The sequence below is a fragment of the Edwardsiella piscicida genome (assembly GCF_021733145.1).
Classification (GTDB): domain Bacteria; phylum Pseudomonadota; class Gammaproteobacteria; order Enterobacterales; family Enterobacteriaceae; genus Edwardsiella; species Edwardsiella piscicida.
Map to the genome: position 1 here is coordinate 2,467,245 of NZ_CP090968.1, position 115,343 is coordinate 2,582,587.

At 62.4% G+C, this 115,343-nt stretch carries 106 protein-coding genes and 1 riboswitch (2 of these 107 cut by a window edge); of the genes, 38 read left to right on the forward strand and 68 right to left on the reverse strand.

Annotated elements, in window-relative coordinates:
* The 7 genes from ydeP to moaA form a co-directional block, all read right to left on the reverse strand.
* On the reverse strand, positions 1–1,280 hold the 5' portion of the coding sequence (gene ydeP / locus L1P05_RS11165; RefSeq protein WP_012849171.1) for an acid resistance putative oxidoreductase YdeP. The gene continues 1,000 nt to the left of window position 1, outside the view; 1,280 of the gene's 2,280 nt are visible here — the first part of the coding sequence; the start codon lies at positions 1,278–1,280; its stop codon lies beyond the left edge, outside the window.
* 147 nt (positions 1,281–1,427) lie between these two features.
* Positions 1,428–2,138: a Bax inhibitor-1/YccA family protein gene (locus L1P05_RS11170; protein ID WP_012849172.1), complete on the reverse strand. Its 711-nt coding sequence runs from the start codon at positions 2,136–2,138 to the stop codon at positions 1,428–1,430.
* A gap of 164 nt (positions 2,139–2,302) precedes the next feature.
* Positions 2,303–2,884 carry a flavodoxin family protein gene (locus L1P05_RS11175; RefSeq protein WP_012849173.1) on the reverse strand — a complete coding sequence of 194 codons (582 nt, stop codon included), beginning with the start codon at positions 2,882–2,884 and terminating at the stop codon, positions 2,303–2,305.
* Positions 2,885–2,977: 93 nt separating this feature from the next.
* Complete coding sequence (gene moaE, locus L1P05_RS11180) at positions 2,978–3,430, reverse strand: molybdopterin synthase catalytic subunit MoaE (RefSeq protein ID WP_012849174.1); 453 nt, start codon at positions 3,428–3,430, stop codon at positions 2,978–2,980.
* A 1-nt stretch (position 3,431) separates the two neighbouring features.
* The gene (gene moaD / locus L1P05_RS11185; protein WP_012849175.1) at positions 3,432–3,674 is read right to left on the reverse strand and encodes a molybdopterin synthase sulfur carrier subunit; all 243 of its coding nucleotides are present in this window, start codon (positions 3,672–3,674) and stop codon (positions 3,432–3,434) included.
* On the reverse strand, positions 3,671–4,156 hold the full coding sequence (gene moaC, locus L1P05_RS11190) for a cyclic pyranopterin monophosphate synthase MoaC (protein ID WP_012849176.1): 486 nt from the start codon (positions 4,154–4,156) through the stop codon (positions 3,671–3,673). The genes moaD and moaC overlap by 4 nt, the downstream gene beginning before the upstream one ends.
* A 37-nt stretch (positions 4,157–4,193) precedes the next feature.
* Positions 4,194–5,183, reverse strand: a complete 990-nt coding sequence (moaA, locus tag L1P05_RS11195; RefSeq protein WP_034167925.1) for a GTP 3',8-cyclase MoaA — start codon at positions 5,181–5,183, stop codon at positions 4,194–4,196.
* Positions 5,171–5,313: riboswitch (molybdenum cofactor riboswitch) on the reverse strand. It overlaps the preceding gene by 13 nt.
* Positions 5,314–5,638: 325 nt before the next feature.
* Between moaA and L1P05_RS11200 the strand changes: the two genes are divergently transcribed.
* Positions 5,639–6,547 carry a gluconeogenesis factor YvcK family protein gene (locus tag L1P05_RS11200; RefSeq protein WP_012849178.1) on the forward strand — a complete coding sequence of 303 codons (909 nt, stop codon included), beginning with the start codon at positions 5,639–5,641 and terminating at the stop codon, positions 6,545–6,547.
* A gap of 19 nt (positions 6,548–6,566) precedes the next feature.
* Here the strand turns inward: L1P05_RS11200 and L1P05_RS11205 are convergent, their stop codons facing one another.
* On the reverse strand, positions 6,567–7,769 hold the full coding sequence (locus L1P05_RS11205; RefSeq protein WP_012849179.1) for a nicotinamide mononucleotide deamidase-related protein YfaY: 1,203 nt from the start codon (positions 7,767–7,769) through the stop codon (positions 6,567–6,569).
* A gap of 214 nt (positions 7,770–7,983) precedes the next feature.
* Here L1P05_RS11205 and tyrP point away from each other — a divergent pair, with 214 nt between their 5' ends.
* Together tyrP and trpS are read left to right on the forward strand one after the other, a co-directional pair.
* Positions 7,984–9,201: a tyrosine transporter TyrP gene (gene tyrP, locus L1P05_RS11210; RefSeq protein ID WP_012849180.1), complete on the forward strand. Its 1,218-nt coding sequence runs from the start codon at positions 7,984–7,986 to the stop codon at positions 9,199–9,201.
* A gap of 182 nt (positions 9,202–9,383) precedes the next feature.
* On the forward strand, positions 9,384–10,415 hold the full coding sequence (gene trpS / locus L1P05_RS11215; protein ID WP_012849181.1) for a tryptophan--tRNA ligase: 1,032 nt from the start codon (positions 9,384–9,386) through the stop codon (positions 10,413–10,415).
* Between the two features lie 91 nt (positions 10,416–10,506).
* Here trpS and L1P05_RS11220 read toward each other — a convergent pair whose 3' ends face one another.
* The 8 genes from L1P05_RS11220 to L1P05_RS11255 all read right to left on the reverse strand — a co-directional run bounded on the left by L1P05_RS11220 (position 10,507) and on the right by L1P05_RS11255 (position 19,285).
* A complete protein-coding gene (locus L1P05_RS11220) occupies positions 10,507–11,061 on the reverse strand; it encodes a YfaZ family outer membrane protein (RefSeq protein ID WP_012849182.1) in 555 nt (184 codons plus the stop codon).
* Between the two features lie 293 nt (positions 11,062–11,354).
* Positions 11,355–12,755 carry an o-succinylbenzoate--CoA ligase gene (gene menE / locus L1P05_RS11225; protein WP_012849184.1) on the reverse strand — a complete coding sequence of 467 codons (1,401 nt, stop codon included), beginning with the start codon at positions 12,753–12,755 and terminating at the stop codon, positions 11,355–11,357.
* Complete coding sequence (menC, locus tag L1P05_RS11230; protein ID WP_012849185.1) at positions 12,743–13,714, reverse strand: o-succinylbenzoate synthase; 972 nt, start codon at positions 13,712–13,714, stop codon at positions 12,743–12,745. Before menC ends, menE begins: the two co-directional genes overlap by 13 nt.
* The gene (gene menB, locus L1P05_RS11235; protein ID WP_012849186.1) at positions 13,714–14,571 is read right to left on the reverse strand and encodes a 1,4-dihydroxy-2-naphthoyl-CoA synthase; all 858 of its coding nucleotides are present in this window, start codon (positions 14,569–14,571) and stop codon (positions 13,714–13,716) included. The genes menC and menB overlap by 1 nt, the downstream gene beginning before the upstream one ends.
* Positions 14,572–14,621: 50 nt before the next feature.
* Positions 14,622–15,395 (reverse strand): 2-succinyl-6-hydroxy-2,4-cyclohexadiene-1-carboxylate synthase, encoded by a 774-nt coding sequence (gene menH / locus L1P05_RS11240; RefSeq protein ID WP_012849187.1) that lies wholly within the window; start codon positions 15,393–15,395, stop codon positions 14,622–14,624.
* A complete protein-coding gene (gene menD / locus L1P05_RS11245; protein WP_012849188.1) occupies positions 15,392–17,071 on the reverse strand; it encodes a 2-succinyl-5-enolpyruvyl-6-hydroxy-3-cyclohexene-1-carboxylic-acid synthase in 1,680 nt (559 codons plus the stop codon). The genes menH and menD overlap by 4 nt, the downstream gene beginning before the upstream one ends.
* A 241-nt stretch (positions 17,072–17,312) precedes the next feature.
* Entirely contained in the window at positions 17,313–18,641 is a 1,329-nt protein-coding gene (gene menF, locus L1P05_RS11250; protein ID WP_012849189.1) for an isochorismate synthase MenF, read from the reverse strand.
* Between the two features lie 140 nt (positions 18,642–18,781).
* Entirely contained in the window at positions 18,782–19,285 is a 504-nt protein-coding gene (locus L1P05_RS11255) for a DUF1097 domain-containing protein (RefSeq protein ID WP_012849190.1), read from the reverse strand.
* A 294-nt stretch (positions 19,286–19,579) separates the two neighbouring features.
* Between L1P05_RS11255 and L1P05_RS11260 the strand changes: the two genes are divergently transcribed.
* Complete coding sequence (locus tag L1P05_RS11260; RefSeq protein ID WP_012849191.1) at positions 19,580–21,046, forward strand: C69 family dipeptidase; 1,467 nt, start codon at positions 19,580–19,582, stop codon at positions 21,044–21,046.
* A 59-nt stretch (positions 21,047–21,105) separates the two neighbouring features.
* On the opposite strand, the gene hybE is transcribed toward L1P05_RS11260, so the two are convergent.
* From hybE to hybO, 6 genes are read right to left on the reverse strand one after another with little or no spacing between them, the layout of a single operon-like run.
* Positions 21,106–21,618 (reverse strand): hydrogenase-2 assembly chaperone, encoded by a 513-nt coding sequence (gene hybE / locus L1P05_RS11265; RefSeq protein WP_012849192.1) that lies wholly within the window; start codon positions 21,616–21,618, stop codon positions 21,106–21,108.
* Positions 21,608–22,102 (reverse strand): HyaD/HybD family hydrogenase maturation endopeptidase, encoded by a 495-nt coding sequence (locus tag L1P05_RS11270; protein ID WP_012849193.1) that lies wholly within the window; start codon positions 22,100–22,102, stop codon positions 21,608–21,610. The genes hybE and L1P05_RS11270 overlap by 11 nt, the downstream gene beginning before the upstream one ends.
* The gene (hybC, locus tag L1P05_RS11275; RefSeq protein WP_012849194.1) at positions 22,102–23,805 is read right to left on the reverse strand and encodes a hydrogenase 2 large subunit; all 1,704 of its coding nucleotides are present in this window, start codon (positions 23,803–23,805) and stop codon (positions 22,102–22,104) included. The genes L1P05_RS11270 and hybC overlap by 1 nt, the downstream gene beginning before the upstream one ends.
* Positions 23,802–24,992: a Ni/Fe-hydrogenase cytochrome b subunit gene (gene hybB, locus L1P05_RS11280; RefSeq protein ID WP_012849195.1), complete on the reverse strand. Its 1,191-nt coding sequence runs from the start codon at positions 24,990–24,992 to the stop codon at positions 23,802–23,804. Before hybB ends, hybC begins: the two co-directional genes overlap by 4 nt.
* Complete coding sequence (gene hybA / locus L1P05_RS11285; RefSeq protein WP_012849196.1) at positions 24,985–25,968, reverse strand: hydrogenase 2 operon protein HybA; 984 nt, start codon at positions 25,966–25,968, stop codon at positions 24,985–24,987. The genes hybB and hybA overlap by 8 nt, the downstream gene beginning before the upstream one ends.
* A gap of 3 nt (positions 25,969–25,971) precedes the next feature.
* A complete protein-coding gene (gene hybO, locus L1P05_RS11290; protein ID WP_012849197.1) occupies positions 25,972–27,096 on the reverse strand; it encodes a hydrogenase 2 small subunit in 1,125 nt (374 codons plus the stop codon).
* Between the two features lie 719 nt (positions 27,097–27,815).
* Here hybO and L1P05_RS11295 point away from each other — a divergent pair.
* From L1P05_RS11295 to L1P05_RS11310, 4 genes are all read left to right on the forward strand, one after another.
* On the forward strand, positions 27,816–28,760 hold the full coding sequence (locus tag L1P05_RS11295; RefSeq protein ID WP_012849199.1) for a sugar glycosyltransferase: 945 nt from the start codon (positions 27,816–27,818) through the stop codon (positions 28,758–28,760).
* A 140-nt stretch (positions 28,761–28,900) separates the two neighbouring features.
* Entirely contained in the window at positions 28,901–29,437 is a 537-nt protein-coding gene (locus tag L1P05_RS11300) for a cytochrome b (RefSeq protein ID WP_012849200.1), read from the forward strand.
* 251 nt (positions 29,438–29,688) lie between these two features.
* Positions 29,689–31,992, forward strand: coding sequence for a beta-glucosidase BglX (bglX, locus tag L1P05_RS11305; protein ID WP_012849201.1), 2,304 nt, complete (start codon positions 29,689–29,691; stop codon positions 31,990–31,992).
* A gap of 93 nt (positions 31,993–32,085) precedes the next feature.
* On the forward strand, positions 32,086–32,241 hold the full coding sequence (locus L1P05_RS11310) for a hypothetical protein (protein ID WP_012849202.1): 156 nt from the start codon (positions 32,086–32,088) through the stop codon (positions 32,239–32,241).
* Between the two features lie 53 nt (positions 32,242–32,294).
* Here L1P05_RS11310 and nuoN read toward each other — a convergent pair whose 3' ends face one another.
* The 15 genes from nuoN to L1P05_RS11385 form a co-directional block, all read right to left on the reverse strand.
* The gene (nuoN, locus tag L1P05_RS11315) at positions 32,295–33,752 is read right to left on the reverse strand and encodes an NADH-quinone oxidoreductase subunit NuoN (RefSeq protein ID WP_012849203.1); all 1,458 of its coding nucleotides are present in this window, start codon (positions 33,750–33,752) and stop codon (positions 32,295–32,297) included.
* A gap of 6 nt (positions 33,753–33,758) precedes the next feature.
* Positions 33,759–35,282 carry an NADH-quinone oxidoreductase subunit M gene (gene nuoM, locus L1P05_RS11320; RefSeq protein WP_012849204.1) on the reverse strand — a complete coding sequence of 508 codons (1,524 nt, stop codon included), beginning with the start codon at positions 35,280–35,282 and terminating at the stop codon, positions 33,759–33,761.
* Positions 35,283–35,359: 77 nt separating this feature from the next.
* On the reverse strand, positions 35,360–37,204 hold the full coding sequence (nuoL, locus tag L1P05_RS11325) for an NADH-quinone oxidoreductase subunit L (protein ID WP_012849205.1): 1,845 nt from the start codon (positions 37,202–37,204) through the stop codon (positions 35,360–35,362).
* Positions 37,201–37,503: an NADH-quinone oxidoreductase subunit NuoK gene (gene nuoK / locus L1P05_RS11330; RefSeq protein ID WP_012849206.1), complete on the reverse strand. Its 303-nt coding sequence runs from the start codon at positions 37,501–37,503 to the stop codon at positions 37,201–37,203. Before nuoK ends, nuoL begins: the two co-directional genes overlap by 4 nt.
* Entirely contained in the window at positions 37,500–38,072 is a 573-nt protein-coding gene (nuoJ, locus tag L1P05_RS11335; RefSeq protein ID WP_012849207.1) for an NADH-quinone oxidoreductase subunit J, read from the reverse strand. The genes nuoK and nuoJ overlap by 4 nt, the downstream gene beginning before the upstream one ends.
* Positions 38,073–38,082: 10 nt before the next feature.
* A complete protein-coding gene (nuoI, locus tag L1P05_RS11340; protein ID WP_005288223.1) occupies positions 38,083–38,625 on the reverse strand; it encodes an NADH-quinone oxidoreductase subunit NuoI in 543 nt (180 codons plus the stop codon).
* A 17-nt stretch (positions 38,626–38,642) separates the two neighbouring features.
* Positions 38,643–39,620 (reverse strand): NADH-quinone oxidoreductase subunit NuoH, encoded by a 978-nt coding sequence (nuoH, locus tag L1P05_RS11345; protein ID WP_012849208.1) that lies wholly within the window; start codon positions 39,618–39,620, stop codon positions 38,643–38,645.
* Positions 39,617–42,352 (reverse strand): NADH-quinone oxidoreductase subunit NuoG, encoded by a 2,736-nt coding sequence (gene nuoG / locus L1P05_RS11350; protein WP_012849209.1) that lies wholly within the window; start codon positions 42,350–42,352, stop codon positions 39,617–39,619. The genes nuoH and nuoG overlap by 4 nt, the downstream gene beginning before the upstream one ends.
* A 60-nt stretch (positions 42,353–42,412) precedes the next feature.
* Positions 42,413–43,759 carry an NADH-quinone oxidoreductase subunit NuoF gene (gene nuoF, locus L1P05_RS11355; RefSeq protein ID WP_012849210.1) on the reverse strand — a complete coding sequence of 449 codons (1,347 nt, stop codon included), beginning with the start codon at positions 43,757–43,759 and terminating at the stop codon, positions 42,413–42,415.
* A complete protein-coding gene (nuoE, locus tag L1P05_RS11360) occupies positions 43,756–44,256 on the reverse strand; it encodes an NADH-quinone oxidoreductase subunit NuoE (RefSeq protein WP_012849211.1) in 501 nt (166 codons plus the stop codon). The genes nuoF and nuoE overlap by 4 nt, the downstream gene beginning before the upstream one ends.
* Positions 44,257–44,258: 2 nt before the next feature.
* A complete protein-coding gene (gene nuoC / locus L1P05_RS11365; RefSeq protein ID WP_012849212.1) occupies positions 44,259–46,055 on the reverse strand; it encodes an NADH-quinone oxidoreductase subunit C/D in 1,797 nt (598 codons plus the stop codon).
* Positions 46,056–46,154: 99 nt separating this feature from the next.
* Positions 46,155–46,829 (reverse strand): NuoB/complex I 20 kDa subunit family protein, encoded by a 675-nt coding sequence (locus L1P05_RS11370; protein ID WP_012849213.1) that lies wholly within the window; start codon positions 46,827–46,829, stop codon positions 46,155–46,157.
* A gap of 63 nt (positions 46,830–46,892) precedes the next feature.
* Positions 46,893–47,333: an NADH-quinone oxidoreductase subunit A gene (locus tag L1P05_RS11375; protein WP_015461917.1), complete on the reverse strand. Its 441-nt coding sequence runs from the start codon at positions 47,331–47,333 to the stop codon at positions 46,893–46,895.
* 609 nt (positions 47,334–47,942) lie between these two features.
* Positions 47,943–48,851 (reverse strand): LysR substrate-binding domain-containing protein, encoded by a 909-nt coding sequence (locus L1P05_RS11380; RefSeq protein ID WP_041692528.1) that lies wholly within the window; start codon positions 48,849–48,851, stop codon positions 47,943–47,945.
* A gap of 391 nt (positions 48,852–49,242) precedes the next feature.
* Positions 49,243–49,917, reverse strand: a complete 675-nt coding sequence (locus L1P05_RS11385; protein ID WP_172454862.1) for a TVP38/TMEM64 family protein — start codon at positions 49,915–49,917, stop codon at positions 49,243–49,245.
* A gap of 143 nt (positions 49,918–50,060) precedes the next feature.
* On the opposite strand from L1P05_RS11385, the gene L1P05_RS11390 reads away from it, so the two are divergent.
* A complete protein-coding gene (locus tag L1P05_RS11390) occupies positions 50,061–51,353 on the forward strand; it encodes a rhodanese-like domain-containing protein (protein ID WP_012849217.1) in 1,293 nt (430 codons plus the stop codon).
* A 43-nt stretch (positions 51,354–51,396) separates the two neighbouring features.
* Here the strand turns inward: L1P05_RS11390 and L1P05_RS11395 are convergent, their stop codons facing one another.
* Both L1P05_RS11395 and L1P05_RS11400 read right to left on the reverse strand, forming a co-directional pair.
* A complete protein-coding gene (locus tag L1P05_RS11395; protein ID WP_012849218.1) occupies positions 51,397–52,035 on the reverse strand; it encodes a CDP-alcohol phosphatidyltransferase family protein in 639 nt (212 codons plus the stop codon).
* Positions 52,028–52,612, reverse strand: coding sequence for a carboxymuconolactone decarboxylase family protein (locus tag L1P05_RS11400; protein ID WP_012849219.1), 585 nt, complete (start codon positions 52,610–52,612; stop codon positions 52,028–52,030). Before L1P05_RS11400 ends, L1P05_RS11395 begins: the two co-directional genes overlap by 8 nt.
* 277 nt (positions 52,613–52,889) lie before the next feature.
* Between L1P05_RS11400 and L1P05_RS11405 the strand changes: the two genes are divergently transcribed.
* Positions 52,890–54,110, forward strand: coding sequence for a pyridoxal phosphate-dependent aminotransferase (locus L1P05_RS11405; protein ID WP_012849220.1), 1,221 nt, complete (start codon positions 52,890–52,892; stop codon positions 54,108–54,110).
* A gap of 83 nt (positions 54,111–54,193) precedes the next feature.
* The gene (yfbR, locus tag L1P05_RS11410; RefSeq protein ID WP_012849221.1) at positions 54,194–54,799 is read left to right on the forward strand and encodes a 5'-deoxynucleotidase; all 606 of its coding nucleotides are present in this window, start codon (positions 54,194–54,196) and stop codon (positions 54,797–54,799) included.
* Between the two features lie 24 nt (positions 54,800–54,823).
* Here the strand turns inward: yfbR and L1P05_RS11415 are convergent, their stop codons facing one another.
* The 4 genes from L1P05_RS11415 to yfbV form a co-directional block, all read right to left on the reverse strand.
* Positions 54,824–56,665 carry an SLC13 family permease gene (locus L1P05_RS11415; RefSeq protein ID WP_012849222.1) on the reverse strand — a complete coding sequence of 614 codons (1,842 nt, stop codon included), beginning with the start codon at positions 56,663–56,665 and terminating at the stop codon, positions 54,824–54,826.
* Positions 56,666–56,823: 158 nt separating this feature from the next.
* Complete coding sequence (locus tag L1P05_RS11420) at positions 56,824–57,474, reverse strand: sugar phosphatase (protein ID WP_012849223.1); 651 nt, start codon at positions 57,472–57,474, stop codon at positions 56,824–56,826.
* Positions 57,475–57,504: 30 nt separating this feature from the next.
* Entirely contained in the window at positions 57,505–57,999 is a 495-nt protein-coding gene (locus L1P05_RS11425; protein ID WP_012849224.1) for a YfbU family protein, read from the reverse strand.
* Between the two features lie 214 nt (positions 58,000–58,213).
* On the reverse strand, positions 58,214–58,669 hold the full coding sequence (yfbV, locus tag L1P05_RS11430) for a terminus macrodomain insulation protein YfbV (RefSeq protein WP_012849225.1): 456 nt from the start codon (positions 58,667–58,669) through the stop codon (positions 58,214–58,216).
* A gap of 546 nt (positions 58,670–59,215) precedes the next feature.
* Between yfbV and ackA the strand changes: the two genes are divergently transcribed.
* Positions 59,216–60,415 (forward strand): acetate kinase, encoded by a 1,200-nt coding sequence (ackA, locus tag L1P05_RS11435; RefSeq protein WP_012849226.1) that lies wholly within the window; start codon positions 59,216–59,218, stop codon positions 60,413–60,415.
* 125 nt (positions 60,416–60,540) lie between these two features.
* On the forward strand, positions 60,541–62,679 hold the full coding sequence (gene pta, locus L1P05_RS11440; protein ID WP_034167896.1) for a phosphate acetyltransferase: 2,139 nt from the start codon (positions 60,541–60,543) through the stop codon (positions 62,677–62,679).
* 79 nt (positions 62,680–62,758) lie between these two features.
* Here pta and L1P05_RS11445 read toward each other — a convergent pair whose 3' ends face one another.
* From L1P05_RS11445 to yfcF, 4 genes are all read right to left on the reverse strand, one after another.
* Complete coding sequence (locus tag L1P05_RS11445; protein ID WP_012849228.1) at positions 62,759–63,337, reverse strand: rhodanese-like domain-containing protein; 579 nt, start codon at positions 63,335–63,337, stop codon at positions 62,759–62,761.
* Positions 63,338–63,438: 101 nt separating this feature from the next.
* On the reverse strand, positions 63,439–64,065 hold the full coding sequence (gene yfcD, locus L1P05_RS11450; RefSeq protein ID WP_012849229.1) for an NUDIX hydrolase YfcD: 627 nt from the start codon (positions 64,063–64,065) through the stop codon (positions 63,439–63,441).
* A gap of 99 nt (positions 64,066–64,164) precedes the next feature.
* The gene (gene yfcE, locus L1P05_RS11455; protein WP_015683415.1) at positions 64,165–64,728 is read right to left on the reverse strand and encodes a phosphodiesterase; all 564 of its coding nucleotides are present in this window, start codon (positions 64,726–64,728) and stop codon (positions 64,165–64,167) included.
* Between the two features lie 113 nt (positions 64,729–64,841).
* Positions 64,842–65,483, reverse strand: a complete 642-nt coding sequence (gene yfcF / locus L1P05_RS11460; RefSeq protein ID WP_012849231.1) for a glutathione transferase — start codon at positions 65,481–65,483, stop codon at positions 64,842–64,844.
* 216 nt (positions 65,484–65,699) lie between these two features.
* Here yfcF and yfcG point away from each other — a divergent pair, with 216 nt between their 5' ends.
* The 4 genes from yfcG (at position 65,700) to L1P05_RS11480 (ending at position 68,580) form a co-directional block, all read left to right on the forward strand.
* Positions 65,700–66,326, forward strand: coding sequence for a GSH-dependent disulfide bond oxidoreductase (gene yfcG / locus L1P05_RS11465; RefSeq protein ID WP_012849232.1), 627 nt, complete (start codon positions 65,700–65,702; stop codon positions 66,324–66,326).
* A 54-nt stretch (positions 66,327–66,380) separates the two neighbouring features.
* Positions 66,381–66,755 (forward strand): dihydroneopterin triphosphate 2'-epimerase, encoded by a 375-nt coding sequence (gene folX, locus L1P05_RS11470; protein ID WP_012849233.1) that lies wholly within the window; start codon positions 66,381–66,383, stop codon positions 66,753–66,755.
* 43 nt (positions 66,756–66,798) lie between these two features.
* Positions 66,799–67,695, forward strand: coding sequence for a TIGR01777 family oxidoreductase (locus L1P05_RS11475; protein WP_012849234.1), 897 nt, complete (start codon positions 66,799–66,801; stop codon positions 67,693–67,695).
* Positions 67,696–67,893: 198 nt separating this feature from the next.
* Positions 67,894–68,580: an SDR family NAD(P)-dependent oxidoreductase gene (locus tag L1P05_RS11480; protein WP_012849236.1), complete on the forward strand. Its 687-nt coding sequence runs from the start codon at positions 67,894–67,896 to the stop codon at positions 68,578–68,580.
* Here L1P05_RS11480 and L1P05_RS11485 read toward each other — a convergent pair.
* The 10 genes from L1P05_RS11485 to pdxB all read right to left on the reverse strand — a co-directional run bounded on the left by L1P05_RS11485 (position 68,577) and on the right by pdxB (position 78,629).
* The gene (locus tag L1P05_RS11485; protein ID WP_012849237.1) at positions 68,577–69,155 is read right to left on the reverse strand and encodes a UbiX family flavin prenyltransferase; all 579 of its coding nucleotides are present in this window, start codon (positions 69,153–69,155) and stop codon (positions 68,577–68,579) included. The genes L1P05_RS11480 and L1P05_RS11485 overlap by 4 nt on opposite strands.
* A gap of 116 nt (positions 69,156–69,271) precedes the next feature.
* Positions 69,272–70,789: an amidophosphoribosyltransferase gene (gene purF / locus L1P05_RS11490; RefSeq protein ID WP_012849238.1), complete on the reverse strand. Its 1,518-nt coding sequence runs from the start codon at positions 70,787–70,789 to the stop codon at positions 69,272–69,274.
* Positions 70,790–70,810: 21 nt separating this feature from the next.
* The gene (cvpA, locus tag L1P05_RS11495) at positions 70,811–71,320 is read right to left on the reverse strand and encodes a colicin V production protein (protein ID WP_034167921.1); all 510 of its coding nucleotides are present in this window, start codon (positions 71,318–71,320) and stop codon (positions 70,811–70,813) included.
* Positions 71,321–71,509: 189 nt separating this feature from the next.
* Entirely contained in the window at positions 71,510–72,301 is a 792-nt protein-coding gene (dedD, locus tag L1P05_RS11500) for a cell division protein DedD (RefSeq protein WP_012849240.1), read from the reverse strand.
* Positions 72,291–73,562, reverse strand: a complete 1,272-nt coding sequence (folC, locus tag L1P05_RS11505; protein ID WP_012849241.1) for a bifunctional tetrahydrofolate synthase/dihydrofolate synthase — start codon at positions 73,560–73,562, stop codon at positions 72,291–72,293. The genes dedD and folC overlap by 11 nt, the downstream gene beginning before the upstream one ends.
* Before the next feature lie 142 nt (positions 73,563–73,704).
* Complete coding sequence (accD, locus tag L1P05_RS11510; RefSeq protein WP_012849242.1) at positions 73,705–74,613, reverse strand: acetyl-CoA carboxylase, carboxyltransferase subunit beta; 909 nt, start codon at positions 74,611–74,613, stop codon at positions 73,705–73,707.
* Between the two features lie 262 nt (positions 74,614–74,875).
* Positions 74,876–75,541: a DedA family protein gene (locus L1P05_RS11515; protein WP_012849243.1), complete on the reverse strand. Its 666-nt coding sequence runs from the start codon at positions 75,539–75,541 to the stop codon at positions 74,876–74,878.
* A 14-nt stretch (positions 75,542–75,555) separates the two neighbouring features.
* Positions 75,556–76,368, reverse strand: a complete 813-nt coding sequence (gene truA, locus L1P05_RS11520; RefSeq protein WP_015461939.1) for a tRNA pseudouridine(38-40) synthase TruA — start codon at positions 76,366–76,368, stop codon at positions 75,556–75,558.
* A 14-nt stretch (positions 76,369–76,382) separates the two neighbouring features.
* Complete coding sequence (locus L1P05_RS11525) at positions 76,383–77,393, reverse strand: aspartate-semialdehyde dehydrogenase (RefSeq protein WP_012849245.1); 1,011 nt, start codon at positions 77,391–77,393, stop codon at positions 76,383–76,385.
* 108 nt (positions 77,394–77,501) lie between these two features.
* A complete protein-coding gene (pdxB, locus tag L1P05_RS11530; RefSeq protein WP_012849246.1) occupies positions 77,502–78,629 on the reverse strand; it encodes a 4-phosphoerythronate dehydrogenase PdxB in 1,128 nt (375 codons plus the stop codon).
* Between the two features lie 226 nt (positions 78,630–78,855).
* Between pdxB and L1P05_RS11535 the strand changes: the two genes are divergently transcribed.
* Entirely contained in the window at positions 78,856–79,215 is a 360-nt protein-coding gene (locus tag L1P05_RS11535; protein ID WP_012849247.1) for a DUF4186 domain-containing protein, read from the forward strand.
* A gap of 148 nt (positions 79,216–79,363) precedes the next feature.
* On the forward strand, positions 79,364–79,861 hold the full coding sequence (gene asr, locus L1P05_RS11540) for an acid resistance repetitive basic protein Asr (protein ID WP_012849248.1): 498 nt from the start codon (positions 79,364–79,366) through the stop codon (positions 79,859–79,861).
* Positions 79,862–79,932: 71 nt separating this feature from the next.
* Here the strand turns inward: asr and L1P05_RS11545 are convergent, their stop codons facing one another.
* Positions 79,933–80,679, reverse strand: a complete 747-nt coding sequence (locus tag L1P05_RS11545; protein WP_012849249.1) for a class I SAM-dependent methyltransferase — start codon at positions 80,677–80,679, stop codon at positions 79,933–79,935.
* A 126-nt stretch (positions 80,680–80,805) separates the two neighbouring features.
* Positions 80,806–82,017 (reverse strand): beta-ketoacyl-ACP synthase I, encoded by a 1,212-nt coding sequence (fabB, locus tag L1P05_RS11550; RefSeq protein ID WP_015461944.1) that lies wholly within the window; start codon positions 82,015–82,017, stop codon positions 80,806–80,808.
* A 172-nt stretch (positions 82,018–82,189) separates the two neighbouring features.
* Here fabB and mnmC point away from each other — a divergent pair, with 172 nt between their 5' ends.
* Positions 82,190–84,214: a bifunctional tRNA (5-methylaminomethyl-2-thiouridine)(34)-methyltransferase MnmC2/FAD-dependent 5-carboxymethylaminomethyl-2-thiouridine(34) oxidoreductase MnmC1 gene (gene mnmC / locus L1P05_RS11555; RefSeq protein ID WP_012849251.1), complete on the forward strand. Its 2,025-nt coding sequence runs from the start codon at positions 82,190–82,192 to the stop codon at positions 84,212–84,214.
* 136 nt (positions 84,215–84,350) lie between these two features.
* On the opposite strand, the gene L1P05_RS11560 is transcribed toward mnmC, so the two are convergent.
* The 4 genes from L1P05_RS11560 to L1P05_RS11575 all read right to left on the reverse strand — a co-directional run bounded on the left by L1P05_RS11560 (position 84,351) and on the right by L1P05_RS11575 (position 87,878).
* Positions 84,351–84,632, reverse strand: coding sequence for a YfcL family protein (locus L1P05_RS11560; protein WP_012849252.1), 282 nt, complete (start codon positions 84,630–84,632; stop codon positions 84,351–84,353).
* A 38-nt stretch (positions 84,633–84,670) separates the two neighbouring features.
* Complete coding sequence (locus tag L1P05_RS11565) at positions 84,671–85,219, reverse strand: elongation factor P hydroxylase (protein ID WP_012849253.1); 549 nt, start codon at positions 85,217–85,219, stop codon at positions 84,671–84,673.
* Positions 85,220–85,319: 100 nt separating this feature from the next.
* Positions 85,320–86,120, reverse strand: a complete 801-nt coding sequence (locus L1P05_RS11570; RefSeq protein ID WP_012849254.1) for a TSUP family transporter — start codon at positions 86,118–86,120, stop codon at positions 85,320–85,322.
* Between the two features lie 303 nt (positions 86,121–86,423).
* Complete coding sequence (locus L1P05_RS11575) at positions 86,424–87,878, reverse strand: SH3 domain-containing C40 family peptidase (protein WP_071818527.1); 1,455 nt, start codon at positions 87,876–87,878, stop codon at positions 86,424–86,426.
* 328 nt (positions 87,879–88,206) lie between these two features.
* On the opposite strand from L1P05_RS11575, the gene L1P05_RS11585 reads away from it, so the two are divergent.
* The 16 genes from L1P05_RS11585 (at position 88,207) to L1P05_RS11660 (ending at position 108,970) form a co-directional block, all read left to right on the forward strand.
* Positions 88,207–88,770, forward strand: a complete 564-nt coding sequence (locus L1P05_RS11585; RefSeq protein WP_226079094.1) for a hypothetical protein — start codon at positions 88,207–88,209, stop codon at positions 88,768–88,770.
* A gap of 249 nt (positions 88,771–89,019) precedes the next feature.
* Positions 89,020–89,535, forward strand: coding sequence for a type VI secretion system contractile sheath small subunit (gene tssB / locus L1P05_RS11590; RefSeq protein ID WP_015683417.1), 516 nt, complete (start codon positions 89,020–89,022; stop codon positions 89,533–89,535).
* A complete protein-coding gene (gene tssC, locus L1P05_RS11595) occupies positions 89,532–91,019 on the forward strand; it encodes a type VI secretion system contractile sheath large subunit (protein ID WP_012849259.1) in 1,488 nt (495 codons plus the stop codon). Before tssB ends, tssC begins: the two co-directional genes overlap by 4 nt.
* Positions 91,020–91,088: 69 nt before the next feature.
* Positions 91,089–91,580, forward strand: coding sequence for an Hcp family type VI secretion system effector (locus L1P05_RS11600; RefSeq protein ID WP_012849260.1), 492 nt, complete (start codon positions 91,089–91,091; stop codon positions 91,578–91,580).
* Positions 91,581–91,676: 96 nt separating this feature from the next.
* Entirely contained in the window at positions 91,677–92,882 is a 1,206-nt protein-coding gene (locus L1P05_RS11605) for a type VI secretion protein (RefSeq protein ID WP_226989535.1), read from the forward strand.
* A gap of 8 nt (positions 92,883–92,890) precedes the next feature.
* On the forward strand, positions 92,891–93,367 hold the full coding sequence (gene tssE, locus L1P05_RS11610; RefSeq protein WP_015461951.1) for a type VI secretion system baseplate subunit TssE: 477 nt from the start codon (positions 92,891–92,893) through the stop codon (positions 93,365–93,367).
* Between the two features lie 3 nt (positions 93,368–93,370).
* The gene (gene tssF / locus L1P05_RS11615; protein WP_012849263.1) at positions 93,371–95,212 is read left to right on the forward strand and encodes a type VI secretion system baseplate subunit TssF; all 1,842 of its coding nucleotides are present in this window, start codon (positions 93,371–93,373) and stop codon (positions 95,210–95,212) included.
* The gene (gene tssG / locus L1P05_RS11620) at positions 95,209–96,234 is read left to right on the forward strand and encodes a type VI secretion system baseplate subunit TssG (protein WP_012849264.1); all 1,026 of its coding nucleotides are present in this window, start codon (positions 95,209–95,211) and stop codon (positions 96,232–96,234) included. Before tssF ends, tssG begins: the two co-directional genes overlap by 4 nt.
* 151 nt (positions 96,235–96,385) lie before the next feature.
* A complete protein-coding gene (gene tssH / locus L1P05_RS11625; RefSeq protein ID WP_034168298.1) occupies positions 96,386–98,965 on the forward strand; it encodes a type VI secretion system ATPase TssH in 2,580 nt (859 codons plus the stop codon).
* Complete coding sequence (locus L1P05_RS11630) at positions 98,965–100,950, forward strand: type VI secretion system Vgr family protein (RefSeq protein ID WP_015461955.1); 1,986 nt, start codon at positions 98,965–98,967, stop codon at positions 100,948–100,950. The genes tssH and L1P05_RS11630 overlap by 1 nt, the downstream gene beginning before the upstream one ends.
* 94 nt (positions 100,951–101,044) lie before the next feature.
* On the forward strand, positions 101,045–101,347 hold the full coding sequence (locus L1P05_RS11635; RefSeq protein ID WP_012849267.1) for a PAAR domain-containing protein: 303 nt from the start codon (positions 101,045–101,047) through the stop codon (positions 101,345–101,347).
* Between the two features lie 13 nt (positions 101,348–101,360).
* The gene (gene tssA / locus L1P05_RS11640) at positions 101,361–102,428 is read left to right on the forward strand and encodes a type VI secretion system protein TssA (protein WP_012849268.1); all 1,068 of its coding nucleotides are present in this window, start codon (positions 101,361–101,363) and stop codon (positions 102,426–102,428) included.
* Positions 102,415–103,056 carry a type VI secretion lipoprotein TssJ gene (locus L1P05_RS11645; protein ID WP_012849269.1) on the forward strand — a complete coding sequence of 214 codons (642 nt, stop codon included), beginning with the start codon at positions 102,415–102,417 and terminating at the stop codon, positions 103,054–103,056. The genes tssA and L1P05_RS11645 overlap by 14 nt, the downstream gene beginning before the upstream one ends.
* Before the next feature lie 99 nt (positions 103,057–103,155).
* Entirely contained in the window at positions 103,156–104,544 is a 1,389-nt protein-coding gene (gene tssK, locus L1P05_RS11650; protein ID WP_012849270.1) for a type VI secretion system baseplate subunit TssK, read from the forward strand.
* Positions 104,541–105,191 carry a DotU family type IV/VI secretion system protein gene (locus L1P05_RS11655; RefSeq protein ID WP_012849271.1) on the forward strand — a complete coding sequence of 217 codons (651 nt, stop codon included), beginning with the start codon at positions 104,541–104,543 and terminating at the stop codon, positions 105,189–105,191. The genes tssK and L1P05_RS11655 overlap by 4 nt, the downstream gene beginning before the upstream one ends.
* Positions 105,188–108,970 (forward strand): type VI secretion protein IcmF/TssM N-terminal domain-containing protein, encoded by a 3,783-nt coding sequence (locus L1P05_RS11660; protein ID WP_012849272.1) that lies wholly within the window; start codon positions 105,188–105,190, stop codon positions 108,968–108,970. The genes L1P05_RS11655 and L1P05_RS11660 overlap by 4 nt, the downstream gene beginning before the upstream one ends.
* Positions 108,971–109,101: 131 nt before the next feature.
* Here the strand turns inward: L1P05_RS11660 and mepA are convergent, their stop codons facing one another.
* The 3 genes from mepA to prmB form a co-directional block, all read right to left on the reverse strand.
* On the reverse strand, positions 109,102–109,920 hold the full coding sequence (gene mepA, locus L1P05_RS11665; protein WP_034168301.1) for a penicillin-insensitive murein endopeptidase: 819 nt from the start codon (positions 109,918–109,920) through the stop codon (positions 109,102–109,104).
* Positions 109,921–109,945: 25 nt separating this feature from the next.
* Entirely contained in the window at positions 109,946–111,031 is a 1,086-nt protein-coding gene (aroC, locus tag L1P05_RS11670; RefSeq protein ID WP_012849274.1) for a chorismate synthase, read from the reverse strand.
* Between the two features lie 91 nt (positions 111,032–111,122).
* On the reverse strand, positions 111,123–112,055 hold the full coding sequence (prmB, locus tag L1P05_RS11675; RefSeq protein WP_012849275.1) for a 50S ribosomal protein L3 N(5)-glutamine methyltransferase: 933 nt from the start codon (positions 112,053–112,055) through the stop codon (positions 111,123–111,125).
* 210 nt (positions 112,056–112,265) lie between these two features.
* Here prmB and smrB point away from each other — a divergent pair, with 210 nt between their 5' ends.
* The gene (smrB, locus tag L1P05_RS11680) at positions 112,266–112,811 is read left to right on the forward strand and encodes an endonuclease SmrB (RefSeq protein WP_041692530.1); all 546 of its coding nucleotides are present in this window, start codon (positions 112,266–112,268) and stop codon (positions 112,809–112,811) included.
* A gap of 50 nt (positions 112,812–112,861) precedes the next feature.
* Here the strand turns inward: smrB and sixA are convergent, their stop codons facing one another.
* On the reverse strand, positions 112,862–113,338 hold the full coding sequence (gene sixA, locus L1P05_RS11685; protein WP_012849277.1) for a phosphohistidine phosphatase SixA: 477 nt from the start codon (positions 113,336–113,338) through the stop codon (positions 112,862–112,864).
* A gap of 391 nt (positions 113,339–113,729) precedes the next feature.
* A complete protein-coding gene (locus L1P05_RS11690; protein ID WP_015461965.1) occupies positions 113,730–114,026 on the reverse strand; it encodes a YfcZ/YiiS family protein in 297 nt (98 codons plus the stop codon).
* A 397-nt stretch (positions 114,027–114,423) separates the two neighbouring features.
* Here L1P05_RS11690 and fadL point away from each other — a divergent pair, with 397 nt between their 5' ends.
* A protein-coding gene (gene fadL / locus L1P05_RS11695) for a long-chain fatty acid transporter FadL (protein ID WP_012849280.1) crosses the window boundary here: on the forward strand, positions 114,424–115,343 show its 5' portion. The gene runs 397 nt beyond the window's last position; the window shows 920 of its 1,317 coding nt (coding positions 1–920); the start codon lies at positions 114,424–114,426; its stop codon lies off the right edge, out of view.

Below are 115,343 nucleotides of genomic sequence, written 5' to 3' on the forward strand. Positions count from 1 at the left end.
CGCGCCAGAAACTCGGCCGACGGTTTTTCAGTGATGCCGACGGTGCGATCGCCCTGCACATTCGAATGGCCGCGCAGCGGGCAGATACCGGCGCCCGGACGCCCGATATTCCCCTTCAGCAGCAGCAGGTTCACCAGCTGCTGTACGTTTTGGGTGCCGTGCTGGTGCTGGGTGATCCCCATGCCATAGCAGATAATGGTGCGCTCGGCGGCCGCGTAGGCGTCCGTCAGCTCGGCCAGCTGGGCCTGACTCAGGCCGGAGATCCGTTCGATATCCTGCCAGCGGGTGTTGAGCACCTCGCTGCGCAGCGCGGCATAGCCGCAGGTGTGCTCGGCGATAAAGGCATCGTCCAGCAGCGGCGGCTGTCCGGCGGCCCGCGCCGCCTCATCGCGTTCGATCAGCAGGCGCATCATCCCTTTCAGCAGCGCGGTATCGCCGCCGATACGCACATGATAGTAGGCGCTGGCCAGCGATGTCTCGTGATTGGTCAGCATCTCCAGCGGGTTCTGCGGCGCGGTAAAACGCTCCAGCCCGCGCTCCTGTAACGGGTTGATGGCGATCATCTTCGCCCCGCGCTTCACCAGCGCGCGCAGCGAGGTCAGCATCCGTGGATGGTTGGTGCCGGGGTTGTGGCCGATGCAAATCACCAGATCGCACTGTTCAAAGTCCTCCAGCAGGACGGTGCCTTTCCCCACGCCGATGCTGGCCGCCAGTCCGACGCTGGTCGGCTCATGGCACATATTGGAGCAGTCGGGAAAGTTGTTGCTGCCGTACTCGCGGGCGAACAGCTGATAGAGGAAAGCCGCCTCGTTGGAGGTGCGGCCCGAGGTATAGAACTCGACCTGATTCGGGTCGCGATAGCCTTGCAGACGGGCGCCGATCTCCTCGAACGCCTGCTGCCAGCTCAGCGGCTGGTAATGGTCGCTGGCGGCATCATACTTCAGCGGTAGGGTCAGTCGGCCAGCCGCCTCCAGTTCGTGATCGCCCCATCTCAGCAGCGTCTGCACCCGATGGGCGGCAAAAAAGTCGGCGTCCACCCGCTTCGCGGTAGCCTCCCAGGCCAATGCCTTCGCCCCGTTTTCACAGGCGTCGAACGAGGCGCTGTGCTTGGGATCGGGCCAGGCGCATCCCGGGCAGTCAAAGCCGTCCGGCTTATTCATGTCAAACAGCGCGATCGCCTCACGGCGCAGATCCATCTGGTGACGCAGCGCATCCGCTACGGCCTTCACCGCTCCCCAACCGCCGGCGGCGGCGCTGTACGTTTCTACTTTGGGTTTCATGACAGCCTCGACTTTACTCAGAGAGGCTATAAGTATAGTCAAGTCAGCCTATCAGGCAGGACGCGGGGGGTATCATGGCACAAAAAGCCATACCGGCCGCAAAGGGCCGGTATGATTCACTGGATTTAACGCATCGATAGCGTAGAACTAGCGGCGATCGCCGAAGATACGCAGCAGCATCAGGAACAGGTTGATAAAGTCCAGATACAGCGTCAGCGCGCCCATGATCGCATAGCGGCGGAAACCGTCGCGATCGTCGGCGGAGAGCTGTTCGCCCATCACTCTCAGCTTCTGCGTGTCATAGGCGGTCAGCCCGACGAAAATCAGCACCCCGGCGTAGGTCACGATCCAGGTCAGCGCGCTGCTCTTCAGCCAGATGTTGACCAGCGAGGCCAGCACCAGGCCGATCAGGGCCATAAACAGCATCGACCCCATGCCGCTCAGATCGCGCTTGGTGGTATAACCATACAGGCTCATGGCGCCGAACATCCCGGCGCTCACCACGAAAGTGCTGGCGATGGAGCTGTAGGTATAGACGATGAAAATGCTCGACAGCGTCAGCCCGGTCAACAGGGAGTAGAGCATAAACAGCGAGGTCGCGGCGGCGCCGCTCAGGCGGTTGACCATCCCAGACAGGACGAACACCACCCCCAGCTGAACGATGATCAGCCCGAAAAAGACCATCTTGTTAGCGAAGATCAGATTAAGCACCGCCGGTGTCCGAGCGGCATACCAGGCAACCAGCGCCGTCAGCAGCAGACCGCAGCACATCCAGCCATACACCTGGGCCATATAGGCCTGAATACCGCTGCCTGCGCGCGCTGCCAGGGTGCCGTTTGTACGTGGATAACGATCCATGGAATGACCCTTCATAATGCGAAAAAAAACGTGCCCGCAGGCCATAGACACCGCGGGCGGATGAGTGCGATGTCACTCACTTAAGCCTAACATAAAAAAATGCGATCTCGCTCAAACAATTATGCCACACGCCGACGCATCGCAGCGCCGGCGTACCGCGAAGCTTACGCCGGTGTACGCCAGCGCAGGGCCACCGCGGCGACCCGCGCACCGAAGCGGCGCGCCGTCTCCAGATCGCCCGGCAGCGGGGCCTCATCTGGGCTGGCGTCGGAGGGTGACACGGTCATCAGGCCGGAGAACCCGGCGATGTAGTTGAGGTCATTACGCTGAGCCGCCTTGCTGTTGGACGGCAGCATCCCCATGCCGACCCACAGCCCGCCGTGCTGCTGAGAGAGGTGAAACAGATAATCGAGGGTGGAGAGCTTATCGCCGTTCATGCTGGCCGAATTGGTGAAGCCGGCAAACAGCTTATCCTTCCAGATCTGGCTGAACCAGGGCTTGGATGAGGCGTCGGCGAATTTTTTGAACTGCCAGGAGGGACCGCCCATATAGGTCGGCGAGCCCATGATGATAGCATCCGCGCCCGCCAGCTGCTCCCACCCCTGCTCGGGGAGATTGCCCTCGCTGTCGATGGGCAGCAGGCTGACCTGCGTGCCGGCGGCGGCGCGGGCCCCCTGCGCCACGGCCTCTGCCGCGCGCGCGGTGTGTCCATAGCCGCTGTGATACACAATAACGATGACTGCCATGATCTCGACTCCTTTTATCCACGGATAATCACAACAGTTATAGGCTAGCGCCGACGGGAAATCCACGTCGGCGGCATTCGCTGCGTATCGGCGCTACCAGCGCTCGGCCGCCTGGCGATCGCTGTCGCGGGCATCGACCCAGCGGTCGGTCCCCTCAGAGGTCTCCCGCTTCCAGAAGGGGGCGCGGGTCTTCAGGTAGTCCATGATGAACTCCGCCGCCGCAAAGGCCATGCCGCGGTGCGCGCTGGTCACCCCGACAAAGACGATCTCCTCGCCGGGAAACATCGGCCCGACGCGGTGATACACCGCGACGCGCCCCAGCGGCCAGCGGCCGCGCGCCAGCGTGACGATCTCCGCCAGCGCCTTCTCCGTCATGCCCGGATAGTGCTCCAGGGTCAGCGCGCTGACGTCATCGCCCAGATTATGGTTACGCACCTTGCCGCTGAAGGTCACCACCGCCCCGTCCTCATCCCGCTGCGCCAGCCACTGATACTGTTCGGCGACGGAAAAGGGGGCGGCGCTGACGACGATCTGAGTATCCTGCATATCAGCCTCCGGTCACCGGTGGGAAAAAGGCCACCTCGTCACCCTCCTGCAGCGGATGGTCGAAGGACACCATGGTCTGATTCACGGCGGCCAGCAGCTTGCCCGTCTCCAGCGCCAACGCCCATTTATCGCCGCGCTGCGCCAGCGTGGCGCGCAGCGTCTCGACATCCCGACAGGGCTCGCAGGCCAACTCGGCGCAGCCGGTCAGCTCGCGCACCTGGGCAAAAAAGCGTACCTGAATCATTGTCCCTCCCCCGCGTGAAAATCCCCGGACTTGCCGCCGCTTTTGGCCAGCAGACGCACCGGCCCGATCACCATGTCCTTCTGCACCGCTTTGCACATGTCATAAATGGTCAGCGCGGCCACCGAGGCGGCGCTCAGCGCCTCCATCTCTACCCCGGTCTTGCCGCACAGACGGCAGCAGGTCTCGATGCGCACCCGACTGTGGGCCGGTTCGACGCTCAGCGTCACCTCGACCTTGCTCAGCAGCAGCGGGTGGCACAGCGGGATCAGCTGCCAGGTGCTCTTGGCGGCCTGGATCCCGGCGATGCGGGCGGTGGCAAACACATCCCCCTTAGGGTGTTTACCGTCGATGATCATCGCCAGGGTATCCTGACGCATGGTGACATAGGCCTCGGCGCGCGCTTCACGTACCGTCTCCGCCTTGGCGGAAACGTCAACCATGTGCGCCTCGCCGGCCGCATTAATATGGGTTAACTGGCTCATCGTTCTTCGCTGTATAAAGGTGGGTCTACCCGGCGGACTAGCCGCCGATGAAAGAAAGGTTCTGGGTATGGCCGCTGTCGCCCTGATGCAGGAAGTGGCTCTCCCGCTTATGGCGCAGGGCTGCGGCGATGCGCGCCTGCAGCGCCGCCTGCTGCGCATCCTCCTGCAGCAGATCGCGCAGGGCGATCCCCTGCTCGCCGAACAGGCACAGATGCAGGTTGCCGACGGCGGACACCCGCAGACGGTTACAGCTGGCGCAAAAGTTCTTCTCATAGGGCATGATCAGACCGACCTCGCCCAGATAATCCGGATGCCAGAAGACCTGCGCCGGACCGTCGCTGCGCCCCGGCAGACGACGCTGCCAGCCCGCCGCCAGCAGCTGGGCACGGATAGTTGCGCCGGACACGTGATGGCGGCGGAACAGCTCGCTGCCGTCGCCGGTCTCCATCAGCTCGATAAAGCGCATCTGAATCGGTCGGCGGCGGATCCAGTGCAAAAAAGCCTTCAGACTGCCATCGTTGACGCCGCGCATCAGCACGGTATTGACCTTGATTCGCTCGAAGCCGGCATCAAAGGCCGCATCGATCCCCGCCATCACCTGCGCGAAGCGATCCTCGCCGGTAATGGCGTGAAACTGACGGGCATCGAGGCTGTCCACGCTGACGTTGATCGCCGTCAGCCCGGCATCGCGCCAGGCGCCGACGTCGCGCGCCATGCGATAGCCGTTGGTGGTCACCGCCAGCGTACGGATCGCGGGATTCTCGCGCACGGCGGCGACGATATCGCAAAAATCGCGACGCAGGGTGGGTTCACCGCCCGTAAGGCGCACCTTTTCGGTGCCCAGCGCGGCAAAGGCATGGCTGATACGGCGGATCTCATCGCGCGATAAGAAGCGCTTGGCAGCGTGGCTATCTGGACGATAGCCGTCCGGCAGGCAGTAGGTGCAACGAAAGTTGCACACATCGGTGACTGACAGGCGCAGATAATAGAATGTGCGCGCAAATGCGTCGGTTAACTGGGACACGATAAACACCTTTCCAAGTCGGGAGGCGCCGGCATTTCTACCTGACACCCTGGTGGCGCGAAGCCACGGCCAAGAGACCTTATCTGCGCAGGAGCGCACACTTAGGCATCAGGGCTCGGAGTTCAAAAATACCCGCGCGGGCGGCGTGCTGCCGCAGGCCATAGCGGGCTGTTGCTGAAACATCTTCTTTGCCTCGGACGGCGCAGACGCACTCCGGGGCAAAAAAGACGCGACGGTCAACGGACCGGTGCAGCGCAGGCGCTCAGCGCGACCTTCTGCAGCGGCCAAGCGTTATATAATCAAAAATATAACGCTTATATCTCAGTAGCTTAGTCTTCATAGTAACCAAAATCACGCCGGTTGCAATTGATACATGTCACGCAACCGCCGCGCGGCTTCGCCTTTTTCGCGCCGATCCGCTATCGTAGGCGCCCCCACTGCGCCCGAAAAGGAACCCTATGCGAAACCGCACCCTGGCTGATTTGGACTGTGTGGTCGCCCTCGGCGGCGGCCATGGACTGGGCCGCGTCATGTCGGCACTCTGCCCCCTTGGCCCGCGGCTGACCGGCATCGTGACGACGACCGATAACGGCGGCTCAACCGGGCGCATCCGGCGCGCCGAAGGCGGCATCGCCTGGGGCGATCTGCGCAACTGCCTGAACCAGCTGATCACCGAGCCCAGCGTCGCCTCGGCCATGTTTGAATACCGCTTTAACGGCAGCGGCGAGCTGGCGGGGCACAATCTGGGCAACCTGATGCTCAAGGCGCTGGATCACCTGAGCGTGCGACCGCTGGAGGCGATTAACCTGATCCGCAGCCTGCTGAAGGTGGACGCCCAGCTGATCCCCATGTCCGAGCAGCCGACCGACCTCTGCGCCATCGCCGAAGACGGCAGCCGGATCCACGGCGAGGTCGATATCGATAGGCTGCAGCAGATGCCGCGCCAGCTGCTGCTCTCCCCCACCGTGAGCGCAACCCGCGAGGCGATTGAGGCCATCGGCCGCGCCGACCTTATCCTGCTGGGCCCCGGCAGCTACTTCACTAGCCTGATGCCCATTCTGCTGGTCGACGAACTCAGCCAGGCGCTGCGGCGCACCGGGGCACCGCTGGTCTATATCGGCAATCTGGCCCGCGAACATAGCCCGGCCGGCGCACTGCGGCTGCCGGAAAAGCTGCGGCGCCTGAGCGATGCCATGGGCGGACGCCACATCGACGCCGCGATCGTCGGTCCGCAAACCGAGATCGACCGTATCGACGCCAGCGTAACCCTCGTACAGGGGCCGCTGGCCGCCGACGATATTCCCTACCGCCACGATCGGGCGCGGCTGCGCGCGGCGATTGAGCAGGTGCTACAGCGGCTCGGCTAGGCGGTCCCGCCTGCGCGGACTAGACCCCCTCTCGGCGTTCCAGACAGCGCGGCCACTCATAGCGACCAAAGGGCGAGCGCCCATCCAGGTAGCGGCACAGCATATCCAGCGCCAGCGTCGCGCACGCCTCCCGGCGCAGCGTCTGGCTGTGGCGGGCGGAGGGAAAGCACAGCGTCTGGCCAAAGCTCCCCCGCGGAGTATGCAGCGCCAGCGTCAAGGTATCCTCCAGCAGCTCACCGCTGGCCAGCGTCAGCGCCCCCGCGCGGCCGGCGGAGAGTATTCGCGCCCGCCCCATCACCTGATCCAGCGTCGGGTGCCCCTCATGCGCCAGCAGCTCGCCGTTCACCAGCGGCGCATCCGCCGCCCGCAGCCAGCAGTGGATCAGCCCGGCGCTGAACTGCTCGCTCAGCGCCAGCCTGACGCCCGCGCGCCGCAGCGCGGCGGCGGCGCGCGCGGCGATGCCGTCGCATCCGTCAAACAGCAGGTTTTCCGCCACCGCGGCGCGGATCTGCGCCCAGGCCGTCTCCATCGCCGCCGCCTGCTCGGCGGGACCGGTCAGCTTCAGCTCAATGATCGGTGACGCGGAGCGGTAGCCCAGCGTGCAGCCGGGGGGCAGCGGTAGCGTCTCCAGCTGTTCAGCCAGACCGCTCTCGGTGCGGCCAAAGGTGCTCAGCCGCAGACACAGCGGCGGCGGCGGCAGACGAAAGCGCTGCCGCAGGCGCGGCAGGATCTGCTGCTCGACCATCAGCATAAACTCGCTGGGCACTCCGGGTGTAAAGAAAATAAGACAATCATGCAGCGTAACGGCAAAGCCGCAGGCGGTGCCGATCGGGTTATCCAGCACCTCGGCCCCGACCGGCAGCCAGGCCTGCTTACGGTTGCTGGGGGGCATGCTCCGTCCGCGCTGGGCGAACCAGACCTGCATCCGCGCCATCCAGGCGTCGTTCTCCTCCAGCGCCACCCCCAGCACCTGAGCCGCCGCCTGGGTGCTGAGATCGTCACGGGTCGGCCCCAGGCCGCCGTTGACAATCAGCACGTCGGCGCGTCGAGCAGCGCCCGCTATCGCCGCACACAGCGCCGCGATCTCGTCGCCCACCGTCGCGCGGCCGCACAGCGGCGCGCCGTGCTCAAACAGCCAGCGCCCCAGCCAGGCCGCGTTGCTGTCCAGGATATGACCGTGCAGCACCTCATCGCCGCTGCTCAACATCTCAACTCGTAACATGGTTCACTCCGTTTTAGGCCCTCTCCCACTTTAGGAAGTGTCCGGACGATGCACAATACCTCTCGCCGCGCCGGCGCCGACGATCCGATGCCGACGATGCTCCTTTATGTGTAAATGAATAATTACATATAATGTAACGTCAGTTTGACGAAGGTGATTTTTTCCCGTACGCTGCCATTAAATAACTCCCTGGAGCAGTAAAGCAGAGGAAAGCGTGAGAAATCGTACAATTGGCAGTATTTTTATCGTGGCAGGAACCACCATTGGCGCAGGGATGCTGGCGATGCCGCTGGCCGCCGCCGGCGTCGGCTTTAGCACCACGCTGGTGATGCTGATCGCGCTGTGGGCGCTGATGTGCTATACGGCCCTGCTGATGGTCGAGGTCTATCAGCATGCCCCGGCCGATGAGGGGCTGGGCACCTTGGCCCGCCGCTATCTGGGGCGTCCCGGCCAATGGTTGGCCGGTATCAGCATGCTGTTCCTCATGTACGCGCTCACCGCGGCCTATATCAGCGGCGCCGGTGAGCTGCTGGCTGCCAGCCTGGGGCAGTGGCTGTCGCTGTCGGTCTCGCCGACCCTGGGCGTACTGCTGTTCACGCTGGTCGGCGGCACGATTGTCAGCGTCGGTACCCATTCGGTCGATCTGTTCAATCGCCTGCTGTTCAGCGCCAAAATCGTGCTGCTGGTCGTGATGCTGGCGCTGATGATGCCCCATATTCAGCGCACCAACCTGCTCAGCCTGCCGCTGGAAAAAGGGCTGGCGCTGTCGGCCATTCCGGTCATTTTTACCTCCTTTGGATTCCACGGCAGCGTGCCGAGCATCGTCAGCTACATGAAAGGCGATATGCGCCGCCTGCGCCTCATCTTCATTACCGGCAGCGCCATTCCGCTGCTGGCCTACATTTTCTGGCAGCTGGCCACCCTGGGCGCCATCAGCAACCATACCTTCCTCGGCCTGCTGGCGACCCACGCCGGGCTGAACGGACTGCTGCAGGCGGTGCGCGCCGTGGTGGCGACGCCTCACGTCGAGCTGGCGGTGCATCTGTTCGCCGACCTGGCGCTGGCGACCTCGTTTCTCGGCGTGTCGCTGGGGCTGTTTGACTATCTGGGCGATCTGTTCCAGCGCCGCCGCAGCGCCTCCGGGCGCCTACAGACCGGTATGCTGACCTTTATTCCCCCCCTGGCCTTCGCCCTGTTCTATCCGCAGGGGTTCGTCATGGCGCTGGGCTACGCCGCCATCGCGCTGGCGGTGCTGGCGCTGCTGCTACCGGCGCTGCTGGTATGGCAGACCCGCCGTCGTCACGGCGGACTGCCCAACGGCTACCGGGTCGCCGGCGGCCGCCCGCTGCTGTGGCTGGTGCTGCTGTGCGGCGTCGCGGTGATCGCCATACAGCTGTCGATCGCGGCCGGGCTCTTGCCAGCGGTGGGATAAGGCAGTATGGTGAAACGATGAAAAGCACACTGTTCCGTCTGACCCCCTTTCGCTGGTGGCGCCGTTTACTGCGGCGGCCCGATACTGTGTACTTCTCATTTCAGTGACCAAGCCGCCGGAAGGCGGCTTGATGTTTTCTATGGACGCACTCCGGCGCAGCTATCGATTAACGGAGAGCGACCATGCAACACCTTTCTTCCCCCAACCACGTTGAACAGCACATCTGCCTGAGCGGCGATCGTCCCACCGGCCCACTGCATCTCGGCCACTACGTCGGCTCCCTGCGCCAGCGCCTTGCGCTGCAGCAGCGCTTCCCGCTGTATGTGATGATCGCCGATCTGCAGGGGCTGACCGATAACGGCAGCCGCCCGCAAAAGGTGGCAGACAACATTCTGCAGGTGATGGCGGATTACCTGGCGGTCGGCATCGATCCCCAGCGAGCGACGCTGTGCCTGCAGTCGGCGCTGCCCGCGCTGGCGGAGCTGACGATGCTGTATATGAATATCGTCAGCGTGGCGCGCGTGGCGCGCAACCCCACGGTAAAAACCGAAATTGCCCAGAAAGGCTTTGCCCACTCGCTGCCGGCCGGGTTTCTGCTCTATCCGATAAGTCAGGCCGCCGATATCACCGCGTTCTGCGCCGATCGTATCCCGGTCGGCGACGATCAGCTGCCGATGCTCGAGCAAACCAACGAGATCGTCCAGCGGATGAACGCCCTGCTGCCGCAGCCGGTGCTGCGTCCCTGCCAGGCGATTCTCAGTCAGGTGGGCCGACTGCCGGGCATCGACGGCAACGCCAAGATGTCCAAATCCCTGGGGAATGCCCTGCCGCTCAGCGCCGATCCCGCGCAGATCCGGGCGGCGGTTCACGCCATGTACACCGATCCCGCCCACCTGCGGGTCAGCGATCCGGGACGGGTCGAGGGCAACGTCGTCTTCACCTATCTCGACGCCTTTCATCCCAGCGCCGACCGGGTGGCCGAGATGAAGGCGCACTACCGGCGCGGCGGCCTCGGCGACAGCCAGTGTAAACGCGAGCTGGAGGCGTGTCTGCAGACCCTGCTGGCGCCGATCCGTCAGCGGCGCGCCGAACTGTTGGCGGATCGCGCCCAGCTGCTGCAGATCCTACAGGCAGGAAGCGAACGGGCGCGCGAAGTGAGCCAGCAAACGCTGGTGGCGATCAAACGGGGGCTGGGACTGCCGCTGATGTACTGAGTCGAGAGAGGAAAAAGGGAGAGAGACAGGCAGAGACGAACAGGGACGCGCGGGAAAAGCAGGCGGCGCATTCGCGCCGCCGCACCGATCGTCAGAAGCTGAGACCGACGCCAACGTAGGGACCATCGGCGATCGCGTTATCGCGGTGACCGTTTTTACCGGCCAGGTTGATATAGCGGTAGCCGACGTCCACGCTCAGCGGACGCATCACGTTCCAGCGCACCCCACCGGTGGCCTCCGTGTAGTCTTTGATCCCGCTGGACAGGGAGTCCGGCGCATAGTAGGCCGAGCCGTACAGAGCGAAGCTTTGCCCCAGCGGCAGGTTAACGCCACCGCCGATCGCGACGGCATAGTCATCGCTGCCGCCGCCGCTGTGCTTCGGATTCATATACATGGCCTTACCGCCTACCGAGATGATGGCAGAACCCAAGGGTACGCCCAGCCCCAGGCCCAGACCAACGATATCGCCGTCGTTATCGCTGTGCGCCCAGTTCAGGGTTGAGTACAGGCCTGACGACTCGGTTCCCAGACCGACTTCAAGATTGGTAAAATCTTTACCGGCCTGTCCGTTCAGGCTGATCGCCTGAGCCGCCCCGCTCAACAGTAGCGCGCTGCCGGCTACCAGGCAGTAAAACGACTTCTTCATTGAATTTTCCTTATCAAACATAAAAAAATGTGCTCCAACATTTTCCCGGCGCCCAGCCGCTCGGCCGGTGAAAAATGCGCCTCCGGCATCCGCCCGCCCAGCGGGGTCATCGGCTCACCGCCCCGCGCCGCGTACCATCGGCGGCGGGAGGGGGCGCAGAGCGCCTCGAGGGCGTTAGCATAGCGGGAAGTCCGGGGAAACAGAATAAAAAAAGCGCCTCGTTGCCAACCCGGGCGCACTATTTAAGATTATCCCGACGTCGCCGTACGGCGAACCGGCGGCATAGCCTACCCTCAGCGCCGCGCCGCCTGCGCGTGGTAAGCCTGCTCGGCCCACTGCTGCACCTGACGACGAGCGATTTTAATTCCGCCGCTTTTCAGCGTCTCGGGCAGCAAAAGCCAGGCTACCGGGCGCTGAAAGCGCGCTACCCGGCTGTCCAGCCAGGCGGCCAGCGACGCCGTCGCCACGCTGCACTCCACCACCGCCAGCGGACGCTGACCAAACTCGGCGTCATCCACCGGCACGATAAAGGCCTGAGAAACCGCCGGATGCTGCTGCAGAATACGCTCGATATCCTCCGGCTGGATCCCCTCACCCCCGCTGAAAAACTGGTTATCCAGCCGCCCCAATATGCGCAGCTCACCGGACGCCCACGCGCCGCGATCGCGGGTATGAAACCAGCCGTCGTCGCCCAGCAGCGGGTGCAGTCGGCCCTCCTGCCAGTAACCGCAGGCCAGGCTGTCACCGCGCAGCAGGACTTCGCCGTCCGCCGCCAGGCAAACCTCACGCTGCGGCAGCGCCGTCCCCACGCCCGGCAGGGCATCCGCACGCTTGGCGCACACCGTCGAGGCCATCTCCGTCAGACCATAGCCGCACCAGCAGCGAATGCCGCGTGCCTCCGCCGCCTGGGTCAGCGCCAGCGGGATCATCGCTCCGCCCAACAGCACATCGCGCAGCGCCACCGGCTGGGATGACTGCAGCAGACGCCACAGCTGGGTCGGCACCAGCGACGCATGGCTGCAGCCGTCCAGCGCCTGCTCCAGCGGGTGCATCGCACGCAGCGCCAGGCGAGCGCCGGCGAGCAGCCAGCGCCAAACGATCCCCTGCCCGGAGACATGGTACAGCGGCAGCGACAGCAGCCAGGTATCCTGCGCCGTCAGCGTCATCAGAGAGAGCACGCCCCGAGCCGACGCCAGATGCGCGGCGGCCGTATGCACCGCCGCCTTGGGCATCCCGCAGGACCCCGAGGTCAGCGTCAGCGTCGCCTGGCGCTGGGGGGCCCACGGCGCCGACGCCGCGGCCGCGTCCGCACGCAGGCGCAGCGCCTGGATCCCCTCGGGCCAGGTCAGCGCCGGCGCGGGCGCCAGATCCAGCGCAAAGGCCACATTGAGCCGCGGCAGCAGGACATCGAGCAGCGCGGCGGGCAGCTGTGGGTTCAGCGGCAGCACCCGGGCGCCCAGCTGCAGCAGCGCCAGATAGGCATACAGCGTCTCAAGCCCATTCTTCGCCCGCAGGGCAACGACGGCCCCGGAGACGACGCCCTGTGCGCTGAATCCGCCGGCCAGCCCATCAATGCGCTGCGCCAACGTCTGCCAGGCAATCACCTCGCCGTCGCTACGCAGCGCGCCGTCGGCCGGGCGCTGGCGCGCCCAGTGGCGCCAGGGCCAGTCGTCGACGCCGCTTAGGCCTGCCATACCCGGTCCAGCGTATCCTCACCCCACAGCGGTAACGTACAGGCCGGCCAGGCCCGCAGCAGCTGCGCCTGCATCAGCGTCAGGGTATCCAGACCCGGCGGCGTCTGCGGCGTCAGCCAGGCCGCCATGCGCGCTAGCTGGCTCAACCCCAGGCTGGACTCAATGCTGGAGCTGATCACCGCGCTCAGTCCCGCCTGATGCGCCTGCGCCACCAGCTGCTGGCAGCGCTGCAGGCTACCGGTTAGGGTCGGCTTGATGATGATGGCCGCCACGCCCGGCTCGGCCTCGACGCGGAAGTCCGCATCGCGCACGCTCTCATCCCAGGCGATGGCGATCCCGGTGTCGCGGGCAAAGGCGCGCGACTCATCGCGGGTCTTACACGGCTCCTCCAGGAACAGAATGCGATCGCGCCAGGCCGGATTGACATACTTGGCAAAGCCATCCGCCTTGGCCCGGGTCCAGCTACGGTTAGCATCCAGACGCAGACGCAGATCCGGCAGCGCCTCCAGCAGCAGGTTGACGATCATCCCGTCGCGCACCGCCTCATACAGCCCGACCTTCACCTTGGCCACTTTTTCGCCGGGGATCGACTGCAGCGCCTGAAACAGCGCATCGGGGTCGCCGTTGCACAGCGTAGCGGAGCGGTAGTTGGCCGCCTGCGGCAGCGTGCCGGACAGCTCCGCCAACGCACAGCTCAGACCGAAGGCAACCGACGGCAGCGGACTCTCCGCCGGCGTCGCGCCCGCCTGCCACGCCGCCAGCAGCTGGCATGCCGCCTCCTGCGCCTCGGGCAGCGTTTCACGGCTAAACTCCGGTAACGGGGCTATCTCGCCCCACCCTTCACGCCCGTCCTCACGCAGTCGCACCAGTAGCCCATCGCGGCTTTTCAACCGCTGGTTACGCAGCGCAACGCCGGCTTCCACCGGCAGACGGTAGCGATACAACGTGACCTGACGCATTACGGATTCCGCTTAAACTTGGAAAAGTCCGGCTGACGCTTTTCATTAAATGCGTTGCGCCCTTCCTGCCCCTCTTCCGTCATGTAGAACAGCATGGTGGCATTCCCCGCCAGCTCCTGCAGACCGGCCTGACCGTCGCAGTCTGCGTTGAGCGCCGCCTTCAGGCAGCGCAGCGCCATCGGGCTATTGCGCAGCATCTCACGGCACCAGCGTACGGTCTCTTTTTCCAGATCGTCCAGCGGCACCACGGTGTTGACCAGCCCCATATCCAGCGCCTGCTGCGCGTCATACATCCGGCACAGGAACCAGATCTCGCGGGCTTTTTTCTGACCGACGATGCGCGCCATATAAGAGGCACCCCAGCCGCCGTCGAAGGAGCCAACCTTCGGGCCGGTCTGACCGAACTGGGCATTCTGCGCCGCGATGGTCAGATCGCACATCATATGCAGGACGTGGCCGCCGCCGACCGCATAGCCGGCAACCATCGCCACCACCGGCTTCGGACAGGTGCGGATCTGACGCTGGAAGTCGAGGACATTGAGATGATGCACACCGCTGTCGTCGCGGTAGCCGCCGTAGTCACCGCGGATCTTCTGGTCGCCGCCGGCGCAGAACGCCTTATCACCGGCGCCGGTCAGCACGATCACCCCGATGCCGTCGTCATAGCGCGCGTCGGCCAGCGCCTGCAGCATCTCTTTCACCGTTAGCGGGCGAAATGCGTTACGCACCTGCGGGCGGTTGATGGTGATTTTGGCAATACCGTCGGCGGACTTGTGATAGAGGATATCCTCAAAGTCGCCGCTGCAGTCCTGCCATGCGATCGGGGCATACAGCTCTTGTTCGCTTGGATACAGCATAATACGTTTCCTGTTAATAATGGTGCCGACCCGGCGGCGCGTCTGGCGCGTCAGCCGGGAGTTGATGTCATTAAAAAGGTCCCCAGCGCGTCGAGAAACGCCCGTGGGTTGGCGCGGTGGGCGTTGTGGCCGGCGCCGTCTATCAGGCGAACCGCCAGCCGCCAGCGCTCAGCCAGCGCGCGAAACTTGGCGTCCCGCTCACCGCACAGATAGCATAAAGGCGAGGTCAGCGCCGCCAGCGCCGCGCCCAGCGGCGGCTGGGCACCCAGCGAGGTCGCCTGCAGCATCTGCGCCAGCGTCGCACCGGACTGTCCGGCGCGCAGCGCCACCAGGGCGGCCCGCGACGCCGCGTTCAGATCGGCGAACACCGGCTGTCGATACCAATCGTCCAGCACCTGCGCCAGCGGCTCGCGGCGCAGGCGCTCGGCCCAGCGGCCGTCGTGCGCCCGCCGCGCCTGGCGCTCCGCGGCCGTCTCCAGACCGGGGTTCCCCCCTTCGACCGCCAGCGCCCATAGCCCAGGTGCTCCCTGGCAGCCATGATACATCGCCAGGCGACCGCCCAGCGAATAGCCGATGAGCCCATAGGACGTTACCCCGGCGGCGCGCAGCGTATCGCGCAGCGCGGCATCGCACTGGGCAAAGTCGTCCACCGTCAGCGCCGCCGACTCACCGTGTCCCGGCAGGTCGATCAGCACGTGCGCATACTGCGGCAATGCCTGCGCCAGCGCCAACCACTCACGGTGACTGCCGAGAAAGCCATGCAGCCATACCAGGGTCGGCGCCGCGGGAGACGCGGCCGCCAGGCGGCGGTAGGCCAGGATCACAGCGCAGCCACCTTACCCAGCAGCTGCTGCAGCGCCTCCGCGCCCGCCGTGCCCGGCACCCGCAGTTCGATCAGCGTCGTCCCGCTGTGCCGCCAGCCCTGGGCGACCGCCTCGCTCAGCGCCGCCCAGTCCGCCGGGCAGGCGTAGGCCAAATCAAACAGCGCCGCCGCGTGGCGGAAGTCCACATTCTGCGGCATCAGGTAAAAACGCTCGCGCTCCGCCGGCGGCGTCGGCAGCATGGAGAAAATCTGTCCGCCGTTGTTATTCACGACGATCACCACCGTCGGCGCCGTCACCTGGCGCAGCAGCGCCAGGCCGTTAATATCGTACAGCGCCGACAGATCGCCGAGGATCGCCAGCGTCGGCAGCCCGCTGCCGCGCTGTACCCCGGCAATGGTCGAGACCAGGCCATCGATACCGCTGGCGCCGCGGTTGCTGTATACCGGATAGCCTGCGGGCAGCTGCCCCAGCGCATCGACCAGGCGCACGATCAGGCTATTGCCGACAAACAGCTGTCCCCGCAGCGGCAGCAGCTGCGCCAGCCGATGCGCCACCTGCGCCTCGCCAAACGACGCCTGCAGCGTCTGCTCAACGCACTGGGCCGCCCGCTCGGCCAACGCCTTCAGCTCGGGTGCCCAGGGGGCGGCAGGCTGCGCCGGATGCGCCTGTAGCCATGCCTGCACCGGCGCCACCAGACGGCGGCCGCGGTGACAGGCGGGATCCAGCCGCCCCGGCAACGGATCGATCAGCCAGTAGCGCTGCGGTTTACAGGCCGCCTGCCACTGCAGCAGGCGCTTCCCGGTCAGGCTGGCGCCAAACTGCACGACGATCTCGGCCTGCGCCAGCAGGCGGCGCGCCTCGGCGTGAGGCAGCCACAGATCGGCGCAGGGCAGCGGCTGGCCGCTTTGCGACAGCACATCTCCCAGCACCGGCCAGCCCAACGCCTCACCCCAGGCGGCCGCCTGCCGGCCCGCCTCGGCGTCAACGCGGCCAATCAGCACCACCCCGCGACGGCGGCGCCACTGCGCCCAATCCGTCTCGGCGCGCACCGCGCCCGCATAGGGGGCGCTCTCCTGCAGCCAGGGCGTCTCGCCCTGCCACCAGCTGCCCAGCGCCGCAGACCATCCCTGCTGCCCGTCGTCATCCTCGCCGTACAGCGGCTCGGCGAAGGGGCAGTTGATGTGCAGTGCGCCGTGGTCGAGGCGAGCCATGGCGCTATCGACGCTAGAAACCAGCCAGGCGGCGGAGATATCCGGCGTAGGCCTTGGAAGATTGAGGGTTTCCGTCGGGTGAGAGGCGAATATGTTCTGCTGGCGGATCGCCTGGTTGGCGCCGCAGTCGATCAGCTCCGGTGGGCGGTCGGCGGTCAGCAGGATCAGCCGTTCACCGGTCAGTCCGGCCTCGATCAGCGCCGGATAGAGATTGGCGACGGCCGTTCCCGACGTGACGATCACCGCCACCGGCTGGCCGCTGACCTTGGCCAGCCCCAGCGCCAAATGCCCCAGGCCGCGCTCGTCGAAGTGGGTATGGCTATGCAGGCGGGGATGGGCCGCCGCCGCCATCGTCAGCGGCGTAGAGCGGGAACCGGGAGCGATACAGACATGACGTACGCCGTGACGGGTCAACGCTTCAAGCAGCACCGAGGCCCAGCGACGGTTAAACAGAATAGATGACATGGCGACTCAACAGTGACTTAGCGGATTGCGCGTCCTGCGGCTGCAGCGAACAGGCTGGCAGCGGCTTCCCTGACGCACGCGTTGGCATACAGTGCACCTCCACCCAGAGACACAATGTAACGCCATGATTTAAAAGAGAATCAAATGTAAAATATGACCAATATGGTACACCAGACGCCCTCATATCACAATCCGTGTGCTGCGCATGTGTCGCCCCGATCGCAGCTTTCGCCACCGGGTGCTACAGGCTTTCGCCCTCCAGCAGCGTACGCAGACCGGCCGCCTTATTCTCAATCTCCAGCCACTCCTGCTGCGGATCCGAGCCCGCCACGATGCCGGCGCCGGCGTACAGATGGATGCGATCGTCTTCGATCAGCGCCGAGCGCAGCGCAACGGCAAACTCGGCCTGAACCAGCGAAAGGTAGCCTGCGGAGCCCGCGTACCAGCCGCGCGCAAAGGGTTCATCGCGCATAATAAAATAGCGAGCTGGCTCACGCGGCAGGCCGGCCACCGCCGCCGTCGGCTGCAGACGACGCAGGCATTCGGCGTCATCCTGCCGGTTGAGGGTCACCCGAATGCTGCGGCGCAGGTGTTGCACCTTGCGCAGCGCCACGATCTCCGCCGCCATCACCTCCAGCGTCGGCGCGCCCGCGCCGCTGCGCAGGCGTTGACAGATATCATCGACCACCAGCAGGTTCTCATGCTGATTCTTGCCATCCTGCATCAGCCAGGCCGCGTTATCCCGGCGCTGCGCCTCGTTTTCGCCGCGGGCGACGGTACCGGCCAGCGCTTCGGTCTCCAGCTGCACCCCGATGCGACGGTACAGCCGCTCCGGCGACGATCCCAAAAATGCCCGGTGCGGCGCCAGCGCCAGCATAAAGTGGTAGCAACGGTGGTTTACCGCTCGGCTGGCGGCCAGAAACTGCGCCGCGCGCAGAGGCTCACTGAGGGTCAGGGTGGTGCGGCGCGCCATCACCACCTTGGCAAATTCATTACGGGCGATCGCCGCCAGCGCCTGGGTCAGCAGCGCGCACCAGGCGTCGCGATCGGGCTGATGGGCGGCGCTCAGCACCTGGGCCTGTAGGGCGCCCAGCGGCTGCGGCGGCAGCAGCGCGGCCAGATCGCTCAGCGCTCGCGGCAGATCCGCCTGCAGCGACGTTTCGCTGTACAGGTATACCACCAGCTCGGCCCTATCGCCGCGGCGCAGCAGCGCCAGACGCGGCAAAAACAGCAGGCTCTCCACCTCACCATAGCCATCCAGCGCCACGCGATCGAAGGCATTCAGCCCCCAGATCCGCAGATCCGGCTGGCCGTGTCGCCGAATAAACGCCTGCGCCTGCTCGGCATCGCGAAACACCTGCAGCGCCCCACACACCGCGGCCTCTTCTTCATCGCTGCGGTGGCGCCAATAAAACTGCGGGTACAGCGGCTGGGTCGCCAGCCACGTCAGCATCGAATCACTGTCATGCGCCGCAAAGGGCAGCGCCACTCTGACCAGTCCCGGACCCTGCTGGGCCGCTTTCTGTAGCAGGGGGACAATGCGTTGTATCAGAGCGGTAAAATGGTGCACGACAACCTCGGTCGGGGATAACTGCGGTTAGGAGAGTGGTGAATTATACGGGGGATTAAAGAGAAAAAAAGCGGATGAAGGTGATATCGCTCTCACTGGCGGACAATCGTTGAAAAAGCCGCCAGCGTGACGTCCCCGATTTAGCGCACCTCTGCGCCGTCGGCGCGCGCGTCATCCGGCAGCGGCGTACTGCGGCGTCGGCGAGCCGCCAGCCACAGACCGCTGTTTTTCATCCCGTAGCCAAACAGCAGCCCCAGCAGCAGCGACGGAATCACCAGGCGCCAGTCACCGCCGGCGGCAAAGGTGGCGCAGCAGCCGATAAAGGTTCCCGGGACAAAGGAGAGCCAACGCTGACAGGCCTGAACACACATCAGAAAGGCCACCACGCCGGTCAGCCCATACCCCAGCAGCGCCATATGCGGCTGCAGCGCGCTGCCGTTGATGATGATCTCCGCCCAGAACACGCCGCTGCACAGGGTACACAGTGAGATGCCCAGCCCCTTCAGCCCCCCCTGCGGACAGGCAAAGTACGCGGTACAGCCCAGGAAACCGGCCCAGGCCGACAGCCCGAGGCTGATGGCGACCCATCCCCACACGGCCGACAGAATCCCCGTAGTTAAGGCAATGGCAAGTAAGACGGACATCGCAGACACTCCTGATACAAAAAGCGTAGTGTAGCGGCGAATCGACAATATTCATTGATGGACATCACACCGCTATTTGATGAAGTTGCGATTATTACAACACAAAGTGACATCAATCACACTTTTTGGCGATTTTATGCGGTTTATTCGATCCGCTATGCTCGACGAGCGCTGTGGTCATTTCCGCTTACAAAAGGTAACGCGCTTTTTATTAGCAGGGTTTGTAACTGACGCTGACGCGATCTACTGTGAAGAAGATTTACGAAACAATACCTATAACGATTGGAGTCACTTATGAAAACCACTCTGCTTGCGGCAGCGATCGCTACGCTGTGCGTCGGTCAGGCCATGGCCTGCACGACGATACTGGTGGGCAATCAGGCCACGACCGATGGTTCTTTTATCGCAGCGCGAAATGAAGACTACTCAGCAAATAACGCCAAGCATATGGTCATCCACCCGGCGGCCCATAATCAGCACGGGGTGTTTAAATCCCACGGCAATGACTTTACCTACCCGCTACCGAAAGAGGCGCTGCGCTACACCGCCATTCACGACTTTGATACCCAGGATAAATCAATGGGTGAGGCCGGCTTCAACGCCGCCGGCGTCGGCATGACCGCGACCGAAACCATCTACAACGGGCAACCGGCGCTGAAGGCCGATCCTTATGTAGAGAAAACCGGGATCACGGAGGATGCTATCCAGACCGTGGTACTGCCGCGGATTCACAGCGCGCGTGAGGGCGTTGAGCTGCTGGGCAAGATCATCGAGCAGAAAGGCGCCGGCGAAGGCTTTGGCGTGGCCTTCGTCGACCAGCACGACCTGTGGTATCTGGAGACCGGCAGCGGCCACCAGTGGATGGCGACCCGTCTGCCGGCGGACAAGTACCTGGTCTCCGCCAACCAGGGCCGCCTGCGTCAGTACGATCCGAAAGACACCGCAAACTACCTGGGCTCTCCGACCCTGATCAGCTTTGCCGAACAGCATGGGCTGTACAACCCGAAAGACGGCGCCTTCGACTTCCACAAGGCCTACTCCCAGGACGTCGAAAACGATGTGACCTATAACTATCCGCGCGTCTGGACGCTGCAGCACATGTTCAACCCGCAGCTGAAGACCACCATCACCGACGGTAAAAACTTCCCGGTCTTCCTCACCCCGGCCAAGAAAATCAGCATTGCCGACGTCGAGCAGGCGCTGCGTAACCATTACCAGGGGACCGCGCACGACCCCTATGCCAACAACAACCCGCAAGAGCCTTACCGCCCGATCTCCGTATTCCGCACCCAGGAGTCGCACATCCTGCAGGTGCGTCCTCACCTGCCAACAGCGATCGGCGAGGTGGAATACGTCGCCTTCGGAATGTCTGCGCTGAGTGTCTATGTCCCTTACTATCAAGGCATTGAGCACTATTTGCCGGGCTATGACAAGGGGAGCGATCGGGCCAGCGATGACTCCGTCAACTGGAAGTTCCGCACGCTGCAAACCCTGGTGATGCAGGATTACAACGCCTATGCGCCGGACGTTCAGCGCGCTTATAACGCGTTTGAGCAACAGACCGCCCTGCGCCAGCAGAGCATGGAGCAAGAATACCTGAAGCTCTATAAAGCACAGCCGAAGAAGGCCCAGCAGCTGCTGCAACAGTTTGAAGATAAAACTATGCAGGAGGCGCTGACGCTGACCGATCAGTTGACCAGTCAGGTCGTGACCAAGATGACCCATGCCACCGACATGAAGTATCACTTCGAAGGGGCATAACGCCGGGCTCTGTCCATAAAAAAACACCCCGCTGCGCGGGGTGTTTTTTTTAGGGACGCTTAACCGCGGCGGCTGAACAGCGCGCGCCGGGAAAGATCCACCTCGTGGGTTTCTGCCACCGGCAGGGAGAGCAGCATGGTCAGCGTATCGCGCATCAGCTGTTCGGCCTGCTCGGCCTCCAGATGGGGATCGAGAGGCGACATCAGCGAACACGAGAGCAGCTGTCCGCTCTGCGGTAGCTCGCCGACCATAAAGGTCATGTTGCCGCGCGGCAGCTGCAGCGCCAGACGATCGCCGATCTTACGCGCCGGCCACTCCTGATCCGGCCCCGGCAGGATCACCACGCTCAGCATCCACGGCGTCAGCACGCAGCCGATCCACTGCCCGTCAAACGGACGCATCACGGCGCTGACCGGGATCCCGGCGCGGTAGAACGGCAGATCGTGCATCTCGCCCGTGGCGATCTGCTGATACTGCGCGATCAGCTGCGCGGCGGGATCGCTATCGAACCCCACGCGCCCAGCCACCATGCCCTGCTCCGGCGGCGCATCGAGCGGGAACTCACTGTGCATGGATATCCCCCTGATGCAGGGCCTGGATCCCCTGCTCACGCAGGATAGCCAGCACTCTGTCCATCGCGACCGGCACCGCGCTGGCGATCGCCGGCGTCAAACCGATGTTCGGCTCCAGCGACTGCGGCTCAATACCGACCAGCGTCAGCTTCTTCGGGAACTCGTCCGTCAGACGCAGCGCCGACAGCACGTCGGCCAGCCCCAGCTGATGCGGCGAAATCTTACGGCTAAACATCGCCGGGACTTCGTCGTCGCGCAGCGTGATGACGCTGCCGGGTTCGCTGCCGCTGAATACGGCGTCCACCACGATCAGGTGATCGCGGCAGGCCAGGTACTCCAGCAGCTCCATGCCGGCGGTGCCGCCGTCCATCAGCTCGACGTTGGCCGGAAAGCGGTAGTCGCGCTGCAGGCGCTCGACGATACGCACGCCGACCGCCTCATCGCTGAGCAGCAGGTTTCCAATCCCGAGAATCAGCGTATTCATTACAGAATTTTCACCTTGGTGGTTTCGCCGTCCAGGGTGTTCACCACGTGCACCGCGCAGGACATGCAGGGGTCGAAGGAGTGCACGGTGCGCACCACCTCCAGCGGCTTGTTGATGTCCGCCACCGGCGTGCCGACCAGCGCCTGCTCGTACGGGCCCGGCTCATCCTGGCCGTTACGCGGGCCAGAGTTCCAGGTTGACGGCACCACGGCCTGGTAGTTGGCGATCTTGCCACCCTTGATGACGATCCAGTGCGACAGTGCGCCGCGCGGTGCTTCTTCGAAGCCGACGCCGCGGTACTCTTTGTTCGGGTCGATTTCGGCCGGGATATAGGCCACGTGATCGCCTTTACCGATATTGTCGATCAGCGCCTGCCACTGCATCATCAGGGTATCTTTCAGCACGCAGCAGCGCACCGCGCGGCCAATGATGCGCCCCATGGTGGAGTGCAGCTGTTCGACCTGCAGAGTCTTGCCGGTCAGCGTCTGGTACAGCCCATTGACTTCGTTGTAATGCTTAACGGTGTCTTCATGCTTGGCCGCCAGCTTCACCAGCAGATCGGCCAGCGGGCCGACTTCGACCACCTTGCCGTACAGGGTCGGTGATTTCACCCAGGAGTACTTACCGTCTTCCTGCCAGCCGGTGTAATTCGGCTCGGTTTTCCCTTCCCACGGCTTCAGGTTGGCGTCGTCCTGATACCAGGAGTGCTTGCTGCACTCGGCGATACCGGCGATCAGCCACGGATCCTGCTGGCTGTTGATCGGGCGGTAGTTGGCCATGTCGCCGTTTTCAATGTAGCCGCCCGGCAGCAGGAAGCTACCGCCGTCGCCGTCGGTCGGCAGCTCCGGCACGCTCAGGTAGTGCTGAGCGCCGCGGCCCAGGGTCATCCACTCCGGATAGTTAGCCGCGATGATCGCCGCATCCACCTTGTACACCTGCTCAATGAAGTCGCCCAGACGTTCGATGAACATCTTGACGTACATCAGGCGCTCCAGGTTGAGCACGCTCGGCGCGTTGAGGTTGATCGGGTTGGCCACGCCGCCGACCGCCAGGTTCTGGATATGCGGAGACTTACCGCCCAGAATGGCGACGACGCGGTTGGCGTCACGCTGGCACTCCAGCGCCTGCAGGTAGTGAGCGACGGCGATCAGGTTCACTTCCGGAGAGAGCTTCATCTCCTTGTGGCCCCAGTAGCCGTTGGCAAAGATCCCCAGCTGGCCGCTGTCGACCAGGTTACGGATCTTCTGCTGTACCTTGGCGAACTCGCCGGCGCTGTTCAGCTTCCAGGCGGAGACGCCCTGCAGCATCGCTTCACACTTGTTCGGATCGGCCTTCAGCGCGGCGGTGATGTCCACCCAGTCCATCGCCGACAGCTGATAGAAATGCACGATATGGTCGTGAATGCTGTGCGCCGACAGGATCAGGTTACGGATATACTGCGCGTTCACCGGGACCTTGGCGCCGACGGCGCTTTCAACAGCGCGAACGGAGGCGATGGCGTGGATGGTGGTACACACGCCGCAGATACGCTGAACGATCATCCAGGCGTCGCGCGGGTCATTACCCTTAACGATGTCTTCCATCCCGCGCCACATGGTGCCGGATGACCAGGCTTTAGTCACTTTGCCGTTTTCGATCTCGCAGTCAATGCGCAGATGGCCCTCGATGCGGGTAATCGGGTCGATAGTAATACGTTGGCTCATACTTTAGCTTTCCCTTGGGCCTGATAACCTTGGTGTTTTAAATGGTCAAGCGCTGGCAACACCGGCAGCAGCCGGATCAGCAGCAAATAAGCAACGACTTCAATAGCCACAAAGCCCATTGAAATCAGCACCTCTTCAGAGGTTGGAAAATATCCGTAGCCGTTGCCCGGCACAAAGGCCAGCAACGAGTAGTTCAAGCGCCACAGGGCCGAGCCGAGCAGCATGCTCAGCGCGCCGACAAACAGAATGCGCGAGTCTTTACGGCAGCGCGCAGAGCAGAATGCCAGCAGCGGGAACAGCATCAGCATCGCCTCACACCAGAAGCTGACGGAGTAGCGATCAAACTGGAACAGGTAGTGCAGTTTATCATGCATCGCCAGCTCGCCGAAGCGCAGCACCAGGAACAGCAGCAGGAACACCTGGATCACCCGCACCAGCTTGGCAAACAGGGTTTTCTCATCGGGGCCACGCCCGCGCAGGCCAGCCTGCACCAGCGAGCCTTCAAAGACCACGATGGAGAAGCCCATGATAAAGGCGGTCAGCAGCGACAGCAGCGGCAATAGCTCGTAGCTCTGCCACAGCGGATGCACCTTCTTACCGGCGGCGATCATCAGCGAACCCATGGAGGACTGGTGCATGGTCGGCAGCAGCGCACCCAGCGCCAGAATAAAGAACATGACCTTATTCAGGCGTTTCAGCGATACCTTCCAGCCGAAGCGTTCCAGGATAACCGGCGCAAACTCCAGCGCCATCACGCCGATATACACCGTCATACAGGCCGCCGTTTCAAACAGCACCGAGGAGGTGTTGAAATGCCCCGGAATGTAGAAGTACGGCAGGTTCCAGTAACGGCCCACGTCGATGGTGATGGAAAGGCCACCGAGGGAGTAGCCGAACAGGCTGGCCAGCAGCGCCGGACGCACCAGCGGGTGGTATTCGCCGCGGTTAAACACGTACACCGCCCAGGCCAACGCCCAGCCGCCGCAGGCGAAACCGGTGCCGATCAGCAGGTCAAACGCGATCCAGATCCCCCACGGATAGCCGCCGTTCAGATCGGCGACGGAGCCGATACCAAAGATCAAACGCTTCAGGATAAACATCCCGCACAGCAGGATGAACGGGGCCAGCAACACGACGGGCCAGCTTACCAAACGCCCGCCGAGCGGACTGGCTTTATGATCACTCATTATCATCGTCTCCGTCATGGTGATTCTTGGTATTTCGATAGGTCATTACCGAAAGACCGGCCAGGACCACCAGCGGCAGGATCATGCCTTTGTACAGCGTATGCTGAATGTGCTCGGAGCGGGCGCCGGTAGACAGCTCATCCAGCTGCGGCATCCCCAGCTTAGCGTAAGGCACACCCGCCAGAACCAGAACCTGGGTACCGCCCCCCTCTTTCTCGCCATACACGTAAGGCTGATAGTGGGCGACCGGGTGCTGGTAGCTGTCGTTGCTGTGCAGGGTCTGACGCGGATAGGCATACTCTGCGCCGGGACGCGCTGCCAGACGCTTCTTGGCCTCAGCCAGCAGCTCTTCGCGGGTACCGTAAATCACGGCGCCGGCGGGGCAGACTTCAACGCACCCCGGCAGCTTGCCCTGATCGATACGCTCCAGCCCCTTCTGGTTGCACAGCTCACACTTGTGCAGCGCACCGAACGGGTTATGGTAATCGTACTTCGGCACATCGAACGGACAGGCCACCATGCAATAGCGACAGCCGGTGCAGACGTCCGGATCATAGGTCACGATCCCGGTTTTAGGATCTTTGCGCAGCGCAGAGACCGGACAAACGGAGACGCAGTTAGGATCGACACAGTGCATGCACTGCTTCTTGATGTAGGCGTAGCCGTTTTCCACCTGATCCTTATTAACCCCGGTGCCGTCACGCCATACCTGAATAATGTTATTGGTATAGGGCGTCAGCTTGTCGTTGTTAGACCAGATCGGATCGCCGTTCGGGTTCAGCTGATTTTTGTTCAGCCGCTGACACTCCGCGACGCAGGCCTGACAGCCGACGCACAGCGTTGAGTCGTACAGCATCCCCACCGCCGTCGGGATCGGCGGCTTGTTCTCGGCCGCTGCCTGAGCGCTGCCGGAGGCGGCAGTCCCCGCCGCCAGCGCGCCGACAGAGGCGAACTTCAGAAAATTTCGTCTGTTCACGGTTTACTCCTCCCGTGAATCGTGTTGATCCGCCTGGTTACGCTTCTGCTGGCGACCCAGCTCACGCACAGCCATCAGACTCACCCCGGCCAGGATCCCCAGCGCGCCGCCGATAAGGCCGGTGGCCGTCGGCGAAATATGTCCGCCCTCTTTGTTATCCACCAGCGGTTTTTCCGCGCGCGGCGTCGGGTTTTCTACGCTGGAGAGCTGGAAGATCCCCTTGGTAAAGCCGACGCCCTGCTCGTTACAGCCGTAGCACGGGTGGCCGATGCCCACCGGCCAGATGCCGCCGCCGATGTCGCAGAACTCCAGCGTCGAGCAGTTGCCGTAGGTTTCCGGCCCCTTACAGCCAAGGTGATACAGACACCAGCCCTGACGGTGGCCGTAGTCACCGAACTCTTTGGCGAAGCGACCCGCGTCGAAGTGCGGGCGACGCTCGCAGTTCTCGTGGATCAGGCGCTCGTAGGCAAACAACGGACGGTGCTTGCTGTCCAGCTCCGGCAGCTTGCCATAGGTGATGTAGTAGACCACGGTGGTCAGGAAGTTATGCGGGTTCGGCGGGCAGCCCGGGATGTTGATCACCGGACGACCCAGCGCCTCTTCCAAGCTGACGGCGCCGGTCGGGTTACCGCCGGTAGCCGGAACGCCGCCCCAGGCGGAGCAGGAACCAATGGCGATCACCGCGGCCGCATCGGCGGCTGCCTTGCGGATCTGATCGACGATAGGTTCACCGGCCACCATGCAGTACACGCCGCCGTCTTTCAGCGGAATGGAGCCATCCACCACCAGGACATATTTGCCCTTGTAGCGTGCCATGGCGTTGTGCAGGTTCTCTTCAACCTGATGACCGAAGGCCGATGACAGTACCTCATGATATTCCAATGAGATGGTGTTCAGCAGCAGCGTTTCCAGCGTCGGGTGCGTGGAACGCAGCAGGGCCTCGGTACAGCCAGTACACTCCTGGGCACCGATCCAGATAACCGGAGGACGCTGCGGACTGGTGATCGCTGCCGCCATTTCCGCCGCCGCATTGGAGCTTAACCCTAGTGTGGCGGCCATGCCCGCGCACAGTTTCATAAAGTCACGACGATTGATGCCGTGAGCGGATAAAAAAGAATCCTCAACCATTCTGCAGTTTCCTGTTTATGCGCATTCGTCTGGTGGAATGCTTTCAGGGGCGCAATGCTAAGGATTTGCCCCCCCCGCTGTGGTTGATCTTCATCAAGTTGACTGGCTTTTTTTACGCTATAAGGGGATTTATGTGAAACAGAGCGATTCAGCCCTGGCCATCTGTTCAAAAAGCCCTCAATTAATTCATACAATTATGCGATAGTGCCGTTAGAGACCTTAATAACTACTAGGCTACTTATTGCACATATGCATTATTTAGCAACGGTCGCAATCTCCGCCGCGCGCCATCGACATCCCTCTTTTTGATTAACCGAGATCCCGATCGATAGCGTCAATATCTCTTCCCGCAGTCCCAATAATAGCGCTGAGCATTGCTTTTATTTTTAAGTAAAAACATCGGCGGCAATGGGCGCGGACGCCTCACCGTCGGTTGACGCCATGGACGGCGCCGCTCTCGCCGCCGCCTTCCTCGCAAAACTCAGCGCCTGTGCTATTTTTTTCCGGCAGAGGTCAGGTGCCGCACCGAAGCCCTCTCCCGGCACCCGAGCGCCCGCGGCCGGCCGTCGATATGCCGTATGCCGCACGCCGCGGTTAAACGAAGCGGTTAAACAAAGCATCAACAGACAAGACTTTAAGCTAAAAATATCGCAAAAAAATAAAGTTATGATGACGCTTAAGAACACCCCCGCGTTAGACATCAGCTAATTGGATGAATTATGGGTTCTTTTTTTAAACAGCTCTATCGCTACTCCCACCCACGCCCCTACCGCCATAACGAAAATCTTTGGCCATACGTCAAAATCACACGCGGCGACGGCGGTGAAATTGTAACGTTATGTTATAAAAAGCAGGCGATCCCCATCGTCCCGCTGAGCCAGCTGCAGCACAGCGCTCAAGGTGACGTGCTGCTGACGGCGAGTGGCCCCTCGGTCAATACGCTGTGCTTTGAACGGCTCCCCGCCATGCCCGCGCTCGGGGTTAACGGCGCTTACTTTTTACATAATAAGGTTGACTTCGCTTTTTACGTCATCGTCGATATGGGGTTTATCGATCGGCGTCCGGACGTCGTTCTGGAGGTGATTAAACAGCGCGGATTAACCCTGTTTACCACCGTACACGGCATCGCTCGCATCCTCGACCGTTTTACCCTCGACGTCCTCCGCTGCCGCCTGGCCATCATTGAGGATATCGCGGAAAAGGTCTATTGCCCCAGCCTGACGCCCCGCCAGCTTAGGGCGCGCTATGCGCAGGAGCGCAGCGTCCTTTTTTCCGACAGCGACCTGAGCATCGCGTTCAGCCAGGATATCCGCCGCGGCATCGTCGACGCGGGCACCGTCGTCTATTGGGCGCTGCAGATCATCGCCTACCTTGGCTTTAATACGATATTTATCGCCGGGCTGGATATGAATAATTTTGACCGCCCCCGTTTCTATGAGACCCCGAGCAGCATGCTGCCGACCTTTTTAGCGGATAAAGTGGAGCCGCTGATCATTCCGGCCTTTATGCATGCAAGCCGGGTGATGAAGGCCAATAATATCGACATCAAAAACCTCTCGCTGAATAGCGCGATCGACGGCGCTATTTTTGAAAAAATTGACGCCCAACGCTACTTTCAGCAGCGTTGTCCTAATGTGGCCAAGGCCGAGCACGGCATCATATAATTGCCGCAGGCGTGAATATCAGCGTCATTGAACGGCATCGCAGACATCATCGCAGGATAAAATCAGAGAAAGCCCTTTAAGGGTCTCTTAATATTTTTCAGCTAGTCTACAATGTCACATTCCAATGAGAGTGAGAGACCATGCAACGCTTTAGTAAAATACAAATATCCCTGCACTGGATAACGCTGCTGCTGATTGCCATTGCCTATATCAGCATTGAGTTCCGCGGTCTGTTTGCCAAGGACTCGCCGGCCTATCTATTGATGCGCGAAGTTCACTACAATGCCGGCGTGCTGGTATGGGTTGCGATGCTGATACGCCTTGGGCTGCGTCACATGCTGCCGGATCCGCCGATCCTGCCGCCGCCGCCGCGCTGGCAGCATCTGGCGGCGCGCATGATGTACCTGACGCTCTACCTCTGGTTCCTGGCGCTCCCGCTGCTGGGCGTCGCGTTGATGGCCTACGGCGGTAAAAGCTGGTCGCTGTTTGGCGTGACCATCGCCCCCTGGGTTACCCCGGATCCGGCCATGAAGTCCATGATAAAAGAGTGGCACGTGGTGCTGGCCAATATCGGCTACGCCCTGATCGCGATGCACACCGCCGCCGCCCTGTTCCACCACTATGTCATCCGTGATAACGCGCTGCTGCTGATGATGCCGCAGAAAAAAACGCGCTGATCCGCCTCAGGCGCCGACCTCGGCGCCTGAGATCGCCCCGCTTAGCCTCCCGCCAAATCCGCTGCTCACCTCGCCGACAGAAATAGGAAGCACGGAGCAACTATTCACCTGTATGATATATCTCCTTAAAATGCCGCTCCCAGCCTGAGTGATGATCCGCGCACCGCGTTAAACCGCGTCCCACTGGGAGAGGCCGATACCGATCCGATTACGCTGCCGCGTGCAGCCCAGGTAAAGGGAATTTGAACATCATGAAATGGCTCTGCTCATTCAGCCTGATCAGCGCTCTGTTGACGGCGCCGGCGCTGGCCGAAACGCCCGCCTATCCCACCCAGTGGCCCGATCCCGCCCTGCCCCGCGACGCCTTTGTCACCCAGATGCTGCAGCGAATGACCCTGGCGGAAAAAATCGGCCAGCTGCGGCTGATCAGCGTCGGCCCCGATAACCCCAAAGACAAGGTGTATGCCATGATCGCCCAGGGTCAGGTCGGGGCGATCTTTAATACCGTCACCCGGACGGGGATCCGCGGCATGCAGGATCAGGCCGTACGCCACAGTCGAATGAAAATTCCGCTGTTTTTCGCCTATGACGTCATCCACGGGCAGCGCACGGTATTTCCCATCAGCCTGGGGCTGGCGGCCAGCTGGGATCGCGATCTGGTCACCACCGTCGGGCGCGTCTCCGCCTATGAAGCCAGCGAAGATGGGCTGAACATGACCTGGGCGCCGATGGTCGACATCACCCGCGACCCGCGCTGGGGACGCACCTCGGAAGGCTTTGGCGAAGATACCTATCTCACCTCGGAAATGGGGCGTCTGATGGTCAAGGCGATGCAGGGGCGTCACCCGGGCGATCGCCATGCGCTGATGACCAGCGTCAAACACTATGCGCTCTACGGCGCCGTTGAAGGCGGACGCGACTACAACAGCGTCGATATGAGCCCACAGCGCATGTTTCAGGACTACCTCCCCCCTTACAAGGCGGCGCTGGACGCCGGCAGCGGCGGTGTGATGGTCTCCCTGAACGCTATTAACGGCACCCCGGCCAGCGCCGATCCCTGGCTGCTGAAAACCCTGCTGCGCGACCAGTGGGGCTTTCAGGGCATCACCATTAGCGATCACGGCGCCATTAAGGAGCTGATTAACCATGGCGTCGCCCGCGATCCCCAGGATGCGGTGCGTCTGGCGATCCAGTCCGGTATCGATATGAGCATGAGCGACGAGTACTACAGCCAGTACCTGCCGGGGCTGGTGAAAAGCGGTCGCGTCAGCCCCGCCGCCGTCGATGACGCCTGTCGTCACGTCCTGAACGTGAAGTACGACATGGGGCTGTTCCACGATCCCTATCGCCATCTCGGCCCCGTCGGCAGCGATCCCCAGGACACGGACGCCGAAAGCCGCCTGCACCGCGCCGAGGCGCGCGCGGTCGCAGCCCAAACGCTGGTGCTGTTGAAAAACCGCCTGGAGACCCTGCCCCTGGCGCGCCGCGGCACCCTCGCCGTCGTCGGGCCGCTGGCGGACAGCCAGCGCGACGTGATCGGCAGCTGGTCGGCCGCCGGTAAGCCCGCGCAGGCCGTCACCATTCTCAGCGGGATCCGCCGTGCCATGGCCGGCCACGGCCGCGTACTATACGCGCGCGGCGCCAACGTCAGCAATGATGCGGACATTCTCCAGTTTCTCAATCAGTACGGTCCGTCCGTCAGCGTCGACCCGCGCCCCGCCCAGGCGATGATCGACGAAGCGGTCGCCGTGGCCAAGCAGGCCGATGTGGTGGTGGCGGTCGTCGGCGAGGCGCAGGGGATGGCCCACGAGGCCTCCAGCCGCACCCATATCGACCTGCCGCAGAGTCAGCGGGATCTGATCGCCGCCCTCAAGCAGACCGGCAAGCCGCTGGTGCTGGTCTTGATGAATGGCCGTCCGCTGACCCTGGTACGCGAAGATCAGCAGGCCGATGCCATCCTGGAAAGCTGGTTCCCCGGCACCGAGGGGGGCAACGCCGTCGCGGATGTTCTGTTCGGCGACGTGAACCCCTCCGGCAAGCTGCCCATCTCTTTCCCGCGCTCCGTAGGCCAAATCCCCACCTACTACAGCCGGCTGAATACCGGCCGTCCCTACGATCCGCAAAAGCCGGAGAAGTACACATCGCACTATTTTGATGAGGCCAACGGCCCGCTCTATCCCTTCGGCTACGGCCTGAGCTATACCCGCTTCACACTGTCGGAGATCACCCTGTCGGCCCCGCAGATGGCGCGCGACGGCCAGATTGAGGCCAGCGTCATCGTCACCAATGCGGGGCCGCGCGCCGGGGCCACGGTGCTGCAGCTCTACCTGCAGGATCCGGTGGCCAGCATCAGCCGCCCGCTGAAGAGCCTGCAGGACTTCCGCAAGGTGATGCTGCAGCCGGGCGAGCGCCGCCGCGTCAGCTTTACCCTGACGCCGCAGCAGCTGCGCTTCTGGAACGCCCAGATGCAGCAGGTCAGCGAGCCGGGACGCATCAACGTATTTATCGGCACCGACGTCCAGCGGGTTAAGCGCGCTCACTTCACGCTGTTATAGCCCCGACGCTGCTATTATGCGCGCGCGGGCGCATAATCAATCTCATCGCCCCGGCGCCGCCGGGGCCGCCGCATCATCTTTAGGGGGAGCACGATGTATACCTGGCCAAGTCTGCTCGTCATGATCATCTTCAGCCTCGGCATGACCCTGCTCGCGATCATGCTGGGCGTGGAGAGTACCTGGGTCCGCCTGTGTATCTTCTTCATCAGCGCCTTTGCCTGCGATCTCTTTTTCTCCATTACCCGCTAGATAAAAAAATGCCGGGCCCCTGGCCCGGCATTGTCTCATCAGGGGATTCCCCCTCAGGGCAGCGGCTGCGCCAACTGCACCAGTGAAATCAGCGTCTGCGGAAAGATCCCCGTCAGCACCACCAGCACGCCTGAGAGCAGCACCACCACCCCACCGGCGGTGAGCGCCCAGTTGTTCGGGGTATCGCGGATCAGCGTCTGCGGCGCGCGCAGGTACATGCTGACCGCCACACGCAGGTAGTAGTAAAGGCCGATCGCGCTGCCAACCACCACCGCCCCCACCAGCCACCACAGCCCGGCGCTAACGCCCGCCATCACCACGAACAGCTTGCCGATAAAGCCCAGGGTCATCGGGATACCGGCCAGGGAGAGCATGGATACGGTCATCACCGCCGACAGAATCGGCTTATGCCAGAACAGGCCGCGATAGGAGTAAAGCGACTCGGCGTCCGGCCCGCTGTAGGGGCTGGACATCAGGCTGACGATGCCGAAGGCCGACAGGCTGGCGAACAGATAGCCGGCCAGATAGACCCCGGCGGTCTCGATCGCAATGCCCTCGCTCTGCACGGCGATCAGCGCCACCAGCAGATAGCCCAGATGGGCAATAGAGGAGTAGCCCAGCAGACGTTTGATGTTGCTCTGGGTGACCGCCATCAGGTTACCGAACAGGATGGAGCAGAAGGCGATCACGCCCAGCACCACGCGCACCGCCTCGCTGTCGGTCGCCGGCAGCAGGACAAACAGACGCAGCAGCACGGCAAAGATGGCGATCTTACTGGCGGTGGCCAGGAAGGTCGACACCGGCGCCGGCGCCCCCTGGTAGACATCCGGCGTCCACAGCTGGAACGGCGCCAGCGACAGTTTAAAGCCGAAGCCCACCAGCATCATGCCAAGCCCCGTCAGCACCAGCGGCTGGGTCAGCATACTGCCGCCCAGCGCATAGCCCAGGCCGGCGAAGGAGAGATCGCCGGACTGCGCGTACAGCAGCGCCATGCCGAACAGCAGGAAGGCGGACGCGGCGGCTGAGAGGATGGCGTACTTGATCGCCGCCTCCAGCGAGCGCTTCTGGCGATAGGCGTAGCCCACCAGGCCGAACAGCGGCAGGGAGATAAGCTCTATCCCCAGGAACAGCGCCGCCAGATGGTTGGCGCAGGCCAGCAGGATCCCGCCCAGCGTGGCGATCAGCACCAGCAGGTAGAACTCGTCGCGGTTATCCGGATAGCCCTGCAGCCACGGGTAGGCAAAGGTGCAGGTCGCCAGCGCGGAGAGCAGCACCAGCGCGGTGTACAGCATGGAGAAGCCGTCCACATGCACCAGCGGAGTAATGTCGCTCGGCACCGCGGCGGCCACCAGAAACAGCGACAGCAGCGCCGCGTTCAGGCCAATCACGGTCACCGTCGCGTTGACGAAGTGGTTGCGTCGCCACGCAATGCACAGCATCACAACCACCACCGTCAATCCGACGATCAACAGCGGTAGCAGTGCGATCAGATTTTGAGGAGTTATTGTCATGGCGATTTACGGCCTTGTGGTTAAAGTTGAAGCAGAAGCGAACCAATGCTGAATATTGCCCATCGCCGCGCTGGAGGTGTCCAGCACCGGCTGCGGGAAGATCCCCAGCAGTACCAGCAGTACCACCAGCAGCAGAATGAGCGACAGCTCACGCACGCTCAGGCTGGCCAGCGGCTGGTCTGACTTGGGCGCGCCGTAGTAGGCGCGCTGCATCATCACCAGCGAATAGACGGACGCAAACACCAGACCGAAGCTGGCGACCACCGTCGTCACCGGCACCACCTGGAAGCTGCCGAACATCATCATAAACTCACCGACAAAGTTACCGGTGCCCGGCATCCCCAGCGTCGCCACGGCAAAGAACAGCGACAGCGCGGGCAGGTACTTCAGACGCCCCCACAGGCCGCCCATCTCGCGCAGATCGCGGGTATGCAGACGCTCATACAGCTGACCGGTAATGATGAATAGCCCAGCGGCGGAGAGACCGTGCGCGATCATCTGCACCACCGCCCCCTGGAACGCCAGCTGGCTGCCAGAGTAGATGGCGATCATCACAAAGCCCATGTGCGACACCGAGGTGTAGGCGATCAGGCGCTTGATATCCGTCTGGATATAGGCCATCCAGGCGCCGTAGAAAATCCCGATAACCCCCAGAGCCATGGCGATCGGCGCAAACTCGTGCGACGCCTGTGGGAACAGCGGCAGGCTGAAGCGCAGCAGGCCATAGGCCGCGGTCTTCAGCAGGATACCGGCCAGGTCGACGGAGCCGGCGGTCGGCGCCTGACTGTGCGCGTCAGGCAGCCAGCCGTGCAGCGGCACCACCGGCATCTTCACCGCAAAGGCGATAAAGAAGCCCAGCATCAGCAGATACTGCACCGTGTGGCTCATCGGCGTATTGAGCAGCACCTCATAGTCAAAGCTCAGCACCCCGGTGGCGTTGTAGTGCACCCACACCAGGCCGAAGATGGCGATCAGCATCACCAGACCGCTGGCCTGGGTATAGATGAAGAACTTGGTCGCCGCGGTAATGCGCGTCTTGCCGTCGGATCCCTTATGGCCCCACAGGGCGATCAGGAAGTACATCGGCACCAGCATCATTTCCCAGAAGAAGAAGAACAGGAACATGTCGATGGCCAGGAAGACGCCGATCACCCCTGCCAAAATCCACAGCAGGTTAAGGTGGAAGAAGCCCTGATACTTATGGATCTCATTCCAGGAGCAGAGGATGGCCAGCACCCCCAGCAGCGCGGTCAGCACCACCATCAGCAGCGACAGGCCGTCGAGCGCCAGATGGAAGGAGATGCCCAGGCTGGGGATCCACGGCACCATGAAGCTGGACTGCCACTGCGGAATACCCGCCGCCTGGGTCAGGCCATAGTTGCCCTGTAGCCACAGGTACAGCGACAGCAGCAGCGTCAGGCCCATGGCCAGCAGCGCAATCCAGCGCGGCGCTTTCAGCCCCAGACGCTCGCCCTGCCAGGACAGCAGACCGCCAATCAGCGGGATAAGAATTAGCCAAGGTAATAACATGGCGTTTGGTTTCCCTTATTCTGAATACATTCAAACGGAGGGGACGGGGGCCGTCCCCTCACCCGCTTTAACGAGATTCACTTAACCAATAACAACAGCGCCAGAACGACCACTGCCCCTACACCCATCGACGCCGCATACCAGCGCAGCTGCCCGTTTTCGCTGATGGCCAGCGCGCGGTTGCCCAAGCGGGCCACCAGCGCAAACAGGTTCATCATACGATCGAGCGGATCGCGCTGCAGCAGCCAGGCGATGGCCTTAAATGGCTTAATAAAGATCTGCCGGTACAGCCAGTCGAATCCCCAGGCATGGAACCACCACGTGGAGAGGAAACGCCCCGGCGCACTGCTGGCGATCCCGTTGACCAGACTGCGCTGCCCCAGATAGAGGCGCGCCGCCAACAGTACCCCGGCGATAGCGACGATGGCCGATACCACCTCCAGCGTCACCTTGCCCCCTTCGCCCTGAGGCATGGCGGGCAGCACCCCGGCCAGCGGCGGGGTGATCAGCGCCCCGACGAAGGTGGAGAGGATCATCAGCACGATCAGCGGCAGGTTGTGGCTCAGCCCCTTCACCTCATGGGCCTGGGTATGCGCCTCGCCGTGGAACACGATGAAGATCATTCGGAAGGTATACAGCGAGGTCAGGAAAGCGCCGATAAGCCCGGCCATCATCAGGTTGACATGGCCCGAGGCCAGCGCCCCCCACAGGATCTCATCCTTACTGTAGAAGCCGGCGGTGACCAGCGGCAGCGCCGCCAGCGCACCCCCGCCCACCAGGAAGCACAGGTAGGTCAGCGGCAGCTTGTGACGCAATCCGCCCATCTTGAAGATGTTCTGCTCATGGTGGCAGGCCAGAATAACCGAGCCGGATGAGAGGAACAGCAGCGCCTTGAAGAAGGCGTGGGTCATCAGATGGAAAATCGCGGCATCCCAGGCCTGTACCCCTAGCGCCAGGAACATATAGCCTATCTGGCTCATGGTCGAATAGGCCAGCACCCGCTTGATGTCCGTCTGCACCAGCGCGGCAAAGCCGGCCAGCACCAGCGTCACGGCGCCGATAATCCCCACCAGGTGCAGCACCTCCGGCGCCATCACGAACAGACCATGGGTCCGGGCGATCAGGTACACCCCGGCGGTCACCATGGTCGCGGCGTGGATCAGCGCAGAAACCGGCGTCGGGCCCGCCATAGCATCGGCAAGCCAGGTCTGCAGCGGCAGCTGGGCCGATTTACCCACCGCGCCGCCCAGCAGCATCAGCGTCGCCCAGGTGATGGCCGGCGAACCGACCGCCAGCTGCTGCGGCGCCAGAACCATCAGCTCGCGGATATTCAGGGTACCCAGCTGGTGATAGAGGATAAACAACCCGATGGCCAGGAACACGTCGCCGACGCGGGTCACGATGAACGCCTTCATCGCCGCCGCACCGTTGGCCGGATTGGTATAGTAGAAGCCGATCAGCAGATAGCTGCACAGCCCCACCCCTTCCCAGCCGAGGTACATCAGCATCAGGTTATCCGCCAGCACCAGTACCACCATGCTGGCGATAAACAGGTTGGTATAGGCGAAGAAGCGAGAGTAGCCCTCCTCCCCGCGCATATACCATGAGGCGAACAGGTGGATCAGGAAGCCGACGCCGGTCACCACCGACAGCATGGTCAGCGACAGGCCGTCCAGGCTGAGGGTCACCGGAACGGTAAAGTTACCGACCGCCATCCAGTTCCACAGATGCTGGCTATAGGCCGCACCGGCCGCATTGTGACTCAGAAAGTCAGCGCCGACGTACAGGGTGACCAGCGCCGCCAGGCCGACGGAGCCGACCCCGATGATCGCGGTGTGATTCTCTGACAGACGGCCGCGGGAAAAGGCCAGGATCAGAAATCCCAGCAGCGGCAGCAGAATGGTTAAATAGAGTAGGTTCATCCGCGCATCTCACTGACAGTATCGATATTCAGGGTGTTGCGGCGGCGATGCAGCTGCAGCAACAGCGCCAGCCCGATAGAGGCCTCCGCCGCCGCCAGACTGATGGCCAGGATATACATCACCTGCCCGTCGGCCTGGCCCCAGACGCTGCCGGCCACCACAAAGGCCAGCGCCGCCGCGTTGATCATGATCTCCAGACTGATCAGCATGAACAGCAGGTTGCGACGGATTAACAGGCCGGTCAGCCCCAGCGCGAACAGAATGGCTGCCAAGATCAGCCCATGTTGTAACGGGATCATGCGCGCTCCTCCGCTTTATTACGTACCGCCATCGCCGCCGTCCCTTGGGACGCGGCCTTATTGCTCAGTACCTCGCCCGGATGGTGTTCGCGGCCAATGTGGAAGGCCACGACCAGACCGGCCAACAGCAGCATCGAGACCAGCTCCACCGCCAGCACATAGGGCCCGAACAGGGCAATCCCCACGGCCTTGGCATCCACGGCGCGGCCATCGATGACGCCGCCCTGCAGGGTGCTAATCGCATACAGCACCACCGCCAGCAGGATCAGCGACAGCAGCGCCGGGCCGATCCACACGCCGGGCTTCAGCCAGGCCCGTTCTTGCTCGACCACCGAGTGACCCAGGTTGAGCATCATCACCACGAAGACGAACAGCACCATGATGGCGCCGGCGTAGACGATGATCTCCAGCGCCCCGGCGAAGTAGGCGCCGAGGGAGAAGAACACCGCCGCCACCGCCAGCAGCGAGACGATCAGGTACAGCAGCGCATGCACCGGGTTGGTGTGGGTGATCACGCGGATCGTCGCCAACACGGCCACCAGCGCCGCAGCGTAAAAGGCAAATTCCATGCTCGGCTCCTTAGGGCAACAGACCTTTGACGTCGATCGGTTTGGCTTCGTTTTCGGCCTCGCCCTTGGCTTTGCCATCGATCGCCATACCGGCCATACGGTAAAAGTTGTAGTCGGGGTATTTCCCCGGCCCGGAAATCAGCAGATCCTCTTTCTCATACACCAGATCCTGACGACGGAACTCCCCCATCTCAAAATCGGGCGTTAGCTGCAGGGCGGTGGTCGGACAGGCCTCCTCGCACATGCCGCAGAAAATACAGCGGGAAAAGTTGATGCGGAAAAACTCCGGATACCAGCGGCCGTCCTCGGTCTCCGCCTTCTGCAGCGAGATGCAGCCGACCGGACAGGCCACCGCACACAGGTTACAGGCCACGCAGCGCTCGGCGCCGTCCGGATCGCGCGTCAGCACGATACGTCCACGGTAGCGCGGCGGCAGGTATACCGGCTCCTCCGGATACATTTTGGTTTCGCGTTTGGCGAAAGCATGCAGGCCTATCATCCACAGGCTGCGCACTTGGGTGCCGAAACCAACCACTAACTCTTTCAATGTCATGGTTACACTCACCCCTTTTACTGAGCGTGATACAAAATGACGGCCGCCGTGACCAACAGGTTGATCAGCGTCAGCGGCAGGCAAATACGCCAGCCGAAGGCCATCACCTGGTCATAGCGGGGACGCGGCAGGGAGGCGCGTACCAGAATAAACATCACCATAAAGAACGCCGTCTTGATGGCAAACCAGATAAACGGCGGCAGCCACGGCCCGTGCCAGCCGCCGAAGAACAGGGTGACGATCAGCGCTGAGATGGTGACGATACCGATGTATTCACCGACGAAGAACAGACCGAACTTCATCCCGGAGTATTCGATATGGTAGCCGTCGGCCAGCTCCTGCTCGGCCTCCGGCTGGTCGAACGGGTGACGGTGACACACCGCGACGCCGGCGATGATAAAGGTCAAGAAGCCGAAGAACTGCGGAATGATGTTCCACAGATGGGACTGCGAGTCGACGATCACCTGCATATTGAAGGAGCCGGCCTGCGCCACCACCCCCATCAGCGACAGGCCCAGGAACACCTCGTAGCTCAGGGTCTGCGCCGAGGCGCGCATCGCTCCGAGCAAGGAGTATTTGTTGTTGCTCGACCAGCCGGCGAACAGCACCGCATACACCGCCAGCCCGGCCATCATCAGGAAGAACAGGATGCCGATGTTAAGGTCGGCCCCCATCCAGCCCGGCGCCACCGGCACGATGGCAAACGAGAGCAGCAGCGAGCAGAAGGCGATCATCGGCGCCAGGGTAAAGATCAGGCGATCGGTGAACGGCGGAACCCAGTCCTCCTTGAAGAACATCTTGATCATGTCCGCCACCAGCTGCAGCGAGCCGCCCCACCCTACCCGGCTTGGCCCGTAGCGGTTCTGGAACAGCCCCAGCAAACGGCGTTCACCGAAGCTCATAAAGGCCCCGCAGGTGACCACCACCAGCAGGATCACCACAGCCTTCAGCACGGTGAGAAGGATCTCTACCGTATCCGGCGTTATTACGCTCATACCGCAGCCTCCCGCATGTAATCCACTTTAACGCCGTTCAGCACCGGCGCGACCCCCGGCATGCCCAGCGGCAGACCGACCTGGCCCGGCTGCAGGTGGCGACTAATCTGCAGCGGCAGACGCAGCACCTCGCCGGCGCAGCTCAGTTCGATCGTCGCCCCCTCCGACGCGCCCATCCGCGCGGCATCCTCCGGACAGACCCGCACGCAGGCCTGCGGCATGCGACGCTGAATCACCGGCGCACGCTGGGTCAGCTCGTCGCTGCCAAACAGATGGTAGTAAGGGGCGATCACCCAGCCGTGCACCTGATACGGCGCCGGGATCTGAGTGAAATAGGGTAATGCGCCGTCACCGGCCGCGATCAGGCGCACGCCCGGATCGCCGAAGCGCAGATGGCTACCGACCTCATCCTGGAACTTGTTCCAGGCCTGCGGGGAGTTCCAGCCCGGCGCCCAGGCAAAGGCAAACTCCTGACGCTCGGCCTGCGGCGCGCTGTAGCCCTCCATCGAGAAGGCAAAGGCGGTGTCCTTATCCTGCGGCTGGCGCGGCTCATGGACGCTGATGTTGGCCAGCATCGAGGTGCGCCCGCTGTAGCGCAGCGGCTCACGGGCCAGCTTCTGCCCACGCACCCGGAAGGCGGCGTTTGGCGCCGCGTCGACCATGCCGGCGAACTGCGGACAGGTCTGCACGCAGTCGGCGATCACCTGATCGAGCTGAGTCCAGTCCGGCGCCTGCTGCCCGGCGCTGACGCGCAGCGCATGCAGCCAGCGCCAGCCCTCCAGCATAATGGTCGGGGCCTTCTTCTTCGGATCGTCGTAAAACGCCGGATCGAACACCTGGAAGAAGCGCTGGGCGCGGCCTTCCTGGTTAACCAGGGTGCCGTCGCTTTCGGCAAAGCTAGCGGCGGAGAGCACCAGATCGGCGCGGTCCATAATCGCCGTGCGCTGATGGTCGATGACGATCAGACCGTTGGCCTTGGCCAGCGCCGCATCGACGCGCGCCGACGGCGCATGACGGTACAGATCGTTCTCCAGCACAATCGCGGTATCCGCATAGCCCTGCTCCAGCTGCACCAGCGCATTATCCAGCGAGGAGGCATCCATCATCGCCAGCCCCATGCTGTTGGCCTCTGCCGGCACGAAGGTGATACCGACCTCCAGCTCACGCTGCTTCAGCGCACGCGCCACGTTGGCCGCCGCCTCGATCATCGGGGTATAGCCCGCCCCGCTGCCCGTCACGATCAGGGGTTTGCGCGCACCGGCCAGCGCCTGAGCGATGATATCAACCTGACGACGCACCGCATCCGACAGCCCTTCCACCGCCGGCGCGCGGTCATCCAGCGCGTGCGCCACGGCAAAGCCTAAGCGCGCCTGGTCAGCCACCGGCGCGCAGTAATTCAATGCGGCGATATCATCCAGACGGGTTTCATCAATACTAGTGATAAACAGCGGGTATTTGGCGTGCTGACCGATGTTCTGCACCGCGGCGATCTGCCAGTCGGCCACCCGCTGAGCGGCGGCCATGGCCTGCGCCTTGCCCTTCACCGCCTGACGCAGGGCCAGCGCGATGCGCGCCGCGGTCTGAGTCACATCCTCACCGAGGATCAGCACCGCATCGTACTGCTCCATCTCGCGCAGGGACGGCGTGTAGATGCCGCCATCGCGCAGCACCGACAGCATCAGATTCAGGCGCTTCAGCTCGCCCACGTCGATGCCGCTGTAGAAGTTCTCCGCCCCCACCAGCTCGCGCAGGGCGAAGTTGCTCTCGACGCTGGCGCGCGGCGAACCGATGCCGATCACCTTGCTGGCGCGGCGCAGAATATCGGCCCCGCCCTGCAGCGCCTGCTCGGCGTTGAGATCGATCCAGTCCGTCCCGCGGCGCTGCTGCGGCCGGCGCGGACGATCCTTAAGGTTGACATAGCCGTAGCCGAAGCGGCCGCGATCGCACAGGAAGTAGTGGTTCACGGTGCCGTTGAAGCGGTTCTCGATGCGGCGCAGCTCGCCGTAGCGCTCGCCGGGACTGGTGTTACAGCCGACGCTGCACTGCTGGCAGATGCTGGGGGAAAACTGCATATCCCACTTGCGGTTGTAGCGCTCGGAGTGGGTCTTGTCGGTGAACACCCCGGTCGGGCAGATCTCCACCAGGTTGCCGGAAAACTCGCTCTCCAGCGTGCCGCTCTGCGGGCGTCCGAAGTAGACGTTATCGTGGGCGCCGTAGACACCGAAATCGGTGCCGCCGGCGTAATCCTTGTAGTAGCGCACGCAGCGGTAGCAGGCGATGCAGCGGTTCATCTCGTGGGAGATAAACGGCCCCAGATCCTGATTTTCATGGGTGCGCTTGGTAAAGCGGTAGCGGCGCAGGCGGTGGCCGGTCATCACGGTCATATCCTGCAGGTGGCAGTTGCCGCCCTCCTCGCACACCGGACAGTCGTGCGGGTGGTTGGTCATCAAAAACTCCACCACGCTCTCGCGGAAGCGCTTGGCCTCCTCGTCATCGATGGAGATATAGGTGCCATCGGTGGCCGGCGTCATACAGGACATCACCAGTCGCCCACGGGTATCCTCCGCGTTCTGGTACTGCTTAACCGCACACTGGCGGCAGGCGCCGACGCTGCCCAGCGCCGGATGCCAGCAAAAGTAGGGTATGTCGAGCCCCAGGGAGAGACAGGCCTGTAGCAGGTTCTCCGCCCCGTCGACGTCATACTCTTTGCCGTCTACATGTATTGTTGCCATTGACATGCTTCCAAAATAAGAAAACCGTATCCCCCCGCCGTCAACGGCGAAGGAATTCAATTACCAGCGTGATTTCAGTAAGTTGGGCTGAATTCCGCGGATGGGGCTGACGTTACCGACCGTCTCCCGGGCGATCCCCGCCTCAAACTCGTCGCGGAAGTATTTAATCGCGCTCTGCAGCGGCTCCACCGCCCCGGGGGCGTGGGCGCAGAAGGTATGGCCCGGCGCCAGCAGACGACACAGCTGCTCAAGGGTTTCGATATCCCCCGGCTGCCCCTCGCCGCGCTCCAGCGCCCGCAGGATCTTCAGCCCCCACGGCAGGCCGTCGCGGCACGGCGTACACCAGCCGCAGGACTCGCGGGCGAAGAAGCTCTCCAGATTGCACAGCAGCGAGACCATATTGATCTCATGGTCGACCGCCATCGCCAGCGCGGTGCCCAGACGGCTGCCCGCCTTGCCGATGCTGGCGAAGTCCATCGGCAGATCCAGGTGCGCCTCGGTCAAAAAGTCAGTCCCCGCCCCGCCCGGCTGCCAGGCCTTCAGCTTCAGCCCATCGCGCATACCGCCGGCGTAGTCCTCTAAGATTTCGCGCGCCGTCGTGCCGAAGGGCAGCTCCCACAGGCCGGGGTTTTTCACCCGCCCGGAGAAGCCCATCAGCTTGGTGCCGGCATCCTGACTCTTCCCGGCGGACAGCCCCTGGTACCAGGCGGCACCGTGCTCGACGATCGCCGGCACGTTGCACAGCGTCTCCACGTTATTCACGCAGGTCGGCTTGCCCCAGGCGCCGGCGCTGGCCGGGAACGGCGGCTTGGCGCGCGGATTGGCGCGGCGCCCCTCCAGCGAGTTGATCAGCGCCGTCTCTTCGCCGCAGATGTAGCGCCCCGCGCCGGTGTGCACAAACAGATCGAAATCGAAACCGCTGCCAAAAATATTCTTGCCCAGCAGCCCCGCCGCGCGGGCTTCGTCGATCGCCCGGCGCAGGTTCTCCGCCGCCGTCACATACTCGCCGCGCAGGAAGATATAGCCGCGGTAGGCCTTCAGCGCGTAGGCGCCGATCAGCATCCCCTCGACCAGCAGGTGCGGCAGCTGCTCCATCAGCAGACGGTCTTTATAGGTGCCCGGCTCCATCTCATCCGCGTTGCACAGCAGGTAGCGGACGTTCATGCTTTCGTCCTTGGGCATCAGGCTCCACTTCAGCCCGGTGGAGAAGCCGGCCCCGCCGCGCCCTTTCAGCCCAGCGTCCTTGACCAGCGTCACTACCTCATCCTGCGCCATCCCCTTCAGGGCGCGCTCGGCGGCGTGGTAGCCGTTCTTGGCGCGATACTCATCCAGCCACACCGGCTGTTTGTCGTCGCGCAGGCGCCAGGTCAGCGGATGCGATTCAGCGGTACGAATAATCTCTCTCATTTGTAGCGCTCCAGCAGTTCGAGGGCCCGCTCCGGCGTCAGATGATCGTGCAGATCGTCATCGATCATCATGTTCGGCCCCTTGTCGCAGTTGCCCAGGCAGCAGGTCGGCAGCAGGGTAAAACGGCCGTCAAAGGTGGTTTCGCCCGGCTGAATGTTCAGCTTCTGCTCCAGCGCCGCCTTGATCCCCTGATAGCCGTTGATATGGCACACCACGCTGTCGCAGTAGCGTACGATGTGACGCCCGACCGGCTGGCGGAAGATCTGGCTGTAAAAGGTTGCCACCCCCTCGACATCGGCGGCCGGGATCCCCAGCACCTCGGCGATGGCCCCGATCGCCGCATCCGGCACCCAGCCGTGCTCTTTCTGCACGATCTTCAGCGCTTCAATGGATGCGGCGCGCGGATCTTCATAGTGCTCGATTTCATGCTCAATTTCGGCGCGCGCGCTGTCGCTGAGTACAAAAACCGAATCCTTATCCAATACGTTTTCTGTCATGATTAGCGGTCCACATCTGACATAACAAAATCAATACTGCCGAGGTACACGATCAGGTCGGACACCAGACAGCCACGGATCACCGACGGGATCTGCTGCAGGTGCGCATAGCTCGGTGTACGGATACGCGTGCGATAGCTCATGGTGCCGCCGTCGCTGGTCAGGTAGTAACTGTTAATCCCCTTGGTCGCCTCCACCATCTGGAAGGACTCGTTGGCCGGCATCACCGGCCCCCAGGAGACCTGCAGGAAGTGGTTGATCAGGGTATCGATATGCTGCAGCGTACGCTCTTTCGGCGGCGGCGTGGTCAGCGGGTGATCCGCCTTGAACGGCCCCTCCGGCATGTTCTTCAGGCACTGCTGCAGAATGCGCAGGCTCTGACGGATCTCTTCCACCTTCAGCATCACACGGTCATAGCAGTCGCCGTTGCTGGCGGTCGGCACCTCAAACTCAAAGTTTTCATAGCCGGAGTACGGGCGCCACTTACGCACGTCGAAGGCGATACCGGTGGCGCGCAGGCCGGCGCCGGTGGTGCCCCAGGCCAGCGCATCCTTGGCGCCATAGGCGGCCACGCCGACGGAGCGCCCTTTCAGAATAGTGTTGTGCAGCGCCGCCTTGACATAGGAGTCCAGACGCTTGGGCATCCACTCCAGGAACTCGCGCAGCAGGCGATCCCAGCCCTTGGGCAGGTCGTGCGCCACGCCGCCGATGCGAAACCAGGCCGGGTGCATACGGAAGCCGGTGACCGCTTCGACGATGTCATAGATCTTCTGACGGTCGGTAAAGGCGAAGAACACCGGCGTCATGGCGCCGACGTCCTGAATAAAGGTGGAGATGTACAGCAGGTGGCTGTTGATGCGGAACAGCTCGGAGAGCATCACGCGGATCACCTTCACCCGCTCCGGCACCTCGATCCCGGCCAGCTTCTCTACCGCCAGCACATAGGGCATCTCATTGACGCAGCCGCCCAGGTATTCGATGCGGTCGGTATAGGGAATGTAGCTGTGCCAGGACTGGCGCTCGCCCATCTTCTCGGCGCCGCGGTGGTGGTAGCCGATATCCGGCACGCAGTCGACAATGTCTTCCCCGTCCAGCTGCAGCACGATGCGAAAGGCGCCGTGGGATGAGGGATGGTTCGGCCCCAGGTTGAGGAACATGAAGTCTTCGTTGGCGGTGCCGCGCTGCATCCCCCACTCTTCCGGGCGGAACTTGAGCGACTCCATCTCCAGATCCTGCTTCTGCTTGGTCAGCTCGAAGGGATCGAATTCGGTGGCGCGCGCCGGGTAGTCCTTGCGCAGCGGATGCCCCTGCCAGGTTCGCGGCATCAGCAGACGGGTCATATGCGGATGGCCGTCGAAGGTGATGCCAAACAGGTCAAAGGTTTCCCGCTCATACCAGTTGGCGTTGGGGAACAGGCGGGTCACCGTCGGCAGGTGCAGGTCCTGTTCGGCCAGGGCCACCTTGAGCATAATATCGCGATTACGATCGATGGAGATCAGGTGGTAGAACACGGAGAAATCCGCCGCCGGCAGTCCCTGGCGGTGGGTACGCAGACGCTCGTCCATACCGTGCAGGTCAAACAGCATCACATAGGGCTTGGGCAGCTGTCTCAGGAACGCCATCACCTCCAGCAGCTGCTCGCGCTTGACCCATACCACCGGCATTCCGGTGCGGGTCGGCTGAACGCTGAATGCCTCCGGGCCAAAGCGGTTACGCAACTCCCCGATAACCGGATCGTCAAGATGGTCGTGGGTCTGCCACGCCGGCATCTCGCGATCGTGCGTCGTCGAATCTGTCATAATTTTTTATCACCACGCATTGAATGACACTTGCCGCCGCATCGCGGGGCAAAACGGGCTAAATTCCAACGGCGGACCCCTGGGCCCGCCGCGCGGCGCTTAAATCTCGTCGGGCGTACGCAGGTTCGTCACCGCGATGCGCTCCGCGCGCTTACGCTCGCGCTCCGACTGCATATTGGCGCGGTAAACGCCCTGATCGCCGACCACCCAAGAGAGCGGGCGACGCTCCTGACCGATCGACTCCTGCAGCAGCATCAGCGCCTGCATGTACGCCTCCGGACGCGGCGGACAGCCGGGGATATACACATCCACCGGAATAAACTTATCCACCCCCTGTACGACGGAGTAAATATCGTACATGCCGCCGGAGTTGGCGCAGGCGCCCATGGAGATCACCCATTTCGGCTCCAGCATCTGTTCATACAGGCGCTGGATGACCGGTGCCATCTTGGTAAAGCAGGTGCCGGCGACCACCATAAAATCCGCCTGTCGCGGCGAGGCGCGCAACACTTCCGCACCAAAGCGCGCCACGTCATGCACCGCCGTAAACGACGTCACCATTTCTACATAGCAGCAGGAGAGACCGAAGTTATAGGGCCACAGCGAGTTTTTGCGCCCCCAGTTGACCATGTCGTGCAGGGCGTGATCGAGCTTACCCATGTAGACGCTGCGGTGAACGTGCTGCTCCAGAGGATCGCTCACCACCTCCTGTTTCTGCAGGGGGTAACGGTCGTTATCACCGTCAGGATCGATGCGCGTCAGCGTGTAATCCATCTTTGTTGCCTCATATCTTGATAAAGCGGGTAAATCCTGGCGTCACAGGCCACCATCCGTCGGCTACTGCGGGCGTTTGTCGGTCATGACGATGGGGCTTTCGTGGGTAATGCGGCGCTTGGATCGCGCAGGCGTCCAGTCCAGGGCGCCAATGCGCACCAGATAAAATAGACCGGCCAGCAGAATCAGAATAAACAGCGTGGCCTCGGCGAAACCCAGCCAGCCGTTTTCACGCACCGAAACCGACCAGGCATAAAGATAAAGCGCCTCCACGTCGAAAATAACGAAAAACATGGCGACCAGGTAAAATTTAGCGGAGAGACGCAGGCGGGCCGAGCCAACCGAATCGATACCGGATTCGTAGGGAATATTCTTGGTGCGGGCGCGGGCCTTTCCCCCCAGGGCATAGGCCCCAAGCAACATAAACCCACACAGACCGAGCGCGACGAGAACAAAAACGGCGAATGCCCAGTGCTGGGCGATAACTTCAGTGGCTGTTGACATACTCTTATGCTTACTCATTTAACGCGGTATTGTCCGTTGCCGAATCGCTCCAGCAGACAATTACCACAGCGCCCAAGGGAAGGAAATCATCACAGGAACGGCTGTTGATAGGCATATGCGCGCGCAGACAGCCTAACCCCGTGTGTTTTACCTCCATCGATAACCTTTTGTCAACATTAGCAAAAGGAAATACAACATTCGTTTACATCAAAGCAACAAACGCCCTGCGTTATCCCACATCTCCACGTAGACAACCGGTATAAAATCCCAAATAAACGTGGCTGGAATGTAAAAAAACGTGAACGTTTAGTTTCTACTATATCATTTATTGACGCAATTCCTGTTCTCAGGATGAGGTATCTGCGACATTTTTATGATCCAGCGCACGTTTAATCGTAGGATGATATTAGTGAAAAGCGTAATTTATAGAGATGAAACGGAATGCGGGTCGGCTCGTGGGAAAAACTTATTGAGAATGATTTTTATTTAATCTGGAATTTGGACGATGAAAAAGAAACCGGCGCTTGGCGCCGGAACTCGTAATATAAATTAATTTTTTAACAGAATGATATATCGTTCAATCAATTAATATTCGCGGTGCTTAAGCACCTATTTTACCCAGCCCTCGTCCGCCGCTGTCGCGGCGCCACCGTCATCGCCCTCGCGCAGCGCATCGAACAGCGTCACCGCCAGCGGGTTACGGCACTGCGGCGCTAGGCAGAGGCTATATTCGGTATCCGCCAGACGCGGCAGGCCGTCCGCCTCGCCCAGCACCCGCAGCGACGAGCTCATCATCTCGATCGGGCGAGCCGAGATCCCCAGCCCCGCCTTCAGTGCCGCCCGCAGGGCCGGCAGCGTCGATGCGACGTAGGCCAGACGCCAGGGCAAACCGGCGGCATCCAGCGCCGCGGTCGCCAGACTGCGAAAGGCGCTCGGCTCATCCAGCACCACCAGCTCTATCGGCACGCCGGGGGTAAAGTCATAGTCGGTGGCGCAAAACCACACCGTCGGAGAGCGGCGCAGCAGGGTGCTGGGCAGCGATGGCTCACACCCCGTCGAGACGGCCAGATCGACCTCATTATCCAGCAGCATCAGCTGAATATCGGCGTTACGCTGCATGCGAACGTCGATCGCCAGCTTGGGGTACAGCGCGGTAAAACGGCCCAGCAGCTGCGGCAGGATACTGTCGGCGCTGTCATCGGTCGCCCCCACCACCAGCGTTCCCTGCAGGTGATCGTTGATCAGGGAGTGGCAGGCCTCGTCATTAAAACGCAGGATTTTGCGGGCATAGTTTAATAGCTGCACGCCGTGATCCGTCAGATACTTATTGCGTCCCTGGCGGGCAAACAGCTCTTTTCCCACCAGCTGCTCCAGACGCTGCATTTGCTGACTCACGGCAGACTGTGTGCGTTGCACCCGAGCGGCGGCGGCGGCAAACGTCTTCACGTCTGCCACGGCTACAAAGGTGCGCAATAAATCCAAATCCAGATTGATGGGGGGACGTGGTCCGTTGCTCATATCTTTTCTCGTTATTAATCAAAAACAGTTTACCCTGGTGTTCACAACATAAGATAATCTTTAAGCATCTGTTTCGTCAGGCTTGCGTCCTGAATAAACCACACTAAAGAAACACCGGAAGACAGATAAAGATCACGTTACGTTATCAATAATTATGGCTGAAAATGGCAAAGAAAACATAGAGACTATCAAAGACTTTTTTGCTGCAAAATACTACAGAGCACGATGGGATATTTCTCAACGAGAATTCCCAACAGGTTGATAAAACATGATTTTTGTTATTAGCAAAAGTCCATAATACAAAGCTTTCGCCAATAACGAATAGTTAAGCTAAGCTTATATAAATGATTCACTCCCTCAGTTTTTAATCATCGACAAAGATTAATTTAAATTAATCATTTGGCGCAGACTTACGCTTAATCGCGTAAATCATAATGCTTATTGAGAATAATACCAATAATCCGCTGAGCATCATTTGGATACCGCCGCTCAGCATCGCGCCGACATAGGAATAGATCAGCGTCGCCGGCAGTTGCCCCAGCGCCGTCGCGACTAAAAACTCCATCAGCCCCATCGAGGTCAGCCCGGCGGCGTAGCTCACCGCGTCAAACGAGACAAAGGGCAGCAGCCGACAGACCAGCACGGTATAGCGACCATAGCGGGAAAAGAAGCCGTCGCAGCGCCGCAGCGCGTCGGGCGAAACCCAGCGCGCCAGCGTGTCCCGTCCCAGCATCCGCGCCAGACAAAAGCAGAGGGCCGCCGCCACCGTAGCGCTGAACCACGAGAGCAGCGCCCCCTGCCACCAGCCGAACAGCGCCGCATTAGCAAAGGTGATGACAAACGCGGGCAGCGGCGCCGCCAGCGCCTGAAAGATCATCAGAAAAAAGGAGACCAGCATCGCCCAAGGGCCGAATGAGCGCAGGTAGGCCAGCAGCGCGGCGACGTCCAAAGAGGCGAGCAGCCGTCCGATCCGCACGGCCTCGTGACGCGCCTCTGGCCAGCACAGCACCAGCAGCGCCACCGCCGCGGCGCCCCCCACAACCCCATACTTCACGTGACTGGACACGGCATCGCCCTCTGCATAAAACGAACAAGACTACGCATAAACGCCGCCGCCCCCTTTGATGGACGACAACGATTGTGCGTTCGTGCGTGGATTGGTGTAGCATCGCCCACTCCCAAGCACTTTTGTATGATGGATAAGGGTATATGAGACCACTTCTTTCGCTGGCCGGCGCCCTGTGGCTGGCCGTTACGCTGTGCAGCGGCGCCATCGCACAGGCGATCCCACTGCACACGCTGCAGGCACGGCAGGGCGTCGTCATCGACACCCGACCCAGCGCCGACTATAACGGCTGGCCAGACCAAGGCACCTCCGGGCACGAGCCCGGCGCGCTTAACCTTGCCGCCGACTGGCTGCCGCTGATGGACGATGCGCAGCTGCGCGCCTGGCTCAGCGACCACCGTCTGGACAGCCAGCGAACCCTGGCGCTGTACGGCGCACCGGCGCAGATCGACGCCGTCTCCCGCCGCCTCCGGGCGCTGGGCTTCAGCCATGTCGACGCGCTGAGCGATGCCCTAAGCCAGCCCGATCGTCTGCAGCGCCTGGCCCACTACGAACAGCTGGTTTATCCGCAGTGGCTGCACGATCTGCAGCGGGGTCAGGCGGTGGCCAACCCGCCGGCCGGTCAGTGGAAAGTGTTTGAGACGGCTTGGGGCGCGCCAAAACAGTACCTGCTCAGCCATATTCCCGGCGCTGGCTACATCGACACCAATACGGTGGAGAGCGAGCCGCTGTGGAATAAGGTCCCCGACGCCCAGCTGAAGACGCTGCTGGCCAAGCAGGGCATCCGCAGCGATACCACGGTGATCTTATACGGCCGCGACGTCTATGCCGCCGCCCGAGTCGCACAGATCCTGCTCTACGCCGGGGTGAAAGATGTACGCCTGCTGGACGGCGGTTTTCAGACCTGGCAGCGCGCCGATCTGCCGGTCGAGCGCGGTCTCCCCGCAGACCCCACGCCGGCCGCCGACTTTGGCGCCCCCTTCCCCGGCGATCCGCAGCTGATGCTCTCCACCGCCCAGGCGCGCGCCCTGCTGAATCGTCGCGATGCCTCGCTGGTCAGCATCCGCTCTTGGCCTGAATTCACTGGCGTCACCAGCGGCTACAGCTACATTAAGCCCAAGGGCGAGATCGCCGGCGCCCGCTGGGGCCACGCCGGCAGCGACGCCACCCATATGGAAGACTTCCATAACCCCGACGGCACCATGCGCGCCGGTGACGACATCGCCGCCCTGTGGCGCACCTGGCACATCACGCCGGATCAGCAGGTCGCCTTCTACTGCGGCACCGGCTGGCGAGCCGCCGAAGCCTTCATGTATGCACGGGCCATGGGCTGGCCGCGCATCGGCGTCTATGACGGCGGTTGGTACGAATGGTCAGCCAATCCGGCCAACCCGGTCGCCCGGGGCGAACGCGGCCCGGAAAGCAGCTGGCGCTGAGCGTAGGATGGGCGTCGGATAGCCCCCTCGGCCTCGACGCCCCTTATTCACGCTGCGCCGCGTCATCCTGCGCCACCCGGCGCAGGGTGTGATACCCGCCCCACACCCGCGTCAGGGTGGTAAACCAGCACAGCGCCCCAAACAGCCAGGCCAGCGGCGCAAACAGGGACGGCCACAGGCAGAACGCGATAAACAGCAGGATGGTCTCCGTACCCTCCGTCAGCCCCCCCAGGTAGTAGAAGGATTTATGCGGATAGGCCAGCGCCTGTAGACGGTGCTTTTGCGCCAGCGCGGCAAAGGCCAGAAAGCTGCTGCCGGTACCGATAAAGGCGCACAGCAGCCAGGCACCGGGCAGCGCATTCTGCGCCGGATCGGCCAGCACAAACCCCAGCGGCAGCAGGGCATAAAACAGAAAGTCGAGGGAGATATCCAGGAACCCCCCGGCGTCGCTGAGCCCCTGGCGTCGCGCCAGCGCCCCATCCAGCCCATCGCACAGCCGGTTAATCAGCACGGCCGCCAGCGCCGCGCCGTGCTGCTGCCACATCAGCAGCGGCACCGCCAGCGCACCAATGGTGAAGCCGAACAGCGTCAGGTGATCGGCGCGCACCCCGCGGCGATCCAGCCCGGCGGCCAGACGGGCCAGCGCGGGCTTCAGCGGTGGGTGCAGATAGCGATCAAGCATCCTCGCCTCCCCGACGTCCGGCGGCGGGCGTACACAGCCCCTGCGCGGGGATATCCAGCGCGGCGTTAAAGCGCGCCGACAGATTTTGAAACGCCACCAGCGCCGTCAGCTCGGTTAGCGCGCGATCGTCGAAATGGCGACGCAGCTCCGCCTTCAGCGCCGCAGACACCTGCGGCGGCGTCGCGCTGACGGCATCGGCATAGGCCAGCGCCGCCCGCTCCACCGCGTCAAAGCAGTCGGCCTCCTGCCATGTCGCGACCGCCAGCACCTTATCCAGCGAGCCGCTGCGCTGCGCCAGACGCAGCCCGTTGGCATCGATGCAGAAGGCGCAGTCGCAGCGCTGGGAGACCCGGGTCATCACCAGCGCCCGCAGACCGGGGGAGAGCGTCGAGCGGCGCCGCTCCAGATAGCCGACGAACAGCGCCATCAGCCAAAACAGACGTGGAAAGCGTCCCCACCAGCGGACAGGATTCAGCACCTCACCGTAGTGGCGCCGCTGCAGATGCAGCAGCGGTGCCAGACTGCGCGGCAGGCGCCGCAGGGGGGCCACCCACTCTGGCTGCGTTGTTTTTTTCACCGACTCACCCTCTCTGTTGTCGTAACTTTACGTCACCCGCCCTTTTTGTTAGTGCATTTAACCAATTAATCTTAATTACCAGGTTAAATAAACTGCAAAAACAGCACAATACCATCTATTTTGCTAAGCATTCGCCGTGAATCATACTGTTTTGCACTAAAAACAGGCATCTGTCTTCTAAACCCCGATCGCGGGGAGTACAGTATTTTATATTGCCGTGTCAGTAAGGACACCGATCCGTCAGCGGCGGCGCTGATATAAATAAGGCCACAGTGTTATGTCTCCGATCGAAAAATCCCACAAGCTGGACCACGTATGCTATGACATCCGCGGTCCGGTACTCAAAGAAGCCAAGCGGCTGGAAGAAGAAGGCAATAAAGTCCTCAAGCTGAACATTGGCAACCCGGCCCCCTTCGGCTTTGACGCGCCGGATGAAATTCTGGTCGACGTGATCCGCAACCTGCCGACGGCGCAGGGCTACAGCGACTCCAAAGGACTCTATTCGGCGCGCAAGGCCATTATGCAGCACTATCAGGCCCGCGACATCCACGACGTCACCGTCGAGGACATTTACATCGGCAACGGCGTCTCCGAGCTTATCGTGCAGTCGATGCAGGCGCTGCTCAACACCAATGATGAGATGCTGGTTCCGGCGCCGGACTACCCGCTGTGGACCGCCGCCGTTGCGCTGTCCGGCGGCAACGCGGTGCACTACCGCTGCGATGAGCAGGCGGACTGGTTCCCCGACATTGACGATATCCGCAGCAAAATCACCCCGCGCACCCGCGGCATCGTCATCATCAACCCCAATAATCCGACCGGCGCCGTCTACAGCAAGGCGCTGTTGGAGCAGATTGTGGATCTGGCCCGCGAGCATAACCTGATCATCTTTGCCGATGAGATCTACGACAAGATCCTGTATGACGACGCGCAGCACATCTCGATCGCCTCGCTGGCGCCGGATCTGCTGGTGATCACCTTTAACGGCCTCTCCAAAACCTATCGCGTGGCCGGTTTCCGTCAGGGCTGGATGGTGCTCAGCGGGCCGAAAAAGCACGCCAAGGGCTACATTGAGGGGCTGGAGATGCTGGCCTCCATGCGCCTGTGCGCCAACGTGCCGATGCAGCACGCCATTCAGACGGCGCTGGGCGGCTATCAGAGCATCAGCGAATTTATCTGCCCGGGTGGCCGCCTGTATGAACAGCGCAACCGCGCCTGGGAGCTGATCAACCAAATCCCGGGACTCTCCTGCGTCAAGCCGCGCGGAGCGCTGTATATGTTCCCGAAGATCGACGCCAAACGCTTTAATATTCACAACGATCAGAAGATGGTGCTGGATCTGCTGCTGCAGGAAAAGGTCCTGCTGGTACAGGGCACCGCCTTCAACTGGCCGGAGCCGGATCACTTCCGCATCGTCACCCTGCCGCGGGTTGACGAGCTGGACAGCGCCATCCTCAAGCTGGGGCGCTTCCTGTCGACCTATCACCAGAAATATTGATCCCGCAGCGGCGCCCATGGGCGCCGCCGTCATTTTTGACGCATAATGGTGAGCTCCATTACTGCGACAGGCATGACATTACCATGAGCCACACCCAGAGCCATTTTTTTGCCCATCTCGCCCGCCTGAAACTGATTAGCCGCTGGCCGCTGATGCGCAACGTACGCACCGAAAACGTCTCCGAGCACAGCCTGCAGGTTGCCTTTGTCGCCCACGCCCTGGCGATTATCAAAAACCGCCGGTTTGGCGGCAGCGTAGACGCGGAGCGCGTCGCCTTACAGGCCATGTACCACGACGCCAGCGAAGTGCTCACCGGCGATCTGCCGACGCCCATCAAGTACTACAATCCGCAGATAGCCCACGAATACAAAAAGATAGAGGAGATGGCGCAGCAGAAGCTGCTGGCCATGCTGCCCGCCGAACTGCGCCAGGATTTTTTACCGCTGATCGACGAACGCAGCTACCCGCCGGAGGAGCGCCAGATCGTCAAACAGGCCGATGCGCTGTGCGCCTATCTGAAATGTCTGGAGGAGCTCGCCGCCGGCAACCAGGAGTTTCTGCTGGCCAAGGCGCGACTGGAAAAGACCCTGGATGAGCGCAATAGCCCGGAAATGGCGTACTTTATGCAGGTCTTCGTGCCGAGCTTCACCCTGTCGCTGGATGAGATCAGCCAGGACACACCGCTGTAGTCCGGGCGACGGCGTCCACCGCCCCTAAAACGGGAACAGCCAGGGCACCACCGCCACGCTGACCAGCATCACCAGCAGCGTAAAGGGCACGCCGATGCGCACGAAGTCTCCAAAGCGGTAGTTGCCCGGCCCCAGCACCAGGGTATTGACCGGTGAAGAGACCGGGGTCATAAAGGCCGCCGAGGCCGAAATGGCGATGATGATGGCGAAGGGATAGGGCGACATCTGCAGCTCGCGCGCCACGGCGATGGCGATGGGCGCCATCAGCACCGCGGTGGCGGTATTCGAGATAAACAGCCCGATCACCGCACACAGCACAAACAGACAGCCTAAGATGCCGCGCGGCCCCAGACCGCCGACGGCGTCGGTCAGCCCGCGCACCGCCAGCTCTATCCCGCCGGTTTTCTGCAGCGCCAGCGCAAAGGGCAGCATGCCGACGATCAGGATCAGGCTGGGCCAGTGGATCGCCTTGTAGGCGCTCTCCATATCGATGCAGCGGAACTTGCCCATCAGCAGGCAGGCGATCAGCGCGGCGATGACGTTGGGGATCTCCGCCGTCAGCATCATGGCGATCATCAGCGCCAGGCAAAACAGCGCATGGGGCGCCTGGGAGAGCGCGGGAACCTCGTCGTCGACCTCCGCTGGCAGACTCAGCACCACAAAGTTACGCGCATTCTGCTGTAGCTGACGCAGCTGGCGGATCTGGCGCCAGCTGCCGATGACCAGCAGGATATCGCCCATCTGCAGCGGCTCATCCACCAGCTTACCGTCCAGCGCGCTGCCGCTGCGGCGAATACCGACCACGTTTAGCCCATAGCGGGTCCGGAACGTGACTTCGCGCAGGGTTTTGCCGATCACCTCGGCCTCCGGCACCAGGGTGACTTCGGCCATGCCGACGTCGCGCGCCTGCTCAGAGAAGTACTCGCCGCGCAGCACCATCGGCTCCAGCAGCTGCTCGGCGCAGAAGGCACGCACATCCACCTGCGGATCGGACATGTCGACCAGCAGCACGTCGCGCGCCTTCAGCTCCGTATCGCCAAAGGCGCTGACCATCACCCGGCGAAACTTACGCCAGCGCTCGATCCCCACCACGTTGGCGCCGTAGCGGGCGCGCAGGTGCAGCTCATCCAGGGTATGGCCGATCAGCGGCGAGCCGTGGCGCAGCGCCAGGCGGCGAGCGCGCCCGGCCAGGCGATAGTCGCGGATCAAATCGCGAAAGGTGCGCCGCTGCCAGTTATCCTTGTGCGGCGCCTGCTGCGCGGCGCCCAGCCAGCGGCGAGCAATCAGCATATAGCCAATCCCCAGCAGCAGTACGATGATCCCGATGGGCGTAACGCTGAAGAAACGCAGCCCGTCCAGCCCTTCGCGCACCAGCTCGCTGCTGACGATCATGTTAGGTGGCGTGGCCACCAGCGTCATCATCCCGCTGATAAGCCCGGCAAAGCTCAGCGGCATCATCAGCCGCCCCGGCGCGGTTTTCATCCGCGCCGCCACGCTCAGCACCACCGGAATAAAGATCGCCACCACCCCGGTCGAGCTCATCACGGCGCCCAGCAGGGCGACCGTGCCCATCAGCAGCACCAGCATCTTGGCCTCGCTGTCGCCGGCCACCCGCATCAGCCACTCGCCGACCTGATAGGCGACGCCGGTGCGCACCAGACCATCACCGATCACGAACAGCGCGGCGATCAGCAGCACGTTGGGATCGCTGAAACCGGCGGTCGCCTCGGCCAGGGTCAGCGTTCCGCTCAGCACGAACGCGACGATGATCAGCAGGGCAACCACATCCATCCGCAGTCTATTGGTGGCAAACAGCACGATGGCCACCAGCAGTAAGCTTAATACCCACACTAACTGACCGTTCACGACATCTCCCTTTACAACACCCTCTCCCGCTGCGGCGTCCTCTCCCGTCCGGCGCTATCGGCATCGACGAATAACAAAAACGGGTTAGTTATCTTTAATCATGCCATAAAAAAACCCCGCGCAGGCGGGGTTAATCGACTTTTCCAACCACGCGTTGGCTACAGCGTGATCTCGACATCATCGTCGACGCGCGTCAGCGCGATTTGCGCCAGGCTGTGCAGGCAGAGGGTCACCTTATCCAGCTTGGGGGTCTCCGCCGGGGCGTTGACGGCGATCACCTGGCAACCGGCCGTCAGCCCGGCCAGTATCCCGGCCGGCGCATCTTCCACCACGGCGCAGGCGCCCGGTGCCAGCCCCAGCCTTTGCGCCCCCAACAGATAGGCATCCGGCTCCGGCTTGCCGCGCTGCACCTGCTCTGCGGTGATAAACACCGCTGGCTTCGGCAGCCCGGCGGCCTTGCAGCGCGCATAGGCCACCGGCACCGATCCCGAGGTCACGATCCCCCAGGGGATCGCCAGCGCATCGAGGCGGGCGATCAGCGCGGCGGCGCCGGGCATCGCCGCGATGCCGTCGGTATCGCGCGACTCCAGCGCCTCCAGCCAGTCAAACTCTTCCTGCAGGCGCGCCTCATCGGCGTCCGGCATAAAGTGGCGCAGGGAGGTGATCGCCTGCTTGCCATGAATAAATTCCAATACTTGCTGAGGATTGATCCCCTGACGCTTGGCCCAGTTAATCCACGAACGTTCAACCACCGGCAATGAATCCACCAGGGTTCCATCGAGGTCAAACAAAAAACCTTTACACTTCACGGGTACTCCTCATGACAAAATCAACCGCCGTTACGCATTCAAAATTTGCGTAATCTCGACGGCGCTTAAATGGTACTGGCGCGGACAGGCATGCCAAACGGCCAGCATGCGCAGGTACTTATCCCACATTTTGGTCTGGGCGTTGAAGCCATGAGAGCCGCAGTCAAAGTGGGTATAGCGCCCTTCGGTATTCACCAGAAAACGGACGTAGCTCAGATAGCGCGCCTCCGTCGCCGCATCGAACCCCAGAAACTCCAGACGACGGGCATCGATATCCTGGCGCTCCTTCAGGTTATTGTAAGAGACCTGCAGCGCGTGGTGCATCTCCATTATATCGATGATGCTGCGACAGGTCTCTTCCGGCAGCTCGCCAAAGTCGCGATCCAGCTCGCGCAGCTGCAGGCCAAACCCCCGCTCGATGATGGTCTGCAGACGGCGGTAGCGTTCGGCGTTATCCGGATCGAGCATCGACATCACTTTATACTGGTTGGAGAGGATCAGGCGCTGTGCATTGGTCATTTCCATCTTTACTGTCCTTATCGGCCGACGACGGCCAGAGTTACCACGGTCAATATTCGTCGCTCAGCATGACATATTGCCAAATTCACCGACAGTGCAATAAAAGGCGTTTTTTGATCCAAGCGAATATTTAGACCAATAAAAAGACCAATAAACGCCGCGCGCGACTCTTAATTATCACGACGCTCTCATTTTAAGCACAAATAATTAACAGCGGCGCTTAGATATCGTCCAGAAAGGTTTTATCCAGCTGCTTACAGCAGCGGCGCAGCAGCTCCGCCAGCGACTGGTAGGTCGGCGCACCGTCGATGGGCGCCAGGGCAATGCCGGCGGCCTGCAGCTTGTCGCGCAGCTGGTGAAACCACTGCAGCAGCGTCGGCGGCAGCGGCGTTACCGCGCGTTTGCCCAGCCACCACAGCCCCTGCATCGGCAGGCTACAGGCAAACAGCGCCGTCGCGATGGCCGGCCCCAGCTGGCCGCCCAGGGCGATTTGCCAGCACAGGGTAAACATGGCGATCGGCGGCATAAAGCGAATAGCGAAGCGGGTGGCGCGGGTCACCCGGTTTTCCGGGAACACCGGCGCCAGACGTTTTTCATTCGGCCAGGTCTTCATATAGATCTGACCGCGCTGAAAAAGGCGGAAACAGGCGACGTGCGGCGTGGGGGCAGATGACATGACAACCTCAATTTATTCGATAAGAGTTAAAAAAAAATCATAAAATGAAAACAAAAAACATGCGGCATCAAATTTATTTTGTTTTTAAAGGCCGCTATCGGTATTCTAAGCCGGCCTTGAGGCCGCCGTCAGTCAAGAAGGGTAAAAAAACCCTCCAGATCGCTGACGCCCGCACTCATCGCCCCCGTATTAAGGAGTGCCATCGCCGTTCGCGGCCTGGCGAAAACCATTACGGGCGGGCTCACAGCAGCGCACTCCCCTGCGGGGAGCGACGGACAGTGGCAGACATGCCGCAGCGCCAAAGCGCGCTGCTGTGAACCTGCATGGTTCAGGGTGCTCCCGGCAACGCCGAGGGCGAGCTCCTGAATACCGTGGCCGCCTGCGGGCGGATATTTTGATGCAACACCGTTTATGGACGGTGCGTTCGCGGCCCGCGGCCAGATCGTACCGCGCATGATGTTAATCATAAATGCCGACGGCGTATTGCGCTACGCTTAGCGTCTGTTTGGTACATTTTCTAACCACGCATAACAAGTAGGTACTTCCATGTCGAAGCTGGTACTGGTTCTTAACTGCGGCAGTTCTTCCCTGAAATTCGCCATCATTAACGCGGCAAACGGTGAAGAGCACCTGTCTGGTTTAGCCGAATGTTTTAACCTCCCTGAAGCCCGTATTAAATGGAAAATGGACGGTGCGAAACACGAAGCAGCGCTGGGCGCAGGCGCAGCACATAGCGAAGCCCTGAGCTTCATCGTGAACACCATCCTGGCACAGAAGCCGGAGCTCTCCGCCTCACTGACCGCCATCGGTCACCGTATCGTTCACGGCGGCGAGAAGTTCACCCACTCCGCCGTCATCAACGACGAAGTCCTGCAGGGTATCAAAGACGCTATCCCGTTTGCACCGCTGCACAACCCGGCACACCTGATCGGCATCGAAGAAGCGTTCAAATCCTTCCCGCTGCTGAAAAACAAGAACGTCGCCGTCTTCGACACCGCGTTCCACACCACCATGCCGGAAGAATCCTACCTGTATGCCCTGCCGTACCACCTGTACAAAGAGCACGGCATCCGCCGCTACGGCGCCCACGGCACCAGCCACTACTACGTCAGCCGCGAAGCAGCCAAGATGCTGAACAAGCCGGTTGAAGAGCTGAACGTGATCACCTGCCACCTGGGCAACGGCGGCTCCGTCAGCGCCATCCGCAACGGCGAGTGCGTCGATACCTCTATGGGCCTGACCCCGCTGGAAGGCCTGGTCATGGGCACCCGCTCTGGCGACATCGATCCGGCTATCGTGTTCCACCTGCACGATACCCTGGGCATGAGCGTAGCCGAAATCAATACCCTGCTGACCAAAGAGTCCGGCCTGCTGGGCCTGACCGAAGTCACCAGCGACTGCCGCTACGTGGAAGACAACTACGACACCAAGGCTGACGCCAAGCGCGCCATGGACGTTTACTGCCACCGTCTGGCCAAGTACGTCGGCGCCTACACCGCGCTGATGGACGGTCGTCTGGACGCCGTGATCTTCACCGGCGGCATCGGTGAAAACGCCGCCATGGTGCGTGAGCTGACGCTGGACAAACTGGCGCTGCTGGGTCTGGAAATCGACGACCAGCGTAACCTGGACGCCCGCTTCGGCAAATCCGGCGTGATCACCAAGGACGGCAGCCGCCTGGCCATGGTTATCCCGACCAACGAAGAGCTGGTTATCGCGCAGGACGCTGCCCGTCTGACCGCCTAACCCGCCTGCTCCGGCAGGCGGTGTCATTCGCCGAGGGCGCGCCGTCGTCCCCGGTCGGCAAAGACTCCCTGTTACCGCCCGGCCTCCCTGGGCCCGCCGCGGAATACTCACAAGAGGTTGCTATCGTGTCCCGTACAATCATGTTGATCCCCACCAGCACCAGCGTTGGCCTGACCAGCGTTAGCCTGGGTGTCATTCGTTCCATGGAACAAAAAGGCGTACGCCTGAGCGTGTTCAAACCGATCGCCCAGCCGCGTACCGACGCCGATGCGCCGGATCAGACCACTACCATCATCCGCGCCAACTCCGCCATCCCGGCTGCCGAGCCGCTGCGCATGTCCCACGTGGAAGCGCTGCTGAGCTCCAACCAGCAGGACGTTCTGATGGAAGAGATCGTCGCCCGCTATCACGAAAACACCAAAGATGCCGAAGTGGTGCTGGTTGAAGGCCTGGTGCCGACCCGTAAACACCAGTTCGCCAACGCGCTGAACTACGAGATCGCCAAGACCCTGAACGCCGAAATCGTCTTCGTTATGGCGATGGGCAACGACAGCGTCGATCAGGTGAAAGAGCGCATCGAACTGGCCCGCTCCAGCTTCGGCGGCAGCAAAAACCAGAATATCGCCGGCGTGATCATCAACAAGCTGAACGCACCGGTTGACGAGCAGGGACGTACCCGCCCTGACCTGTCTGAAATCTTTGACGACTCCAGCAAAGTTCGCGTCGCGACCCTGGACGCCGCTCAGGTGATTGCCAACAGCCCGCTGCCGGTGCTGGGCTGCATTCCGTGGAGCTTCGAGCTGATCGCGACCCGCGCCATCGACATGGCTAACCACCTGAAAGCACGCGTGATCAACGCTGGCGACATCCAGACCCGCCGCATCAAGTCCGTCACCTTCTGCGCACGCAGCATCCCGCACATGCTCGAACACTTCCGCCCGGGCTCCCTGCTGGTGACCTCAGCCGATCGTCCGGACGTCCTGATCGCCGCCTGCCTGGCTGCGATGAACGGGGTTGAAATCGGTGCGCTGCTGCTGACCGGCGGCTATGAAGTCGACGCCCGCGTCAACAAGCTGTGCGAACGTGCCTTCCAGACCGGCCTGCCGGTATTCATGGTCGACACCAACACCTGGCAGACCTCTCTGAGCCTGCAGAGCTTCAACCTGGAGGTGCCGGCCGACGATCACCAGCGCGTAGAGAAGCTGCAGGACTTCGTTGCCAGCCATATCGATGCGCAGTGGATCGAGTCTCTGAGCGCAACCTCTGAGCGTTCACGCCGCCTCTCTCCGCCGGCGTTCCGCTACGAACTGACCGAGCTGGCTCGCAAGGCCGGTAAGCGCATCGTCCTGCCGGAAGGCGACGAGCCGCGCACCGTCAAAGCGGCCGCGATCTGCGCCGAGCGCGGCATCGCACAGTGTGTGCTGCTGGGTAATCCGGACGAAATCCAGCGCGTTGCCGCCGCTCAGGGCGTGATGCTGGGCAAGGGTATCGAAATCGTCGATCCGGTCGCCGTACGTGAAAAATACGTTCCGCGTCTGGTCGAGCTGCGTAAGAACAAGGGGATGACCGAAGTCGTCGCCCGCGAGCAGCTGGAAGACAACGTGGTGCTGGGCACCCTGATGCTGGAGCAGAACGAAGTCGACGGCCTGGTATCCGGCGCGGTACACACCACCGCTAACACCATCCGTCCGCCGCTGCAGCTGATCAAAACAGCCCCGGGCAGCTCCCTGGTCTCCTCCGTCTTCTTCATGCTGCTGCCGGAGCAGGTGCTGGTTTACGGCGACTGCGCCATCAACCCGGACCCGACCGCCGAACAGCTGGCCGAAATCGCCATCCAGTCCGCCGACTCCGCCGCTGCCTTTGGCATCGACCCGCGCGTAGCGATGATCTCCTACTCCACCGGTAACTCCGGCGCGGGCAGCGACGTTGAGAAAGTTCGCGAAGCCACCCGTCTGGCGCAGGAAAAACGTCCGGATCTGGTCATCGACGGCCCGCTGCAGTACGACGCCGCCATCATGGCCGACGTAGCCAAGTCCAAGGCGCCGAACTCGCCGGTGGCCGGTAAAGCGACCGTGTTCATCTTCCCGGATCTGAACACCGGTAACACCACCTACAAAGCGGTACAGCGCTCCGCCGACCTGGTCTCCATCGGGCCGATGCTGCAGGGGATGCGCAAGCCGGTCAACGACCTGTCCCGCGGTGCACTGGTAGACGATATCGTCTACACCGTGGCGCTGACCGCCATTCAGTCCTCCCAGCAGTAAGAGGGCATCCTCCATGTAAAAAGGCTCCCGTTGGGAGCCTTTTTTATCTGCCCGTGGGCAGCGGACGTATGCCCTGTCCTCAGCAGCCCTGGGTACAGGTGCTCCCCTTCGCCGCCTCGGCCGTCGCCGGCGCCGCTGTCGAGGCCTTCTCTACCGGATAGCCGGCCTCTTTCCAGGCCGTGATCCCGCCCGGCAGGCGGTAGACATGCTGGTAGCCCAGCTTCTTGGCCCACATGGCCGCGTTGTGTGAACGCGCACACTTCACGAAGCCGCAGTAGAACACCAGCACCCGATCCTTATCGGCGCCCAGCATACGCATAAAATCGGCCTGCGTTATCGCCCCCATGTTGGCCTTATCCCACACGTTCATATCCCCCATCGGGAAGGCCATATTCAGCGCACCCGGGATATGCTGCTTCTTGTAGGAGTCGGAAAAGGGCATGGTGTCGACGATCAGCATCGGCTTTTTCTCGTCCATCCACTGCTTCAGCTCCTGCACCGTCAGCAGCTGATACGTCCCATTCGCCGTTTCCCGCGCCAGCTGTACCGCCTGCTTTTCCGCATCCACTTCAGAAGACGAAAACAGGCCGGCCTGCGCCGGCAGCGCCGAAAGAGCAGCCAGCATCACGCCGGCAACCAGAGGTAATACGGGTTTCATCATTTTTCCTTATATAAAAATCCCGATTTCACGGTAACTCTTTATATAACAAAACGATGTGACTAACGTGGCAAATGCTATTTTGCAATGTATCGCTTGCTTTACTCACCGACGCTCGGCTCGGCGGGATCGTCATCGACGACGGGCGTCGCCCCCTGCGGCGGCTGGCTGGCGTCGGCCTCACCGCAGCGGGTGCACAGCGCCGGCGCCTCTCCGTCGCTGTTGCGCGCCATCCACAGCGACAGCGCCCGGATAGAGTCCGGGGTAAAGCTGTCGCAGCGTTCGGCGATCTCCTGCGGCGTCATCCAGCATACGGACGCGATCTCGCTCTCCTGTAGGGCAAAGGGGCCATGGGAGACGCAGCTAAACAGCCCGCCCCAGACCCGGCACGCCGCCTGCTCATAGTAGAACAGGCCGTGATCGGCGAAAGGCACCCCGGCGATGCCCAGCTCCTCTTCCGCCTCACGGCGCGCCGACTCCAGCATGTTCTCGCCGCTCTGCACCACGCCGCCGGCGGTGGCGTCCATCCAGCCAGGATAGTAATCCTTACCCTCGGTTCTCTGCTGCACCAGGATCTTCCCCATCCCGTTATGCACCACAATGTAGGTGGCGCGATGGCGCAAACGCTGCGCCCGCATCTGCTGGCGGCTGGCCTGAGCGATAACCCCGTTATTCTCATCAACGATGTCTACCCACTCAATCTCGCTGTTAACCTGCTGGTCCACCATCCTCTGCTACCCTATTACTGATTCTCAACGGCGCTGCTGCGCCACGATGCCGTCGCCGCCGACGCGGGCGGTCTGGCCCCTTGCCAAAAAAAGATAATCTTACCGTGCCGCCGCGGCGCCCAGGCTTACCTCTGCCAGTCTCTCTGTACCGTGCAGCGCCTGAACCCACAGCCGATCCCCCGCCAGCATGCCAAAGCTGGGCACATTCCCGCCCTTGGGCAGGCTGATGGATCCGGGATTAAAACAGATATGCTCCCCCTGACGCTCGGCCAGCGGCAGATGCGTATGGCCGTACACCAGGACGTCGTCCGGCGCCAGCGCGGGGAGCTGCTGGGGATGATAAAGGTGACCGTGGGTCAAAAACAGCCGCCTGTCCGACAAAAGTACCTGCTGCCACGGCGCCATCATCGGAAACGTGAGCAGCATCTGATCGACCTCGCTGTCGCAGTTGCCGCGCACCGCGATAATCCGCTCGGCGTAGCCGTTCAGCAACGCGGCCACGGCCGGCGGATCGTAGCGATCCGGCAGCGGATTGCGCGGCCCGTGATTCAGCACATCCCCCAGCAGGATCAGCCAGCGGCAGCCGCTGTGCGCAAAGATCGCCAGCGCCCGTTCGGTCGCGCTGAGCGAACCGTGAATATCGGAGATAAACATTAATTTCATCGTGAGACTCTCACCGGCAAAAAAGACGCGCCCATCGCGCGTATGACGGAATAGCGCTTAGTGTAACCAGCCCGCTTTCGCGACACCAGTCACCCCGGCTGCGGCGTCCGTATTTACCCGCCGCGGCGCCCCAGCGCCAGCCACTGACACACCGAGGCCCGCTGCCACTGGAAATGGGCATACTCCGCCAGCCGCTCAGGCAGACCATCGCCATGCTGCGCCAGGCGGTTCAGCATCATCGCCAGATCGGTGTCGGCAATGCACCACTCGCCGAACAGATTCTGTCGCCCGACCGGCAGCAGGCGCTCCGCGGCGGCCACCAGGCGGGCTGCCTCATACTCGGCCTCCGCCGACAGCGCCCCCGCGCGGTGAGCGCAGAACACCACCTCGCTCGGCCGCTCACGGCGCAGCGCGGCCAGATCGCTGCGCAGCCAGGCCTGCACCTCGCGGGCGATGGCCCGCGCCTGACGCGCGTGCGGATAGAGCGGCGCATAGTGCGGCGCGCAGAAGGTCTCATCGAGGTATTCGCAGATGGCGGAGGACTCCGATAGGGCAAAGCCATCCAGCAACAGCGTCGGCACCCGGCGGGTCAGCGACACCTCCGCATAGGCCTCCTGGCGGTTTTCATGCTCCGCCAGATCCACCGGAACCAGCTCGCAGCGCAGCCCCTTCTCCTTCAGGGCAACAAAGACGGACATCACGTAGGGACTCAGATAGCGGCTGTCAGAATAGAGAACGATCGCAGAGGAATTCATAGGCACTCCTGATGGCAGTCAACGTCGAGCACGCTATCGCGCGCCCTCGGTGACAGTATGCCATGTTTCAGCCGTGACGAAACGCCACGTCGCGCATCCCGTCGGCGCCCGGGCCGGGAAAACGTCCGATAACAAACAATCTGTTAACATCATCCTTTTATCACCGCGAAATTTGCTCTATAGTCGCCAAACCCTCCCCCCTAGCAGGAAGCGACCATGATCGATCTTTACTACGCTGCGACACCCAACGGCCACAAGATTACCCTGTTTCTGGAAGAGAGTGGCCTGCCCTATCAGCTACACCCTATCGATATCGCCGCCGGCGAGCAGTTCGCGCCGGCGTTTCTGGCGATCTCGCCGAATAATAAAATTCCGGCGATCGTCGATCGCCAACCGCTGGACGGCGGTGCGCCGCTGAGCCTGTTCGAGTCCGGCGCCATCCTGCTCTACCTCGCGGAGAAGAGCGGGCGCTTCCTCAGCGCGGAGCTGCGCGCCAGGGCCACCACCCTACAGTGGCTCTTCTGGCAGGTGGGCGGCTTTGGCCCGATGCTGGGGCAGAATCATCACTTCAACCACTATGCCCCACAGCCGGTTCCCTACGCCATCGAGCGCTATCAGGTAGAGACCTGCCGCCTGTATGCGGTGTTGGAAACGCAGCTGCGGCAGCACACCTACGTCGCCGGCGCCGACTACAGCATCGCCGATATGGCGATTTACCCCTGGGTTGCCGCCTACGCCCGCCAGCGCATCGATCTAGCCGACTACCCCGCCGTCAGCCGCTGGTTCCACGCCATTCAGGCGCGTCCGGCCACCCAGCGCGCCTACCGGCTCGCCCAGGCCTGATCCCCGCAGGCGGGTGCGCCCGCCTGTCCGTTCCGCTACCGTTCAGGATCGTTTATGAGTTCACATTTCCCAGATGCCATCATCAAAATTAAAAACCTGCGTCTGCGTACGTTTATCGGCATTAACGAGGAGGAGATCGCCAACCGCCAGGATGTGGTGATCAATGTCGTCATTCACTACCCGGCGCAGCAGGCCCGCCACAGCGAAGAGATCGCCGACGCGCTCAACTACCGCACCATCACCAAACGGATCATCGCCCACGTGGAGCAAAACCGTTTTGCCCTGCTGGAAAAATTGACCCAGGATCTGCTGGCGATCGCTTGTGAACATCCTTGGGTCACCTATGCTGAAGTAGAGGTCGATAAACTTTACGCCCTGCGCTATGCCGATTCGGTTTCTGTGACCATGCGCTATAGCCGGGGGGAATAAGCGGAGGGGACGGTGCGCCGGCGCGCGCCGTAAGGAGCAGCCTATGGAGATCCTGATTACCGGTGCTACCGGCCTTATCGGCCAGGCGCTGTGCGCCCGGCTACACGTGCTCGGCCATCACCTGAGCGTACTGACGCGCAGCGCGGCGCGAGCCCGTCAGCGTCTCGGCGACGGCGTGCAGTGCCTCACCTCGCTCGAGAATCTGACCAGCCTGGATGGCTATGACGCGGTGATCAATCTGGCCGGTGAGCCAATCGCCGACAAACGCTGGAGCGCGGCGCAAAAGCAGATACTGTGCGACAGTCGCTGGACGATCACCCAGCGGCTGGCCGAACTGATCCGCGCCGGCCAGCGCCCGCCCCGCGTGCTGATCTCCGGCTCCGCCGTCGGCTACTACGGCAGCCAGGACGAGACGCCGCTCAACGAGGATGACCCGCCCCGCGATGACTTCACCCACCGCCTGTGCGCACGCTGGGAGGCGCTGGCGCGTGAGGCGGAGAGCGAACATACCCGCGTCTGCCTGCTGCGCACCGGTATCGTACTGGCCCCCAACGGCGGCGCGCTGGGGCGGATGCTGCCGCTGTTCCGCCTGGGACTCGGCGGCGAATTGGGCAACGGCCACCAGTACATGTCCTGGATCCATATCGACGACATGGTCAACGCGATACTGTATCTGCTGGATAACCCCACCCTGCGTGGCCCCTTCAACATGACCGCCCCCTATCCGGTGCGCAACGATCAGTTCGTCGCCACCCTGGGCGAGGTGCTGGGGCGGCCCACCCTGCTCCGCGTTCCCGCCATGGCCCTGCGCGCGCTGATGGGCGAGGCCAGCCAGATCCTGCTGGGCGGCCAGCGGGTGCTGCCGCGCCATCTAGAGGAGGCGGGCTTTGGCTTTCGCTACTACGATCTGCGCGAGGCATTGGACGACATCGTCAGATAACCCCTAGCGCACGCAATGTGCAGCCCGGCGCACCGGCGGTGACGGTGCGCCTCGGCGCGCCCACTACACTCTCTGCAGAGACAGGCGACGGCAGCGATGGCCGACGCAGGTAAGACAACGGCGGGCGCGATGCCCCGGCACGGCGCTCAGCGTCGACGCCGGTGCGCCGGCCCGAACATTTCCCACTGCGGAGCATCTATGAGTCCAACCCTCTTACGCGATAAAGTGGCGCTGGTCACCGGCGGCGCGCACGGCACCGGTGCCGCCATCGTAACCGCCCTGGCCGACGCCGGCGCCCGCGTGGCGCTGACCTACCACCATTCGGAAGGCGAGGCGCGGCTGCTGACCGCCCAAATTCGCCAGCGGGGCGGCGAAGCCATCGCCCTGCGCACCGACGCGCGCAGCCCGGAAACCTACGCCCGCGCCGTCACCCGCACGCTGGAGCTGTGGGGACAGATCGATATCCTGGTCAATCAGGCCGCCGTCACCATCTGCAAACCATTTGATGAAATTGAGCTACGAGAGTTTGAGCAGGCCATGGCGATCAATGTGCAGGCGGTCTTCCTGACCAGCCAGCTGACCGCTCGGCGCATGCCCTCGGGGGGGAGAATCATCCATATCAGCGGGGCGCATCAGCCCCCGGGCCACGGCGGCGCGCTCTGTGCCATGAGCCGCGCGGCGCTGAGCGCGCTGACGCGCAGCATGGCGCAGGACCTGGCGCCGCAGGGCATTACGGTCAACCACCTGGTGCCCGATCCGCTTCCGGCGCCGAACCGGGACGCACAGAGCACGGCACAGGCGATCGCCGAGCTGGCGCTGTGGCTGGCCTCACCGGCGGCGGGCGCCATCACCGGCAGCCAGCTCACGATGGCGGGAGAGGCTTAGCCTGCCGCGGGCCCCTGCCAGCGTGGGAACAGATCCTGCGGCAGGCTGATGTCCAGCTGATCCAGCACCCGGTTGACCGTCTGGTCGATGAGATCCTCAATCCGCTGCGGACGGTGATAGAACGCCGGCATCGGCGGCATGATGATCGCCCCCATCTCGGCGGCGGCGGTCATTGTGCGCAGATGCCCCAGATGCAGCGGCGTCTCTCGCACGCACAGCACCAGCGGGCGCCGCTCCTTCAATACCACGTCGGCGGCGCGCACCAGCAGGGTGTCGCTGTAGCCGTGCACAATCGCAGAGAGGGTTTTGATCGAGCAGGGCAAAATCACCATCCCTGCGGTTTTAAACGAGCCGGAGGAGAGCGAGGCGGCGATGTCCCGCGCGTCGTGCACCACATCCGCCAGCGCCTGCACCTCTCTGAGCGAGAAATCCGTCTCCAGGGCCAGGGTCTGGCGCGCCGCCTGGCTCATCACCAGATGGGTCTCTACCGCCGGCTGCGCCCGTAGCGCCTGCAGCAGGCGGACCCCATAGATCGCGCCGCTGGCGCCGGAGATACCGATAATCAGTCGTTTCATCGCCCGTCACTTATCCTTATTCAACCCTCTGCTGCAGCGACTTTGCCGCAAGGCGGGCGGGCGCGCAAGTAAAAACGGGCCGCATAGGCGACCCGTTGGCAGAGCGCGGAGCGCCCCTAGCCTTCGTTATACAGCGCGAGATCTTCCGCCTGCTGCTGGTTGTTCAGCGCCTTGGTATCGTCACCGCGCAGCGACTGCAGGTAGTCCAGGTAGGCCTGATCCACGTCGCGCGTGATGTACACCCCGTTAAACACCGAGCACTCAAACTGCTCGATATCCGGGTTATCCTCACGCACCGCCTCAATCAGATCCGTCAGATCCTGAAAAATCAGCCCATCGGCGCCGATCAGCTGGCGGATCTCCTCGACTTCGCGCCCGTGGGCGATAAGCTCGGTCGCGCTCGGCATATCGATACCATAGACGTTGGGAAAGCGGATCTCCGGCGCGGCGGAGGCCAGATAAACCCGGCGGGCGCCGGCCTCGCGCGCCATCTCGATGATCTGCTCCGAGGTGGTGCCGCGCACGATGGAGTCATCCACCAGCAGCACGTTCTTATCGCGGAACTCGGCGCGGTTGGCGTTCAGCTTGCGGCGCACCGACTGGCGGCGCAGCTGCTGCCCCGGCATGATGAAGGTGCGTCCCACATAGCGGTTTTTGACAAACCCCTGGCGGTAGGGTTTATCCAGAATGCGGGCGATCTGCAGCGCGATATCGCAGGAGGTCTCCGGGATCGGGATCACCACGTCGATATCCAGATCCTCCCACTCACGGGCGATCTTCTCCCCCAGCTTCTGCCCCATCCGCACCCGGGCGCTATACACGGAGATCTTGTCGATAAACGAGTCCGGGCGAGCAAAATAGACATACTCGAACAGGCAAGGATGGCTCTTCGGCTCCTGGGCGCACTGGCGGGTAAACAGCTGTCCCTGCAGATTAACGTAGATCGCCTCGCCCGGCGCCACGTCGCGAATAAAGTCAAACCCCAGCGTATCCAGCGCCACGCTCTCAGAGGCGACCATGTATTCGATACGGCCATCCTCCAGGGTTCGCTTGCCGATCACCAGCGGCCGGATGCCATTCGGGTCGCGGAACGCCACCATGCCATGGCCGATGATCATCGCCACGCAGGCATAGGCCCCGCGGATTTGGCGATGGGTCGCCGCGACGGCGGCGAAGATGTTTTCTTCGCTCAGCGGATAGTGATCGTAGCGATCCAGCTCGTAGGCGAAGATATTCAGCAGGATCTCGGAGTCTGAGGTGGTATTAACATGGCGGCGGGCATGCTCAAACAGCTGCTGCTTTAGCTGATGGGCATTGGTCAGATTACCGTTGTGCGCCAGGGTGATGCCAAAGGGGGAGTTAACATAGAACGGCTGAGCCTCCGATGCGCTGGCGCTTCCGGCGGTGGGATAGCGCACGTGCCCTATCCCCATATTTCCCTGCAGGCGCTGCATATGGCGCGCCTCAAACACATCACTGACCAGTCCATTGGCCTTACGCAGGCGGAAGGCATGGTTATCATCGATGGTGACGATGCCGGCGGCGTCCTGGCCGCGGTGCTGCAGCACCGTCAGAGCATCATAGATAGACTGGTTTACCGGTGTAAAACCGGCGATACCGACAATACCGCACATGTTGTCATTTCCTCATCAGCGTTACCGGAGCGGCAGCGACGGCATGTGCTCCGGCAAGAAACTCGACGTGCTTTGCAGATAGTCAAATGACCACCTGATGATAGGGCTAAACTGCGGGATCAGCCGGGACTGCTTCCACTCCTCGCTTTGCGCCATCGCCGTGAAGGTGTCCATAAAGAACAGCAGCGCGGCGACGATCAGGATACCGCGTATGGCGCCAAAGCAGACGCCCAGTACCCGATCCGTCCCGCTCAGCCCGGTGCGCTCCACCAGGGAGCCGATCACATAGTTGACGATGGCGCCGACGATCAGGGTCGCGACAAACAGCACCGCTATCGCAATGCCATTGCGCACCAGCGCATCCTCAAAGCGGGTAAAGAAGGCGGCCAGATAGGGATAAAAATGGCTGGCGACAAAGAACGCCGCTCCCCAGGTAACCAGCGACAGCGCCTCGCGCACAAAGCCTCGGATTAAGCTGACCAGTGCAGAAAATCCGACGATGCCAATAATGACCCAATCAATCCAAACCATGACAATTCCAACGCATGAACTGCCGCAGATGTCGCCCGCGGCGCATTCTAACAGAAAAAGAAAACGTTTGCGTAGCAGATTTCCGCCGCGCGGCATAAATAAATCCGCCGCGTCCACCGCCCGTTTTCACGAAAAAAACGGCCCTGTCCGCCGCAGCGAACAGCGCCGTCGAACGCCGTTACGCGGTGCTTAGCGCACGCTGTAATTGCGGATCTGCCCATTCAGGCCGCTCAGACTGTTCAGCTCCGGCAGCGCCGACTGCAGCTTGGCGCGCGACGCCTCTGGGCCCACGAACAGCCGGTTGATCTCACCCTGCACCGGCGTCGCCGGTACGCTATAGACCCGATAGCCGGACAGACGCAGCTTGGCGATGATTTCATTCACCTTGCTCGCGTTACGCAGCGCGCCGAGCTGCACCACATAGGCCTGACCGACCGGCGCTTTCTCGCCGGCGTCGCTCTTGGCGACGGGCGCTGGCGGCGGCGGTGTCGGACGACTCTCAGGCGGCGGCGTCACGCTCTTCACCGGCTCGCTGGCTTTGGGACGACTCTCCGCGACCCGCGTCGGCGGCTCGCTGGCTTTCGGCCTGCTCTCCTGCGGCGACGGCGCGCTGATCGGTGGCGGAGCCGTACGCGGCGGCTGTGGCTCCGGCGCTCGGCTCTCGACCGGCTTCAGCTCCACCAGCTCGCCGCGGGTATGCGCCGGGGCTGTCGCCGGCGCGGGTACAGCGGGCGCGGTAGCGCCAACCGACGCGGCTGGCGCCGCGCCGGCGCCGGGCAACGGCGTTTCGCCCAGCGGCTGGGTGACCGGCGGAATGGCATCCGTCGGATCGTCCTCGCCCGGACGCGGCACCAGCGGGATCGCGGCGAACTCATCCTGATAATGTTTTTTCTGGCCATCCAGCAGACCGGGCAGAATGATCACCCCCAGCGCCACCAGGATCACCGTACCGACCAATCGGTTCTGAAACTTACTTGCCACCCGTCTCTCCTGACGCGAGGGCTGCCATCACGTGAGCAACCGTATGGAAGGAACCGCAGACCACCACCGTATCGTCGGCGGCCGCGTCGGCCATCGCCTGACGCCAGGCCTGCTCAACGCCGTCAAACGCCTGGGCGTCGGCGGGCAGATGCGCCGTTAACGCCGAGACCGCCGCACCGCGCGGGCCCGCCAGCGGCGCACAGTACCACTGGTCAACCAGCGGCGTCAGACAGGCCAGCGTACCGGCGATATCCTTGTCCGAGAGCATACCGATCACCATGCGCAGGCGGCCGCGCGCCGGCAGCGCGCGCAGGCGCTGAGCCAGATAGGCCGCCGCGTGGGGATTGTGCGAGACGTCCAGGATCAGGCGCGGCGCCTCCGACAGCTGCTGAAAGCGCCCCGGCAGCACCGCATCGCGCAGCCCCTGACGGATCGCCGCATCATCGACCGGCAGCGGCCCATAGCAGAGCGCCGCCAGCGCCGTCGCCGCGTTGGCCAGCGGCACCTGAGGCAGCGGTAGCCCCTCAATATGGCGGTGAGCATCGCGCCAGCGCCACTCCTGCGCCTCCACGCTGAAATCCCAGTCAACGCCGCGGCGCAGCAGATGAGCGCCACACGCCTGCGCGACCGCGCCAATCGAGTCCGGCATATCGGGCTCGCCGACCACCGCCGGCGCCGCGCCGCGAAAAATACCGGCCTTCTCACGACCGATGCTCTCCCGCGTATCGCCCAGCCAGTCGGTGTGATCCAGCGCGATGCTGGTCACCACCGCGACGCTGGGATCCACGATGTTAGTCGCATCCAGGCGGCCGCCGAGGCCGACCTCCAGGATCACCGCATCCAGCGCCGCCTGCTTAAACAGGTACAGCGCGGCCAGCGTGCCGAATTCGAAATAGGTCAGCGATACGCCGTCGCGCCCGGCCTCAACGCCGGCAAAGGCGGCGGCGTGCGCCGCATCGTCCAGCTCGCGGTGCTGGATCCGCACCCGCTCACGATAGTGCAGCAGGTGCGGCGAACCGTATACCCCAACCCGATAGCCCGCCGCCATCAGGATCGCCTCCAGCGTGCGGCAGGTCGTCCCTTTCCCGTTCGTTCCCGCGACGGTATACACCACCGGGGCCGGCGTCAGCAGGCCCAGGCGCTGCGCGACGCGGCGTACGCGATCCAGACCGAGATCGATGGTCTTACTGTGCAGCTGCTCAAGGTAGTCAAGCCAGGTGGAGAGTGGAGAGGTTGCCAATGGCGTAGGAAGCGTATTCATGCTGTTTTACGTCCCGTAATAAAACCGATTGCGGAGTGTAGCCGGCCCCGGAGTGGCGCCGGTTACCGAAGAGGTACGGCGTATGGCGTGGCCATACGCCGCATCGGCGGCCCGTGCGGCGCGCCGGAAACACAGGCGAAAATTACGCCTGCGCGCTGCTTTCCGCGCTAGCAGCCTGTTGGGTACCGTCGTCCAGCGGATCCGGACGACCGGTCATCTTCGCCACCAGACAGGCCAGCTTATCGCGCATCGCCGGACGGCGCACGATCATATCGATGGCCCCTTTCTCCAGCAAAAACTCACTGCGCTGGAAGCCCGCCGGCAGCTTTTCCCGCACCGTCTGCTCAATCACGCGCGGGCCGGCGAAGCCGATCAGCGCCTTCGGCTCGGCGATATTGATATCGCCCAGCATGGCCAGACTGGCGGAGACGCCGCCCATGGTCGGATCGGTCAGCACGGAGATATAGGGCAGGCCGCGCTCGCGCATCTTGGCCAGCGCCGCGCTGGTCTTCGCCATCTGCATCAGCGACATCAGCGCCTCCTGCATACGGGCGCCGCCGCTGGCGGAGAAGCAGATCAGGGCGCAGTTGTCCTCCAGCGCCTGTTCAACGGCGCGGACAAAGCGTGAGCCGACCACGGAGGCCATGGAGCCGCCCATAAAGGAAAACTCAAACGAGGCGGCCACCACCGGCATCCCGTGCAGGGTACCTTTCATCACCACCAGCGCATCTTTTTCGTCGGTCTCTTTCTGAGCGGCGGCCAGGCGATCCTTATACTTTTTGGAGTCTTTGAACTTCAGGATATCCTTCGGCTCCAGCTCGCTGCCCAGCTCGACGTGGCTGCCGTCATCCAGCAGCGTATTCAGGCGCATGCGCGCCGTCATACGCATGTGGTGGTCGCACTTGGGGCAGACCTCCAGATTACGCTCCAGCTCGGCACGGTAAAGCACCTGACCACAGCTGTCGCACTTGGTCCAGACGCCCTCCGGAATGCTTGCCTTACGGGTTTGAGAGATATTGCTCTTGTTAAGAATGCGTTCAATCCAGCTCATCGATGACCTTTCTGTTTGAACCTGGCGGAATGCCAGTCCTCTGCCCCTGCCAGGGAACCAAATGCAAAGACCCAGCCAACGCTGAGCCCGATTTTAGCCCATGTCTCCCCTTTCTCCAGGCGACGGGCTGCTTTTTTTGACTGGCAGGAACAGACCATAAATGCCGTTCATTAAACCACAACGGTTCGACCGTGTGGATAAAAAACTGGTCGAACCGTGCAGAGTTTACATTTTTTACCCACTTTAGGTGAGTGCGATGCGGTTATTTTGTGACCTTATTCCGCCGCGCCTGACGCCGATGGCGCCAAATCTCGATCACCCCGGGCAGGATGGAGACCACGATGATCGCCACGATCAGCAGCTTCAGGTTCTCCTGCACCACCGGCACATTGCCGAACAGGTAGCCGGCATAGGTAAACAGCAGCACCCACAGCAGGGCCCCGATCACGTTATAGGCGGCGAAGTGACGGTAGGACATATGCCCCATCCCGGCGACGAACGGCGCAAATGTACGCACAATCGGCACGAAACGCGCCAAAATAATCGTCTTTCCACCGTGGCGCTCATAAAACGCATGGGTCTTATCCAGATAGCTGCGACGGAACACCCGCGAGTGGGGGTTGCTGAACAGCCGCTCGCCAAACAGACGACCGATGGTATAGTTCAGCGCATCGCCCACGATGGCGGCGATCACCATCAGCAGCACCATCAGGTGCACGTTCAGATCGTTGCTCGGCAGCGACGCCAGCGCACCGGCGACGAACAGCAGCGAATCGCCGGGCAGGAACGGCGTCACGACCAGGCCGGTTTCGCAGAACAGGATCAAAAAGAGTATGCCGTAAATCCACACGCCATACTGTGCGACCAGCTGCGCCAGGTGCACATCAATATGCAGAATAAAATCAACAATCCACTGTAGGTATTCCATAACGGCTCCGGAGATTAATCGGGTAGAAACAGCGGCCCCATCGGCGGCTGCGGCAGGGCAAACTGGGCCGGGTAGTCCACGGCGACCAGATACAGCCCGGCCGCCTTGGCGGTCGCAGCGGCCAGGGTACGATCCCGGCCCGCCAGCAGCTCGGCGATCCAGCTTTCCGGCTGATTGCCACACCCCACCTCCAGCAGGCTGCCGACGATATTACGCACCATATGGTGCACAAAGGCATTGGCCTTAATATCGACCACCACGTAGGGACCGTAGCGGTTGACCCTCAGGTGGGAGACGTTGCGCCACGGGGTTCGCGACTGACACTGGGCGGCGCGAAAGGCGCTGAAGTCATTCTCCCCCAGCAGCGCCTGCCCGGCGCGCGCCATGCGCTCAGCGTCCAGCGGCAGATAGCAATGGGTCACCCCGCTCTGCAGCACCGCCGGGCGATAGCGATGATTATAGATGACGTAGCGATAGCGGCGCGCCGTCGCGCTAAAGCGCGCGTGAAAATCGGGGCTAACGCTCTTGACCCAGCGTACCGCGACATCCTTAGGGAGATGGGCGTTGACGCCCATGGTCCAGGCGCCCTCTTGACGCAGGGCATGGGTGGTAAAGTGCACCACCTGACCGGTAGCGTGGACGCCGGCGTCGGTACGCCCGGCGCAGAACACCGTCACCGGCTCGCTGGCGACGCGCGACAGCGCCGCCTCCAGGCGCGCCTGAACGCTGTCGACCTCCCGCTGACGCTGCCAGCCGGCGTAGCGGCTGCCGTCATACTCGATCCCCAGCGCCAGAGTATATTCCGGGCACGATGTCTGCCCGGTCAACGGTTGCTGCGACATCAGTACAGATACTCCTGCATCAGGCGCTCCGCCACCTCCAGCGCCATCAGCGCCCCGCCGAAGCGGACATTGTCCGCCACCGACCAGAACTGCAGGGCCTCCGGCATGCCGTAGTCATTGCGTACGCAGCCAATGCTCAGATGCGGATTGCCCGAGGCGTCGCCGACCTGGGTCGGGTAGTCATCCTCTTCGCTCAGGCGGATATCGTCCGACTGCGTCAGCCGCTCCCGCGCCTCTTCCACGCTGAGCGGGCGCTGGGTCTCCAGATGCACGCTCTGGGCATGGCCGTAGAACACCGGCGACTGGATACAGCTGACCGTCAGCGGCAGCCCCGGCTCCTGCAGCACCTTACGCACCTGATCCACCAGACGACGCTCTTCGGTCACGCTGCCCTGGGGATCCGCCAGCAGCGGCAGCAGATTAAACGCCAGCTGCTTCTGGAATAGGCCCGGCTCGAACGGCATGCCGTTGAGCAGGCGCGCGCTCTGCCCGGCCAGCTCATCCACCGCCGCCTTACCATGGGCCGAGGCGGAGAGCAGGCAGGTTACGCCAATGCGCGCCAGACCGATCTCAGCGCTTAGCGGATGGATCGCCGTCAGCAGCTGGCTGGTCAGGCTGTCGGCCACCGCCACGATATTGCGGTTGCGGTACTCCGCCAGCGCATGGGAATTCACGCCCGGAACCACCAGCGGCACGTCCGCCTCCAGCGCAAAGGCATCGCTGCTGTCGATCACCAGACAACCGGCGTTGCCAGCGTCCTCGGCATAGCGCAGCGAGGCCTCGCGTCCGGCGACAAAAAACGCCAGCTGGGCCTGCGCCCAGTCAAAGGTGGCCGCATCCTGCACCGTCACCTGACGCCCGCCGACGCGCACGCTCTCCCCGGCGCTGCGCTCGCTGGCCAGCAGATAGATCTCACCCAGCGGAAGATCGCGCTGCTGCATCTGCTCCAGCAACGCTTCACCGACGGCGCCGGTTGCCCCCAATACGGCAATATTCCAGCCTTCGCTCATTCTCATACTCTCCCGGACGGCGGTCCACGCCGCCGTCCCTGTCAATAGCCCATCAAAAATCGCCAGTCCGCCGCCTGGGCGCACTGGCGATAAGCATCAATTGTCTGCTCAGGCGACGCGGGCGTCAAAGCCCAGCGCCGTCAGCAGCGAGGCGCAGGCGCGATCGTCGCACAGTACCTGCAGCGATGACCACTCGCGGCGCGCCGGATAGTGTTTACGCAGGCGATCGAATTCGCCCTCCTGCGCGGCGACGCGGCGCAGCGGTGCATCATCACGGCGCACATCATACACCAGATGCATCAGACGTTTGAGCATCGCCTGATCGGGTTGCCCGTGAATGCGTACGCTGGCGACCGGCGGCGGCGGTAGCAGAGAGGCCAACGGCACCGACTGCGGCTGCCCCAGGAAGGCGCTAAAGGCCTCAAACACCTGGGTGGTACCGCGCGCCTTTCCCTCCAGACTGTATCCGGCGATGTGCGGCGTCGCGATGTCCACCCGCGCCAGCAGCGGCAGCGACAGCATCGGCTCCGGCTCCCAGACATCCAGCACCACCCGCAGATCCTGCCCCGCCTCCAGCGCCTGCAGCAGCGCCGCATTGTCGACGACGGCGCCACGCCCGGCGTTAATCAGGATCCGTCCCGGCGGCAGCCCGCGCAGAAAATCCGCGTCGGCCAGGTGCAGCGTGCGATAGGGCCCCTGCTTGTTTAGCGGCGTGTGGAAGGTGATGATATCCGCCTCGCGCTGCAGATCCGCCAGACTGTGAAAAACCTCGTCGTCACCGCGATCGGCGCGCGGCGGATCGCACAGCAGCGTGCGGATCCCCAGCGCGGCCAGGCGGCGCTGCAGTCGACTGCCCACGTTGCCAACCCCGACGATCCCCACGGTCTTATCGCGCAGCGCAAAGCCATCTCGCTCCGCCAGCAGCATCAGGGCAGAAAAGACATACTCCACCACGGCAATGGCGTTACAGCCGGGGGCGGCGGAAAAGCCGATGCCGGCCTGCGCCAGCCAGGCCGTATCCACATGATCGGTGCCGGCGGTGGCGGTGCCGACAAAGCGAACGCGATGCCCCGCCAGCAGGGCCTGATTGACCGCGGTCACCGAACGCACCATCAGCGCGTCGGCCCCGGCCAGCGCGGCCTCGGGCAGCGGGCGGCCACGCACGGCCTGTACCTCGCCAAGGCGCCCAAACAGCGCCTCGGCATACGGCATATTCTCATCAACCACAATTTTCATCGGTTCTCCCCTGCGGCATACGCTATGGATTCAGGACAGATTATTCTGCCACCAAATGCGCGCGCCGCCTAACCACGGACACGAACGATCCTTGGGGACAGCACCCCGCCCCCGGAGCTGCGTAGGCACCGACACAGGAGAGAGAGCGGACGCCGCGGCCACGCAGCGATTGTCATCCGCCGACAAACGCGGCATGGTAGGGCCTCTTTCTCATCAGGAGTCTCGCGTGCCCCCCTTCTCAACCGCCGTTTGGCAACGGCTACGGCGTTCACCGTTCCGCTGCCGCTTTCGGCTCAGCGCCGACGAATGGCACTATCTACAGCGTAACGGCCTGCCCCTGATCCTGAGCCACGCCCGGGACTTTATCGATTCGCGGCTGGCCCCCGCCCAGATCCCCAACGATGGCAAGCAGACCCCCATGCGTGGGCACCCGGTCTTTGTGGCGCAGCACGCCACCGCCACCTGCTGCCGCGGCGGCCTGGAAAAATGGCACCATATTCCGCGCGGCCGGGCGCTGAGCGGCGGAGAAAAGCTGTACATTCTGGCGCTGCTGGCCCACTGGCTGGCGGCGCAGACGCCGCGCTGAGCGCGGATGGGACGCGGCTCAGCGCCGTTGTACATACGGTTACTTACCGACACCAAACACACACGGACAATCGCCGCGCCGCTGCCTAACATATCCTCAACGGCTCCAGTGGGGGCTTACCAAACGGCAAATTTTGAGGACAGGAAAAATGAATAAAGTATTAGCTCTGGTTGTCGCTGCTGCAATGGGTCTCTCTTCCGCCGCATTTGCCGCCGAACAGACCGCGGCACCGGTCGCTGCCCCTGCAGCCCAAAGCGCCGCCCCGGCGGCCAAAGAGGCGGGCGCCGTAAAACACCACGGCACCAAAAAGCACCATAAAAAAGCCACGACCGAGCAGAAAGCTCAGTCCGCGAAAAAAGCGCACCACAAGAAAGCCGCCGTAGAGCAGAAGGCGCAGGCTGCCAAGAAGGTTCACCACAAGAAAGCGGCCGTAGAGCAGAAGGCACAGGCCGCCAAGAAGGTTCACCACAAGAAAGCCGCCGTCGAGCAGAAAGCGCAGGCCGCCAAGAAAGTTCACCACAAGAAAGCGGCCGTCGAGCAGAAGGCACAGGCCGCCAAGAAGGTTCACCACAAGAAAGCGGCCGTAGCGCAGAAAGCGCAGGCCGCCAAGAAGACCCATCACAAAAAAGCGGCGCCGAAAGCCTAAGCTCACCGCCTAAAGATAGCCCAGACGCACCGGCCTTATCGCCGGGGCGTCTTTGTCGTTGGCGCGGCGCGCTAGCGACGCAGGCGACAGACGAACGCCGTCACGTCAAAGTTCACCCGCACATCGCGCTCTCCCCCCGCCGACAGCAGCGCCATCAGCCGCTTGGCGTACTCCGGCCCGCCCTGCTCCTCCATATAGCGGGTGACATAGCTGGTCGACAGGAAAAAGGTCGCCAGCTGCGCCACGCTCAGGGTCAGAATATTGGGAAACAGATGGCGCTGGCTGTGCTGTAGCTGTGGCTGGATCTGCATCAGCTCCAGCGTATCGTCATAGTCCACCAGACGCCGATCGCGAAACGGCGCCCAGCGCGTCGCCAGCTCATACTCCACCACGTCGCGCAGCGGGCCGTACACCAGCGGAAACTCGTAGCGGTAGGCGCAAAAAACCCCGCCCGGCAGCAGCAGCTGAGGCATCCGCGAGAGCATCAGCGGACGATCCATCCAGTAAAACGCCGTGGCGCAGGTCAACAGATCGACCGGCTGAGGCGGGACATAGCGCTCGGCGGACTCGACGCTAAAATTGAGCTGCGGGTAGTTATCCCGCGCCTGAGCGACCAGCGTCTCATCGCGATCGCAGCCGATAACCTGAGAGAAATAGGTCTGCAGGCGAGCGGTCGAAAAACCGCTGCCGCAGCCCAGATCCAGCGCCCGATCGTGGTGGGTACACTGGCGAGCCAAAAACTGATACAGCGACTCCGGATAACGGATCAGTGCCCGGATCTGCTGGTAGGCGATGGCATAGTGATTAAGCTGTCCCATGGTGTTTCCTTTCGCTAAGAGCAGCGGCGCAGACGCGCCGCTGCTATGAGTGTTACCCATTCAAACGCCGGACGCCAGGCATAAAAAAACCCGCCGCGGCGGGTTTTCATCATAACGGTGGCGAGCTTATTTGTACTTGCGCATCACCAGCGTCGCATTGGTGCCGCCAAAGCCGAAGCTGTTGGACATCACCACATCCAGATCGCGCTCGGTGGTGGCGGTAACGATGTCCATCCCGGCGGCCTGCTCATCCAGCTCTTCAATGTTGATGCTCGGCGCGATAAAGCCGTGCTCCAGCATCAGCAGGGTGTAGATGGCTTCGTGAACCCCCGCGGCACCCAGCGCATGGCCGGTCATCGCCTTGGTCGAGGAGATCGCCGGCGTATGGTCGCCAAAGACTTCGCGGATGGCGCCCAGCTCTTTCACGTCGCCCACCATGGTAGAGGTGCCATGTACGTTCAGGTAATCCACCGGCTTGTCCAGCCCCTGCATCGCCATATGCATGCAGCGCGCCGCGCCTTCGCCCGACGGTGCCACCATGTCATAGCCATCGGAGGTCGCGCCGTAGCCGACGATCTCGGCATAAATGTGCGCACCGCGCGCCAGCGCGTGCTCCAGCTCTTCTACGACCACGATGCCGCCGCCGCCGGAGATGACAAAGCCGTCGCGCTTGGCGTCATAGGTCCGAGACGCTTTTTCCGGCGTATCGTTGTAATGGGTAGAGAGCGCGCCCATCGCGTCAAACTCGCAGGCTAGCTCCCAGCACATCTCTTCACCGCCGCCGGCAAAGACCACGTCCTGTTTGCCCAGTTGGATCATCTCAACGGCGTTGCCGATGCAGTGAGCCGAGGTGGCGCAGGCGGAGCTGATGGAGTAGTTAACGCCGCGAATCTTGAACGGCGTGGCCAGACAGGCGGAAACGCCGGAGGCCATGGCCTTGGTCACCATATATGGCCCCACGCCGCGGATACCGCGGGCGCGCATGCCGTCAGCGCCGGCAACCTGGTTACGCGGAGAACCGCCGCCGGAGCCCACGATCAGCCCGGTACGGTTGTTGGAAACCATGTCGTCGCTCAGACCGGAGTCCTTGATCGCTTCCTGCATCGACAGGAAGGCGTAGATCGACGCATCGCTCATAAAACGCATCACCTTGCGGTCGATCAGGCCAGCGGTATCCAGCTTGATGTTGCCCCAGACCTGGCTACGCATGCCGGCTTCCTGCAGTTCAGGCGCAAAGGTGATCCCCGAACGCCCTTCTTTCAGAGACGCCAGCACCTCCTGCTGGTTGTTACCGATACTGGAAACAATACCCAAGCCAGTAATCACTGCACGTTTCATCTATTACCTCTTGAAAAAATTTTTGTCATTCGGGATTTGCAACGCACTTTAGCGTACACCTGTACGCCGAGGCAAGTCCGATCAGCGCTGGTAAAACCAGATAGCGCTAAATTTGCCGCCCCGGGCACAGACCGTTAAAATCATCCACTGGCTGATTTAGCGGTAAAAAAACGTGAACCATACATCGATACAGGGTGCATCGCTGAGCTGGAATCAACAGGGTACGCCTGTTTCGCAGCAGTTTGACGACGTCTACTTTTCCAATCAGGACGGACTGGCGGAAACCCGCCACGTCTTCCTGCAGGGCAACGGACTGCCGCAGCGCTGGCGTGAGCCCGGGCGTCCTGACTTTACCGTCGCCGAAACCGGCTTCGGCACCGGGCTGAACTTTCTCACCCTGTGGCAGGCGCATCAGGCCTTCCGACGGGCGCATCCCGATCAGGGACCGCCGCGCCTGCACTTCATTAGCTTTGAAAAGTACCCGCTGTGCCGCGACGACCTGCGCGCCGCCCACGCCGCCTGGCCGGAGCTGGCGGAACTCAGCGAACAGCTGTACGCCGTATGGCCTGACGCCCTGCCCGGCTGTCACCGTCTGCACCCGGCGCCGCACATCACGCTGGATCTGTGGTTCGGCGACGTCAACGCGCTGCTACCGCAGCTGCCCGACGGCCTTCATGGTCACGTCGACGCCTGGTTTCTGGATGGCTTTGCGCCGGCGAAAAACCCGGATATGTGGACCCAGGCGCTCTTCGACACCATGCTGCGTCTGGCCCGGCCCGGTGCGACCTTCGCCACCTTTACCGCCGCCGGATTTGTGCGCCGCGGCCTGATCCAGGCCGGATTCGAGGTCAGCAAAGTCAAAGGATTTGGGCAAAAGCGGGAGTGTTTGGCGGGACGGCGCCCCGCGGCGCTACCGCCCGATGCGCTGCGCGCGCCCTGGTATGCCCGCCCGGCGGCCCGCCGCCCGGAGGAGGTCGCGCTGATCGGCGGCGGCATCGCCGCCGCCCTGTGCGCCCTAGCGCTGCAGCGGCGCGGCAGTCGCGTCACCCTCTACTGCGCCGATCCGCAGGGGGCGCTGGGCGCCTCCGGCAACCGTCAGGGGGCGCTCTATCCCCTGCTGAACGGCCGCGGCGATGCGCTGGAGCGCTTTTACGTCCGCGCCTTTCCCTACGCCCTGCGCACCTACGATGCGCTGGCGGCCCAAGGCGTTGACTTTCCCCACCAATGGTGCGGCGTCAGCCAGCTGGGTTACGATGACGCCAGCCAAAGAAAGATAGCGCAGCTGCTGGCCGCCGGTTGGCCCGACTGGCTGGCGCAGGGGGGCGATGCCGCCGACCTCGCCCGGCGCTGCGGCCTGCCGCTGCCGGTCGGCGGCGTCTGCTATCCCCTCGGCGGCTGGCTGGATCCGGCGGAGCTGACCCGCCAGGCCCTGGCGCTGGCGGAGCGTCAGGGGGCCACCCTGCGCTTTAACCATGACGTTCGACAGCTGCAGCCGGCGCCGGAGGGCTGGCGCCTGCACCTGGCCGACGGCGCAACCCGTCTGCACGGCTGCGTCGTGCTGGCCGGCGGCGCCCGCGCCGGCGAGTTCAGCCAGAGCGCCGCGCTGCCGCTCTATCCGGTGCGCGGCCAGGTGAGCCATATTCCCACCGCCCCGGCGCTGGCGCCGCTGCGCCAGGTGCTGTGCTATGACGGCTATCTGACCCCCTGCAGCCCGGACTACGGTACCCACTGCCTCGGCGCCAGCTACCGACGTAACTGCACCGATCGGGAGTACAGCCCGCAGGAGCAGCAGGATAACCGCCGGCGACTGATCGCATGTCTGCCGCAGGTGACGTGGCCACAGCAGGTGGACGTCAGCGCCGCGGCGGCGCGGATCGGCATACGCTGCGCCGTGCGCGATCATCTGCCGCTGGTCGGCGCGCTGCCGGATGCCCCGGCGCTGCAGGCGCGCTACCCGCATCCTCATCCGCAGCACCACGCCCCCGCGGAGACCAACGCCGCCGCGCCGCACCATCCGGATCTGTTTATCCTGGCCGCCCTCGGCTCTCGGGGTCTGTGCAGCGCGCCGCTGTGCGCCGAGCTGCTGGCCGGGCAAATCCACGACGAGGCGCTGCCGCTAGAGCAAGATCTGCTGGACGCACTCAGCCCCAACCGTTTCTGGCTGCGTAAATGGCTTAAGGGAAAAGGGATGGCGTAATGCGTCGGGCGCGCTGGGGATACTCCGCCGCCCTTCCTGCGTTATCCGGCGGTGGCGCCGCTGAAGCGGCGCCCCTTCGGTTCGCTACGGCGCGATTTACCCTACCCGCGCCTGCGCGCGTGAAGGATACCCGGCCTCAGGCCGCGGGCTGAGCCCGGCGGTAGAGATCCTGCCATAGGTTATGTACCAGCGCCTGATCGGGCGGAGAGAGCTCGCCGGCGTGAATGGCGCGCGCCAGGCTGGCGCGTACCGCCGCATCCAGCGTCGCGGGTGCGGCCTGCGGCTGCGAGGCGATCTCCGCCACGGCCAGGGTCAGGTGGCCGCGCAGGTAGCCGCCGGCAAACAGCTCATCGTCGCTGGCGCTGTCAACCATCTCATCAATCAGCGTCAAAATACGCTCTTCAAACTCTGCAATCATGGGAATTCCTTGCACATCGGCGTCGGCGGTGCCGCGCATCACTGTAAATCGTCGAGATAGGGAAAGTCGGCGGCACTCAGCGCCGGCGTATGATAAAACGCCTGAAGCGCCCGGATAAACTGCGCCGGACGCGGAGGGATGCCCTCGGCCAGATAGCTCAGCACCTGCTCACGCACCCGGCGCTGAAACGCGATGCGATCCGGGTCGAAGCTCCCCTCCAGATTATCGCAGCTGACGTTAAAGGGGTAGCCGGCGGCGGCGCAGAACAGCCAGTCCAGCGCCTGCGGCTTAATCTCTACCGCCTCAAAGCGCGACTGCGTATCGGCGTCTCGCCCGTCCGGGCAGTACCAATAGCCATAGTCCTCCAGGCGGCGACGCGCCTCCCCGGCGATGCACCAGTGTGAGATCTCGTGCAGCGCGCTGGCATAGTAGCCGTGGGCAAATAGAATGCGGTGCTCCGGATGCGCGTCATCCGCCGGCAGATAGATAGGTTCGCCGTCGCCGGCCACCAGGCGGGTATGGTATTCGCTGCCGAACGTCTGCGCGAACAGATCGATTAACTGCTGATAATGATGGGTCTCGGGCATGGTTATCTCTGAGCCTGATGAGAAAGTAACGCGCGGCGCCGTGGCGCCGCATGACGGTGGCCGATTGTCGCACAGGCGCCGCCGCCGTGCATCCGCCGCGCTACAGCCAGCGCTGCGCCCAGGCCAGGATTTCGCTGCCGTGGTTGTCATACAGCAGCTTAATACTCATGATCAGCGACATCACCACGATCATCGGCCGGATCAGCTGCTGCCCGCGGGTCAGCACCATCCGAGCGCCGACCCGGGCGCCGATCGCCTGTCCAACCAGCATGCACAGCCCCACGCTCCAGACGACGTTTCCCCCAATGATGAACAGCAGCAGAGACGCCGCGTTAGAGGTAAAGTTGAGCACCTTGGCATGGGCCGTCGCCTGAGGGAGCGACAGCCCCAGCAGCATGACATAGCCCAGCGCATAGAACGATCCGGCGCCGGGACCGAAAAAACCGTCATAAAAGCCGACGCTGGCGCCGCCCAGCACGGCAAACAGCGGCATACCGACGCGCCGCGCCCCCTCCGTCGCCCCCAGCGACGGCGTCAGCAAAAAGTAGAGCCCGACCCCGATCACCAGAAACGGCAGCAGCTGACGTAATATCTCCGCCTGCAGACGCTGCACCAACAGCGCGCCGGCCGCGGCGGCCAAAAAGGTCAGCAGAATCACCCATTTTTGCTCGGCAAGGTTGACCACCCGGCGGCGAATAAAGTAGAGGCTGGACGAAAACGATCCCCCCACCGACTGCAGCTTGTTGGTGGCCAACGCCTGAGCGGGCGGCAGCCCAACGGCCAGCAGCGCCGGCACCGTCAACAGTCCGCCGCCGCCGGCAATGGCATCGATAAAGCCGGCGAACAGCGCCACGCAAAATAAAACCCCGAGCAGCTCGGGAGAAAGCAGTAGCGTCTCCATGATCCTTGCCTGAACAGTCCCATCGTGTTGTATTCGCCCCATATCACATTGACAGCATCGGATATAAAAAATGTATGCATCACTCTGTGATTGAGACCACTAAATAGGCCGCTATCATGACAAACAATCCCGCTGCGGTAACTGATTTTTATCATGCCGTCGATGCGATGCCCGCCGATCGCGGGGGAGCACAGGCGATGGACGGCCTAACGCCATCTCCCCGCCGCGGCTCACCCGCCCACGCGACGCAGCCCAAACGCCCGCCGAGCACGCGCCGTCCATGGCGCAGCGCGCCCGGGCAGACTAGTCGATAAAGCCAAGCTTGAAGAGGCGTTTACCGGCCAGCGACGCCAGCGAGGGGTCTTCGGGATAGACCGGCAGTAGCGGGAAAAAGACCGCGCCGCCAATGATGCTGCGCCGCTGGCGATCTGGCGGACTCAATCCCCAAATATTTTGGTAGGTCATCGGCACCGACTGCCCATGAACGACCGAATTGCCGATATACAGCATAATATGCCCCTGAATGTAGACCAGCGTCGTGAATGGCCGGCCATGCGTGGTCAGGTAGTCGAGGCGGGAACGGAGGCTATACGCGGTGAGATCGACCGTTCTGGACACCGCCTGAATCTGTGCGGCGGAGTTACGCGGCAAAAAGATACCGAACGGCAGCATCAGGCTACGGATCTCCGATGAACAATCATTGTAAAAATGAGCGTTTCCCCAGCCGTAGGGCTTTCCGCCCATGGTTTTCATCAGCGTCGCCATATGCTGCGGCGTCATGCGCCACGGCATGGCGGTAAAGGCGCTGGCGCTCAGCGTCACCCAGCGGAGGCGCGCCTTACCGCCCGCGCCGAGCGTCGGAATCGCCGCCCGGTAATACCCCGGCCACGCCGCGTCAAACGGCAGTATCGTGCCGGGGCGAGCGATAAAATAAAACTGCTTACCGTCGTGCACCGAGACCGGCTCCTGAATAAATGCCCCCAGCTTTTTCTGCGCCAATGTCCGCCACTCGGCGACAAACCGACTATCCGCCTCGGCCACGTCATCGCTTTTGACCCAGCCCATCACCGAGGGAGAGACAACATATTTCCAGCCCGTGTCCTGACTCAGCGTGAAAACATAGACGGGGGTGCCTGGCCGAATCGACGACATCTGGAGATCATCAAAGGGATACCCCTGACCGGCCAGATGCGGATCGCCGTAGGCCGGGTCAGCGGTCGGCAGTGCCCTGACCGCCGTTTCTCGCAAGGTCATCCCCCGCTGCGCCGGGTGAAAAACGCTATCGATCGCGGATGCGCTATTCGCCATTAACTGCGCTTTCCACTCAGGCGGATTCAGCCGAAAGTTACTGCCCCAGGAGCGGCTCTCGGCGAGGAGAAAACGCGTAATAATACGCTCACGGTTTTCTCTCGCCTCGCCCTGCAGCAGCGCGGTAATATACTCCGCATTCCACGGAGATCGATCCTGAGGATTAATACCAAAATAGGATGATTGCAATAGGGAGAAATGACGATCTTGCGCTGACGCATCCATTATCGCAACCGAATACCCCTTGCTCTCAGGCTGAATCCAGCGGTCAACCGACTGCGAATAATTCTGCAGGGGAAAACGCGATTTGGTCGGATCGATAACACTTCCGCGCGTCGTGTCAGGAGGCGATGAAACGCCGCGACCGCCGCCTACCTGGCATGCTGAAAGCAGTAGGGATAAGGCAACTAAGGGTAATTGTATCCACCCAGAAAGCGGACGATTTATCATATGTTATCTCCCATGCTGAGTACCCTGCCCGATTGTCTACATAATGGTCCTCCCGCTATGTCATCGCACATACAGAATAAACGCCGCCTCAACCATCTTTCTATTTCTGAACACCCAACGAAGCACCATTACCATTTATCAGCGACGCTCACTGATAACGCAATGATTGATAAGTAAACAAACAGCAGATGATACGTACGGAACGCTGGATATAACCGAATAACGCGGATTGGCCATAGACAAATGAATCGGTTTTTTTTGCAAAGATTAGATATTTCACCCGCCTACAATAACGAGCTCAATGCTACTGAAAAAAGGATGGCGCGTTATGTTGACTTTGAATTCCGAGCTGGAATGGTCCGATGTTGGAAGCATTTGTACAGATCAAAAGGCAAAAACCTACGTCAGCGATGCATTTAACATAGCCTATGGGCAGCCGACGAAAGAGCTGCTCCCGGCGGGAACAGCCTTATACAAATTCAATGGATTTAGTTCATTGGCAAGGTCCCCGATCACTGACGATAGCCCGCTATCTCCCTGGTGGAGCCCGGTCCAGCCATTCCGGTACGATGGCGGTCTGCGCCAGCGTATGCTGATCGCTAAGCAAAACGGGGTATCAATGAGGGAATGGGGACGACTCACCTCCGTGATCAAAGAAAACTGGAGCTCTCTCGACTTTTTACTTGAGATAGTCCTAAAGATTCCCGTCTATGCCTGGTTCGGTGGATTTAAGGGCATGTCGCGCATTGATAATGGTATGACCTCTAAACGAAATATCACGCTGGAACAAAAAGGCCGGAGCTCAATGCTCCCCGGCGGGGCCACACAGTTCTATATTCCAAACCTGACGGTCGGGCATATCAGTAGCCACCAATTTTCAATATTGAAATAGCGCTTATTACGTCAAAACCCATCATCCTTTCAAGGGAATTATCCCCGAACAGAGCCCCTTATCCCGAGTATTAATGGCCTGCCGCCGGTGCCGTTAATACCCGATGGAAAGCATCGAACCCGGGGAATAATCGGATAGTCGAGATTGGAATGAATATGTATTTTTTACAAAGATTGGCTAATTCATTCACCTATAATCGCTATCTATAACGTTACGCAGTGTTGTAAGAAATGTTACGGAGATGACTTCATGGCAAATGAAAGCAAGCAGCATACGTTGGATCGAGTCCGCTCGCCAAGAGTGCAGATTACCTATGATGTTGAAATTGGCGATGCGCAGGAAATGAAGGAGCTGCCATTTGTTATGGGAGTGCTCGGTGACTATTCAGGGCAGCCGGCGACTCCGCTTCCCAAGCTGAAAGAGCGCAAATTCGTTTCGATTGATCGCGACAACTTCAACGATGTTATCAAAGGGGTGCATCCCCATCTGTCATTCCGCACCGAGAATACCCTGAGCGGAGATGACAGCCAACTGTCGGTGGATCTGCATTTTCAGAGCATGGCGGATTTCACCCCAGAGCGGGTCGCGGCGCAGGTTGAGCCGCTGCGCAAGCTGATGGATATCCGCAGCCGCCTCTCTGACCTGAAAAACAAGATGTACAGCAATGAACGCCTGGGTGAGGTATTGCAGGGCATCATTGAGGATACCGAAAAGCTGCAGAGTCTGGGTAAAGAGACCGGCTTTGGCGAGGAGAAGCAGCCATGAGCGAACAGAACTTGCCAGAAAGTAGCGCCGCCGAGAGCGCTGCGCTAGAGGGCGGCCTGCTGGATAGCATCATTGCGGAAACCCGGATGGCACGCAGTGATCTGGAGAAGGCGCGGGCCCGAGATCTGCTGGGGGAATGGGTCAGTGAGGTTCTGTCGGGCACCGTGACGGTATCCGGTGATGTGCTGGCCAGCATTGAGGCGCGTATCGCCCAGATCGATGCGCTGCTCTCCGCCCAGCTCTCCGCCATTATGCATGAGCCGGCGTTCCAAAAGCTGGAGGGGTCATGGCGTGGGCTGCATTACCTGGTGCATCAAAGCGAAACCGGTACCGGCCTGAAAATCCGCATGCTGAACGTCAGCCGAGCCGATCTGATCCGCGACTTTAAGAGCGCCGCCGAGTTTGATCAGAGCGCGCTGTTCAAGAAAGTCTATGAGGAGGAGTACGGTACCTTTGGCGGCGCCCCCTTTGCGGCCATGATCGGGGATTATGAGTTCAGCAACCACCCGGAAGATCTGTTCCTGCTGGAGGAGATCTCACACGTTGCGGCGGCGGCCCATGCCCCCTTCCTCTCTGCCGCCAGCGCAGGAATGTTCGGCCTGGATAGCCTGACAGAGCTGTCGATCCCCCGGGATCTGGCCAAGGGCTTTGATACGGTTGAGTATGCCAAGTGGAAATCGCTGCGCCAGTCGGAGGATGCCCGCTATATCGCCCTGGCCCTACCCCACGTGCTTGGCCGACTGCCTTACGGCGCGACGACGGTGCCGGTCGAGTCATTCAATTTTGAGGAGAATGTCAGCGGCAAGGAGCATGGCAAATATCTGTGGCTGAATGCCGCCTATGCGCTGGGCACCCGCCTGACTCAGGCCTATGCCAAATATGGCTGGTGCGCCGCCATCCGGGGTGCCGAAGGGGGAGGCCTGGTGGAGGGACTGCCGGCGCACACCTTTACCACCGATGATGGCGAAGTCGAGCTCAAGTGCCCCACCGAAGTGGCCATTACCGATCGCCGAGAGAAGGAGCTGGCCGAGCTGGGATTTATCGCCCTGACCCACTGTAAGGGGACCGACTATGCCGCCTTCTTTTCGACCCAGTCGGTGCAAAAGCCCAAGGAATATGACAGTGACTCCGCCAATGCCAACGCCAGGATCTCCTGCCAGCTGCAATATATTATGGCCACCTCACGCTTTGCCCATTATTTAAAATCGATGGTCCGCGACAAAATCGGCAGCTTTATGAGCCGCAGTGAATGTGAATATTTTCTCAATCAGTGGATCAGTAATTATGTGGTCGGCTCGGATGATGCTGGCCAGGATATCAAGGCGAAATATCCATTACGGGAAGCCCGCATTGATGTCAGTGATATTCCGGGCAAACCGGGTTTCTATAAGGCGGTAGCCTATTTAAAACCCCATTTCCAACTGGAGGGGCTGACCGCGTCTTTACGTCTGGTCGCCGATCTGCCGCCGCCGGCGCAAGGCTAACGATTTAGCCGAGTTTGTTTACCACGTATATCCAAAACGCAGTTTATCTTGTCACAAGAGAGGTCCGCTATGGCTTTTGATACTTATATCAAACTGGATAAGGTTGATGGGGAATCCACCGACGATAAGCACAAAAAATGGATTGAAGTGCTGGGTTTTGCCTGGGGAGCCGGCAATGAATGCACGATGGAGAGCGGCACCCAGGGGCTGAATACCGGTAAGGCGATGATGTCGGTGCTGCGTGTCACCAAATGGATGGACTGCGCCAGTGTCAAGCTGGCCTCCGCCGCCGTGCAGGGGCAGAACTTTCCCACGCTGGAGCTGGAGATTTGCACCCAGGCGGGCGATAAGTTCGCCTTCTGCATCTACAAATTTACGCATGTCGCCGTCTCCAGCTATCAATGCTCAGGGGCCACGGGCGGCAGCGATCGCCCGCAGGAAACCATTGATTTCGCTTATAAAGAAGTGACCTGGGAATACGTTCCCCAGGATCAGAACGGCAAGGCGGGCGGCAAAATTGGTCCTGAGGGCTGGAGCCTGATTACCAACAAGAAAAAGTAAGACGGTCAAACAGGGGCGCGGCGCCGCGGGAGTCTGGTGGATCTCGCCCTGCGCTGTCCCCTGCGCTATCCAGATAGGCGACATCGGTAGGAGCATATGATGAATATTGACGATCTCACTGATGAAGAGCTGTGGGAACAGCTGGGTCCAAAGCCAAAGCGGCAGGCCGGATTTTACAGCGCGCCGGTGCTACCCACCGACATACTCCGCATGGCGGATGTTGTCATCAGCCATACGCTGAAGTTCGACGCAGAATCCTTTGACGCGCTGCTGAAGAAGCTAAAGGCGTGCCAGGATGATGCGATGAATCAAAAAGCCACCTCACTGCTGCGCCCGCCGCAGTGGCCTATCGACAGCCATCCTGATGATGCGGGGGGACATGGCATCAGCGTCCCGCAGGTCATCGGCCACATCGGAACCCTGACCTCCAGCGCCAATCAGACGGCCGCGCTGTACGGCTATATCCAGAGGGCATCGGGGCCGTTACCGACGGATGCGCAGGGCATCGCTACCTTTTCAACCTCGACGGCGTCCAATGTGCTGGGTGCCGCAAACCTGATCAATACCGCTGACAATATCTTAGGAAACCCGTTACCCAAGCCGGCAATCAACAAGATGGCGGAGGGGGTCTCGCCCTATATCGCGCTGACCAATCAGATCATCGCGGCCACGCAGGGAAGTGTCTCCGTCGGCGGCAACGCGTTACTGAGCACCGTCGGCCATGCCGTGGGCGGCGGCGTCGGTGCCGCGCTGTCGGTGGCCGCCACCCCGGTCGGGGTTATCCTGGGCCTGGCCGTGACCACCGCCAGCGTGGCGTCGACCATGGATGTGTATGGCACGCTGTGGGATCTGCGCCAGCGTTTGTATCCCTGCACCTGCGGCCAGTGCGATGAGCGGCTCAAGTTCATTATCGAACGCTATGATCAGAGCAATACGGCCAAAGCGGTCGGCTTTGCCGCTGGCTTTATCATCGTGGGGCTGATCCCGGCGATGGCCATCGGCATGCGCAAGCTGCACCACCGCCTACAGGGCAGCGCCTCCTACAAACACCAAATGTGTCTACAGATGATTCAGGCCGCCAGAAGCCGGGGCACCCAGATGAAAGGAACCCCCGGCCCGGCGCCGCTGAACGGAAAACCCTGTATGCCCGGCTTTCAGGTCACCACGCCGGGCTGCCCGACCGCTATCGCCGCCATTGCGCTGCTGATGGGAGATCACGGAACCAAAAACGGGTATCTGAAAACGCTGGCGGTCATGCTGTCGACCGACGGCGTCGACAACCTAAAAAAGAAAATCCCGTGAGTTGAGCCATGATCCTTCGCCATCTCTTCCGCCCCTCCGTGCTGGATCGTCTGTTCGATGATTTCCCACAGGAGCGAACCGAACGGACATCAGACCGTCGGTATGACCTGGCCCACTTTCGCTGGGCCGTCCGACGGGATGTGGAGGATGTCCTGAATACGCGATCCGCGCTGTCGCTGGATATCGATCAGTGGCCTGAGCTGGAAAAGTCCCCCCTGAATTACGGCCTGCCGGACTGCTCCAACCTGAGCGCCGCCAACGCCGAGGATCGGGAGTGGATCCGCCAGCATATCGAGCGGGCCATCGATCTGTTTGAACCCCGGCTGAGCCAGGTCCGGGTGCACATCCATCTGGATGAGAAAACCGGCATCAGCCAGCTGATCTTCAGGATCGAGGCATTACTGGACGTCGATCCCTCGCCGGAGCCGGTGATGTTCGATGCCGTGCTGGATGTTTCAACACAGCTGTACCGAATAGACAGGTGATGTATGGTCGAGCTATTGCCCTACTATAACCGGGAGCTGGCGTTCTTACGTCAGTTGGGACGTGAGTTCGCCTCCCAGTATCCCAAGGTGGCCGGACGCCTTCTGCTGGAGGAGGGGGTCTCGGAAGATCCCCATGTCGAACGGCTGATCGAGGCCGTGGCATTTCTCTGCGCTCGAGTGCACCACAAGATTGATGAGCAGTTTCCCGAAATTACCAATGCGCTGCTGGGGATCCTGTATCCCCACTACCTGCGCCCGATCCCCTCGCTATCCCTGGTTCAGTTTTCGGTCGATCCGGCGCAGACCAACCTATCGGGCCCACTGCGCCTGCCGCGGCATACCAGCCTGCTGTCTCGCCAGGTAGATGGCATGGCATGCCGGTTTCGCACCGCCTACCCGGTGGAGATTTGGCCCGTGTCGGTCATCCATGCCGGCTTCGCCCCCGCGCGGCAAACCAGCCTGTCCGTGCAGCAGCAGGGAAGCGCCGGTCTGATCTGTATCCGCCTACAAACCCACCCGGGACATCATCTGAATACCCTGGGGATGGATAGACTGCGCTTCTTTCTCCAGGGGGAGCCAGCCGTGGTGCACACCCTGTATGAGCTGCTGTTCAACAACGTGACCAAGGTGGTGCTCCGCGCCGGATCGGCGGAGTGGACCCTGCCGGCCAGCATCATCTCACCGGTCGGATTCGACGAGGATGAGAGCCTGTTTGACTACGATGCCCGCTCGTCCCAGGCCTACCGCTTACTGCACGAATACTTTGCCTTTCCCGACAAGTTCCTGTTTTTTGACATGACCGAGCTGCTGCAGGCCACCCCGCTGCCGGAGGCCTGCCGGGAGATCGATCTGGTGATCCATCTGTCGGCGTTCGAGCGAGAGGGGCGCCTGGCCAAACTGACCGATACCATCGACGCCTCCACCTTTCGGCTGGGATGCAGCCCGGTGGTCAACCTGTTCCGGCAGCGGGCAGAGCCGTTGCAGGTAACCCACCGTAAAACCGAGTACCCGATTATTCCCGATGTCCGCCGCCCCTGGGGCATGGAGGTCTATTCGGTCGATGCCGTCAGCAAGCTGGTCAAGCATGACGGGCAGGAGAAGATAAAACGCTATCGCCCCCTGTTTGGCCTGCATCACGCCAACGACAGTGAGCCGCAGCGGGTATTCTGGATGGAAAACCGCCGCGGTGGGATCCGCGGGGATGACCCGGGCATGGATGTCTACTTATCCCTGGTGGATTTGGATTTTGACCCCAATCAGTCATCGTCGGAAACCCTGAGTATCGACGTGACCTGCACCAACCGAGAGTTTCCGTCCCTGCTGCCCTTCGGCGGCGACCGGGGCGATTTCGAGGTGGACGGCGGCTCTCCCGTCACCCGCATCCACTGTCTGCGCAAGCCGACGCCCACCCTGCGCCCGGCCCACGGCAGGGCCGCCATGTGGCGTCTGATCTCCCACCTGAACCTGAACCTGCTCTCCATCACCGGCGAAAACGAGGAGGCGACCGAGGCCTTCAGGGAGCTGCTCGGACTGTATAACTTCAGCGACTCCCCCGCCCTGCGTCAGCAGATTGCCGGCATTGTCAGTATCAACAGCCAGCCGGCGACGGCGCGCCTGTGCAGCCGGAATCAGGCGGCGGTGGTGCGGGGCATCGAAATCACCCTGGTGCTGGACGAGAGCCAATTTGAGGGCTCCGGGGTGTACCTGTTCAGCGCCGTGGTGGAGCGATTCGTCAGCCAGTACGGCGCCATCAACAGCTTTACCCGCCTGCACGTCCGCACCCGGCAGCGGGAACAGGCGCTCAAGCGCTGGCCGCCGCGGGCGGGCAAGGCGGTGCTGTCATGAACGACGCCCTGAGCCCAAAGTCCATGCTGGAGCAGCTGTATGCGCGGCCCTATGAGTTCGATTTTTTTCAGGCCGTCAGGATACTGGAGCTGCAGCAGCTACGGTGTGGCTGCCAGGAGCTTCCGCTGCGCTTCCGGACGCATCTCTCCCTGGCCACCCCGGCCAGCAGTGTCTATGCGCTGCAGCCGCCCGCGGCAGACCAGCCGCAGGTCATGACCATCAACTTCATGGGGCTGACCGGTCCCTCTGGGGCGCTGCCGACGCGGTATACCGAGATGCTGCTGGCGCGTCGCCTGCAGCATCGGGATCAGACCGCCCACCACTTTTTTGATCTGCTCAATCACCGTCTGATCACCCTGTTTTACCAGGCATGGCGCAAGCATCAGGCGACGGCCGATCTGGAGTGCGGCCTGCAGGCCGACTGGCGCCAGATGCTGCTCTCCCTGGCCGGTCTGGGCACGCTGGGCCTGCAGAACCGGCTGAAAAAAGACGGCGTCAATGACGATGTCTTTGCCTATTACGCCGGACGGTTCGGCACCCGCTCGCTCAGCGAGGAGGGGCTGCGCACGCTGCTGACAGACTATTTTTCCGTGCCGGTCGAGATCCTGCCCTTTCAGGGCCGCTGGCTGAAGCTGGATGAGGCGGACCTCCTCACTCTGGGGCGCCAAAACTGCACTCTGGGAGAGTGGCCGGTGCTGGGGCGACAGGTATGGGATGCCCAAAGCCAGTTTAGGATCCGCCTCGGCCCCATGAGCTATCAGCAGTTTCAGCCATTTTTGCCGGGGGGCAAGGACTTTCGGGCGCTGACCAAGCTGGTCCGTTTTGCCATCGAGATCGCCGTCACATTCGATATTCAGCTGGTGCTGGCCGCCAGCGAGGTCCCCCCCTGCACGCTGGGCGATAGTCAGGCCGGGGCGGCCCGTCCCGGATGGATTGGCTGGCTGGGAGGCCGTCCCGCCAGGCTGGGGGATGCCGACGAAGTGGTATTGCAGGCGTCAGAGTCCGGGAAGCCCGCGCGATAAGCGCGCGGGCGGGCAAGACGCGCGGCGGCCAGCGCAGATTCACGCGGAAAGCGAGCCGTCGCGCGAAGCGACTTACATTCATTAACGGGAAAGCCCGTTTTTTCGGGGAGAGGGTTCGGTGAATACAGATTTGAAAGCCTTGACGGGAAAAATGAACCAGACCTGCCATCAGGCGCTGGAGGCAGCGGCGGGCCTGTGCCTGGCGCGGGGCCATCACGAGGTCGATATCGAGCACGTGCTGCTCAAGCTGCTGGAGACCGACAACACGGATCTGGCGCGCCTGCTGCAGCACTATGGGGTCGACGCCGGCCGTTTTCAGCGGGACATTGAGCGGGCGCTGGATCGCCTGAAGGGCGGATGCAGCCGGCAGCCGGTGCTCTCCCCCCACCTGCCGCGGCTGCTGTCTGGTGCCTGGCTGATGGCCTCCGTCAACTGTGGCGAGAGCCAGATCCGCAGCGGTCATCTGATCATGGCGCTGCTGGATGACGCGGTGCTGCAGCAGCTCGCCAGGGCGATGTCGCCCGAGTGGGCGGCGTGGTCAGCGGCAGATCTGCTGCACCAGTGGCCCGCGCTGGTCGCGGGCAGTCGAGAGGCGACGACGATGAGCACGCCGGGGCCGCACGCGGGTGCATCTCCCTCGCCCGCCCTGGATCAATACACGGTAAACCTGAGCGAGCGGGCCCGCCAGGGCCAGCTGGACCCGGTTCTCGGGCGGGATAGCGAGATTCGGCAGATGATCGATATTTTGCTGCGCCGCAGGCAGAACAACCCGATTCTTACCGGTGAGGCCGGCGTAGGGAAAACCGCCGTGGTTGAGGGGCTGGCCCTGCGCATTGCGGCCGGCGAGGTGCCGGATAGCCTGCGCAGCGTTGCCCTGCGGATGCTGGATCTGGGCCTGCTGCAGGCGGGCGCCAGCGTCAAGGGTGAGTTCGAGCGGCGTCTCAAGGCGGTCATCGACGAGGTGAAGGCCTGCAGTGAGCCGGTCATTTTGTTCATCGATGAAGCCCATACGCTGATCGGCGCGGGAGGCGCGGCGGGTCAGAATGATGCCGCCAATCTGCTGAAGCCGGCGCTGGCCCGCGGTGAGCTGCGCACCATTGCCGCCACCACCTGGAGCGAGTACAAAAAATATTTCGAGAAAGATCCCGCCCTGGCGCGGCGCTTCCAGGCCATCAAGGTGGAGGAGCCCAGCGAGGAGATCGCCATGGTGATGCTGCGCGGCATGCTGACCAAAATGCGCCAGCACCACCAGGTCCGGATTCTGGATGAGGCGGTGACGGCCGCCGTCAGGCTGTCACACCGCTATTTGACCGGCAGACAACTGCCGGACAAGGCGGTCAGCGTGCTGGATACCGCCTGCGCCCGCATTGCGCTCGGGCAACGTACCCTGCCGGCCCCCGTCGAGGATGCCTGCCGCCATCTGGAGCATCTCCAGACCGAGATCACGCTGCTGGAGCAGGAGCAGGCCAGCGGCCTCGATCATGGTCGCCGCCTGGAGACGCTGCAGGAGCAGGCCCGGGTCGCCCGGGAGCACTATCAGACCCTGGAGCAGCGCTGGATCGCGGAGTGTGATCAGGTCGCCGTCATTCAGGCTCTGCAAGCGCAGCTGGAGCAGGAGGATGGCCCGGCGCGCGCTGAGGGGCTGGCCCAGCTGGAGCAGGCCGTTTTGGCGCTTGAGCAGATGCAGGGCCGGGCGCCGCTGGTGCAGACCTGTGTGGATGAGTCCGCCATTGCGGCGGTGATCTCGGCATGGACGGGGATTCCGCTGGGCAAGATGGTTCAGGATGAGCTGGAGATGGTTCGCCAGCTGCAGACGCGGCTGGCCGAGCGGGTCATCGGGCAGCCCTATGCCCTGGAGACCATCGCCCGGGGGATTCGCCTGTCCCGCGCGGGGCTCGAGGATCCCAACAAGCCCATCGGCGTGTTTCTGCTGGTCGGCTCCAGCGGCGTGGGAAAGACCGAGACCGCGCTGGCGCTGGCCGAAACCCTGTATGGCGGCGAACGCAACCTGATCACCATCAACCTGTCGGAGTTTCAGGAGGCCCATACCGTTTCGACGCTGCGGGGCTCGCCGCCGGGCTACGTCGGCTACGGAGAGGGCGGCGTGCTGACGGAGGCGGTACGCCGCAAACCCTACAGCGTGGTGCTGCTGGATGAGGTGGAGAAAGCCCACCCGGATGTCCTGGAGCTGTTCTTCCAGGTGTTTGACAAGGGGGTCATGGACGATGCCGAGGGGCGGGAGATCAACTTCCGCAATACCGTCATACTGCTGACCTCCAACGTCGGCAGCGACACCCTGATGGCCTACTGTCAGGACGGCATGACGCCGCCCGAACCGGCGCTGCTGTGTGAGGCGCTGCGGGATGAGCTGATCCAGACCTTCAAGCCGGCCTTCCTCGGACGCCTGCAGGTAGTGCCCTACTACCCGGTGCGGGGCGCGGTGCTAAAACAGATTATCCGCCTCAAGCTGGATAAGATTGCCCGCCGCTTCCAGCGCAATCATCAGGCCACCTTCCATTACGATGAGGCCCTGGTGGATGGCATCGCCGAGCGCTGTACCCAGCCGGAGAGCGGCGCCCGCCTGATCGATAACATTCTGTCGGCCCAGCTGCTGTCCGATATGGCGGACGCGGTGCTGGCGCGCATGGCCGCCGGTGAGCCGGTGTCCGATATCACCGTCTCGATGGATGAGCACGGCCGACTGACGGGATCGTTAGAGGGGAGTGACTGATGGGATTAACGTCGGATAGCCGGCTGTTGTCCTTGTCCACCCCGCTGGGCAAGGATGCCTTACAGGTGGTGCAGTGCCGGGGCGAAGAGGCGATCGCCGATCTCTACCGCTTTGAGCTGGAGCTGTTCTCCACGGACCCCGCGCTGGCGTGGCAATCGCTGGTCGGGCAGGCCGCCGCGCTGCGGCTGGCCTTGCCGAATGGCCAGACCCGCTACTGGCATGGCGTGATCGGCCGGGCCGCCTACCGGGGCGCCGAGCAACACGGATTTGCCTATTATGCCGAGCTGGTACCGCGCCTGGCCTGGCTGCAGCACGCCCAGGAGTGTCAGATCTTCCAGGAGAAGACGGTCCCGCAGATTATTGAAGCGGTGCTTAAGGCGCGGGGCATCAGCGATTTTCGCCTCTCGCTGTCGCAGCGCTACGCCCCCCGGGAATACTGCGTACAGTATCGCGAATCGGACCTCAGCTTCATCAGCCGACTGATGGAGGAAGAGGGCATTTTCTACTGGTTCGAACACAGCGAAAGCCGCCATGTGCTGGTATTGGCCGATGGCAATGCCGCGGTCCAACCCTGCAAGGTGCGCTCAGACATCGTCTATCGACCTAAGCATAGGAGCGAATCCGGCGATGATATCCAGTGGTGGATGCCCTCCCTCGCGGTCGTGCCGGCCAACGTCTTCCTGAATGCCTATACCTTTGAGCAGCCGACCGCCCATTTGCTGACCTCCAGCGCCTCCGTGGCCAAGCAGGGCAAATTGAGCGACGTGGCGGTCTACGATTTCACCGATGACTATACGCAGACCCGGGAGGGCGAACGCCGCGCCAAGCTGAAGATGGAGGGGCTAGAGGCCATGCAGGCCCGGATAGAGGGCGGCGGACGCTGCCGCACGCTGGCGCCGGGCTATGGGTTCAGCCTGCAAAAACATTTCCGCAAAGACTGTAACGGTGACTATCTGCTGCTAAGCGTACGGCACGAGATCGTCAACAACCTGCCGTGGCAGGAGCAAGAGGTGAACTACCAGAACCACTTTATCTGTCTCCCCAAATCCCTGCCCTACCGCACCCTAAGCCAAACGCCCCGCCCGGTGATCCATGGCGTACAGACTGCCGTGGTCACCGGTCCGCAGGGCGAGGAGATCCATACCGATCGGCATGGCCGGGTTAAGGTTCATTTTCACTGGGATCGCCTGGGAACGCAGGATGATAAAAGCTCCTGCTGGATCCGGGTGGCGCAGGGCTGGGCCGGGCTGGGCTGGGGGGGGATGCAGCTGCCCCGCGTAGGGCAGGAGGTGATCGTGGATTTTGTCGATGGCAATCCGGACGCCCCCCTGATCACCGGCCGGGTCTATAACGCCCACCAGACGCCCCCCTTCAAGCTGCCTGACAATAAGACCCAAAGCGGTATTCAGACCCGCAGCACCCCCAATGGCAATCCGGAGCACTTCAGCCTGCTGCGCTTCGAGGACAAGATGGGGGCGGAAGAGGTGTTCATGCAGGCGGAGCGGGATTTTCGCCGCCGGGTGAAACACGATGACGAACTGACGGTCGAGCACGACCGCCGGGTGACCATCAAGAATGACTGCGCCGAGACGGTCTCCGAGGGGAACTACCTGCAGAGCATCACCAAGGGCAAGCATACCCGGGTGATCGAGGGCGATGCCCTCACGGAGGTGAAGTCAGGCAACAGTACGCTGCAGGTGAACAAGGGGGATCACGCCACCACCGCCTCGGCGGGCAGCCTCCATCTGAAGGCAGGAACCGCGATAACCCTGAGCGTGGGCAGCAATCGTATCGTCATTGACAGCGGCGGCGTGCTCATCGAGGGCATGAATATCACGGTGAAGGGGAAACAGTCCATTGCGCTATCCGGCCTCAGCGTCGCGATAACGGGCACCCAATCGGCCAGCCTGAGCAGTTCGGCAGAGGCGGAGGTCTCCTCGTCCGTGATGACCTCCATCAAGGGCGGTATTGTCAAGATCAACTGATTTTCGCTATCCGCGCCCCCGCAGAGCCCCCCTTTTCGGCTCAGGCGCTGCGGCATGGGAGCGGTACTTGTGCAACTGAATAAGGAGGCTATCCATGGGACAACCTGCCGCGCGTTTGACGGATATGCACGTTTGCCCGATGCAGACCCCGGGCGTTCCCCCGGTGCCGCACGTCGGCGGCCCGGTCATCGGCCCCGGCGTTCCCACGGTGCTGATCGGCGGACTGCCGGCGGCGGTGCTGGGCGACATGCTGACCTGCGTCGGCCCACCCGACACCATTATCAAGGGCAGTGCCACCGTGCTGATCGGCGGCAAGCCCGCCGCCCGTATGGGGGACAGCACGGCGCATGGTGGCACGATCACGCTGGGCTGCCCCACCGTGTTGATTGGCGGCTAAGGGAGAGGACGATATGACTATCTTAGATATGGCGCGCTTGCTGGCCCCGATCGGTGAAGCTCATCCGGCGGGAGAGGATATCAGCTTCGACCCGCTGTATGACCAGATTCGGGAGGCCCGCCGGGCCGATGCCGACTACCTTGGGCAGGGAGAGTGGGTCAGCTCGCTCAAGCAGGCCAACTGGGTCGAGGTGATCCGCCTGACCAGCGAGGCGCTGGCGACGCGCAGCAAAGATCTGCAGCTGGCGGTGTGGCTGTGCGAAGCCCTGGTGCAGCGGCATGGGCTGCCGGGGCTGCGCGAGGGGCTGCTGTTACTGGATAGCCTGCTGGAGCGCTATTGGGCGGAGATGTATCCGGCGCTGAGCGACGGGGATCTGGAGGGGCGGGTGAGCCGTCTGGAGTGGCTCAATCAGATCCTTCCCCCGGCGCTGGGCTTGCTGCCCCTGACGGCCGCCCAGGATGGACGCGCCTACGGCTGGCTGGATTGGCAGGTCTCCCGAGAGGTCGATAACCTGAAGCGGCTGAACAATGAGGCGGCTCAGGCGGCCCTCAGCGAAGGAAAGCTGGATCCGGATGCCTGGGATCTCGCCGTCAGCCATACGCCCGGCGCCTTTTACCTGACGTTACAGGACGATCTGCAGCAGGCCATCCGCGCATTCCAGGGATTATCCCAGCGGCTCGACCCCCTATTTGGGCGGGATGCCCCGCGGATCAGCGATGTGGCTGAGCGGCTGGAGCAGATGCTCAGGCTGGTGACGCGGCTGGTAGAGGGTAAGGGCATGGCGCGACCCCGCGAGGCCCAGGAGCGCGCAGAGGCGCCGGCGGGCGCAGAGACCGCCGCGGTTAACGCTTCCTCTCCCGGCGTGGCCGGCGCCCCCCGAACCCGCGAGGAGGCCATTCGGCAGCTCAGCGGCATCGCCGCGTTTTTCAAGGAGACCGAACCGCACAGCCCCGTCTCCTACATCGTGGATAAAGCCGCCCGCTGGGGCAATATGCGACTGGATGAGTGGATCCGAGAGGTGGTGGAAGATGACGGCACCCGGCGGATGCTCAAAGGTGTATTGGGCTATGATGAAGAATAAGGCGATCTGGAGTGCCATCGGCTGCCTGCTGCTCAGCCTGAGCGGCTGCACCTCCGACGCGGCAAAGCAGCAGGCCCGCAGCAGCGTATCCTGGCGGTACGGCAGCCAGGCCATCTTGGTGAATGCACAAACCGCCCCGGATCTGAACAGCTACGACGGCGAGTCGCACAGCCTGGTGCTGGCGGTGGTGCAGACTCGCTCGCCGGACGCCTTCTATCAGTTAATCCAAACCCCCGAACTCGCCGGCCTCGTCTTGCAGGGCGGGCGTCCCCCTGACGGAATTTTGCAGGTAAGCCGCTATGCCCTGGAGCCCGGCCACGCTTTCCGCCTGGTCCTGGATCGCCTGCAGGAGGCGCGCCAGGTGGGGTTCATCGCCGCGTTCTACGGCCTGCCGCTAACGCAGACCTCCCGCCTGTTTGATATCCCGGTCAGCGTGACCCGCTCGGGGATACTGTTCCCGGACTGGCAAGCTGCCCCCTCCCCCCTGGCGCTGGACCTGAAGCTAGGGAACAGCGGGATCGGCGAGGCGGAGAGCCATCCGCTGGAGCGCATTCCCGCGGCCCCCGATCCGGCCAGCGCGCCGACGGCGGCTACGCCGATCCGGCTGAGCGATAGCGGCGAACCCTAGGTGCTCCCCCGGCGATCCGTTCGTTATAAATTAAAAATTAAACATGCAGTTAGATTAAAAAACTGCGCCAACTCTCCACACTGGCCTTTAGGGTGATAGATGAAAATTCACAAACCAGTTTATTGGCATCAGGGCATGTTTTTACAGCCGCAGCATTTTCAGCTGGCAGACCTGCATAGCCAATTTCAGCTCAAGCCATTCTTGGACTCCGGACTGCAGGATTTTTGGGGAGTGGGAGCGCTGACCATTTCGGAGTCAGCCCTAGGCAACCAGCAGCTCAATATCCTGTCGGCTGAGCTGCTCTTCCGCGACCACAGCTATGTCGTATGGCCGGGCAATACCATCTGTAAGCCGCGCTCCTTCGCCTCTGCCTGGCAGGATCAGAGCCGGCCGTTCAATGTCTACCTGGGGCTGAAAAAGCTGGACACGATAGAGTCCAATGTGGCCGTCGTGCCACAGCTTGAGGATGGCGCAGGGCGGAACGTCCGCTGCGTGACGACCCAGCAGGGAGACAAGCACGCGGACTTATATTCGGATGGGCCTGAAGCCGAGATCCAGAGCCTGCACTACGTGCTGCAGGTGCTGTGGGAGAGCGAGGTTGAAAAGCTGACGGATTACAATATCCTGCCCATCGCCCGGCTGGAGCGCCAGGGCGAGGTGGTTCAGCTGTCCAAGAGCTTCATTCCGCCGTGCTACATCATGGGCGGCTCCGAGACCCTGATGCGGGTGGTCCGGGATGTCCGGGACGATCTGGCGGGGCGCGCCCGCCAACTGGAGGCCTATAAAAGCCCGCGCGAAATCCGCAAGGCGGAGTTCGATGCCAGCTTTCTGATGTTTCTGCTGGCCCTGCGCACCCTCAACCGCTACGTGCCGCTGCTGTACCAGCTGACCGAATCGCCGCAGGTCCATCCGCGCAAGGTCTACGACATGCTGCGGCAGATCGTCGGCGAGCTGTCCACCTTCAGCGAGCGCTGCGACATGCTGGGCTCCAGCGGCGAAAACAGCCCGGGGCTCCCCCCCTACCGCCATCAGGACATCGCGCCGGGGCTGTTAACCGTACGCGATCTGATTATTCGTTTATTGAATGAAATATCGATCGGACCCGATTTCCTGATCGCCCTGGAGCCGAGCGGGGAGTACCTGACGGCGCGGCTCCCCAAGAGCCTGCTGGAAGATCGTAACCGCTTCTACCTGATCGTCCGCAGTGACATGGCGCCGGATACCCTGCAGGCCGCCTTCCGGGCCCGCGCCAGGCTGGCCGAGGCCGACGCATTGCCCTTACTGATCCAGCGCGCCTTGCCGGGGATCACGCTGACGCCGCTATCGTCCGTTCCCGAAGGCTTGCCCCGGCGCTCCTGCTCGTTTTATTTCCAGATCGATACCCAAAGTGAAGCCTGGCGGCAGGTCGCCGAGAGTTGCCACGTCGCGTTCAACTGGTTCGATGCCCCAGATGACCTCAAAGTAGAATTGGTAGGAGTGAGCCGGTGAGTTTATCGGAAGCGTTTATTCAGCCCATGCTCTACGTGCGGCAGTATCTCCAGGCGCCCGAAGGCGAGGCGTCATTATTCCGTGAGCGGCTGCAGTCATACCTGCACCACAGCCAGCTCCGGGCCCAAGAGGCGGGGGAAAGTCCGGCCGCGATCGACTCCGCCCTGTATGCCGTTGTGGCCTGGATGGATGAGACCATCATGTGTTCGACGTGGGACGGCGTGGCGACATGGCGACGTGACCCCCTGCAGGCCAGCTACTTCAACACCGTCTGCGCCGGGGTTGACTTCTTCGACAAGCTGACCGCCCTGAGCCCCGAGGCCGATGACGTCAGGGAGGTCTATCTGCTGTGCCTGGCCCTGGGATTTGAGGGGCGCTATGCCGGCCCGGCGGGCCAGACCGCGCTGACGCAGATCAGGGTGCACCAGCTGAGGGATCTGCACGGCGAGGTATGGGAGGCGTCGCGACGTTTATTTCCAGAGGCCTACCCGAGATCCTCGGTCACGCCGACGCAGCAAACGCGATGGCTGACCCAAAGCCGCTTTACCACCATCGTCGTGCCGCTGGTCATCCTGGTCGCCCTGTACGGCATTTTAAACTGGGTATTATATGAATACGCGGATCTCGCGCTGGAGTGGCTGCCATGAAACGTCTCTTCAAATGGATAGCGATCGTCGTGCTCCTGAGCGTACTGGCGATGCTGTGCTGGCTGCTCACGCTGTGGCAACGCTGGCCCGCCGCCGCCGCATGGGTGCTGTTTCTCGCCATTCTGGCCGGCGCCCTGCTGACCCGCTATCTCTGGCGTAAGGTGCGGGCATGGCGTACCCGCAGCCTGGAGGCGGAGCCGGTTGAAAAAGCCCGAGCCGCGGAGCGCCATCCCATGACGCTACAGCGCCAGTGGAAAGCCGCCACGACCCTGCTGAAGCACTCTCAGCTGCGCCGGTTCCGCCACCCGCTGCAGGTTCTGCCCTGGTTTATGCTGCTGGGCCGCCCGGGATCGGGAAAATCGGCGCTGCTGGCGCAGTCGGGCCTGGCCGCCCCCTTGGATTTGCCCCATGAGCTCAATGACGGCAAGGCGCCCGTCGACTGGTGGTATTTCGACAAGGCCGTCATTCTGGATATCTCCGGCCAGTTCGTACAGCCGGAGGCATCACAGGAGACCCGCTCCACCTGGAACCGGATGCTGGATCTGCTGGGGCGCGATCGCGCCCGGGCCGGATTGAACGGGCTGGTGCTCACGGTATCGGCCCAGACCCTGCTGTCCGCAGACGGGGGCGGCGTGGTCGACGAGGGACGGCTGATCCGCACTCGCATAGAGCAGCTGATCCGTCTGTTCGACAGGCGCTTCCCCGTCTACGTGCTGGTGACCCAAATCGACAGCCTGTACGGCATGGAGGCCTGGTCCCACCTGCTGACCCCGGAGGCGCTGGATCAGGCCATGGGCCATGTGGTGGACGAACCGGAGAACGGCCGCGACGTCCGCGACGTGATAGATATCGCCTTGGGTCGGGTCAATAGCCGGCTGAAAACCATGCAGCTGACGATGCTGCTGCAGCACCCGGATGCCGATCCGGCCTTACTGATGTTCCCCACCGAGCTGGCCAGGCTGGCCGAGCCCCTCAAGCGCTATGTCTATCATGCCCTGGGAGACAGCCCCTATCTGGAGTCGCCCATCTTGCGCGGCGTATTCTTCGCCAGCGCGGTCCAGAAGGGAAACACCCGCAGCGGGCCCGAAGATCAGCAGGAGATTGCGCTGCAGGAGGCGGCGCATGACACCGTCAAACGCGGGGTCTTTGTCCGGGATCTGTTTAACCGCGTCCTGCCGGCCGACCGTCATCTGAACCGCCCCGTCGCCGTGACCAGTCCCTGGCGGCGCCTGAACCGCCATCTGGGCCTGTTCGCCTGGTGGCTGTGCGTGGCCGCCGCCCTCGGGTATCTCGGCGTATCGGTCGTATACTGGCAGCACACGCTGGACGATCTGCGCCAGCGCTATCCGGCGACCATGGCCATGAATCGCGCCCTGCCCCACGACATGCAGATGATGATAGCCCAGCGGGATGCGATTTATTGGCTGGAAAACAGAAACGCGCAGTGGGCCAGCCGGGTACTGGCATTCCAGCATCAGTTGCTCTCGGTTGAAGCGGATGCAAAATCGCAGTATGTAAATGACTTTAGCCAATATATTTTACCCAGCCTGGACAAGGCGATTCAGCAGAGCACCACGGCGGACAGCATCGCATCCCATCCCGACGGGCTGGTGAACGCCATTCAGGTGGAGGTCCGCCGCGCCAACCTGCTACGGGCGAGGCTGCGAGGCTCCAGCTACGGAGCGCTGATGGCCATGCCCCCGATACCAACGCCCCCCCTGCGGTTACTGTACCCGGCGCTGGATTCGGATACGGTATCCCGTTTCAATGACCTGTTCCTGGCCCAGCTGGCCTGGTCAACGGATATCCAGCAGCAGAACGCCCGCCTGCTGCACCTGCAGGCGCGGCTCCGGCAGTTGGCGGCGCAAAGCGCCACCCTGGACTGGATCATTCCCTGGGCAAACGCCCAGCCGGATCTGACCAGCGTGACCCTGGACGACTTCTGGCAGGGCTCACTGCGGCCGGATAAATTGCCGGAGGTCGATGCGGCCTACACCCTGGAGGGGCAGCAGCGTATCCGCGCATTCCTGGTGGAGATGCGCAGCAGCATGCCGAACGACATCGCCTTCGACAAAAAACGGGCCGCCTTCTGGCATGAATATGCGCAGAAGCGCTTGCAGGCCTGGCAGGACTTCGCCGGACAGTTCTCTCAGGGAGAGCGGATCCTGGCAGGTCAGGGAGAGTGGCAGAGCACCATTGACAGACTGCCCCACGATGACAACCCGTATCTGCGCCTTGCCCGCCGCCTGTTGACCGAGTTTGCCGAGATGCCGGATGACCTGCGCCCGGGCTGGCTCCGGGTGCTCCCGCAGTGGCTGGAGATACGCCAGCGCGCCCACCAGCAGGCCCTCGTCAGGGTCCCCGGACTGGTCAGCGATGTGGGCGGCATGATCCTGCGCGGGACGGCGCAGAAGGGGGCGCTGGATCAGACCCGCAGCCAGCTCGTCGGCCGGCTGGATGCCATCCGCCTGTATCAGGAGTATCAGGCGGCCATGACCCAGGCCATGAACAGCGTCGTCATCAGCCAGGCCCAGGCCACCAAAGTGGCGGCGGACTTCCATGGCTTTGACAGCCAGCAGAGCGGGCAGTCCTCACTGCAGACGGCCTATGCACGCCTGATGAGCCTGCGCAGCCTGCTGGGATACAATCGGCCCGATGAACAGCTCACCTGGGGGCTGATGGCGGGCCCCTTGCAGCTGGTCATTCGCTATGCCGATCAGCAGGCCTCCTGCTTCCTGCAGAGCGCGTGGCAGGACCGCGTCATCGCGCCATCGCGCTGGACCCTCAATCAGGCCGAGCGGGCGGATAAGCTGTACGGTGACAATGGGTTGCTCTGGACCTTTTTATCCGGGCCGATTAAGCCGTTTATCCAACGTAACGATAGCGGCTGGCAGGAGGTGGATACGCTGGGGCAGTCCGTCCCCTTTACCGCAGACTTTCTGCCATTCATCAACCGGGCCCTTATCCGCCAGGTTGATCTGAAGGCCGGGAAAATCGCGCTACACCAGAAACAGCAGCAGGCCACCCTGGCCCAGCAGCAGCAAAAGCAGCGCTGGCAAACCGTGGCCGCCGAGTCTGGCGAAAAGCTGGCCGAGCTGAACACCGCCGCCGCCGCCCTGAAGGCGAAAAGCTATCCCGTCGCCCTGACGGGGCTGCCGACGGACGTCAACAGCAACGCCAAGGCCAAGGTCGTGGGAACCCTGCTGACCATGCAGTGTACCAATGCCACGCTACGGCTAAACAACCTTAACTTTGCCGTGATGCAAAGCGTACTCTGGTCACAGCAGCAGTGCGGCCAGGTGACGCTGCAGATCCGGCTCCCGGCCTTCACGCTGACGCGCAGCTATCCCGGGCCTCAGGGCTTTGTCCACTTTTTACGGGATTTCCCGGGCGGGGCCCGCCGGTTTACCCCGGCGGACTTCCCCGTCGACAAAAGTCGGATGGCGGCGGTCGGGCTAACCCAGATTACGGTACGCTACCGCATCGCCGGACAGGAGACGCTGCTGCAGGACGCCGCTCAGCTGGCGCAGGCCGAGCGCGATATTCAGTCAGCCCAGACCCGCCAACAGCAGGCGCAGCAGGCCCTGCTGACGCTGAATAGGCCGAGCGCATCGGAGAGCCTTCCGCCGCTGGATACGCTGCCGGGGCTGACGATGATGAGTGTGCCGGAGCGCATCGGGCAGTGCTGGCGGGGGGATATTCGCCTGGCCAGAGAAAACGACGGCATTGGCCGGCTGATGAGTGAACTGGTCGCGAAACAGTTAAGCGACAAGCCGTAATGGCGCCGGCGAGGTGCCCGCTTCCGGGATGCGCGGCTGACCGCGGCGCACGGCGCTGGGCGGCCGAGCCTGCCGAGCGCCGCGCCGCGATCAGCGCCCGGCAATCACGACGGGCGCGGGCGGGCGCTGAGTTAGCCGTGAAGCTGCGTCAGCAGCGCCTGACACGCCGGCGGCAGCGGCGGTGGCGTCTGTGGTTTGGCCGGCGCGCTATGCGGCGGCGGCGGCTGGAACCAGCTGGCCAGCTCCGCGCCGCAGCCATCGCCGGCCGGCGGCGGGGTCTGTGCCTCGCAGGCTGCGCTGCCCGGTGGACAGCGCAGACGCACGTGCATATGGGCGCGATGGGCAAACCACGGGCGCACTTTATGCAACCAGGCGCGATCGCCGCCGGCCGTATCGCACAGCTGACGCTTGATCGCCGGGTTGACAAAAATACGCGTCACCTGAGGATCCTGCGCCGCCAGCCTGATCAGCTCAGCGACCTGCGGCGTCCAGCGCGACGGGATCACCCTGTCGGCGCCGACGGCCACCAGATCCTGCGGCACCGGCTGCCGCAGCTGCTGCGGCGTCCAGCGCGCGTGGGGCAGCTGTAGCCAGATATCCACATCCAGCCCCGACTGATGGCTGGCGTGACCGCCGTTGAAGCGCCCGCCGGCCGGCATCGCCATATCGCCGATCAGCAGGGTGCCCAGACGCTGCGCACGGGCCTCGGCGCCCAGACGCGCCACGAACGCCAGCAGCGTCGGATGGCCGAAGTAGCGCCGCTGATCGCTGCGCATGACCTGATAGTTCTCCGACGTCAGCGGCAGCGCCTGGGCGCCGATGATGCAGCCATTGGCGTAGCTGCCGATGGCCTGCGGCGCGCCGGCCACCGGTTGGGTAATCCGCTGCCAGGGCGTCTGAGTCTGCGCCAACGCCGGCAGCGCGCACAGCGCCGCCAGCCACAACCACATGCGTTTACGCACGCCGTTCACTCCTTTACCAGCGCGGTATCGTACAGGCGACATCCGCACACTGCGCACGCTGGCGCAGCAAATGATCCATCAGCACCAGCGCCATCATCGCCTCGGCGATCGGCACCGCCCGGATCCCCACGCAGGGATCGTGGCGGCCGCGGGTGACCATGGTCGTCGCCTCGCCGTCGCGGGTAATGGTCTGCCCCGGCACCATAATGCTCGACGTCGGCTTCAGCGCCAGACGCGCCAGCAGCGGCTGACCGCTGCTGATCCCGCCCAGAATGCCGCCGGCATGGTTGCTGAGAAAGCCCGTCGGGCTGATCTCGTCACGGTGCTCGCTGCCGCGCTGCCCCACCACCGCAAAGCCGTCGCCGATCTCGACGCCCTTCACCGCATTGATGCTCATCAGCGCATGGGCCACGTCGGCATCCAGGCGATCGAAGACCGGCTCGCCCAGCCCGGGGGGAACCCCGGTCGCCATCACCATCACCTCGGCGCCGATCGAGTCGCCGCTCTTTTTCAGATCGCGCATCAGGGCATCCAGCGCCGCCAGCTGCTGGACATCGGGACAGAAGAAGGGATTCTGCTCTACCTGCGCCCAGTCATACTGACGGCAGACGATATCGCCCATCCGGCTCAGGCAGGCGCGGATAACGATGCCATGCTGCTGCTGAAGGTATTTTTTCGCGATCGCCCCGGCGGCGACGCGCATCGCGGTCTCCCGCGCAGAGGAGCGCCCGCCGCCGCGGTAGTCGCGCAGACCATACTTCTGCTCATAGCTGTAGTCAGCGTGACCCGGACGAAACAGATCCTTGATGGCGCTATAGTCCTGCGAGCGCTGATCGGTGTTCTCGATCAGCAGTCCAATACTGGTGCCGGTGGTCACCCCCTCAAAGACACCCGACAGGATCCGCACCCGATCATCCTCTCGCCGCGCCGTGGTGTAGCGCGATGCGCCGGGGCGACGGCGATCGAGATCGTGCTGCAGATCCGCCTCGCTCAGCGCCATTCCCGGCGGAACGCCGTCCACAATGCAGCCCAGCGCCGCACCGTGTGACTCGCCGAAGGTGGTGACTCTGAATACCTGACCAATGCTGTTTCCCGCCATGTCACTCTCCTGGTTACCCTGACGCCATCAGGGGACTGCCTGTCTCTGCATTCGGAATAAAGGGGGGCAGGCCTCGCGCCCGCCCCCGCGATCAGCTGCGGTAAAGGGCGAAGTGCTCCGCGCACGCCAGCAGCTGCTGACGCGTCAGCATAAAGACGCCGTCGCCGCCGTTATCGAACTCCAGCCAGACAAACGGGATCGACGGATACTGCGCCATCAGGTGCACCATGCTGTTACCCACTTCACAGATCAAGACCCCGTCATCGCTCAGATAGTCCGGCGCACAGGCCAGGATACGGCGTACCAGCTTCAGGCCATCGCTGCCTGCGGCCAGCCCCAGCGTCGGCTCATGGCGGAACTCGTCGGGCAGATCGGACATGTCCTCTTCATCGACATAGGGCGGGTTGGTCACGATCAGGTCATAGCGCAGCGGCGGCAGCTCACGGAACAGATCGGAGCGGATCGGCGTCACCTGCTGCTCCAGGCCGTGCTGCTGAATGTTATGCTCCGTCACCGCCAGCACATCGCTGGAGATATCCACCGCGTCCACTTCGGCCTGCGGGAACGCATAGGCGCAGGCGATGGCGATGCAGCCGCTGCCGGTGCACATATCCAGAATATGCTGCGGCTCATGGCCGATCAGGCCGGAGAAGCGATTGTCGATAAGCTCGCCGATCGGCGAGCGCGGCACCAGCACCCGCTCGTCCACATAGAATTCGTGCCCGCAGAACCAGGCCTTATTGGTCAGATAGGCGACCGGAATACGCTCATTGATACGGCGGATCACCCGCTCAACGATACGGTGACGCTCACTCAGGGTCAGACGGGCGCTACGCATATCCTCGGGAATGTCCATCGGCAGATAGAGCGACGGCAGCACCAGCTGCACGGCCTCATCCCACGCGTTATCCGTGCCGTGGCCGTAGTAAACCTCAGCGGCGTTAAAGCGGCTGACGGTCCAGCGCAGCATATCCTGAATGGTGTGCAGTTCGTTTACCGCCTCATCGACGAAAATCTTGTCCAAAGTAGCCTCCAGCAGCGCTCGGAAAGTCATGCCTCACGGCATAGATTACATAATATTGAGTGATACCCGTCTGGGTATAGCGGCTGTAGTGTGCCATGAAGCCACGGACAAATCAGCAAGGATCCGCTGCCGACGGCGGTTTTACTTAGCGCGGCGCCCATCTGCGGTTACACTGTGATTATCAGCAAGAAATCAGCGAACCGTCACAGCATGAGCAAGAAACATTCCATCAATGGCGATGACGCCGCCCTGTTCCGCACCGTCGTCGCCGGTATCCGCCCCCTGAGTCAGGACAAGGTGACCCATCGCCCGGCGCGCCTGACGCGCCAGGCGGCGCCGCAGAAGGTGCTGCAGGAGCAGATCGACGCCAGCTTCTATTTTTCCGATGAGTTTCAGCCCAACTTGAGCAGCGACGGGCCAACCCGCTACGTCCGCCCTGACGTCAGCCACTTTGAGCTCAAGCAGCTGCGCCGCGGCGACTACACCCCGGAGATGTTTCTCGATCTGCACGGTCTGACCCAGCTACAGGCCAAACAGGAGCTAGGCGCGCTGATTGCCGCCTGCCGCCGCGAACACCTCTGCTGCGCCTGCGTCATGCACGGCCACGGCAAGCACGTTCTCAAGCAGCAGACGCCGCTGTGGCTGGCACAGCATCCCAACGTCCGCGCCTTTTATCAGGCGCCGCGCGAATGGGGCGGCGATGCCGCGCTGCTGGTGCTCATTGACGTCGATGAACGGGAGACGCCGCGCCTCTGAGACGCGGGTTCCTCGCCGGCCGCCGTCGGGCGACGGGGCCGAAAAGAGGATCAGAGGCCGTCGGCCAGTTGGGATGGGCTCACCTGCCACGCCAGCTCCCCCGCAGCCCCGTTCAGGGTCACGGCGGCGATAGCCGAGGTCGAAAACATCGGCGGCGTCTCCTGTGGGCAGAGGGCAGAAACCAGATAGCCGACCAGCGGCAGATGTGAGATCACCAGCACCCGCTGCGACGCCTGCTGTGACAGCGCCTCAAGGTAGCTGGCGGTAACGTCGGCATCGCCGCCCGGCACCAGCTCATTTAGGATCTCGACCTCGCTCGGCAGCGACAGCGCCTCGCGCACCGCGGCCAGCGTCTGCTGCGCTCGCAGATAGGGGCTGACCAGCACCCGATCGATGTTCTCAACCTGGCTACCCAGCCAGGCCGCCATGCGCACGGACTCGGCATGACCGACCTGCGTCAACGGACGCTGCGCATCGCTGGCGGCCTCAAGCGCCGCTTCACCGTGACGCATAATAAAAACTTGCATATTGCACCGCTACTGTTGGTAAACGCCGACGCCACCGTGCGCGGCCTTTACACCCTGGTGGAAAGAAAAATATCGTTGCTCAATGCATCCTTTTCCGCGCCAAGTCGGAAGAGCAAAGGATCGCGGTGGGGCTACCGCCGATTTATTGTTATCACGTGGCGGCGCGCGCCTTTATAAGCGCGCTGTTAACGACGCACCCCGTACGCCGCAGGGACGAAAACTACCCCGTTCACCGCCGACTGTACAGATCTTAAAGGCAAAAGAGTTGCAGCCAGTGATCCGGCTCTCATCCCCCTGCGGGGGGCCCGACGCCGTCGGCCCGCGCGGCGGATGACCTCCGGTTACAAAAAAACGCACGGTCTCCCGTGCGTTTTGACGCCCAGCGTGCAGCTTAGCGCAGGCCCAGCTGGAAAATCAGCGTCTCGGCCTGGCAGCAGAACAGGAAATCGATGTTCAGCTCAAAACCCTGCGCATTCTGCGCAATGCTGCTGGTGATCTGGCACGGCTCTGACGCGACGGACTGCGCCTTTTCAGTCAGCTGAGCCAGCATCGCCTGAGCCTCATCCTGGCTGGCAAATAGATGACGGTAAGATGCGGTGCAGTCGGTATTGTCCATCACGGTACCTACGTCTACACAACAGCATGCCGCGGTTTCAGTCGCGCTGCATTTATTGATTGCATCGGTCATTTCGCTTGTCTCCTCAGTGGGGCAACCGCCCCGATAGTCGTGCCAATGATGATCTGGCTCAAAAAACAGGATATTTACGCTTATTTTACCTCGCCCGCCTTTTTCACACTAGCGCCAGGAAGGCGGAATTACGCATCGCGCTAAAATAGCGTCATCGCCGCAGTCGGCGGCGTTTTTTCGCCTATTTTTACCCTTGCTGGTAATAAATTGACAACAAAAATAACAAACCAAAAACAGTAACTCCCTGAGATTAAAGAACAATATTGCAACATTCAGCGATTGCCCCGCGCCGATATGACACTGGTCTGATTTGTTAGGCCGCCGCTCCCCCCTACAATCCGCGCTCCTTGTTACGACGTGTAACATTGTTTAAAAAAAGTTCTACGAGGCTTCGGATATGCGCCAGAAAAAAATGTTTACTCGATCGGCGTTAGCCGCGGCGGTAGCACTACTCTCTTCCAACGTCAACGCGGCGGGCTTTCAGCTCAATGAATTCTCCGCGGCCGGACTGGGCCGTGCCTTCTCCGGCGAAGGGGCGATGACCGATACGCCGGCCTCCGCCAGCCGCAACCCAGCCGTGCTGAGCACCTTCGACCGTCCGGCGATCTCCGTCGGCGGCATCTATATCGATCCGGGCGTCGATATCACCGGCACCTCGCCGACCGGTAAGAGCCTGAACGCGCACGACATCGCCCCGGGCGCGATGATCCCCAACCTGCACTACGTGCAGCCGCTGAACGATCGCTGGTCCATCGGCGCCTCCGCCACCAGCAACTACGGTCTGGCCACCGAGTTCAACGATAACTACACCGCCGGCGCCTTTGGCGGCACCACCGATCTGATGACCGCCAACTTTAACCTGAGCACCGCCTACCGTCTCAACCAGCAGCTGAGCTTCGGCCTGGGGGTCAATGCGGTATACGCCAAGGCGAAGATCGAACGCTATGCCGGCGATCTGCCGCAGATGCTGGCCCCTAAGCTGCCGCAGCCGTATCAGTCCATGGCCATGAACATTCCCGCCAATACCCAGATTGCCGACCTGAAAGGTCACACCTGGGGCTACGGCTGGAACGCCGGGATCCTGTATCAGGTAGACGAGCGTAACCGCTACGCCCTGACCTACCGTTCAGAGGTCAAGCTCGACTTTAAAGGCGACTACAGCAGCGCCCTGCCCGCTAACCTGAACCCGATCTTGGGCGTCATCGGCCTGCCGATGGGCAGCAGCGGCCAAGTCATCCCAGGCAAGCTGAGCATGACCCTGCCGGCGATGCTGGAGGTCTCCGGCTATAACCGCGTGGCGTCGCAGTGGGCTATCCA

Coding starts and splice junctions, on each gene's coding strand:
- yfbR (WP_012849221.1), top strand. CDS start 54,194: ATGAGCCACACCCAGAGCCATTTTTTTGCCCATCTCGCCCGCCTGAAA.
- yfcD (WP_012849229.1), bottom strand. CDS start 64,065: ATGGTGGACCAGCAGGTTAACAGCGAGATTGAGTGGGTAGACATCGTT.
- pdxB (WP_012849246.1), bottom strand. CDS start 78,629: ATGAAAATTGTGGTTGATGAGAATATGCCGTATGCCGAGGCGCTGTTT.
- tssA (WP_012849268.1), top strand. CDS start 101,361: ATGACTATCTTAGATATGGCGCGCTTGCTGGCCCCGATCGGTGAAGCT.
- yfcE (WP_015683415.1), bottom strand. CDS start 64,728: ATGAAATTAATGTTTATCTCCGATATTCACGGTTCGCTCAGCGCGACC.
- nuoM (WP_012849204.1), bottom strand. CDS start 35,282: ATGTTATTACCTTGGCTAATTCTTATCCCGCTGATTGGCGGTCTGCTG.
- nuoN (WP_012849203.1), bottom strand. CDS start 33,752: ATGACAATAACTCCTCAAAATCTGATCGCACTGCTACCGCTGTTGATC.
- hybE (WP_012849192.1), bottom strand. CDS start 21,618: ATGCACAGTGAGTTCCCGCTCGATGCGCCGCCGGAGCAGGGCATGGTG.
- fabB (WP_015461944.1), bottom strand. CDS start 82,017: ATGAAACGTGCAGTGATTACTGGCTTGGGTATTGTTTCCAGTATCGGT.
- yfcG (WP_012849232.1), top strand. CDS start 65,700: ATGATCGATCTTTACTACGCTGCGACACCCAACGGCCACAAGATTACC.
- L1P05_RS11260 (WP_012849191.1), top strand. CDS start 19,580: ATGAAAACCACTCTGCTTGCGGCAGCGATCGCTACGCTGTGCGTCGGT.
- moaC (WP_012849176.1), bottom strand. CDS start 4,156: ATGAGCCAGTTAACCCATATTAATGCGGCCGGCGAGGCGCACATGGTT.
- L1P05_RS11405 (WP_012849220.1), top strand. CDS start 52,890: ATGTCTCCGATCGAAAAATCCCACAAGCTGGACCACGTATGCTATGAC.
- L1P05_RS11205 (WP_012849179.1), bottom strand. CDS start 7,769: ATGTTACGAGTTGAGATGTTGAGCAGCGGCGATGAGGTGCTGCACGGT.
- L1P05_RS11660 (WP_012849272.1), top strand. CDS start 105,188: ATGAAACGTCTCTTCAAATGGATAGCGATCGTCGTGCTCCTGAGCGTA.
- tssH (WP_034168298.1), top strand. CDS start 96,386: ATGAACCAGACCTGCCATCAGGCGCTGGAGGCAGCGGCGGGCCTGTGC.
- L1P05_RS11375 (WP_015461917.1), bottom strand. CDS start 47,333: ATGTCAACAGCCACTGAAGTTATCGCCCAGCACTGGGCATTCGCCGTT.
- nuoH (WP_012849208.1), bottom strand. CDS start 39,620: ATGAGCGTAATAACGCCGGATACGGTAGAGATCCTTCTCACCGTGCTG.
- folC (WP_012849241.1), bottom strand. CDS start 73,562: ATGAATACGCTTCCTACGCCATTGGCAACCTCTCCACTCTCCACCTGG.
- L1P05_RS11645 (WP_012849269.1), top strand. CDS start 102,415: ATGATGAAGAATAAGGCGATCTGGAGTGCCATCGGCTGCCTGCTGCTC.
- L1P05_RS11220 (WP_012849182.1), bottom strand. CDS start 11,061: ATGAAGAAGTCGTTTTACTGCCTGGTAGCCGGCAGCGCGCTACTGTTG.
- L1P05_RS11475 (WP_012849234.1), top strand. CDS start 66,799: ATGGAGATCCTGATTACCGGTGCTACCGGCCTTATCGGCCAGGCGCTG.
- nuoL (WP_012849205.1), bottom strand. CDS start 37,204: ATGAACCTACTCTATTTAACCATTCTGCTGCCGCTGCTGGGATTTCTG.
- L1P05_RS11560 (WP_012849252.1), bottom strand. CDS start 84,632: ATGATTGCAGAGTTTGAAGAGCGTATTTTGACGCTGATTGATGAGATG.
- moaD (WP_012849175.1), bottom strand. CDS start 3,674: ATGATTCAGGTACGCTTTTTTGCCCAGGTGCGCGAGCTGACCGGCTGC.
- asr (WP_012849248.1), top strand. CDS start 79,364: ATGAATAAAGTATTAGCTCTGGTTGTCGCTGCTGCAATGGGTCTCTCT.
- nuoC (WP_012849212.1), bottom strand. CDS start 46,055: ATGACAGATTCGACGACGCACGATCGCGAGATGCCGGCGTGGCAGACC.
- L1P05_RS11635 (WP_012849267.1), top strand. CDS start 101,045: ATGGGACAACCTGCCGCGCGTTTGACGGATATGCACGTTTGCCCGATG.
- nuoI (WP_005288223.1), bottom strand. CDS start 38,625: ATGACATTGAAAGAGTTAGTGGTTGGTTTCGGCACCCAAGTGCGCAGC.
- L1P05_RS11390 (WP_012849217.1), top strand. CDS start 50,061: ATGAGACCACTTCTTTCGCTGGCCGGCGCCCTGTGGCTGGCCGTTACG.
- sixA (WP_012849277.1), bottom strand. CDS start 113,338: ATGCAAGTTTTTATTATGCGTCACGGTGAAGCGGCGCTTGAGGCCGCC.
- L1P05_RS11370 (WP_012849213.1), bottom strand. CDS start 46,829: ATGGATTACACGCTGACGCGCATCGATCCTGACGGTGATAACGACCGT.
- L1P05_RS11425 (WP_012849224.1), bottom strand. CDS start 57,999: ATGGAAATGACCAATGCACAGCGCCTGATCCTCTCCAACCAGTATAAA.
- nuoJ (WP_012849207.1), bottom strand. CDS start 38,072: ATGGAATTTGCCTTTTACGCTGCGGCGCTGGTGGCCGTGTTGGCGACG.
- purF (WP_012849238.1), bottom strand. CDS start 70,789: ATGTGCGGTATTGTCGGTATCGCCGGTTTTACACCGGTAAACCAGTCT.
- L1P05_RS11545 (WP_012849249.1), bottom strand. CDS start 80,679: ATGGGACAGCTTAATCACTATGCCATCGCCTACCAGCAGATCCGGGCA.
- moaE (WP_012849174.1), bottom strand. CDS start 3,430: ATGCAGGATACTCAGATCGTCGTCAGCGCCGCCCCCTTTTCCGTCGCC.
- hybO (WP_012849197.1), bottom strand. CDS start 27,096: ATGGTTGAGGATTCTTTTTTATCCGCTCACGGCATCAATCGTCGTGAC.
- nuoK (WP_012849206.1), bottom strand. CDS start 37,503: ATGATCCCGTTACAACATGGGCTGATCTTGGCAGCCATTCTGTTCGCG.
- L1P05_RS11175 (WP_012849173.1), bottom strand. CDS start 2,884: ATGGCAGTCATCGTTATTGTGTATCACAGCGGCTATGGACACACCGCG.
- L1P05_RS11575 (WP_071818527.1), bottom strand. CDS start 87,878: ATGATAAATCGTCCGCTTTCTGGGTGGATACAATTACCCTTAGTTGCC.
- yfcF (WP_012849231.1), bottom strand. CDS start 65,483: ATGAATTCCTCTGCGATCGTTCTCTATTCTGACAGCCGCTATCTGAGT.
- L1P05_RS11485 (WP_012849237.1), bottom strand. CDS start 69,155: ATGAAACGACTGATTATCGGTATCTCCGGCGCCAGCGGCGCGATCTAT.
- tssE (WP_015461951.1), top strand. CDS start 92,891: ATGATCCTTCGCCATCTCTTCCGCCCCTCCGTGCTGGATCGTCTGTTC.
- hybB (WP_012849195.1), bottom strand. CDS start 24,992: ATGAGTGATCATAAAGCCAGTCCGCTCGGCGGGCGTTTGGTAAGCTGG.
- tssF (WP_012849263.1), top strand. CDS start 93,371: ATGGTCGAGCTATTGCCCTACTATAACCGGGAGCTGGCGTTCTTACGT.
- trpS (WP_012849181.1), top strand. CDS start 9,384: ATGCAACACCTTTCTTCCCCCAACCACGTTGAACAGCACATCTGCCTG.
- yfbV (WP_012849225.1), bottom strand. CDS start 58,669: ATGTCATCTGCCCCCACGCCGCACGTCGCCTGTTTCCGCCTTTTTCAG.
- L1P05_RS11255 (WP_012849190.1), bottom strand. CDS start 19,285: ATGTCCGTCTTACTTGCCATTGCCTTAACTACGGGGATTCTGTCGGCC.
- nuoG (WP_012849209.1), bottom strand. CDS start 42,352: ATGGCAACAATACATGTAGACGGCAAAGAGTATGACGTCGACGGGGCG.
- menE (WP_012849184.1), bottom strand. CDS start 12,755: ATGGCAGGCCTAAGCGGCGTCGACGACTGGCCCTGGCGCCACTGGGCG.
- mepA (WP_034168301.1), bottom strand. CDS start 109,920: ATGTGGTTGTGGCTGGCGGCGCTGTGCGCGCTGCCGGCGTTGGCGCAG.
- L1P05_RS11295 (WP_012849199.1), top strand. CDS start 27,816: ATGGGTTCTTTTTTTAAACAGCTCTATCGCTACTCCCACCCACGCCCC.
- L1P05_RS11600 (WP_012849260.1), top strand. CDS start 91,089: ATGGCTTTTGATACTTATATCAAACTGGATAAGGTTGATGGGGAATCC.
- tssG (WP_012849264.1), top strand. CDS start 95,209: ATGAACGACGCCCTGAGCCCAAAGTCCATGCTGGAGCAGCTGTATGCG.
- cvpA (WP_034167921.1), bottom strand. CDS start 71,320: ATGGTTTGGATTGATTGGGTCATTATTGGCATCGTCGGATTTTCTGCA.
- L1P05_RS11570 (WP_012849254.1), bottom strand. CDS start 86,120: ATGGAGACGCTACTGCTTTCTCCCGAGCTGCTCGGGGTTTTATTTTGC.
- bglX (WP_012849201.1), top strand. CDS start 29,689: ATGAAATGGCTCTGCTCATTCAGCCTGATCAGCGCTCTGTTGACGGCG.
- L1P05_RS11605 (WP_226989535.1), top strand. CDS start 91,677: ATGATGAATATTGACGATCTCACTGATGAAGAGCTGTGGGAACAGCTG.
- folX (WP_012849233.1), top strand. CDS start 66,381: ATGAGTTCACATTTCCCAGATGCCATCATCAAAATTAAAAACCTGCGT.
- L1P05_RS11395 (WP_012849218.1), bottom strand. CDS start 52,035: ATGCTTGATCGCTATCTGCACCCACCGCTGAAGCCCGCGCTGGCCCGT.
- L1P05_RS11585 (WP_226079094.1), top strand. CDS start 88,207: ATGTTGACTTTGAATTCCGAGCTGGAATGGTCCGATGTTGGAAGCATT.
- L1P05_RS11630 (WP_015461955.1), top strand. CDS start 98,965: ATGGGATTAACGTCGGATAGCCGGCTGTTGTCCTTGTCCACCCCGCTG.
- tssK (WP_012849270.1), top strand. CDS start 103,156: ATGAAAATTCACAAACCAGTTTATTGGCATCAGGGCATGTTTTTACAG.
- L1P05_RS11525 (WP_012849245.1), bottom strand. CDS start 77,393: ATGAGCGAAGGCTGGAATATTGCCGTATTGGGGGCAACCGGCGCCGTC.
- menB (WP_012849186.1), bottom strand. CDS start 14,571: ATGCTGTATCCAAGCGAACAAGAGCTGTATGCCCCGATCGCATGGCAG.
- ackA (WP_012849226.1), top strand. CDS start 59,216: ATGTCGAAGCTGGTACTGGTTCTTAACTGCGGCAGTTCTTCCCTGAAA.
- L1P05_RS11200 (WP_012849178.1), top strand. CDS start 5,639: ATGCGAAACCGCACCCTGGCTGATTTGGACTGTGTGGTCGCCCTCGGC.
- aroC (WP_012849274.1), bottom strand. CDS start 111,031: ATGGCGGGAAACAGCATTGGTCAGGTATTCAGAGTCACCACCTTCGGC.
- smrB (WP_041692530.1), top strand. CDS start 112,266: ATGAGCAAGAAACATTCCATCAATGGCGATGACGCCGCCCTGTTCCGC.
- L1P05_RS11380 (WP_041692528.1), bottom strand. CDS start 48,851: ATGAGCAACGGACCACGTCCCCCCATCAATCTGGATTTGGATTTATTG.
- L1P05_RS11170 (WP_012849172.1), bottom strand. CDS start 2,138: ATGGATCGTTATCCACGTACAAACGGCACCCTGGCAGCGCGCGCAGGC.
- L1P05_RS11690 (WP_015461965.1), bottom strand. CDS start 114,026: ATGACCGATGCAATCAATAAATGCAGCGCGACTGAAACCGCGGCATGC.
- tssB (WP_015683417.1), top strand. CDS start 89,020: ATGGCAAATGAAAGCAAGCAGCATACGTTGGATCGAGTCCGCTCGCCA.
- L1P05_RS11445 (WP_012849228.1), bottom strand. CDS start 63,337: ATGAAACCCGTATTACCTCTGGTTGCCGGCGTGATGCTGGCTGCTCTT.
- L1P05_RS11480 (WP_012849236.1), top strand. CDS start 67,894: ATGAGTCCAACCCTCTTACGCGATAAAGTGGCGCTGGTCACCGGCGGC.
- hybC (WP_012849194.1), bottom strand. CDS start 23,805: ATGAGCCAACGTATTACTATCGACCCGATTACCCGCATCGAGGGCCAT.
- menC (WP_012849185.1), bottom strand. CDS start 13,714: ATGCGTCAGGTCACGTTGTATCGCTACCGTCTGCCGGTGGAAGCCGGC.
- tssC (WP_012849259.1), top strand. CDS start 89,532: ATGAGCGAACAGAACTTGCCAGAAAGTAGCGCCGCCGAGAGCGCTGCG.
- nuoF (WP_012849210.1), bottom strand. CDS start 43,759: ATGAGAGAGATTATTCGTACCGCTGAATCGCATCCGCTGACCTGGCGC.
- L1P05_RS11310 (WP_012849202.1), top strand. CDS start 32,086: ATGTATACCTGGCCAAGTCTGCTCGTCATGATCATCTTCAGCCTCGGC.
- L1P05_RS11565 (WP_012849253.1), bottom strand. CDS start 85,219: ATGCCCGAGACCCATCATTATCAGCAGTTAATCGATCTGTTCGCGCAG.
- L1P05_RS11300 (WP_012849200.1), top strand. CDS start 28,901: ATGCAACGCTTTAGTAAAATACAAATATCCCTGCACTGGATAACGCTG.
- accD (WP_012849242.1), bottom strand. CDS start 74,613: ATGAGCTGGATTGAACGCATTCTTAACAAGAGCAATATCTCTCAAACC.
- menD (WP_012849188.1), bottom strand. CDS start 17,071: ATGTCATCTATTCTGTTTAACCGTCGCTGGGCCTCGGTGCTGCTTGAA.
- nuoE (WP_012849211.1), bottom strand. CDS start 44,256: ATGACAGAAAACGTATTGGATAAGGATTCGGTTTTTGTACTCAGCGAC.
- L1P05_RS11515 (WP_012849243.1), bottom strand. CDS start 75,541: ATGGAATACCTACAGTGGATTGTTGATTTTATTCTGCATATTGATGTG.
- L1P05_RS11270 (WP_012849193.1), bottom strand. CDS start 22,102: ATGAATACGCTGATTCTCGGGATTGGAAACCTGCTGCTCAGCGATGAG.